Here is a 103,782-nt window from a genome sequence, read left to right on the forward strand (position 1 = left end):
GGGGCAGCGCGCAGAAGGCGAGGTCGATGCCGGCGAAGTCGATTTCCTCGATGGTGGTGAGCCCACCCCCCTCAGCGGATAGCGCGCCAGTTCCTCGTACACCGGCCCCTCGTGGGTGAGGGTGGAGGCGTAGAGCGCGAAGGAGCGCGCGATGAAGGGGTCGAGGCGGAACCGGCCCTCGGATTGCAGGAACAGGCGCAGGCGCTCGAGCGCGGCGGCGTCGGCGGTGCTGCGGAAGCGGGCGAGGGTGATGTGCGGACGGAAGCGGCGGCGCTCGAGGACCAGCCCGGCGCGGCGCGCGGCGCTCGCCACCGCGCCCTGCAGCGCCTCGAGCGGTGCGGTGCGGCGGGCCTCGGCGACGAGCACCGCCGGGGTGCGCGCGCCGAGCGTGCCGAGGCCCGTCACCTCGATCTCCGGCGCAGGCAGGCGGATCGCGGCGAACTGGTCGTGGGCCGCCTCGAGCACGTCCTCGGCGACGTTCTCGCCGAGGAAGGCGAGGGTCATGTGCAGGTTCTCCGGGGCCACGGGGCGCCCCGACGGCATCCGCTCCTGCAGGTGGCCGAGGATCGCGACCGCCTCCGCGGGCAGGTCGAGCGCGACGAAGGCCCTCACCGCCCCTCGAACGCCGCCGGACGCTTCTCGGTGAAGGCGACGAGGCCCTCGCGGAAATCGCGCGTCTGGCCGCACTGGCCCTGCAGCCGGGCCTCGAGCGCGAGCTGCTCGTCGAGGCCGTTGTCGTAGCTCGCGCGCAGGGCGGTCTTGATGTGGCGGTAGGCCTCTGTCGGGCCGTCGGCGAGGTGGCGGGCGCGGGCGCGCCAGTGGGCGTCGAACGCGTCGGCGGGCACGGTCTCCCAGATCATCCCCCACTCGGCCGCCTGCCGGGCGCTGATCGTGTCGGCGAAGAGCGCCGCGCCCATCGCCTTGGCGAAGCCCATCTGGCGGGGCAGCCAGTAGGTGCCGCCGGCGTCGGGCATCAGGCCGATGCGGGTGAAGGCCTGCACGAAGTAGGCGTCCTCGGACGCGATGGTGACGTCGGCGGCGAGCGCCAGGTTCGCCCCGGCGCCGGCGGCGGCGCCGTTGACGGCCGAAATGGTGGGAACCGGACAGTCGTAGATCGCGCGCAGCAGGGGCACGTACTCGTCGCGCAGGGTGCGCTCGAGGTCGAGGTCGGTGGCCTTGCCGTCGCCGAGATCCTGCCCCGAGCAGAAGGCGCGGCCGGTGCCGGTGAGCACGATGCAGCGCGCCTCGCCCTGCGCCGCGCCGATGGCGTGGGCGATTTCGAGCCGCATCTGCGCGTTGAGCGCGTTCATCAGCTCGGGCCGGTCGAGCGCGATCACGGCGACGCCGTCGGTGATGTCGAGGCGGATGGCCTTGTAGTCCATGAACGCGGGCTCCTGTCTGGTCGCCGGGGCAAGGTAGTGAACCGTCCGGTTCAGGGGAAGGGGGCTCAGCCCTTCATGATCTCCTCGAGCCGCGCCCGCTCGTGCTCGGAAAGCGCCTCGGGCGGCGCGGCGCGGCTGCGCGCGCGCACGGCCAGCGCGCCGGCGCCGAGGCCGAGGAGCAGCACCGTCGGGGCGGCGAGCCAGAGGATCAGGTTGGCGCCCGAGCGGTCGGGCTCGAGCAGGACGAATTCGCCGTAGCGCGCGGTGATGAAGGCGACGGCCTCGGCGTCGCTGTCGCCCGCCAGCAGCCGCTCGCGCAGCAGCAGGCGCAGGTCGCGCGACAGCTCGGCGTTGCTCTCGTCGATGCTCTCGTTGCGGCAGACCGGGCAGCGCAGCCCCTTGCTGATCTCGCGCGCCCGTGCCTCGAGGGCCGGGTCGTCGAGCATCTCGCCGGGCTCCACCGCGAGCGCCGGCCCGGCCCAGAGCAGGGCGAGGACGAGGAGCAGCCGCCTCATTCCGCCGGGACCGGGCGGGGGGCGGCGGCCTTGCGCGCGCCCGCGGCGACGCGCAGGCGGCGGTCGGTGAGCGAGACGGCGCCGCCGAGGGCCATCAGGATCGCGCCGCCCCAGATCCAGTTGGCGAAGGGCTTGACGTAGGTGCGCACCGCCCAGCCGCCGCCGGCCTGCTCCTCGCCGATCACCACGTAGAGATCGCGCCAGACGCCGTTGGCGATGCCGGCCTCCGTCGTGGGCATCCCGGCGACGGGATAGAAGCGCTTCTCGGGATACAGCACCGCCTCGGAGCCGCCGCGCGCGAGCAACAGCTCGGCGCGGGTGGAGACGTAGTTCGGCCCTTGCACCTCGGCGACCTCGCGCAGGGTGACGTCGTAGCCGCCGACCGCGTAGGTCTCGCCGACCTGCGCGACGCGGATGTCCTCGACCTGCCAGGCGAGCATCGCGGCGATGCCGAAGATGGTCACGCCGAGCCCGGCATGGGCCGTCGCCTTGCCCCAGTCGGCGCGGGGCAGGCGCAAAAGGCGGCGGGCGCGCTGCGCCGCCCCCTCGCGCCCGGTGCGCGACCAGAGATCGAGCGCCGCGCCCGCCACGACCCAGGCCCCGAGCGCCAGCCCCACGGGGCCGAGGGCGCTGCGCCCGGTCTGCAGCGCGAAGGCCAGGCCCCCGAGCGCCACCGCGAGCAGCGCGGCCGGCCACAGCGGGCGGGCGGCGCGGGCGAGGTCGCCGCGCTTCCAGGCGAGCATCGCGCCGACCGGCAGCACGAGGGCGAGGCCGACGAAGAAGGGGGTGAAGGCGGCGTCGAAGAAGGGCGGGCCGACGGAGAGGGTGCGATCGAAGGCGAGCTCGGCCACCAGCGGCCAGATCGTGCCGATGAACACCACGAACGCCGCCACCGCAAGCAGCACGTTGTTGAGCACCAGCGCCGATTCGCGGCTGACGGCGGAGAACACGCCCTTCGCCTCCATCGCCCCTGCCCGCAGCGCGTAGAGCACCAGCGCGCCGCCGGTGAAGACGCCGAGGATGGCGAGGATGAAGACGCCGCGCGTCGGGTCGCTGGCGAAGGCGTGGACCGAGGTGAGCACGCCCGAGCGGACGATGAAGGTGCCGAGCAGGGAGAAGCCGAAGGCGAGGATGGCGAGCAGGATGGTCCAGCTCTTCAGAGCCTCGCGCTTCTCCACCACGATCGCCGAGTGCAAGAGCGCCGCCGCGAGCAGCCACGGCATGAACGAGGCGTTCTCCACCGGGTCCCAGAACCAGAACCCGCCCCAGCCGAGCTCGTAATAGGCCCACCACGAGCCGAGCGCGATGCCGACGGTGAGGAACAGCCAGGCCGCCAGCGTCCAGGGCCGCACCCAGCGCGCCCAGGCGGCGTCGACCTTGCCGCCGATCAGCGCCGCGACGGCGAAGGAGAACGACATCGAGAGGCCGACATAGCCGAGGTAGAGGAACGGCGGGTGGAAGGCGAGGCCCGGGTCCTGCAGCAGGGGGTTGAGGTCCTGCCCGTCGAGCGGCGGGACGGCGAGGCGGGTGAACGGGTTCGAGGTGAACAGGATGAAGGCGTAGAACGCCACCGACACCGCCGCCTGCACCGCCAGCACCCGCGCCCGCAGCGCCGGGGGCAGGTTGCCGCCGCGCCAGGCCGCCGCGGCGCCGAACAGCGCCAGGATCAGCAGCCAGAGCAGCATGGAGCCCTCGTGGTTCCCCCAGGTGCCGCTGATCTTGTAGAGCATCGGCTTCGCGGAGTGGCTGTTGAGGGCGACCAGCTGCAGCGAGAAGTCGGACACGATGAAGGCGTGCATCAGCGCCGCGAAGGAGAAGCCGACGAGGATCAGCTGCGACAGCGCCGCCGGCTCACCAACGGCCATCCAGCCGCGCCAGCCCCGGTGGGCGCCCACCATCGGCACGATGGTCTGGACCATCGCGATGGCGAAGCCGAGGACGAGGGCGAAATGGCCGAGTTCGGTGATCATGGCCCGGTGGTAGCCGAAGCGGGCAGGGGGCGACAATCAAAAGCGGGCGAGGTGGGGCTTGAGCGTCGGGATGGGGCCGGGCGTCGGGGTGGGGCCGGGCTGAAGCCCGGCCTACGAACCGCCCCGGACGGGCGGTCCGGGGCGGCGTGGCGTCAGCGGTTCTCGATGTCGACGTAGTCGCGCGAGGTCTCGCCGAGGTAGAGCTGGCGCGGGCGGCCGATGCGGAGCTGCGGATCGGCGAGCTGCTCCTTCCACTGGCTGACCCAGCCGACGGTACGGCTGACCGCGAAGAGCGGCGTGAACATCGAGGTCGGGAAGCCCATCGCCTCGAGGATGATGCCCGAGTAGAAGTCGACGTTGGGGAACAGCTTGCGGTCGACGAAGTAATCGTCGGCCAACGCCGCGGCCTCGAGCTCCTTGGCCACCTTGAGCACCGGCTTGTCTTCGACGCCGAGCAGGTCGAGCACCTCGTCGGCGCTCTCCTTCATCACCTTCGCGCGCGGGTCGAAGTTCTTGTAGACGCGGTGGCCGAAGCCCATGAGGCGGAACGGGTCGTCCTTGTCCTTGGCGCGGGCGAGGAACTCGGGGATCCGGTCGGGCGTGCCGATCTCGCGCAGCATCTCCAGGCAGGCCTGGTTGGCGCCGCCGTGGGCGGGTCCCCAGAGGCAGGCGATGCCGGCGGCGATGCAGGCGAACGGGTTCGCGCCCGACGAGGAGGCGAGGCGCACCGTCGAGGTCGAGGCGTTCTGCTCGTGGTCGGCGTGGAGGGTGAAGATGCGGTCCATCGCGCGGGCGAGGATCGGGTTCACCTTGTACTCCTCGGCCGGCACCGCGAAGCACATGTGCAGGAAGTTCTCGGCGTAGGTCAGGTCGTTCCTCGGATACACGAAGGGCTGGCCGACCGAGTACTTGTAGGCCCAGGCGGCGATCGTCGGCATCTTGGCGATGAGCCGGATCGAGGCGACCTCGCGCTGCCAGGAATCGTGGATGTCGGTGCTGTCGTGGTAGAAGGCGGCCATCGCGCCGACCACGCCGACCATGATCGCCATCGGGTGCGCATCGCGGCGGAAGCCGCGGAAGAAGTACTGCATCTGCTCGTGCAGCATCGTGTGATGCGTGACCCGGTGCTCGAAATCGTCGAGCTGCGCCGCCGTCGGCAGCTCGCCGTAGAGCAGCAGGTAGCAGACCTCGAGGTAGTGCGACTTCGAGGCGAGCTGGTCGATCGGGTAGCCGCGGTGCAGCAGCTCGCCCTTGTCGCCGTCGATGAAGGTGATGGTGCTGTCGCAGGCGGCGGTCGAGGTGTAGCTCGGATCGTAGGTGAAGACGTCGGCACGGCCGTAGAGCCCGCGGATGTCGATCACGTCGGGGCCCGCCGTGGGCGAGTGGATCGGCAGCTCGTATTGCTGTCCGTCGATCGTCAGTGTGGCAGTCCGTTTGTCATCGGCCATGGTCGTCCCCTTGCGTGAGGCGCCGCCGAGGATCATCGGCGGCGGGTGTGGTCCCGCGTGAGAAACCGGCTAACGTCGAATCGTGACGAAATGGTTTCAGGCGGACAGGTCATCCAGTCGGGCGAGCGTCTCCTGCCGCCCGAGAACAAGCATCATGTCGAACACTGAAGGCGAAACCGCGCGCCCCGCCAGTGCGGCCCGGAGGGGGCCGGCCAGCTTGCCGAGCTTCGTCCCCTTGGCCTCGGCGAACGCGGCCACCTTGGCCTCCAGATCGTCCCGCGTCCAGCTACCATCGCGCAAGTGCGGCGTCAATTCCGTCAGTATACCACGGGATACATCGTCGAGCTGCCTCGCCGCCTTCTCGTCCGGCGCGACGGGGCGCTCGGTGAGGACGAAGTGCGCCTTTTCAATGAGTTCCGGGAAGGTCTTCGCGCGTTCCTTGAGGCAGTACATGGCCCGCGAAAGGCCGTCTCGCTGGGCTTCGGTGAGGGGCAGCGCGCCGGTGGCGTCGAGGTAGCCCTCCAGTTCATGCAGCAGCGCAGCATCGTCCGCCGCGGCGATGTGCTGGCCGCAGAGGTTCTCGAGCTTCTTGAAATCGAAGCGCGCGGGCGACTTGCCGATGCCCTTCAGATCGAACCAGGCGCGCGCCTCGGCGTCGGTGAAGAACTCGGCGTCGCCGTGGCTCCAGCCGAGCCGGGCGAGGTAGTTGCGCATCCCCGCCGCCGGGTAGCCGAGGGCGCGGTACTCGGCAGCGCCGGTCGCGCCGTGGCGCTTGGAGAGCTTCTTGCCGTCGGGCCCGAAGATCAGCGGGATGTGCGCCATCACCGGCGCCTCCCATCCCATCGCGTCGTAGATCACCGCCTGCCGGAAAGCGTTGGCGAGGTGGTCGTCGCCGCGGATGACGTGGGTGACGCCCATGTCGTGATCGTCGACCACCACCGCGAGCATGTAGACCGGGCTGCCGTCGGAGCGCAGCAGCACCAGGTCGTCGATCTGGTCGCCGGCCCAGGTGACGGAGCCCTGCACCTCGTCCTCGATGGTCCAGCTCGAGGGCTGCGGCACCTTGATGCGCACCACGTAGGGCGTGTCGGCGGGGTGCTGGCTCTCGGGCACGTCGCGCCAGGGCGAGCGGAACAGCGTCGAGCGGCCCTCGGCCTTGGCCTGCTCGCGGAACGCCTCGATCTCGTTCTGGGTGGAGAAGCACTTGAAGGCCCGCCCGCGCGCCAGCAGCTCGTGCGCCACCTCGGCGTGGCGCTCGGCGCGCGCGGCCTGGCTGATCGGCTCGCCGTCCCAGTCGAGCCCGAGCCAGCCGAGCCCGTCGAGGATCGCCTGGCGGTTCTCGTCGGTCGAGCGCGCCTTGTCGGTATCCTCGATGCGCAGCAGGAACTTGCCGCCCCGGCCGCGCGCGTAGAGCCAGTTGAACAGCGCGGTGCGCGCGCCGCCGATATGGAGGGCGCCGGTGGGCGAGGGAGCGAAGCGGGTGACGACCATGGGCGGGAGTTTAACCTTTGGCTAACCGGGGGCTGCTTTAAGCCGCGGGGATACTTGGGCCACCGGGCGGAGACAAGTGCGCGGGCACCATCCCCTTGCGGCGGCGCTGCTGGCACAGCGCGGCCACCTGTTCGGCTGGGTGCCGGTCTGCCTCGGCGCGGGGATCGGGATCTACTTCGCGCTGCCGGTGGAGCCGGGGCCGTGGGCGCGTGCCGGCCTCGCCGCGCTGGCGCCCGCCCTGGCGCTGGCGGCGCGGCGGGCGGGGCTGCTGGCGGGGCCGGTGCTGCTGGCGCTGGCGCTGGTCGCGGCGGGGGTGAGCCTCGCCTCGGCGCGCGCCCACGCCGTCGCCGCGCCGGTGCTGGGGTTCCGCTATTACGGCCCCGTCGAGGGGCGGGTGATCCGGGTCGACCGCTCCGCCTCCGACGCGGTGCGCCTGACGCTCGACCGGGTGCGCCTCGAGGACGTGCGCCGCACGCCCGAGAGGGTGCGGGTGTCGCTGCACGGCGCGCAGGGCTGGATCGCGCCGCGGCCGGGGATGGTGGTGATCCTGACGGGGCACCTCTCGCCCCCCGGCGGCCCCGTCGAGCCCGGCGGCTTCGACTTCCGCCGCATGGCCTGGTTCGACCGGCTCGGCGCCGTCGGCTACACCCGCACGCCGGTCCTCGCCCTGGCGCCGCCCGAGGCGACGCCGGGGCTGTGGCTGCAGGCGGCGCGGATGCGGCTGTCGGCGGCGGTGCAGGCGCGGGTCGGCGGCGAGACGGGCGCCTTCGCGGCGGCGATCGTGACGGGCGACCGCTCGGCGATGGGGCAGGAGACGCTGGCCGAGCTGCGCGCCACCAACCTCGCGCACCTGCTGGCGATCTCGGGGCTGCACATGGGGATGCTGACGGGCTTCGTCTTCGGCCTCCTGCGCCTCGGCCTCGCCGCCTGTCCGCCGCTCGCGCTGCGCTGGCCGGGCAAGAAGATCGCCGCCGCCGCCGCGCTGCTGGCCGGCGCGGGCTACCTCGCGCTCTCGGGCGGCAACGTGGCGACGGAGCGGGCCTTCGTGATGGTGGCGGTGATGCTCGTGGCGGTGCTCGCCGAGCGGCGCGCGATCACGCTGCGCGCGGTGGCGGTGGCTGCGGTGATCGTGCTGCTGCGCCGCCCCGAAGAGCTGACGGGGCCCGGCTTCCAGATGTCCTTCGCGGCGACGGTGGCGCTGGTGGCCGTCTTCGCCGCGCTGCGCCGCGCGCCGTGGCGGCTGCCGAGGGGGCTGCGGGGCGTGGCGGCCGTGGTGGTGTCCTCCACCGTCGCCGGGCTCGCCACCGCCCCCATCGCGGCGGCGCACTTCAACATGGTCTCGCATTACGGCCTGATCGCCAACCTCGCCTCGGTGCCGGTCATGGGCGCGGCGGTGATGCCCGCCGCCGTGCTCGCCGCCTGCCTGTGGCCGCTGGGGCTGGAGGGGCCGGCGCTGTGGGTGATGGAGCAAGGCCTGGGCTGGATCCTCGCCGTCGCCGAGCACGTCGCCGGGCTCGAGGGGGCGGTCGGCCACGTGCCCGCGCCGCCGGCGCGTGCTGCCGCTGGTGGCGGCGGGCGGGCTGGTGCTGGCGCTGTGGCAGGGGCGGGGGCGCGCGGCGGGCCTCGCGCCGCTGCTGGTGGCGGCGCTGCTCTGGGGCCGGGCCGAGCGGCCCGACCTGCTGGTCAGCGAGAGCGGCGGGCTGGCGGGCGTGCTGACCGAGGCCGGCCGGGGGCTGAGCCGGCCGCGGGGCGACGGGTTCGCCGCCGGCATCTGGCTCGAGAACGACGGCGCGGGCGGCACGGAGCAGGCCATCGCCGCCGGGCGCGGCGTCGCGGCCGGCACGGCGCACCCGCTGGCCGGGCTGCGCCTCCTGCACGTCACCGGCAAGCGCGGCCTCGCGGCGGTGACGGGCTGCGGCGGGGCCGACCTGCTGGTGGTCAACGTGATTCCCGAGGCGCCGCGCCCCTGCCTGACGCTCGACCCGGCCCTGCTGCGCCGCACCGGCTCCGTCGCCGGCTGGGCGACGCCCGCCGGCCTGCGCCTCGAGTCGGCCGCCGCGCGCGCCGGGAAGCGGCTCTGGACGCCACACGCCGGGCCGCCCGCCGAGCTGCCCGCGCTGCTCGCCCCGCGCCGCATCGCGGCGCACCGGTAGCTCGCGGCCGCTCACGTTCGCGTATCGCGTCTTCCCCGGCGGCACCCGGCGCGGCAAGCTCGGATCATGAAACACCTCGCCCTCGCCGCCCTCGCCGCCCTCCTGCTCGCCACGCCCGCAACGGCCGACCCGGACCGCTGGCGGGCCGAGTGGCCGAACACCGACTTCACCACGACCAGCATCGACGACTGGAGCGAGATCATCTCCGGCGGCCCCCCGCGCGACGGCATCCCGGCGCTGGACGATCCCTCGTTCCACCCGGTCGCCGAGGAGCAGGACCTCGCACCGCTCGAGCCGGTCATCGCCGTCGAGCTCGAGGGCGCGACGCCGCGCGCCTACCCCATCCGCTACCTGACGTGGCATGAGATCGTGAACGACGAGATCGACGGCCGTCCCGTCGCCGTCACCTTCTGCCCGCTCTGCAACTCCGCCCTCACCTTCGACCGGCGCACCGACGCGGGCGTGCTGACCTTCGGCGTCTCCGGCAAGCTGCGCAGCTCGGACATGGTGATGTTCGACCGGGAGACCGAGAGCTGGTGGCAGCAGGCGCTCGGCCGGGGCATCGTCGGCGACCTGACGGGGACGGAGCTGCAGTCGCTGCCGTCATGGATGGAGAGCTGGGGGTCCTTCGCCGCGCGCAATCCCGACGGGCTCGTCATGTCGCAGCCCACCGGCCACCGCCGCAACTACGGCGCCAACCCCTACGTGCGCTACGACAGCGCCCGCCAGCCGTTCCTCTATCGCGGCGAGGAGCCGCCCCACGGCATCCCGCCGCTGGTCCGGGTGGTGCGCGTGGGCGAGCGCGCCTGGCCCCTGTCGCGGCTGATGGAGGAGGGCGAGATCCGCGAGGCCGGCATCGTCCTCAGCCTCGCCGGCACCCAGGCCAGCGCCCTCGACACCTCCCGCATCGGCGAGGGCCGCGAGATCGGCTCCGTCCGCGTCCGCGACGCCACCGGCGCCGACGTCCCCCACGACGTCATGTTCGCCTTCGCCTTCCACGCCTTCTGGCCCGAGGGCGCGTGGATGCTGGGCGGCTAGGTCAGCCGCTTGTGCCCGGCGCGAGCGCGTCGAGCGCCACCAGCTGGTAGACGGCACGCTCCATCCAGGGGCGGAAGCTCTTGCCCGCGTTGGGATATTTCGTGACCTCGCACAGGACAGGCCCGTCGGGGGTGAGGAAGAAGTCCCAGCGCACCAGCAGCGGGACCTTGCGCGACAGCCGCTCCGTCAGCGCCACGGCTTCGTCGAAGCCGGCGGGCTTCGGGCCGGGCGCGAGAGGCGGCCACGACGAGCTCTGAGGCAGGAGCGCCCAGTCGCGGGTGAGCGTGGCGAGCCCCCTGCGGGCCTTCTTGCCGTTGCGGTCGAGCATCTGCACGAAGCACACCTGTCCGCGCACCGCGAAGATCTTCACGTCCCGCGGTATTTCCAGCGCCGGGTCGGTCACGTCGCGCATCGCCTGCTCGACGATGACTTCCTGCCCGGACAGGCCGATCTCCTCGTACCGCCGGCGGATCCGCTCCGCCACCGAGCCGCCGCGAAGCCTGCGCCAACTCGCCAGCGTGCGGATCTCGTCGCCGTCGACGCGGAACACGCCTCGCGAGGATGACGCGTCCACCGGCTTGATGATGTAGCGCGCCGGCAGTGCGGCGAAGTCGAGCGCGCCGATGTTCGGCGCCGTGGCGAGCCGCGGCGGCACTGGCACGCCCTCGTCCTGCAGCCAGCGGTGGATGTGCGCCTTGGTGCGGAGCGCGCTCAGCCGGCCGGCCGGCGTGTCGGCGGGCGCGGCGCGCCATTGCGCCGAGCGCTCCAGCATCCGCTCCTCGAGCGCGCCCGGCCCCGGCCAGAGCCCCCAGTCGAGGAGCGCGGCCGACGGATCGCGATCGTAGGCGGCCGCGAAGTGGGCGAGGGCGCGCTCGTCGCGGCCCGTCTCCAGCCGCTGGCGTCCGAGCGCGACCTGCCGCAGCGCGCCAGGCCCCGGGGCGACGGGAACGACGTCGCGCGACGCTCCCTCGCCCACGGCGACTCCGTTCCTGCGCAGCAGGAGGTGGCAGCGCAGCGCATCGACCCACTGCCGGGTGCGGCTCGATCTTCTCAAGTGTCCAGCTCCTGTTGGCGCCGCATCGGCGGAATCGCGGTTATGCCATCGCGGACCCCGGGACAACCGCCTGTACCGCCCCCGGGCTTCCAAATCGTGCGGACTCGCGCTAGCACCGTGCCTTCCCGACGCGAGCCGACCCTATGACGTCCGACCCGACGAGCCTCGACACCGCCGCCCGCCTGTCCGTCGCCCCGATGATGGACTGGACCGACATCTCGAAAATCATTTAAAATTCGATAGTTGCAAGGCACGTTACATCGTTGTAGCAGATCTGTAGCACCTCTCCAACTCTGATGCGGCAGATCGGCGAGCAGTTCCTGGAGAAGCCGTTCCTCGGTGTCTGCCAGGTGACTTGGCACCTGCGGAATGACGGGCATCTTGTGAACGAGAGAGTGTGTCCCACCGCGTGGTGTAGCTCTTGACGAGATGGATGTCGGCGGGCCGAGCTGATCAGTCTGTGTGCGCGGCAGGCAGGCTGACGATGAGATCGTTGCAGACCGGTGCGAGCGTTTCCGGCGTCATGTAGCGTTCGCGCTGGACGGTCCATGGCTCGGTCTGCTCCATGAGACTCGCGCCAGCGAGGCGACGGATGGCGGCCTCGTTGGGTAGTGAGGGCGTGACTGCCACCGGTCCAAAGGAAGGCTCGAAGCCCACGACATCGGTGCGCCGTCTGATCTCGCCGTTCAGGCGCTCGATCGGATTTGTGCCGTGAAGCTTGGCCCGGTGCTGCTGGGAAAAGGTCATGTAGGGGAGGACGTCCTCCTCGGCTCCGTCCATGAGGCTCGCAAGCTTCGGCAGCTTGCCCCGCATCTGGTCGGCCACGAGCCGCCACTGCGCGCTGACTGCGCCGTGGTCGGGCTGGTCGAAGGCCGTGGCGATGAAGGCGGACACCACACGCCGGCTGCTCTTGCCGGCATGGGCCAGGGCATCTCTTTGAAGATGCACCCGACAGCACTGCCACGTGGTGGAGAGCACGCGCGCCGTGGCGGCCTTGATGCCCTCGTGCGCATCGCTGATTACCAGCTTCACGCCGGACATCCCTCGGCGCACGAGATCGCGCAGGAAGTCGGTCCAGAACGTCTCCGCCTCGGATGGGCCGATGGCCATGCCGAGCACCTCGCGGCGGCCTCCGGTGTTCGCGCCGACCGCAATGGTCACCGCGACGCTGACGATGCGACCGCCCCGGCGGACCTTCAGACAAGTCGCGTCGATCCAGAGACAGGGCCACTCCCCATCGATCGGCCGGATCAGAAAGGCATCGACCCGATCGTCAATCTCTTCGCACAACCGGCTGACCTGGCTCTTGGAGATGCCGGTCCCGCCCATGGCCTGCACCAGATCGTCCATAGCCCTCGTCGAGACGCCGTGGACATAGGCTTCCTGTATCACCGCGGTGAGGGCCTTCTCGGTGGCCCTGCGGGGCTCCAGGAACGAGGGAAATAGCTGCCCGTGCGCAGCTTCGGAATGCGCAGTTCCACGTTCCCGGCCCGGGTCTGCCAGCCTCGGTCACGATAGCCGTTGCGCTGCGCCCGCCGCTCAGGGCTTTTCTCTCCATAGCCGGCGCCGGTCTGGCCGCCGACCTCGAGCTCCATCAGGCGTTCGGCGGCAAAGCCGATCATCTCACGCAGAAGATCCGCGTCGCCGCTATTCTTGACGAAATCTTTCAGGTCCATCATGGGATCGTTTATCGGGGTCGTCCCTCGCCTGCTCCAGGGCATCCAAGACGAGGCCCGCAGTCGCGCTGCCGCTCGCCCGCCATCCGACGATCCGCCGGGCATAGGTTTCGATTACGAAGGCCACGTAGACGAAGCCGGCCCGCGTCGCGACGTAGGTAAAGTCGCTCACCCAGAGCCGGTTCGGTGCAGGCGCCTGGAACTGCCGGTTCACCTTGTCGCGCGGGCATGGCTGCGCCGGATCGGAGGTGGTCGTCCTGATCCGCTTGCCGCGGACGGCGCCCTGCAAGCCCATGATGCGCATCAGCCTTTCCACCGTGCAGCGGGCAACGGCAAAGCCTTCCCGCAGCAGCTGCCGCCAGACTTTCCGAGCCCTGTAAACACCCAAGTTCTCGGCATGCACGCGGGCGATCTCGATGCGCAGCTCGGCGTCCCGCTTGGCGCAGTCGGGGAGGCGAGAAGGATCAACCCGCCGCGCCCGATGCGCATGATACGTCGACGGGGCGATCGGCAGCAGGTGGCAGATCGGCTCGACCCCATGGACGTTGCGGTGGTCATCGATGAACGCGATCATCGCTTCGACGGGCGGTCGAGCTCCGCCTGGGCAAAATACGCCGACGACTTCCGGGGCGTCACCGTGCCCTGGACGCTTGGTCTCAGCGCCGCCATCGGGGTGATGCTGATGCTGTCGCGGGAGATTTTTCGGCAACGTGATGCCGCTTGCGGGAAGTGATCATCTCGTGGGCGCGCTGGTCCTTACCACAGCCGTGATCGCATGGGCCGAGGTTGCCCGCCCCCTGCGCATTCTGAACATTCTGTTCGGACTTTGGCTAATCCTGGCCCTTTGGCTGCTGGATGGCGGCGGGAAGCCTTCTGGGGGTGTTGGCGGGTCTGAGCCTTATCGTTCTAAGCCTGCCTCGGCGCAGTCGCAGTTCCGAGCATTACGGTAGTTGGGATCGCTACATCGTCTGAAGCTGATACGAAGCGCGCATCATGCTCGTGCCGCCGATTAAATAAAGGCGATGCCAGCAGCCATCCGTCTTGGGCGTCGGGCATAGGATCAATGCTATTGAACTGGCCCCCGTTTCGACCGGACACTTGGGCATAGCCATGGAGGCTTAGGCATATGCCTGAGCACGTGCTTATGTCTGAGATAGAGATCATCACCGATGGCGGCCGTCGGCGCCGCTGGTCCGCGAGCGAGAAGATGCGGATCGTCGAGGAGACGCTGGAGGAAGGCACCAGCATCTCGGTTGTGGCCCGCCGGAATGGCGTTGCGCCGAACCTGCTGTATCGTTGGCGCCGCCTGATGCTGGATGGAGGAGCCGTGGCCGTGTCCGAGGATGACGACGTCACCAGCAATCGCGCCGTCCGGCAGATGGAGGAGCGCATCCGCGAACTCGAGCGGCAGCTTGGCCGCAAGACGCTGGAGGTCGAGATCCTCAAGGAGGCGCTGGACAAGACACGCTTAAAAAAGCGGACGTGGCTCGCGCAGTCGCAGCCGAAGGACGGTTCCCGATGAAAGTTGTGGCCGAGACTTTGGGCGTCTCCCGTTCGAACCTGCACGCCCGGCTGAACGGGAGCGCGAAGCCGCGGCGGCGCTACCATAAGGCGCAAGACGCGGCGGTCCTGCCGTTGATCACAACGCTGGTGGCAGCGCGCCCGACCTACGGCTACCGCCGGATCACCGCGCTCCTGAACAGGCAGCTCCGGGCTCAAGGCGACTCGCCAGTGAACCACAAGCGCGTCTACCGGATCATGAAGGCGCACAACCTCCTGCTGGCGCGCAGATACACCGAACGGCCAAACCTGACCCACAAAGGCAAGGTGGTCACGATGCGGTCGAATATCCGCTGGTGTTCCGACGGCTTCGAGTTCACCTGCTGGAACGGGGACGTCATCCGCGGCGCCTTCATCATCGACGCGCACGATCGGGAGATCATCTCCTGGCGGGCCGTCGTGAACGCCGGCATCAGTGGCTCGGACATCCGCGACATGATGCTGGAGGCGGTCGAGCGGCGGTTCGGGGACTACAGGACGCCGCACCCTGTCGAGATGCTGAGCGATAACGGCTCATGTTACGTCGCCAGGGAGACGCGCATCTTCGCCCGCCAGCTCGGTCTGAGGTCCTGCTACACGCCTGTGAAGAGCCCCGAGAGCAATGGCATCGCCGAGGCGTTCGTGAAGACGCTGAAGCGCGACTACGTCCACGTCACGCCGTTGCCGGACGCCGCCACAGTCCTCAGATTGGTCGCCGGGTGGATCGAGGACTATAACGACAACCACCCGCACTCAGGGCTGAAGATGCGCTCGCCTCGCGAGTTCATCGCAGCTCATACCGCAACCGCCTGAGTGTCCGCTGAAACGGGGGCAAGACCAGCTATAGCGCAAATCTTAAAAGCTTCTGCCTTTGCTTCAGGGAGGAGCGGGCGGGACGGCGGATGTCCATGATAGGCTATCCCGCATCGCGCCCCTGGTTGCTTTGGCAGGTATACCCCTGTTAGGTATCGGGCATGGCTCTTCTTCGTGCTGTCCTGCTGGTCTTTTTGGTCCTCACCACTGCGGTGGCGGGAGGGGCAAGCACCGGCCATGCAGTTGACGGGCACGAACATTTTTATAACGAGCCCATGGCAGATGACGAGCCCTGGTGCTGCTCCGAAAGCACCGAACGTGGTCAGAGTTGCCATCTCACAGTGGCTCTGCTTTCCCCCCTTGATTCCTCACCTGGTGGGTTGAATGCGCGGAGGCTCGTGTTCGCAATCAGCCACAGCATGCTAACCGGCATCGATCCGCCAAGCCCTCTCGAACCTCCTCGCGCGTCGTAGCCTTCTCTGCGCCTTCCGGGGCGCGGCTACACCTTGCACCCAAAGACAAACGGGCTGTGCCCGTGCGCAATCCTATCGAGAGGATCATCCATGAAACCGATCAAGACGCTCTTCGCCGTCGTGCCTGCGGCTGCTCTGTCGCTCGGCATCACCACCCTTGCCGCCGTGAACGGTGTCCATGCCGAGAGCCACGCAGACATGGCCGAGCATGGCACGATGCACGTGACCAAGAGCCCCACCTGCGGCTGCTGCGGCGCCTGGGTCGAACTGGCTCGCGAAGAGGGCTACGAGGTCGAGGTGACCAACACCGGCGCCATCACCCTGGCGAAGCAGGAGCATGACGTGCCCGGGACGCTCTGGGCCTGCCATACGGCGGTGATCGACGGCTACGTCGTCGAAGGTCATGTGCCGTTCGAGGCGATTGCCAAGCTCCTCAAGGAGCGGCCTGCGATCGACGGGATCGCGGTGGCTGGCATGCCTGCCGGCTCACCCGGCATGGGCAACGATCCGGCGGCCCGCTACGACGTCATTGCCTTCGGCGGGGAAGCGGGCGAGGGAGAGGTGTTCTTCCGCGCGGGGTCGTGAACCGGCGCACGTTGGCGGGTCTCGGGGCCGCGGGTGTTCTCGCGGCCATCGCCCTCATCGTGACCATGGGGTCCGACACCGAGCCGTCGAGCCTCCTTGCGCCCTCCGATCCCGAGGTCGTGGCTCGGGGCCAGGCGGTCTACGCCGAGACTTGCGCCGCCTGCCACGGAGGCGATCTCGAAGGGCAGCCGAACTGGCGCGAGCGCACCCCTGAGGGTCGCCTCCCCGCGCCGCCGCACGACGAGACCGGCCACACCTGGCACCATGATGCCGACACCCTGTTCCGCCTGACGAAATACGGAGTCGGCGCTCTTATCGGTGAAACCGATTACCCGTCAGACATGCCCGCCTACGAGGGCGTGCTCACGGACGACGATATCATCGCCGTCCTTAGCTACATCAAATCCACCTGGCCGCAGGAGATCCGCGCCAGGCACGACGAACTGGAAAACAGACCATGAAAACGATCATCTTCGCCGCCGCGCTCACGCTGACCACCTCGGCCCTGCTGGCACATTCGAATTCGAACGAGACGACCCCGCAGGAAGGGGCGATCGTCGAAACCGTCGAGGTGATTGAGCTGCGCTTCGACATGCCGATGCGGATCACCGTCATCACCCTCACCGGCCCGGAAGGGGAGGTCGAGCTGACCCGCGAGACGGGTCTCGAGCCGGTTCCGGAGTTCCGGGCACTGCTGCCAGAGGAGGTGGTCGTCGGGGGCTACAAGGTGGATTGGCGCGGTCTGTCCCAGGACGGTCATCCGATGCAGGGCACCTTCGCCTTTACCGTCGGGGATTGACCGATGGAGGGTCTTTCCCCGGTCGACGGTTGGGCAGTCTTCGCGATCTCCGCGAAGGCTGCCGGCTATGCGGCTGCGCTCGTTGCCATGGGCGGGCCGCTCTTCATCGCAACCTTCCGCGAGGCGCCGGAAGAGGTTCTGCGCCTCGCGCGCAGGGCCGCCGCCCTCGCGGCGCTTCTCGGGCTCGTGGTGCTGGCGCTGCGGCTCGGCATCCGCTCCGCCCGGATCTCGGGAATAGGGCTGGCGGGGGCGACGGACCCCATGATGCTCGGCCTGGTCTGGGACAGCCCGCTCGGAACGGCAGCGCTCTGGCGCGGCGCGGGTGAAGTGCTGATCCTCGGCCTGGTGTTCAGAAGCACGCTCACCTTGGCCGGAGGGGTGCTCGGCGCGCTGCTCGTGGCTTGGTCCTACACGCAGGTGGGGCACTCCCTGGGTGAACCGCGCTGGCTTCTGGCAAGCCTCCTCGGCCTGCACCTGCTGGCAGCGGCCTTCTGGGTCGGCGCGCTTGCCCCGCTCCATCGCGCGGCGGGCAGGGTCGAGGGCGTGGACCTCCTGCACCGCTTCGGCATCATCGCCGGAGGCACGGTCGCCGCCCTCGTCCTGCTCGGGCTGACCTTCGCCTGGCTGACGATCGGCTCGCTCGGCGGGCTTTTCGGCACCGCTTACGGCTGGATGCTCATCGTCAAGCTGACTGCCGTGACGGGCCTCCTCGGCCTCGCCGCGCGGAACAAGCTCAGGCTGGTGCCCGCGCTCGCCGCCCAAACCCCATCCGCCCCAAGCCGCTTGCGGCGCGCCATACGGCTCGAGAGCGTTGTTGTCGTCCTGATCCTGATGGCGACCGCGGCGCTCACGACCATCACAACACCTCCGGCGAACCTCTGAACGGACTTCTTATGATCAATTCTACACGACGCACCTTCCTCGGCTGCGCGGCCGCCCTCGGCGGTGTCGCGCTACTGCCAAGGAACGCCTTGGCCCGGGCCGCCGCGCCCATCCTGCGCGCAGCGCCTTCGAACGCGCAGCTCGTCCCCAGCCAATACCCAGCCACTCCGGTCTGGGCCTATGCCACGGAGGGCGTCGGCACGGTTCCGGGGCCGGAGATCCGTGTCACCGCTGGAGAATGGGTGCGCACCCGGCTGGTCAACGACCTGCCGCAGTCCACGGCCGTGCACTGGCACGGCATCCGCATCGCCAATGCCATGGACGGAGCGGCGCCGCTGACACAGACCCCGGTGGAGCCGGGCTCGACCTTTGACTACGCGTTCGAGACGCCCGACCCCGGCACCTACTGGTATCACGCCCACCACAACGGCACCGAGCAGATCGGGCGCGGTCTGGCCGGGCCCCTGATCGTGGAGGAGCGCGATCCGTGGCTGGGCCAGCCGGGCGCCGCGACTCGCGAGCTTACGCTGCTCCTGGCGGACTGGCTGCTGGACGACGATGCGGCCATCGTCGGGGGACGGTGGGACGATCTCCACGCAGCCTCGCACAGCGGGCGCATGGGCAACACCATCACCGTCAACGGCAAGACGCGGCCTGCCTTCGATCTGCGCCTCGGGGAGCGGGTCCGGCTGCGGCTCATCAACGCCGCGACAGACCGAGTCATGCCGCTGGCTCTGCCGGGGCTCTCACCGCGCCTGGTCGCCCTTGACGGCCATCCTGTGCCGCCGCGTGCCGTAGAGACCATCCTGCTCGGCCCGGCCCAGCGAGCCGACGTCGTTATTGACGCGCCTCAGAAGGCCTCCGCCGCCCTCTCGCTCCAGCTCAATCCGGGCAACGGCGAGTGGTCCGGGATCGCGGGCTTCGTGCTCGACGGCGATCCGGTGGTTCCGGAGCCGGGCGAGGTCCGTCCGTTGCCGGCGTGGGGCACGCTCGCCGCTCCCGACCTGACCGAACCGCTGCGCGCCGCGGTGGTGATGGAAGGCGGCGCCATGCGGGGAATGGACGGAGCGTCGTTCCGAGGCGAGAGGATGGGCTTTCGTGACCTCGCGGCGAACGGCATTGTCTGGGCCTTCAACGGCGTCGCGCATGGCCTGGAGGCGCCCATGTTCCGCGCCCAGCGGGGCCAGACGGTGCAACTACAACTGACCAACCGCACCTTCTTCCCGCACGCCATCCACCTTCACGGCCACCACTGCGAAGTTCAGCCCCGTAGCGGTGCCTTCAACCAGCCGGGCGACGTGCGCGATACCGTGATGGTGGGTGCGGACGAGACGGTCGACGTGGCCTTCGTCGCCGACAATCCCGGCAAGTGGATGCTGCACTGCCACATGCTCTCGCACCAGCAGTCCGGCATGATGGGATGGTTCGAGGTGACGTGAGAGATATCGCAACCGTTGCAGTTTCAGGGTCTCGGCCGCCGCCAGGGCGGCCGTTACCTCCATCCGGCCTCAGACCGAACAGTCGAGGAAGCCGCGGTAGCCGACCGTCAGGCCCTGGTCGAGGTGGAAGACCATCTCGGCATCGGAGCGGCGAAGGCCGGGGTTTTCCTCAGTCCAGTTCGCATCGGGGTCGGGCATCAGGGTGATCTCCGTTCCCGAAGCGGTGAACCGAGCACCGTCGGTCAAGGTCTCCACGGCGATCGGTGCGTCGGCGGCGAGCGGCACGAGCGTGCCCGAGAGCTTGATCGCGCCGCTTTCGCCGGCCATCGCCAGGATCGGCTCGCCCTCGTTCGTGCGCCGGAACTCGCAGGCGGCTTCCGTCTCCAGCGCCGCCTCGATCTCTTCGGGCTTCAGGCCTGCCGGATCGAGCCCGGCGAGTTCCGCCGATCCTAATGCCTCTTCGACGCTGCCTTCGGCTGGGGGAGCCTCCGGCTCCCCGAGCGCAGGCTCGGCGGCGTCGCCGTTCTCCTCGATATCGGCGATAAGGTAGCGCATTTCCCCGATTTCCTTGCGCTGCGCCGCGATAATCTCATCGGCCAGTTTTTTCACGCGCGGATCGGAAATGTTGGCGCGTTCCGAAGTCATGATCGCAATGGAATGGTGCGGGATCATGGCGCGCATGTAGCTGGTGTCGCCCACCGTGGCTTGGCTGCGCACCAGCCAAAGTGTCAGCGCGAAGACGGCAATCGAACCAGCATAGATGGCGATGTTAATCGCTTTGCTCTCATACATCGACAGCATGAAGCTGAGCATGATGACCGCCATTGTGGCCCCCATCAGCAGCGCCATGTAGGTTCGGGTCTCGCTGAAGAAGATATGCTCGAATGCGTATGTGTTGAGATACATCAAGATGAACATGACCACGGTCGAGGTCGCGATCATTGCGGCGAAGCGCCAGTAGGACATGAAACTCTCCTTCTATTCAGAATGGCTTTCTGTCGATTGCCCGTGGCCATTGGCCCCGGCTGTCAGGCTTTCGTAGGTCTCGGGCCGCATCGCGGGAAGCTCCTTCACGAAGGCCGTGATCTCCCAGATCGCCGCGTCTTCGTGATCGGTTCCGAAGGCGGGCATGCCGGACATCTTGACCCCGTGCTTGACCAGCCAGAAGACCTCCCGGCTCTCCCATTCGCTGGCCGCATGCCACAGGATCGGCGGTTCCGGGCGCATGCCACGGCTCCAACCCGCAGGCTCGGCGCCCGGCCCCCCATGGCAATGGGCACACATCGCGGCGTAGCGCTCACCGCCGGCCTCGACCATCTCGGGGGTCAGTTCGGCGGGAGGTTCGATCGTCTCGGCGCGGGATCGGACCGAATTTTCATAGCTGGTGTCGAGCGCCCATCGCATCGTCGGCGCATGAGACTCGGTTGCGGCAACGTTGTATGAGCCCGAGTAGACATAGGCGATGCCGGCGACGGCGGCGATGCCAACGGTGGCGATACTACCGATCAGCACACCCAGTGCGACGGGTTTCGATCTCGGCATGGTCTGTCTCCCTGTTACTCGCTATCGAATGACGACAGGGCGACGCGGCCAACGCCGCCCGCCGTCGAAGTTAAGCGTCAAACCCCACTCGGGTGGCCCGCAGGCGAAGCGCGTTGCCGATCACCGAGACCGACGACAGGCTCATCGCGGCCGCCGCGATCATCGGCGACAGCAGAAGGCCGGTGAAGGGATAGAGCAGGCCCGCCGCAATCGGCACGCCGAGCCCGTTGTAGAGGAAGGCGAAGGCGAGGTTCTGCTTGATGTTGCGCACGGTGGCGCGGCTCAGGCGGCGCGCCGTGACGAGCGCGGTGAGGTCGCCGCGCACCAGCGTGACGCCCGCGCTCTCAACCGCAACATCGGCGCCGGTGCCCATGGCGATCCCGACGTCCGCCGCCGCCAGCGCGGGCGCGTCGTTGACCCCGTCACCGGCCATGGCGACGGTGCGGCCCTCCGCTTGCAGCCTGCGGACCGCCGCCTGCTTGTCAGCGGGCAACACCTCGGCAATCACCTCGTCGATCCCGAGCTCATCGGCCACGGCTTGCGCCGTCATCTCGTTGTCGCCGGTGAGCATGACGATACGCAGGCCTTCGTCATGCAGCGCCTCGATGGCGCGCGGGGTCGTTTCCTTGATGCGATCCGCGACGGAGACCAGGCCGACTGCGCGGCCGTCCACCGCCACCAGGATAGCGGTCTGTCCCATGCGCCGCGCGGCATCGGCCCGGTCAGAAAGGACGCCCGGATCGGCGCCGACCTGCTCCATCATGGCGCGGTTGCCCACGGCCACGGCCCGCCCTTCGACACGGCCAGAGATGCCCTTGCCGGTGGTGCTGTCGAAGCTCTCGACCTCGGGCAGAGCGACACCCCGCGCTTCGGCTCCCTCGACGATGGCACGCGCCAAGGGGTGCTCCGACTGCGCCTCCAATGCCGCGACGAGGCCAAGAAGCTCGTCCTCGCCCATGCCCTCGGCCACGACCTCGACCAGCGCCGGCCGGCCCTCGGTCAGCGTGCCGGTCTTGTCGACGACCAGCGTGTCCACGGCGGCGAAGCGCTCCAGCGCCTCGGCGTTCTTGATCAACACACCATGACCCGCGCCCTTCCCGACGCCGACCATGATCGACATCGGCGTGGCGAGGCCGAGCGCACAGGGGCAGGCGATAATCAGCACCGAGACCGCCGAGACCAGCGCGAAGGCCATCGCCGGGTCGGGGCCGAAAAAGCTCCAAACGACGAAGGCGAGAATCGCCACGCCGACCACGAAGGGCACGAAGTAGCTCGAGATCCTGTCGGCCAGCTTCTGGATCGGCGCCTGGCTGCGCTGCGCTTCGGCGACCATGGCGACGATGCGGTTCAGCATCGTGTCCGCGCCCACGCGTTGGGCCTCCATCACGAAGCTGCCGGTCTGGTTGATCGACCCGCCGGTGACCTCGGCGCCTTCTTCCTTCTCCACCGGAATCGGCTCACCGGTGATCATGCTCTCGTCGATGGTGGAGCGCCCCTCCAGCACCATGCCGTCCACCGGCACGGCCTCGCCCGGGCGCACGCGCAACCGGTCGCCCGAGCGCACCATGTCGAGCGGCACGTCCCGCTCGCCATTCGCGTCGACCAGCCGCGCTGTCTTGGGCGCGAGATCGAGCAGCGCCCGGATCGCGCCGCCGGTCTGCTCTCGCGCACGCAGCTCCAGGAGCTGGCCCAGCAGCACCAGCGTCACGATCACCGCCGCAGCCTCGAAATAGACGCCAACCTCGCCCTCATGCCCACGGAACTGCGGCGGGAAGAGCCACGGTGCGACAGTCGCCACCACCGAGTAGACGTAGGCCACGCCGACGCCGAGGGCGATCAGCGTAAACATGTTGAGGTTGCGACTCTTCACCGAGGCCCAGCCGCGCTCGAAGAAGGGCAAGGCGCTCCACAGCACCACCGGGGTCGCCAATATCAGCTCGATCCAGTCGAGCCAGGAGGCCGAGATGATGGCGAAGGCCTGCGGCGCGAAATGCCGGCCCATCGCGACGATAGCCAGCGGCACGGTCAGCACCGCACCGACCACGAAGCGGCGGCGGAAGTCGATATATTCCTCGCTCGGCCCCTCCGTCATTGGAATGCCCTTGGGCTCGAGCGCCATGCCGCAGATGGGGCAGGAGCCGGGGCCGATCTGCTCGATCTCGGGGTGCATCGGGCAGGTGTAGACTTCGTCCTCGCGTGCCGGCGGGTCCGCCTTCAGCGCAGGGTCGAGGAAGATCTCTGGGCGGGTTCCGAACTTCTCTCGGCATCCGGCCGAGCAGAAATAGAAAGTCTCCCCCTCATGTTCCGAGACATGCTTGGCCGTCTCGACCTCGACCGTCATCCCGCAGACCGGGTCGGTCGCTGTCCGATCGCCCGGGAGGGCGTGGTCATGGGAGTGCGCGTGAGAGTGGCTCATGGCGGTTTCCTCGTTGCGACAGCGCCAACGCGGCGCTGCTGCGGGCAAGATACCCCTTGGGGGTATTCTTGTGCAAGATACCCGCATGGGGTATAGCGGAAACCTGTCGGCGCGCTTATTGTTCCAAGGCCGGAGGCGTCGAGATGCAAGAAAAGAAAAACAAAGCAGCGATTCAGAAGCGCCTCGCGCGGCTGGAAGGGCAGATCAGAGGCGTGTCGCGCATGGTCGAGGAAGACCGCTACTGCGTCGACGTGCTGATGCAGACGGCGGCGGTGCGCTCGGCACTGAAAGCCGTTGAACGCTTGCTGATCGAAGACCACACCTCGCATTGCTTGGAGGCGGCCATACAATCAGGCGACCCCGACGAGCAGCGCGCGAAATTCAAGGAGATGGTCACGCTGCTGGAGAAAGCCCGCGACAGCTAAGGTGGGCAGCCAAGGGTTTGGGAAGGTCGGCCCGGGTCAGGTGACGGTGAACTGGCCCATCATACCCGAGTCCTCATGCTCGAGAATGTGGCAGTGATACATGTAGGGTGCCTCGGGCGTCGCCGGATGGTCGAACCGCACGAGAATCTCGGCGTGATTTTCCACCCAGACCACGTCCTTCATACCGGTTTCGGCGAAACTGACGGGTCTGCCATTCTGGCTGAGGACCTGGAAAGAAGTGCCGTGCACGTGAAACGGGTGAGACATCATGTCTGCTGAAATCTCCCAGATCTCCGTCTCGCCTATGCGCAGCTGCTCATCGATGCGCTCCATGTCGTAGGTCCGGCCGTTGATCCCCAGGGTGGGGCGGCCCCCGAACATGCCTCGCATCATCCCCATGCCCATCATCATGTTGAGCTCGAAACGGCGGCGACGCACCGGCTCCCCCAGGTCCGGGATATGAGCGCCTCTGATTTCCCGCGGCACGTCGGAAACCGCGGCCTGTCGGCTCTCGTCAACCGTCAGGCTCAAGATATTGAAGGTGCCGTTCGGGCTATCGGAGCCTGCGCTCCTGCCCATCATGCCTCCCCCCATCCGGCCGCCCATCATGCCACCCATCATCTGCACCGGGACGTCTTGCGATATCAGCCGGCTACTCGCTCCATCCGAAAAGTCGACGAGTATCTCCGCACGTTCCGCAGGCGCGAGCTGAAGGCGATCAAGGCGCACCGGCGCTGGCAGCAGGCCGGCATCGCTGGCGATTTGATAAATAGCCCGGCCGTCATCAAAGCTCAGGACGTAGACGCGCGAGTTCGAGGCGTTCAGTAGGCGGAAGCGCACCAGCCCGGGAGGGACCTGAGCGACCGGCTCGAGCGCTCCGTTGACCGCGATACGGTCGCCGCGGAATCCCTGCATCGCAGTCATTCCGTCGTCATCGTAGCGAAGCCTGCCGCGCCGAGAGAAAGACTTGTCCTGTATGATCAGGGGAATATCGTCGATCCCGTAGGTGGCAGGCAGCGCATTCTCGCCCGGTTGCTCGTCCTCGATCAAAAGCAGGCCAGCGAGCCCGTGGTAGACCTGGTCGCCGGTCGTGCCGTGCGGGTGTGAGTGATACCAGAAAGTGCCGGCGGGCTGATCGATTTCCAGGGCCTGTTCGAGGACGGCGTCCGGAGCGATCAGTGACTGCGGTCCTCCGTCGTTCCACCCAGGCACATGTAAACCGTGCCAGTGAGAGGTGATAGCGTGCTCGATCCCATTGCCAACCGTGAGGCGCGCTGTGCGCCCGCTACGGAGCCTCAACGTCGGCCCAAGGAAATCCTGAGACCAGCCCATGGTCCGAGCCTCGGCGCCCTCGAGAAACGCGTGAGTGCCATAGATCGCATCGAGGCGATTGCCGGCATCCTCCCCGACTTCCATGAGCGGAGGGATCGGCAGCGTGTTTCCGGGAGCCGCCTCCGCGAAGGCGCGTCCGCACAATGCCGGCGTCGCAAGGGACGCGAGTGCGCTTTTCAGAAATCTGCGTCTTAGCACCGGGGTCACCACGTTTGCAGGACGGCTATTGCTACTCTCCTCAACATAGCTGGATCGCAGTGATGTCGAGCAGAACTGGCGTAAGCGATGACGCCGTATCCTCAGCGCATCGCCGCCGACAGGTCAGATTCCCCGGAACATGCCTCCCTACCTACTCCTTCCCGGAGGGAGCAACCGGAAAAAATCGTGCAAGTGCAAGACATCATGACATCTAAGCCGACCTGCTGCGGGCCCGAGAATTTGATCCAGGACGTGGCAAAAGTCATGACAGAAAATTCCATCGGCGCCATCCCGTTGATCGACGATGACGGGCGGCCGGTCGGTATCGCTACGGACCGAGACATCTGCTGCCGCGCTGTTGCAGAAGGAAAAGGCGCAGATACCAAGGTATCAGACGTGATGTCGGAGAAAGTCGTAACGACCTCCCCCGACGAGGAGCTCGACAACTGCTGCAACAAGATGGAAGATGACCTGCCCCCCGCTGGTCCCTCAGTCTGATGTAGAGTTTGCGGGTTCGAGATTGGTAGTCTGGGCGGTCGTTCTGGGCAAGCGCGCCGGGCGCGGAGCCCTCAGATTGCTCAAGTGTCCGGCGCGCTTCGAGCGGGGTCTGGTTCCCGAGCGAGGAATGCGGCCTGACCGCGTTGTAATCGTAGCGCCAGAGCGCCAGCTTCCGGCGGGCGTCCTCCAGAGTAACGAAGATCTCCTCATACAAAAGCTCGTCGCGCAGGCTGCCGTTGAACGACTCGATGAAGGCGTTCTGCTGCGGCTTGCCCGGGTCGATGTAATGCCAGGGCACCCCGTTCTTGTCGGCCCACTTTAGGATGGCGCGGCTGGTGAACTCGGTGCCGTTATCGCTGACGATGCAAGCGGGCGTTCCGTAGATCCGCACCAGCGCATCCAGCTCGCGGGCGACGCGGGCGCCCGAGATGCTGGTGTCGGCGGTCAGGCACAGGTTCTCCCGGCAGCAATCGTCGATCACCGCCAGGATGCGGAACTTGCGCGAGGCGCCGAAGCTGTCGGCCAGAAAGTCGAGCGACCAGCGGGCCTTGGGATGCGCCGCCTCCGGCATCGGCGTGCGTGACCCACGGGCCCGCTTGCGCCCGCCCCGTCGCTTCACTGACAGTCCCTCTTCTCGGTAGAGCCGATACAGCTTCTTGTGGTTCATGAGCATGCCCTTGCGCTCGAGCAGGATGCCGATCCGGCGATAGCCGAACCGGCGCCGCTTCCCGGCGATCTCCTTCATCTCTTCGTGGATCTCGGGGCAGTCCGGCGGGCGTGTGCGCCGGACCGTTTTGGGATCGACACCGACAAGCTGGCAGGCCCGGCGCTGCGAGATATCATGGTCCCGCATTGCCCTGAGCGCCGCCTCTCGCCGCCTGGTCAATGTCGTCAGTTCTTTCCCAGCAGATCCTTTAGGACGACATTGTCGAGCATAGTGTCGGCCAGCAGGCGCTTGAGCTTGGCGTTCTCGTCTTCCACCGCCTTCAGCCTGACCGCCTCGGAAACCTCCATGCCGCCATACTTGGACTTCATTTTGTAGAACGTCGCCGGACTCAGGCCGTGCCTGCGGCACACCTCTGCCGTCGGCATCCCGGCCTCCTGCTCCTTGATCATTCCGATTATCTGCGCCTCGGTGAAACGGCTCTTCCTCATTCGTCTGCTCCTTCGCGGTTGAGCAAACTCTACATCAGACTGAGGGACCTCGCGGGGGGCAGGTCAAATCGATTGAGGGAGCCGCCGCGTAACTTGGACACCGTGGCGCGTGCATTGTCGGTAGCCTCCGCGAAGGAGAACCCGAAGTCGACCGGATCGAAGGGTGCCTTGGCGAGGGTGTCGAGGGCTTCGTAGATGTCGGTCGGGTTCATGGGTCTCACTCAAATAAGGGCGTCTTCACTGGATATTGGCCGGTGGGTGCCGAGCCAAAATCGGGTCAGCCGGAAAACAGCTTCGGGATGTCGGCCAAGTCCATGGCTCGGGATGAATGTGCAGTGTCGGCAAGAGCGCCCAGGAAGCGCCTGTCCGCGGTGATCAGCCGACGATCCGTGCGCTCTGCGAGAGCCAGATAGACGCAGTCATAGACAGGGTGCCGTAGCTCGAGGGCGAGCTCCAGGGCGCGGCGCTCGAGCATGTCGTCGGCATCTATGATCGTGACAGGTGCGGTCTGGAGGAGCAGGAAGAGGTCGACCGCCTGGGGGCCGGTCACGGTCTGTCGCGCGGCGATGGTGCGCAGGACATTCGCGGCTTCGATCCGGAGAAGGGCGGGCGCCACCATGTCGGCGTTCTGAAGAAGGTCGGCTTCGTCACTGCCCTCTTCGTCGATCACCCACTTGATCGTGACGGAAGTGTCGACAACGAAGCCCGCCCTTGTGGTCATCTGATCTCGTCTCGATCCCGGTCGGCGCGGAGAAGCTCCGTGGTTGTGGGCGCACCCGAGACGAGCTTCATGCGCCGCGATCGGGCTTCCGAGAAGAAGTCGGCATTGCGGGCAGGGCCCAAAGCCTCCTCCAGTATCTTGCGATGCTCCGCTTCGGCAGAGCGCCCAGCCTTCGCGGCGCGCTCCTTGAGGGCCGCGGCAATCGCATCATCGACATTTCGGACCGTAAGCTGAGCCATGCTTCCACCGGTTGCTTGCATATTGCAGGCAATATGATGGCGCATCATCTGTCAATCAAGAAGAAAGACAGACAGGCAAAGGGTGCGGAGGTGTCAGCTCTTGTTGGGGTCGGTGCTCTTCTTTGGCCGAGACAATGCGGTATCGATATCCATTCGGGGCTGGCGACGCTTCGGAAGGCCCTGGGTGGTGATGTCGAGTGGCGGCCCGCTTCTGGCCAGACGCGCATGCATTTCCTGGCCGGTCGCAAATCCGGGTCTTCGTCCTTCGTGCGGCCTGTCCTGGGCCATTGCCTCCTCCTCGTATCTCGTTGACCCTACACCAGGTCGTAGATCGCACATAGCGCGCCTTTCGGCCCTTAGCTGCCGTTGAAAGATCGCGCAGCGAAAGGCTGCTGCTCGTTTCAGAACATCGAGCCGATATCGGAGGCTCCCGTCGGATAGGCCGCGGGCATCGACTTCACCTGTGCCGCCGTCAGCCCCAACTTGATCGCCAGTGAGAAGACATTGATCAGCTCGGCGTAGTCTGGGCCGAACATGTGCGCGCCGAGAACCTTGCCATCCTTGCCGGTAATGACCTTCGCGCCCGCATGGCTTTCGCCAAGCCGCTTCTGCGAGAACCAGCCCGAGGTGTCGGTAAAGCTGACATCGACATCGCCCCTTTCTCGCGCCTCCTCCTCGAGGAGACCAACCCGGGCCAACTCGGGGATGGTAAACACGACGCTCGGCACGCCGGTGTAGTCGGGCTCGGTCCGCTTGTCCTTCAGCATGTTCGAGGCTGCGATCTTGCCCTCGAAGACCGCCACGGGGGTTAACGGCTTGCCGGGGGAAGCGGCGGCGTCGCCAGCCGCGAAGATGCGCGGGTTCGACGGCGATTGCAGCCAAGGGGTGACCTTCACGCCGCCGCGCTCAGTCTCGATGCCTCCGGCGGCGAGGTCGAGGTGGTCAATGGCGGGCACCCGGCCCGCGCCGTGGACAAGGAGGTCGGCCTCGATGGCATGGTTCTCGTCCCCCCTCCGGTAGACCACGCGGTGCCCAACATCCTTATCCTCGACCTGCTCGATCGCCGCCTCGGCCACGATCTCGATCCCTGCCGCGCGGCTGCGCTCGATCAGCATGTCGACAAGATCGGGGTCGAACATCTTCAGCTGCCGCGCGCCACGGTCGAGGATCGTCACCTCCGCCCCCGCCCGCGCCGCAATATGGGCGAACTCGAAGGAGATGTAGCCGCCGCCTACGAAGACAATCCGGCGCGGCAGCTCGGCGAGGTTCAGGAAGTCGGTGCTGTCGACCAGCTTTTCGGCGCCGGGAAAGTCCAGCGGCCGCGGCTTTGCTCCTGTAGCGATCAGCGCGTGGCGGAAGCCGATCTCGCCATGACCTTCGATCTCGATCCGGTCTTCGGCAATGAAGCGGGCGCGGCCATGCAGCGTTTGCACCCCGGCCTCCTTCAGCCCGCTTTCCATGTTCTCGGGCACCGGGTCAGTGAAGCTCTCCTTGTGCTTCATCAGCGCCGGCCAGTCGATACGGGTCTCGCCCGAGATGCCTTTGCCGGTCAGCCGCTGCGCGGCCTCGACCGCCTCGGCCCCGGCGCGGAGCATCTTTTTCGGGTCGCAGCCCCTGAGCGCGCAGGTGCCGCCGTAGGGAAGCTCGTCGACAATGGCGACCGACCAGCCGGCCTTGCTGCATTTCTTCGCGGCGTTGATCCCGGCCATGCCGGCGCCGATGACGATCAGGTCAAGTGTTTCGGTCATACATGCTCCTCGTTTCTCAAGTGTTGGGCTGGGGGTGCTCTGGGCTTTTCAGCGGTATCTGCCCATGAAGCGCTCGCTCAGCCGTCAGATCGCCGCGGTGCCCCCGCCGACCGCGAGGCCGAGCCATTGCCATCCCTCGCCGCCCAACGGCACCAGCCCGGTGCCGTGGCCCAGCACTGGCAACGTCATTGCCAGCAGATAGGGCCCGGTGTAGCGGCAATGGACACGCCCGCAGCGTCGGGCGTTGAGCAGGCAGGCCCCGCCCATCCAGACCAGCGCCAAAAGCCAGATCACCGTCTTGGGGCCATCGGACAGCGGGATCGCCAGAAGCATGGCACCGAGGGGCAGCCACCAAGCGATGAAAGAGCCGCTGACAGAGCCAAGGAGATCGCGCGAAGACTTGTCACTCATGGGTCACCCTGCGCAGCAACTTAGCGCGGCCACGTCCTTCTCGAAGGTCTGGGCGGCAAGCTTCAGCCCCTCCACCGTGGTGAGATAGGGCATGATCGTGTCGCCCAGCTCCTGGTAGGTGAGCCCCGCCTTGAGCGCCATCGCTGCCGTCTGGATGCTGTCTGCGCCCTCGGGGGCGAGGATCTGCGCGCCCAACAGCCGCTTGCTGCCTACCTCCGCCACCAGCTTGATCAGCCCGCGCGTGTCTCGAGCGGCGAGCGCGCGCGGCACGGCGTCGAGCGGCAGGACCGAGGTGATCACCTCGTGCCCGGCGGCCCGGGCCTGCGCCTCGCTCAGCCCCACGCCCGCCACCTGCGGGTCGGAGAACACCACCCAGGGCATTGTGCCATTGTCATAGCTGCGCGCTTCGCCCGCCACCGCGTTGCGGGCGGCGAGCTTGGCGCCATAGGCCGCCATGTAGACGAACTGGTCACGCCCGGTGACGTCGCCCGCCGCCCAGATATCCGGGTTGGCGGTGCGCATCTGCGCGTCGACGACGATCCCGCCACGCGGGTCAGTTTCGATCCCGGCGGCGCCGAGGTTCAAGCGATCGCTGTTGGGCACCCGGCCGGTAGCGAGCAGCAGCCGTTCGGCGTCGAAGCTCTCTCCGCCCGTTCCGGTCAGGCGGACACTGCCGCCGTCGCGCGCCACGCTCTCATAGCCACTGACCCGCGCCAGGCGGATACCTTCCTCGGACAGGTAACCCTCCAGCGCCTCGGAGATCTCGGGCTCGGCTTCCGGTAGCACGCCGCGGCGGCTGATCAGCGTCACTTCGACACCAGCGCGGACGAAGAGCTGCGCCAGCTCCACACCGATGTAACCCGCCCCAACGACCAGCATGGAGGCGGGCAGCGTGGTCAGCTCCAGCGCCGAGGTGCTGTCGAGGGCGTCGACCGCCTCGATGCCGGGGATCGCCGGCACATGCGGGCGGGCGCCGGTCGCGATGACGATCTTCGCCGCCGGAAAGACATCGCCGTCCACGGTGAGCTGGCCCGCGTCGTCGAACCGAGCGTGGCCCTCGACGTGGTCGATGTTCTCGTGCCGGGGCAGGACGTCGGCGTATTTCGCCGCGCGCAACTCCTCCACCAGCGCCTGCTTCTGCGCCACCGTCGCGGCCCAGTCGGTGACGCGGGCCCCGGCCTCGATGCCGTCGAACCGGTTCGCAGCGCGGGCATGGTGCAGTCCCTCGACGGCGCGGATCAGCGCCTTGGAGGGCACGCAACCGACGTTGACGCATGTGCCGCCGATGGTCCCATCGCCGATCAAGGCGACCCGCGCCCCGGCTTCGGCGGCGGTGATCGCGGCCGAGAATCCCGCCGAGCCGGCGCCGATCACGGCGAGGTCGTAGGCGCCGCCCTTGGGGGTGCAGCAATCTCTCATGTCAGTCTCTCTTCAGTTGATGCGTTGGCGCCGCCAAAGCGCGTAGAGGGTGATGCCGAGGAACAGCGCAAGTGCCGGTAGGAGCACGAAGTCGAGCCAGCCAAGCACGGCCGACAGCCCGACCGCGCCCAGCAGGATCACGAGGATCGGCGTGAAGCAGCACAGCGCCGCGATGACAGTGCCGATCAGCCCGTATTTCAGAAGGCGGTCGTTTTTGCCCGAGGATGTCTGGGGTTGGGTCACGATCTGCCCTCGGCAACGAGTGACGCCCCGTAGCCGACGCCGGTCACGGCAGCGACCATAGCTTCGGGTTCAATGACGGCGTCGTCATATTGCAGCAAGTAAGTGCCGTCCTCAGCCTCGCCCTCGAAAAACTCAGCGATCCGGACGCTCTCTACCTTTTTCAGAGCGGCGGCGACGATGTAGCTGCATGAGGGGCAGGTCAGCCCGGTGACATGCAGACGGGTCTCGGCCTCGCCGGCCAGCGACATTGTAGGGGCCAGCATCAGAGCTGTGGCAAGAAGGGTTCGTTTCATCGGAATCTCCTTATCAGTAGGTGAGAATGCGCGGGGCTACATAGGGAAAGGCCAAGGCGAGCAGCACGACGGCCAGCGCGCCCCAAAGACTCGCCCGCATCACGCCCCGGTCCACCGGCCGGGCGCAGGTGCCCGTGTCGCAGACGTCCGCAGGCACGGGGCGATAGGCCTTCCAGAAACCATAGCCGAGCGCGGCGGCAGCGAGGGAGAAAGTCACCCATTTGTAGGCGTAGAGAGCGGTCAGCTGGCCGATGAACACGCCAGTCACGCCAAGGCTGACAAGCACCAGCGGCAGGACGCAACAGGAGGTCATTGCCAATGCGCCGAGCACCCCGGCGCCGGTGGCGGCCCATCCCGACCTGTCCGGATGGTTTTGTGCCTGTCGCTCGGTCTCAGTCATCTCGCTCATCGCTTCACCGTGGTTGTCGCTTGATGACAGGCAAGATAGGGTCTGTAGCAACTACAGGATCAAGGGGTTTTCTTATGTCTGACGATCACGCCGTCGCGAGCGATCTGAAGCGTTCAGATCTCGCGCGCCTGACTGGATGCAATCTCGAGACGATCCGATACTACGAGAACGTGGGCCTGATGCCCGATCCGCCGCGCACGGCGTCGGGCCATCGCCGCTACGGCTCACCTCATGTGGAACGGCTGAACTTCGTGATGCGCGCCCGGGATCTTGGTTTCACCATGGAAGAGATCCGCGGCCTGCTGTCCCTGGTCGATCGCGGCAGCCATACCTGCGCCGAGGTCGAGCGGGTGGGACGGCACCATCTCGACGTCGTCCGCGACAAGATCCGAGACCTTCAGGCGATCGAAACCGTTCTCGCCGGAACCATCGCACGCTGCACTGGCAGCGATACCCCTGACTGCCCGTTGCTCGATGTTCTCAGCGAGGGCCAGGCCGTTCCAGAACGGGTAGCAAGGACATCCGAATAGCTGCCATTCATGCGAGATGCAGCGAAAGACCGGTATCCGCCCTTAGTGCCGGACGGTTCGCGGCCGCAGCGAACGACGCCCAGGACCAGTAGGCTCTCTCTGCCCTCTCCGTGGCTGAGCTCGGACACCTCGTCCAGCAACCTGCGCGATCCGCCGCTCTCAGATCCTCGTCACGTTTCAACCAGCCAAGCAGCGGCATGGCCCGTCCCCCATGCGGCCCCCCGGGCCATGGATCTTGGCACCGGATCTTGTTCGCTCTGGCTTCGACCCATGTAATTCGGCTGGCCCTCGACCGAGAAACCTATCCTTTGAACGGGGGAACGGCCGCCCGAATGGGCGGCCGCCTCCCGGCGCTGTCCTCGCCTTACTCTGCCGGTTCTGGTGACGAGGTAGCCATTATGTCCGAGACGGCCGCACGAATGTCGGCCTTGTTGTCCGGATTGCGCAGTTCAGCGAGTAGGCGGTCAAAGCCGGTGGACTCGCGACCAAGCCGATCGACCTCTGCTCGAGCGACTCTTAGCTCTTCCTGAACGTCGGCCAATTGCCTCGCAAGCGCGTCACGCTCTTCCTCGATCCTTATGCGAGCTTTCTTCTCGTCGGCGAGATCGCCTTCAAGTTCGGCGACGCGATGCTGCGCAATGCGCTTGTCGGCGCGCAGTTCCTCGCACGACTTGTCCGCGATGCCTTGAGAAGCCGCGTGCTGGCGGGCCACCACCAGCTGCAATTTGCGCCCCGCAGCCGCGACAGCGGCGTCGACGGCAGATGCGATGCCTTCGGGCAGAGACTTCAGGAGCGCAACATTTTCGGCTTCCGCAAGCTCTGCATGGACGGTATCAACCAAGGCCTCGAGGGCCTCTTTGCGGATCGTGCCGTTTACGCCGTGCTCTGTGCACAGCTTCTCCTTGACGTAAGGAGCGTCCAGCTTGGCCGCAGGTGTTCCGCCGGCGAGGCCGTCGGCGATGATCTGGTGCACGAGGTTGGGATCGTAACTGTGAGGGCGGCCGCCGGTTTTCGTCTTGTTCTTCACGGACTTTGTCATGGCAGGTTTGCCTTTCGGTTTGTCAAACCCGGTTTGACAAACCTGGGCTCAATGTTGCTTCTGTCATGAAGATTGGTCTCTTCCTCGCAAACAAAAAAACTTTTCTCCAGATTTCGGGGTAGGCGACTTGGCTGCACGCCTATGGCATCCAGTTAGGCATCCTCCTGATCTTCATCGGAAAACTGGCGAATAGAAAGCACACAGAGGCAGGCGAGAGCTTGGTGATTGCTGCCATACGTGCCAAGGCAGTGCATCGTCTTGCTACTCAGCCTCCTGCCATCGCAACATCGATCGGCTCCGAGGCCAATACTAACGACCCGGATAATGCCGCGGAGGCGTGCCCATGACGCAGTGCTATTTTGCCGTCAGGCCTGGCCAGAGCTTCTTTGCCCAAGGCACCGCATCCTGGCTTGAGCACAAGACAATCGCTGGTGTGGGCTTGCCACCTCCAGCTCGGCGGAGGGAAAGGACAGAGATTGGCCATCCGTTCCTTGCTGCAATCCGCTTTGCCATACGCAGAAGCATGTGAGATGTCCGACCGCGCCGAAAATTTCGGGCAACATCTACAGAAGTGAAGTCCTTCGGCAGGTCTGCCGCGAGACCGGCCGCTGAAAGGCGTGTTCCCCGAACCGACTTACCCCGCGTCGCGCGCAGCGCCCGTTCCAGGCGAATGTATCCGGAAACATCGGCCTCTTGCTCAATCCCCCGTAGCACGGCTTCGAGAGGCACGAGCTGGGTAACCGGGAACCCCGGAAGAGGGAGGCTGCTCAGAACCACAACACGCTTCGGCTTGCTCGGACTTACGAGTCGAAGGCGTGCGATCGCCTGCAAGGTTTGGCATTCACGCATCTGTGAGAGAACGCGGCAAGCGCGAGGATCACTGTGGGTCCGACAACTGGTCTTGATTAGATCGTCGTTGTCCATCAGGTGCCAAGCCGGTCGTTCTGGCAGCATGAATGGGCCATTCGGGACCAGAGGTGTCTCGTCATCACCGAAAATGCAACGCGTCGCATCCTCGATTGCCGACGGTCGCGGTTGTAGACGACCAACGACAATGATTGTCGTGTAGCCTTCGAAGTCGTTCACGCCCTGGGTGCTTGGTCCAAACCATCGTGCTGACGCACCGCAGAGATCTTGGCGGAGGCCTTCTTCTACATCTTCGCCCACGGGCTGTCCTGCCTTTGCATGTAACGCCTTCAAGACCGCCTTGGTCGCAACAAGCAAGACGCCACCGCCCTGAGCTCGATCGACCTCCCGGGCTACAACATCGAGAATAGCGGCTTGCCGTTTCGGCCCATGTTCCGGGTTCAAGAGCCAACTGTTTGACAGGTTGCGATCCGCAATCTGGATTACATTCGCCTTCGGCTTCACTTCGATTTGGCGGATCTGGGCCCCTGGAGCAATCCTCTCCACGATCTCGTCATCGATGTCCGCGTCGAGCAAAAGAACCGGTGCATCTCGCGGCACGAGAGCCAAGGCATGAAACTTGATAAACTGGCGAGCTTCACCGCGTTCGAGTTCATCGCAATAGCTCAGGCGGATTGACGATGCAGGAAGGCGCTCGCCAATCTCTTCGAAGACCCGCTGACGAAGCCGTGAGGCCCTGAAGTCGGTCAGCTGAAATACAGAGAGCTTCTGCGCAGCCTGCTCATCCGAGTCCCACGGTCGTATATCGAGGGCGACCCGTGACGCTGCCTCTTCCTTGCTGAGATTCTTGAGCGCCTGATCCCCGATTTTCGCATCTGCGAGGGTCTCGGCAAGGGGTGCGCCGGTTTGCAGAGCATGTAGGATCGCCGAGCGCGCCTTGTTCAAGCCAGGTCTCAGAACGTGGGAGAAACCTAAGGCCGGGGCTCGCATGAAATTCTCGATAGATATCGGTATCGTCTGTGACAAGGTCGGCCAGACCTTCTCGTCGATTATGCGGAGGACCACGGGGTGGTTCTGGTCAATTGGCGGACGAGCTTTCAAATAGGCGTGCGAGAGAAAGTAGACTTTCGCACCCCCCTCCGATTTCTGGGCCAGATACGGGCATCGGGCTGCACATGGCGCCTCGTATGCGGTCCCGTCCTCCTGCTCAGCGTAGCACATCGCCTCCGTAAGCGACGGAACAAGTCCCTCCAGCCGCGCTGCCAGTTCATGCCGATCGCACATCCTGTGGCCGATGCGAGAAGGATCAGCGGCTTGGCGACCCCGCACGACGGCAGATGGAATACCGGGGGCGATCTTGCGGAAGTCCGCGCAAGCGCGGGACGCAAGCTCGAGTGTCGGTGTGTGAACAAGAACATGCCCTTGAGCGAGTAGTCGCTCCGCATGGTGCGCGAGGGCATTGAGTGCCGCTCCCGTCTTGCCGGTTCCCGCCGTGACTTTCACGGCCAAGACTGGCTCCGGGTCCTCGGTGTTGTGCGCTTCCACGGATTGCGCGACGAAGTCCTCTATCAGGCGGGCGAGATCCCGCCGCGCGTCATCGACATCCCTCCAGGACGGGATTGATCTGCTTAGGTCGAACTTTGGTGACTGGTCCACTCGGTGCTCCTTCGTTTGGAAGGAACTGGGTCGAGGTGCTGTCGCGGAAAAATTTGCTGCGTCGTGCTGCCCTGTCCCCTGTCGCAGCTACAAAGGTGTTGTCGCTCAATTGAAGATATCAATTGGCAGAGCACACCTTTGCAGCACCGACGCGTTTTTTGCCGGCCGCATTGGGGACTATTTCCTTCTCAGGTCCAAAGTGAGGAGGAAAAAATGCTGTCGGTTGAGGAAGTTGCTAAACACTACGGTCTGCGTCCCGACACGGTTCGGCGCAAGATCCGGGCCGGTGATATCGAGGCGATCCGCATCGGCCGGGTCTTCCGTCTCGCCTGGCCGGATGTGTGGGCCTGCGAGGACGGACCGATGCCGAAACGCTCTCGGATTACTCGCTACCAGGATGACCTGCTTTGCAAGAAGCGGATTGCCGGGGCACTCCGCGTCAGCGTGCGCACCGTCGAGCGGTGGATTGACGATGGGATGCCCACGCGCCGCGTCTTCGGTGCCGTGCGCTGCAACCCTCATGACGTGACCGACTGGCTGAAGCTGCGGGGCGTCGATCTTCCCGTGGGATGGTGGACGTGACCTCGCCTCTCGGTCGCACAGATGGGACAGGGATCATCCCGACACGAGCGGGGCGACCCCGGCTGTCGCACATCCGTCCCCGAACATAAATCGGCGTTATGTTTGGGGGCGATCCTGCGGAACGCGGGAAAATCACGACAGACTGTGCGAGACGCTCCGCCGGGCGCGATCTCCTGAAGGGACCGAACGAGGTCCATGGCTCGGGCCACACGAGCCGCCTTTCCGCGTGAAGGCGGCCCGAGAGGCCCCACCCCTGGAGATCGAAAAGATGAAACACGACTGCACACTGACCAACGCCGCCCCGCCGATGTTCTCTGAGTTTCTGGACTGGGCGAAGGAGGCCGACGAGAGCCGCGACACCGTTTATGAAATCGAGAAGGTCGCCACGCGGCTCGACCTGACCAAAGAAGAGTTGGATCTCATTCCGGCAGAGCTTGGCTATTTCGAGAAGGTGATCGCGGTTTCGCCCTACGGTGCGGTGTCCCGCTCGAAGAACCTCGAGCAAGCCCGCAACCGCGGGAATTCCCGTGTCCGTTCGGCCCTGCAACGATTTCTCGGAGCGCGCGGCCATGTCACTTCGAACGCGGACATCCAGACGAGTTACGACAAGGCGATCGCGTTCATCGAAGAGAATGAGGGATTCGTCGACCGTAGCGCGCTCTTTTCGACGAGCACGCACAAACCGTTCCTTCTGGTCCGGGCGCGGGCTCGCCTTGCCCTGCCGCACCTCGACCAGGAGGAGTTCGACCGTCTCTGGCACGACGCTACTCCCGATGGGCGTAAGACCCTGCGGAAATTCGCACAGCGCATTACTGCGCTCCGACGCGGCCACAATTCCTGGCCGGAGCTTGCGGACCTGCTCCCGCCCGAGGACTTCATCGTTCCGGCCGCGTCGGACCGGGCGCGGCGTATCGTGTGGCAATCACTGCCGGCATCCTTTCGCGCGGATGCCGAAGACGTGTTTCGGCAGACTTTGCGCCAGCCGGCGGACCTGAAGGCGTGGGCGAAGGAGCAGATAAAGCTCGGCCGGACTGCTGTCGAGGTCGACAAAGAGATTGCAGAGCGCGTGGGCAAGAAGGATCGCCCGCCCAAGAACATCGACTCGGCGACGGCCGGCTACCGGCAAGCCACAACCTGGCTTCTGCGCGAAAGCTACTCACCCGAGGCCGGTTTCGCCGGCCTTGCGGCGCTGCGCGATCTTTTCACCACCGATGCCTTGGAGGCCGCATGCGACGCTCAGATCGCGCGAAGCGCATCGACCGTGTCTCTCAAGGATGCGGACGAGAGCTCGACCCTCTGGTCACGTATTACAAATCTCACGACCGTCGCCAGACACGGTCTGCGCGATCCCGAGATCTTGGCCCGGATCGGTCTCGTCCGCTTGTTCTACGCGGACTATATTCTCTCGCCCGACGAGATGACCGCAGATGCGGAGGCTATATGCGACCGGTTGCGCAAATCTCCGCAGCTTGCGGCCGCATTCGTGCATGCGCCGGCGCGCCTCGCTGCCATTTCGCACAGGGAGCTTGAGGCTGCGTCGAGCACATTCGCGATGGAGCGCGGTCTGCGCCTCTCTGCCTGTGCCGCAGCCTACGCCGTTCAGGTCAGCCGAGCGCTACGTCCGGCCAATCTCTTTATGACCCGCCGCAAGGCGACTCCGGGTTGCCCACGCAACCTGACTTGGATTGTCGACGGAGAGCATGCCGAGATCCGCTTCTCGGGGGGCGAAGTGAAGAACGGCCAGAGTGTAATCGTGAACGTGCACGGCGAGGACGCCCAAGTCTTGTGGCAATGGGACCAGGTCGACCGGCCGAAGCTCATTAAGCTCCGCGGCATCGAGCCATCCCCGTATCTCTTTCCAGGCACCGCCAGTCCAAGGTTACGTAAATCAGGACTGAACTTGCCGACGGGATGCATGTCCGTCGCGTCGATCATGGAGCTCTGGGACCTCGGCGACCGGCAGCTGGGCCTCGGACTGACGCCGCATCAGTGTCGCCACGCGCTCGCGACGCTGATGCTCGCGGTCCGGCCGGGCGATTTCGCGAATGTCGCCTCGGTTCTTGCGAACACAGAACAAGTCGCGCGCCGTCATTACGGCAAGGACAGCGGCGAGGCCGCGGCGGTGGCCGTGCGCGAGTCCTTGCTCGCGCAGCATCCCGACGTCTTTGCGCGCATGCAACGAAGGACATGACATGAAGCTCGATCTCTCTAAGGTCCTCAAGGATGCGCCTGCGGCTGTGAGGCGGGCGATGTCTGACGACGCTCAGCATCTCGAACCAGGCGCAGCGCAGGTCATGGGGCGCTTCTGGTCGGCTGTCCGCGCGGTCAGGGGCGACCTGTCGATGCCACCCGCGGAGGCTTACCGCGCCGCCGCCGCTTCTGAATCGACATTCCGCTGTCTGCTACGTGCCCTGAGTGCATATGCGCCTCACCTGTCCACCGCACCCGCCAAGCGCGTCAGCGAAGAATGGTATGCCCGGCGAAAGAAATCGTCTGCAAAGGCTGCCTCGAATGCGTCGAAGCCCGTGGGGGCCGACTGGCCTGCATCTTGGCAGCAGCTAAAACGGGAATTCGATGCCGCACCGATGGCGGTCAGCACCCGGAAGCGCTACTTCGCCAGCATCGATCGATGCGCCGCAGTCGTCGCCGAGGGCTTGGCTTCGGAGAGGCACGGGTTCGTTGCAGCCTGTGAACTGGCTGAAGCGTTCATGTTCCATCCCGACGAAACCCGGCGCGTGAAGCCGGTCACCGCCGCCAACTACATCGCCGGTTTGATCGCCCTTGGCGCCAAAGGTGGGGTTGCTGAGGAGAGCCTGACTGCAATGCGGGTCATCTGGCGGGACCTGCGGGATCAGGCCGCGCTCGACGAGAAGGACAAGTATGAGCGGCTATCGGAACTGATGGAGAGAGGAGGGTATGCGCACGTCGCGGACAGGATCGGCGAACTCAGAGCGCGCGCGCAAGATCTGCCCGCGCATAGTGCGGCTGGACGGCGTTGCATGCAGCAGGCCGTCGTCTGTGCCGTCATTCTCAACAAGCCGCCGCGGAAGGGCGACCTCGTTTCGTGGCGGTTCGGTGAAGAACTTGTCCGTGAAATGGACGGGACCTGGCGCGCCGAATGGGACCAGGAGAAGACAGGAGGCACCACGGAGACCGGAGCTATCTGGCCGGAGATCTGCGACATCCTGGATGAGTGGGTTCTCGGCGGTCGTCCCGAGCGTCTCGTTCATGTTCGTTACAACGAACTCGTTGGCCAGAACTGGCTTTCGCTCAATTACACCCAGCCCTATCGCAACCTTCCCACCGAGCTGACGACGGCCGCGATTGGCGTTCCTTCCCACGACCTGCGAACTTTGGCTGCGGATTACATGAGACGTCATGATCCGGCACACGCCGCTGATGTCATCGCCACGCATCTTGGGCACGCCGACCGCCGGTCGACCGCACCCTATCGCGCCGAATGTGGTGGGGCAGCGTCACAAAAAATCTGGAGCCAAGTGCGAGAGATTGTCTCGGCGCAGTCGGTCCGCTGATACAGAGGCGGGGCCCCGCTGCGCCGTCGAGCCGTGCTCAAAGCGACCGAGGCGGCTTCACCATAGCTCAGTAAATTCTGTGCACTGAAGTGCAGCATCAGGACATGGTGGCCGGCAGAAGGCAGCTGTGGATCGTGCAGCTGTTGACCGCGCCCGGTTCGGAGGGCGCGGTCAACGCCCGCACGTCGAAAAATCAGAAGATACACCCGGAGGCTTCACGATTTCGGACCGGAAGCGCGGTCCGCACTTGACCCGAGCCACTGGAGGCTTGGGAATTCTCGAAGGAGATCCCTGATATGCACCATGATATCAAAAACGACATGCGCGCCACGCTTCTGGCCGCAGAAATCCGTCGCCAGTTCATCGCCTGGCTCAAGGCCGATGGTGATCGACTTGTCGCGGCGGCTGACCTGCTTGGTGGGGCGCCTTGGGCGGCCAAGGCTCAATCGGCGATCGATGCCTTGGCCGATCAATCGAAGCCTGAGGAGATCGAAGACGACCTTATCGCATTGCATCGCCTTCTGATGCTGGACTTCACCGATGACCTCGATAGTCCGGAAGCGATTTGCTTCATCGGGCTACATCCAGATGATCCACGCGCCGACGACGCCCGGCTATGTGCCGAAGCTCTCGAGCGCGGCCTAAAGGCTTTGCGGGCCTGCGCCGCCGCGGCAATCGGGGAGGCAGCATGATGGACCTCATTGCACAACGCGTTGCCGACGCGCTTCGGCAGGCTCGCGTCGTCGGGAAATGCCTCGACGAGAAGATCATTCCGATGCTCGAGACAAGGGATCGTGCTTTCGCTGGCAACATCAGCCGGCGGATCGCGGCACGCGATATCGTGAGCGAGAAATTCCTCCGGGATCTGGAGGCCTTCACGCTGCGGATCGAGCGAGAGGTTGAGGAGGGGACGACGCTCATTTGGCGAGGGCACGAGCATGACCCGGACTGTGGTTATCACGCACCTGTGCGGACCGCCCGGGCGGGCGGCCTTCAGCACTTCCAGGCGGAGCTCGTCGACCTCGCCAGTGAAGTAGAGGGCGCCCTGAATGCGGCCTATGCCTTGGAGATAACCAGCGCGCTCTTAGCCCAATGAGCCCCACGGCGCGTCTCCGGGCGCGTCGCCTTGACGGAGCGAAGCTGCCCTCTCTCTTGGATGGGATGACTGTAAGCACAGGTGCAGGTGCGATCTGTTTTTCTGTTGCTGGAGCCGGCAGGCGATTGACCAGAGGCCATCCTTCCCTGCGGTCACGACCAAGCTAATTGCCTCAAATTCAGTTTACGACGCGCACTGCGGTATCTGCGACCCAGGGTAACCCTGGCCAAAGAGCCACTGAATCTATGCCGTTAAGAGACACGAAAGCCCCCCGCAGCAACGATTTCGCTTTGCCTGACGCCTATAGAGACATGGAATTCGAAGGTCGTGACTCAGTTTGTCAACTCCAAAGCTTCGCAAACTCTCTGTCAGCTTCAGCCGATCGCTGATCAAGAATGGTAGCGATATTCGCCACGCGAACGAGCTTTACGGACTTCTGTTTCCCGTCCGAGGTGAAGTATGGTAATCGGATCTCACCGGAGTCGATCTTGTCCTTCATGGTTTTCTCCGTATGCCCCCAAAGAGATCCGGCCTCCGCCAGAGGGATATACGGTCGGAAGCCGTAGTGTTTCAGAAGCAGTTCCGTAGTATCCATTTGAGCCTCCACATTAGGATACTCAGGATCTGGGTTCAGTCCGCATTGGCAAAAAATCACCCTTACGCAACGTCATGAATCGCCCCGGTTTCCTTGGAGGCTGATAAGTATGGGTCACGCTGCTTGTGGCTGCATGTCGATCAGCGCGTAGTAGACCGCGGCTACCGGGAAGCGGCAGATTGCGTTTGTCGCCTTCATCCCCTCCCTATATCCTGGCTCAATGAACCACTGCATGTGAGCCATCATGAATCACTTCGACCTGCCACTTCAGGAAGAGAGAGCACGGCTCTCAGCGGTGCGCAGGTATGCTGTGCTGGATACGCCCCCCGACGGTGCCTTTGATCGAGTCGCCAGATTGGCCGCGCGATTGCTGGATGTTCCAATCGCCATCATCTCGATCGTTGATGAGGACCGCATCTGGTTCAAGAGCCATGAAGGGCTGGACGGCGTGGAGGAAATTCCCCGGGACCCGGGGCTCTGCGCTTCTGCAATCCTGCAAGACGGCCCGTGGATTCTCAGCGACGCTTCCGTTGAGCCGGTGGCCCTTGCCAACCCGCTGGTCGCGGGTGAGTTCGGGCTCCGCTTCTACGCCGGTATCCCGCTCAGGACCCAGGATGGTTACGGCCTCGGCACGCTGTGCGTCATCGACAAGGAGCCGCGTGAGATCACGTCCGCGCAGACGGCGATCCTCGAGGAGCTGGCAGCCGTGGTCATGGACGAGCTCGAGTTGAGGCGCGAGGCGATCGACATGCACAAAGCGCTGCGGCGAGAGGTGCGGGAGAAGGAACTTCTCGCTGAGGAGGTCGAGCACCGGATCATGAACAGCTTGCAGCTCATCTCTTCGGTCGCGCGGCGCAAGGCGGCGCAGCATGACGGGGTGGTCGCAACAGAACTCAACGACATCGCCGCGCGCATTAGAGCCATCGCGCAGGCCAACCGGCATATTCAGCAGAGCCTACCCGGCCACTCGAAGCACGGGGATCTGGCACTATTTTTGGAGGTGCTGGGCCGTGAACTCTTCCCGCTGTGCCCCAAAGGCGGATTGATCGAGGTGGAATGTCCATCGCTTCAGCTGGACCGGGGCCAATTGGTCTCGTTGGGTCACCTTATCACCGAGCTCGTGTTGAACTCGGTCAAGAGCGGCGCTCAGCGTATCGGCCTTCAGGGTGATGCGACCGAAGGGCATCTGCGACTGCTGATCGACGACGATGGGCCCGGACTGGAGGAAGATTTCGACCCGCACAAAAGCAAGGGTCTTGGCATGGTCATTCTCCAGGCAATGGCACAGAAGCTTGAGGCCGAAGTAACCTGGGGGCGCAGCCCGGACGGAGGTGCTCGGTTCGCCGTGAAGCTGCCACTCACGCTCGACTCGACGAGCGATGACGGCCCCGGCGCAGCAGCCGAGTATCGCCGGGAGTGTAGCGACGGCATCCCTTCTCAGGCGCTGCGAGGCAAGGCGATTCCGCCCTCGGTTTCGCCCGTTCCCGAGCCGTGGCATCCTGCCTGGGAAAAAGGGAGCCGAAAGAATGGAGACATTCCATTATCTGATTGGGCAGGATACGCCGCATATCGCGTGGTGGCAGATGAGCCTCCGCGCCGTCATCATTTTTTTCTACGCGATCCTGCTCTACCGGCTTGCCCCGAGACGATCATTCTCGAACCTATCTGCTCAAGACATCGTCCTGACCGTGATCCTGGGATCGAGCCTGAGCCGCGCTTTGACAGGGAATGCCCCGCTACTACCTACCCTCGTCGCTACCGGCTTGTTGGTAGGCCTTTATGTCGGCGTCACAGCACTGGCACCGCGTTCGAAGCTGATCTCCCGCCTCGTCAAGGGACGTCCCATAACCCTTGTCCGCGATGGGAAGGTGGACCGGCAGGCTTTTCGGAGGGCTCATTTCGGTGAGAACGACATCACTGAGTTGCTGCGCCTGAACGGCTTGCGGGATCTTTTGGAGGTCGAGGAGGCCCATCTGGAACGCAATGGGCAAGTCAGCGTGATATCGAAGAATAGCGCCTGATATCGCGGCTGGAGGTGCAGGCCCCGTCTCGGGGACGGATGGGGGCTCCAAGGCCGGGGGTAGGTGTCCCCGGCCCGGTGCAGTCATTTGCCGTTGTGGCTATTCACGTAGCTCTTCACGAAGTCTTCCAGCTCCGGCGTGTCGCACTCGAAGCCCATTTCCTCGGCCTTGCGGATTACCTCATCGCCGGTCAGGCCTTGCTCGCAGCCGATGTGCATCATCACGAAGGCCCCGGACCGCTTGCCAGAGGCGCAGTGAACCAGCACCGGGGCCGGCAGGTCGGTGGCCTTTCGGCGGAAGTCATCGACAAGGTCTTCGGAGAGTTTCTCGCCGTCGACCGGATGATGCAGGAAGGTCAGACCGGCCTCTCTCGCCGCCTCACCTTCCTCCTGCGGCTTCATCTTCAGCTTCTTGTCCTCGTCATCGGTCTGCATGTTGATGAGCGACTTGAAGCCCTCCTGCGCGGCCTGCCGGACCTGATCGGCCTCGGGCGCGAACTTGGCGATCGTGAAGCGATCGTTGATCTGAACCGTATCTTGCATGGTGTTCTCCTTAACTCGGTTTCTCGACGTCGTAGCCAGCGGCGCTCCAGGCCTTCCAGCTACCCGGCACGTTGCACACCTGTTCGAAGCCGTTCTTCTTCAGCAGGCTGGCGGCGATCGAGGCGCGGAAACCACTGGCGCAATAGGTGGCGTAGGGGGTGGAGCGATCGAGGTTGTCCATCTCCTCCCGCAATTCTCCGAGAAAGGCGTGGCGGGCGCCCGGGACGTGCCCACCCTCCCACTCATCGGGCTTGCGCACGTCGAGCGGCTGCAAGTCATTCGCCTTGTGCAGCTCATGCACGGAAATTTGCGGGATCTGCGCGAACTCCCGCCCCGCTTCGCGCCAAGCCGCCATGCCGCCCGCGAGGTAGCCCCCGAAGTCGGTGAAGCCGGTGCGCCAGAGGAGGCGCAACACGTCTGGAAGCTCAGCATCCTCGTGTAGGACGAGGTAGATCGGTTTCTCTGGATCGAGCAACCAGCCGGCCCACACCGACAGCTCCGGCCGCGCGCCGATGTTCAGGCTTCCGGGCACGTGGCCCGCGCCGAAATCCATCATGTCGCGCACGTCGAGAAGTTGCGCGCCCCCCTCCGCCGCCTCCGCAAAGCGCTCCACGGTCATCGGCTCGATCCGCGGCAGGTTGCGCAGCACCTCCGGGCCCTTTGCGTTCACCCTCTTCATGCGCGGATAATGGGTCGGCACCGGAGGGGCGTCCCCCAGGATCGCCTTCTTGAACTTCTCCAGCTCCTCAATCTGGGCGTAGCTGTTGAAGCGCCGCTCATAGCCGATGGTCGAGGACATCCGGTCGCCGATGTCGGGCCCGCAGGCCGACCCCGCGCCGTGGCAGGGGTAGATAATGACGTCGTCGGGCAGCGCCATGAAGACATCTCGGACGGTGTGGAAGAGCTTCTCGGCCAGCTCCTCGGACTGGTCGTCGCCCAGGAGGTCAGGCCGGCCGACGCTGTCCACGAAGAAGGCATCGCCCGAGAGCACGCCCCACGGCGTCTCGGTGTCACCGTCGAAGAGCAGGTAGGAGACGTGCTCAGGCGTGTGGCCGGGGGTATATCGCGCCTTCATACGCATGCCGCCGAAGGTGAACTCGTCGCCGTCGCGCACGGGCTCATGCTCGAACCCGTATTCGGCCCCGCCCTCGGTGCTGACATAGAGCTTGGCCTGACCGCCGAGGCGGTCCACCAGCTCGCGCGCGCCGCTGAGGAAATCCGCATGGATATGGGTCTCGAAGACATGGGTGATGGCGAGGCCTAAGCGCCGGGCGGTCTCGAGGTAGACCTCCACGTCGGGGCGCGGGTCGACGACGGCGCAGGTGTGGGCCGAGTCGTCGCCGAGCAGGTAGGAGCATTCGGCGACGCCGTCGGCCAGTATCTGTTCGAAACGCAGGGTCATGACAGGTCCTCCTTGTGAATTAACTTGCTCGTTTCATGGACCGTTCCGGCTTGCTCCACCTGACCGGAGCGATTCCGCCGATCGCGCTGCGCCTTTCGCCGCGACGCCCGAGCTCGCAGGGGCTCGCGCGGCCTCCGGATTCCTTAAATGAAGCTCGGCCTCGTGTTGGCTCAGGAAGATCTCCCCCGTCAGCTCGTCCAGGAAATGGCTGCGCTGGAGGCGATCCATGACAGGTCCCTTCACTTCGCTCAGATGCAGTCGGATGCCGGCATCGCGCAGGCGGGTGTTGATCGCCTCGAGCGACTCCAGCGCCGACAGGTCCACCTCGTTGACCGCCGGGAACATCAGCACCACGTCGGTGAGATCCGGCTTGTCGGCGGCGAAGGCGCCCAGCTGGTCCTCAAGGTAGCGCGCGTTGGGAAAATAGAGGCTTTCATCCACCCGCAGCGACAGGACGTGCGGCTGTGTTTCTACCTCGTGCCGTAGCACGTTGCGAAAGTGCTCGGTGCCGGACACCCGGCCAACCACGGCCATGTGCGGCCGCGAGGTCTTGTAGAGGTGCACAAGGATCGAAGTCACCACCCCCGCTGTCACCCCCAACTCGACCCCGGCAAACAGCGTCAGCAGGATGGTGACCGAGACGGCGGCGAAATCTGCGCGGCTGAAGGTCCAGGCGCGCGTCAGGATCGACAGGTCTACCAGGCTCAGCACCGCCACGATGATGGTGGCGGCCAGCGTCGCCTTGGGCAGGTAGTGGATCAGCGGCGTCAGGAACAGCGCCGCCAGCGCAAGGCCGATAGCGGTGAAGGCCCCGGCCGCCGGCGTCTCGACCCCCGCATCGTAATTAACGACGGAGCGCGAGAAGCCGCCTGTCACCGGGAAGCCGCCGGTGAAGGCCGCGCCCATGTTGGCGGCGCCGAGGCCGATCAGCTCCTGGTCGGGATCGATGCGCTGGCGCTTCTTGGCGGCCAGGGTCTGGGCGACCGAGATGGATTCGACGAAGCCGATGATCGAGATCAGCAGGGCGGGCACCGCAAGCTGCCGAAGCAGCTCCGGCGAGACAGAGGGCACGGTGAGCGGAGGCAGGCTTTGCGGCACCTCGCCGACGATGGCCACGCCCCGCGCCTCAAGATCGAAGGCCCAAACCGCAAGGGTGGTTGCCACGATGGCCAGCACAGGTCCGGTCTTGGCGCCAATATCGGCCGCCCGCGGGCCGAGACCAGCCCGGCGCAGCAGCGGCTTCAGCCCGCCGCGCACCCAGTAGAGGAACGCCGTGGCCGAGGCGCCGAGCGCGAGGGTGATGACGTTTACCTCGTCCAGATGCGCCCAAAGGCTTTTCGCGATCTCGAGCAGTGTGTGGCCCTCGGCCTCTATTCCCAGGATGTGCCGTAGCTGGCTGGCGGCGATCAGGATGCCGCTGGCGGTGATGAAGCCCGCGATGACAGGGTGCGACAGGAAGTTCGCGAGGAAGCCCAACCGCAGCAGCCCCAAGGCGAGGAGCATCGCGCCGGACAGCGCCGCCAGCGTTAGGGCCGCGGCGACGTAGCCTGCGGTGCCGCTCTCGGCGATGTTGCCCACCGCCGCCGCCGTCATCAACGAGACCACGGCCACCGGTCCCACTGCCAGGGCCCGGGACGTGCCGAAGATCGCATAGAGTAGGATCGGCGCGATGGAGGCGTAGATGCCCGCCTCGGGCGGCATGCCAGCCAGCAGTGCGTAGGCAAGCGACTGCGGGATCAGCATGATCGTCACGATCACCGCCGCCACCGCATCGCCGGTCAGGGCGGTCCGATCATAGCGGCGGCCCCAGTCGAGAATCGGGAAGTAGCGTGACAGTGACATGGCGTCAGGTCCGAAATCTTGTTGGAGCGGCGAACGGCCCTGAGACCGCCCGCCCAAGCCTCAGTCGAAGCGGTTCACCGGCAGCTTCAGGTAGTGATTGCCGTCATCCTCCGCCGGCGGCAGGCGCCCGCCCCGCAAATTCACTTGCAGCGCGGCGAGGATGCGGTCGGGCAGCGGCAGCGTCGCGTCGCGCTCCTGCCGGCGCTTGATGTAGTCGTCGCGGTCCGTGCCGTCCTTGACGTGCTTGTTGTGCGCCTTGTGCTCGTCGACCGTCGCCTCCCACATCGGCTCGTCCCGGTCGGGTCCGCCATAGTCGTGGCCGACGAAGAGACGCGTGTTGCCCGGCAGGGCCAGGATGTCCTGGATCGAGTCCCACAATTCGGACGTCTTGCCCCCCGGGAAGTCGGAGCGCGAGGTGCCGACATCAGGCTGCATCAGCGTGTCGTGCACGAAAGCCGCATCGCCGCAGAGGTAGGTTATCGACCCGAGCGTGTGGCCCGGCGAGAGCATGATCTTCACGTCGAGTTCGCCGATCCTGAAGGTCTCGCCCTCTTCGAACAGCCGGTCGAAGTCGCGCTCCGGGTCGAACGCCTCGGGCAGGTTGTAAAGATCGGCCCAGATCTTTGCGATTTCGGGAACCAGTGCGCCGATGGCGTTGGGCGCGCCGGTGCGCTCCTTGAGGTGCGCCGAGGCCATCACATGGTCCGCATGCGGATGGGTGTCGAGAACCCACTCCACCTCCAACCCATTCTCGCGCACAAGATCCAGCACCTGGTCCATGCTCTCGGTCGAGAAGCGATAGTTCCGGTGGTCGAAGTTCCAGGCCACGTCGATCAACGCCGCCTTCTTTGTCACCGGGTCGGCGCAGATATATTGGATTGAGCCGGTGTCCGGCTCGTAGATGCCCCACACATCGGGGCTGCCGGTCCCGGTGGAGGGCGAGTGGCGGACGACGCGGGACTTCAACGGATCGCTCATTGAGTGGCTCCTTTCGGTGAGAACGGGTTGTCGGGGACGTGGCGGGCGGCCCACATGCCGATCAGCATGAAGGGAACGAAGACAAGAGTGCCAGTCGCCGCGATCGGCAGGGCGGTAAGCGCCGGGCCCGGGCAAAAGCCGCCTAAACCCCATCCGATCCCGAAGATCGTGGCGCCGACGATGAGCTTGGGCTCGAGATCGCTCTTCTGGGGGATGCGGAACTCGCTGTCGAAGAACGGCCGCTCACGCGTTCGTGTGAGCCAGGCGAAACCCGGTGCTGTCACCAGTATCGCGCCTCCCATGACGAAGGCGAGGCTCGGGTCCCAGCTGCCGAAGAGGTCGAGGAAGTTCAGCACCTTGGCCGGGTTGGCCATGCCGGAGACGATCAGGCCGAGGCCGAAGATCAGGCCGGAGACGAGGGCGAAAAGCTGTTTCATGGCGCGAGCCTCAGATCAGGTGACGGGTGATAAGAACGGTCGCGAAGGCCGCGGCCATGAACACGAGCGTCGCAACGATGGAGCGGGCGGAGCCGCGGGAGATGCCGCAGACCCCATGGCCCGAAGTGCAGCCGCTTCCGAACACGGCGCCGAAGCCCACAAGAAGGCCGGCGACAGCCATCAGGACGGGACTCGACGGCACCCATTGCTGCGGCCAGTCGCCCGCGATCAGCAGCCACAGCGGGGCCGCCAGCAGCAGGCCCAGGATGAACAAGGCCGAAACGCCCCGCGCCTCGCCATCGCTGCCGCGCGCAAAGATGCGCGAAGTCAGACCGCTAATGCCGGCGATCCGGCCGTTGGTGGCCATCAGCAGCACCGCCGACGCGCCGATCATCATGCCGCCGCCAAGCGACAGCCAGGGGGTAAACGTGGTTTCCATCTCTCGGCTCCGTGATGGCGCGCAGGAGCGAGCGCGCTTGATGTCGTCTACCGGCCAATATATATCTAATTATGAATATTCAAGGTGGAGAATGTAATGTCCGGCGACGACCTGCTCGAGGGCGACATCAAAAGAGCCTCGGAGCTGATGAAGATGCTGGCCTCCGAAGGCCGCTTGCGAATTCTATGCCGCCTGGTGGAAGGCGAGCGCTCCGTCGGCGAGCTCGCACAGGCCTGCGGCGTCGCTCAGCCCACCATGTCCCAGCAACTCAAGCGGCTGAAGGATGCGGGCCTGATCGAGAGGCGACGGAACAGCCAGACGATCTATTATCGCCTGTCGGGAACTGAGGCCGCGGCGGTGCTGGAAACCCTGCACAGGTTGTATTGCGCGCAATAGGAAGAGGCCGACCACGACCAAGCCGCCTTGTCCCCGTGTAAAGCGATGGTCGACAACATCGCCAGCAGGGATCGAGATCGCCGAAAGGTCACGCAGAATCTACGCACCCTGCCGCCCGCAGGGTCCATCGCCATCCTGCAAGTTTATCTCCTTCCTGCTCAACGTGCTCATAGCGATAAAGACATCCGCCATTCTTGTGACCCGAGTGTTTGGCAACGAAAGCTGCTGCCATCCCCATCTCGAAAAGCCGGGTGATACCTTCGTGTCGCAGGTCGTGGAAACGTAGATCCTCAATCTCGAGCGAGTCGCGGTGGCGACGCCACGCTGTTCCGACCGATGCTGCCTTGAATGGAAATATGAACTCACCGTCTCGAGGCATAGAGAGGATGATCGCCATGGCTTCGTCGGTTAGACTACACCAGACGTCATTGCCCTTCTTCTTCTTCGGATGTTTCATGTCTCGAACCAGGATTTCCTGCTTCTCGACGCGTAGGTCCTCCCAGCGAAGCCGGCATATCTCTCCCAAACGCCGACAGCTATAAATGGCGAATACGATAATCTTCGCGAGGGGAATTTTCTGTCTTTTGTTGGCAGCCGCCGCGTCAAGAATCCTGTTCAGTTCATCGATCGTGGGTCGGCGATCCCGTTCTTCTGAGCGGGCGAGTATCTCGTCTTCCCATAGGTGTTCCATGGCCTCTCTCATGGCGGCAATTGGAAGAGAGAAGCCACGCCTCGAGGCCCATTGCAGCGTGTTCACAAGTATCGTGAGATACCCCGCAACGGTCTGCGGTTGCCGCTCTTCCGCAAGCATGTCGTCCGCGAGCTCAGTCAGACTTTCCAGGGATAAGTCGGACAGCTTCTTCTTTCCAAAGTCGCTTTTCATGACCCAGACGAGTTGTTGCTTCGCCGATCGGCCCAGGTTCTTGTGCTTGGCCAAGCGAGCAGAAATTGCGTCAGCCACCGTATCTCCATTTCGGGCCACAAACTCGACACCATCGATTTCGATCTCGGCAAGCTTTCGCTTCTTCCACTTCCTCGCCATCGCGAGCTTAGAGAAGGTCTTGGTGAAGCTCATGCTTTTCCCAGAGGCGGCTTTCCGGATCTGCACACGATAGGACAGCTTGTCGTTTTTGCCGCGGATCTCTTGAATGTTCGGCTCGACACTGCGAGATCTACCTTTCTTCTTGCGGCGCCGGTCGGCCGATGCCCGAGAGCAAGTATCAAGAGGTGGCTTTGCGCTGTGCGAGGCTTCGGCATCGACCGTCAGTGCTGCGACAGAGGTTGCCGGGCGGGGAGTCAGTTGGGAGTTGGGAAAGGTGATGATCTCTGCGGACATGTGGAGCTTCCTTATTCTGTCTCAGGCGGAAGGTTGGTCCGGGTCCGGAAACCCGGAAATCGAGGTGCTGAGGCTTTCGCGGAGGTCCTCTTGACCGTGAAGGAAGTTGACCGACCAAATTGCTACGGCGTAGCAACTCTGCTCGTGGAACCCGGGAAAACCCGGCATAACGCGGAGAAATGCGCTGATTCCGAGTTCTTGAGGCAGCAGCTATCGTTATGAATACTGCTTTGAAATCAGATGCTTGCGCTGCATCGCGGCTTTCCGTGGCACCCATGATGGACTGGACCGATCGGCATTGCCGCTACTTCCACCGGCTGCTGAGCCGGGAGGCGCTGCTCTATACCGAGATGGTGACCGCGCCGGCGCTGGTGCGGGGTGGGGCGGTGCATCTGCTGGAGCACGATCCGGCGGAGCATCCCGTGGCGTTGCAGCTCGGCGGGTCCGATCCGGCGGAGCTGGCCGAGGCGGCGCGGCTCGGGGCGGCGGCGGGGTATGACGAGATCAACCTCAATTGCGGCTGCCCCTCGGACCGGGTGCAGTCGGGGACGTTCGGGGCGGTGTTGATGAATGCGCCCGAGCGGGTGGCGGAGTGCTGCGCCGCGATGATCGGCGCGCAGCCGCGCGAGGTGACGGTGAAGTGCCGCATCGGGGTCGACGAGCAGGTGCCCGAGGAGGTGCTGCCGCGCTTTCTCGAGGCGGTCGCGGCGGCCGGGGTGCGGCGGGTGGCGATCCATGCGCGCAAGGCGTGGCTGCAGGGGCTGTCGCCGAAGGAGAACCGCGACGTGCCGCCGCTCGACTACGACCTTGTCGTGGCGATGAAGGCGGCGTTCCCCGGGCTGCACATCTCGATAAACGGCGGCATCGCGACGCTCGACGCGGCGCGGGCATTGCTGGCGCGGGGGCTCGACGGGGCGATGGTCGGGCGCGCCGCCTACCACGAGCCGGCGGCGATCCTGCTGCCCGCCGACGCGGCGATCTTCGGGCGCGCGAGCGAGATGACCGCCGAGGATGCGGCGCTGGCGATGCTGCCCTACATCGAGCGCCACCTCGCGGGCGAGGGCGGGCGGCTGATCCAGGTGACGCGCCACATGCTCGGCCTGTTCGCCGGACGCCCCGGCGCGCGGGCCTGGCGGCGGCACCTGTCGGAGAACGGCACGCGGCCGGGCGCGGGGCCGGAGGTGGTCGAGGCGGCGCTGGCGCTGGTGCGGCAGGCGGGGTCGCAGGCGGCCTGAACCGCGCCGACGACCGAGCCCCTTGTTGGCGCCGTGCATTCGGGTCAGGTAGCGGACGACCGGCCCGAGGAGCGCGCGATGGAAGACATGTCCCTGTTGCTGACGATGGCGGCGCTGCTGCTGGGCATCGGCGCCTTCGCCGGGGTGCTCGCGGGGCTGCTCGGGGTCGGGGGCGGCATCGTGCTGGTGCCGGCCTTCTTCTACGCCTTCGCCACGCTCGGCTACGACAGCCCCGAGCTGATGCGGATGTGCCTGGCGACGTCGCTCGCCACGATCATCGTCACCTCCGTGCGCTCGCTGCTCGCCCACAACCGGCGCGGCGCGGTGGAGTGGGACATCCTGAAGGGCTGGGCGCTCGGCATCGCGCTCGGCGCGGTGGCGGGGGTGGCCGTCGCGGCCAGCCTGCGCTCGCAGACACTGCAGGCGATCTTCGGCGGGCTCGCGAGCGTCGTCGGCCTCTACATGCTGTTCGGCCGGCCGCACTGGCGCGTCGCCGAACGGATGCCGGAGGGGCCGGTGCGCTGGGTGCTGTCGCCGCTCATCGGCTTTCTGTCGGTGCTGATGGGGATCGGCGGCGGCTCGTTCGGGGTGCCGGTGATGAGCCTGCACAACGTGCCCATCCACCGCGCCGTGGCGACGGCGGCGGGGTTCGGCGTCATCATCGCGGTGCCGTCGGTGGCTGGCTTCCTGCTGGTGCCGATGTCACCGGACGTGCGCCCGCCGCTGACGCTGGGAGCGGTCAACCTCGTCGCCTTCGGGCTGGTCATCGCGATGACGCTGATCACCGCGCCCTGGGGCGCGGCGCTGGCGCACCGGATGGATCCGGGCCCGCTCAAGCGCGTCTTCGGCGCCTTCCTCCTGCTCGTCGCGCTCAACATGGTCCGCCGCGCGCTGGCCGGCTAGGCAGCTCAGGCGGCGGGCGGCTCGAGCTCGCGCACCTTGAGCAGCGCGAGGCGGTTCTCCTCCTTCTCGACCACCTCGAAGCGGAAGCCGTGGAACGAGAAGACCTGGCCCTGGGCGGGGATGATCTGGGCCTCGTGGATGACGAGGCCGGCGACGGTGTTGGCCTCGTCGTCGGGCAGGTTCCAGTCGTGCGCGCGGTTGAGGTCGCGGATCGTGGTGCCGCCCTCGACGAGGTAGGAGCCGTCCTCGGTGCGCGCGATGACGCGATCCTCGTCGGTGTCGAACTCGTCGGTGATCTCGCCGACGATCTCCTCGAGGATGTCCTCGAGCGTGATCAGCCCCTGCAGCGTGCCGTACTCGTCGACCACCAGCGCGAAGTGGACGTGGCGCTTGAGGAACTCGCGCATCTGGTCGTCGAGGTTCGTGGTCTCGGGGATGAAGTAGGGCTCCATCGCGACGCTCATCACGTCGAACTCGGCGAGCTCCTTGGCCGTCACCTCGCCGTCGTCGGCGAGGCGGTGGAGCGCGCGCAGCATCTCCTTGGCGTGCAGCACGCCGACGATGTTCTCGGGCTCCCCCCGGTAGAGCGGCAGGCGCGTGTGGGTCGATTCGAGGCAGCGGCGCAGGATGTCGCGGGCGTTGAGGTCGGCGTCGATCATCTCGATGCCCGAGCGGTGCAGCATGATCTCCTCGACGAAGCGCTCGCCGAGATCGAGCGCGCCGAGGATGCGGTCGCGGTCCTCCTTCTCGACGACGCCCTCCGAGTGGCCGATCTGCAGCGCGCCGGCGATTTCCTCGCGCACGGCGAGGAAGTGGGCGTTGGGATCGGTGCGGACGCCGAACACCCGCAGCACGCCGCGCACCAGCAGGCGCACGAAGCCGACCACGGGAGCGAAGACCTTCACCACCAGCGAGATCGGCCGCGCGACGAGGGCGGCGGCGCTCTCGGCGTTGGTGATGGCGTAGGTCTTGGGCAGCACCTCGGCGAAGACCAGCACCAGCGCGGTCATCACCAGTGTCGCCAGCGCCACGCCGCCCTCGCCGAACACCCGGGTGAACAGCGCGGTCGCGAGCGAGGTGGCGAGGATGTTGACGAGGTTGTTGCCGAGCAGGACCGAGCCGATCAGCCGTTCGTTGTCCTCGGTGATATCGAGCGCCACCTGCGCGCCGGTGCTGCCCCGGTCGGCGTTGGAGCGCAGCTTGCCCCGCGACGCGGCGGTCAGCGCGGTCTCGGAGCCGGAGAAGAAGGCGGAGAACACCAGGAGCAGCAGGATCGCCCCGGCGGTGATCCAGAAGGCGGCGTCGAGGGTGGCGAGGTCCATGATCATCCCTAAGCGGTTCAGACAGTGGTTATGGGGCTGCGACCCGGGCGCATCAAGGGCGCGGGCGCGCGGGCCCGGGGGCGTGGGGGTGCGCAATGAATGCGCACCCTACGGGGCCCGCGAGGTGCGCGTGTCCTACGGGTCGGTGTCGCGGGGCTGGACGAGGGGGTGGTGGTCGAGGACGAGGGCGCGCAGGCGGGCGTCGAGGACGTGGGTGTAGATCTCGGTGGTGCCGACGTCGGCATGGCCGAGCAGGGTCTGGATCGAGCGCAGGTCGGCACCGCCCTCGAGCAGATGGGTGGCGAAGGCGTGGCGCAGCGTGTGCGGCGTCACCTTTTCGGGCGAGACGCCGCCGAGCACGGCGATCTCCTTGATCAGCGTGAAGAAGCGGTGGCGCGTCAGGTGGCCGTCCTTGCCGTGCGAGGGGAACAGGAAGCGCGACGCCGCCTTGCCCCTGGCTTGGGCGGCGGCCTCGGCGGCGTCGCGCGCCACGAGCCACTCCGCCACCGCCGCGCGCGCACCCTGCGACAGGGGCACCATGCGCTCCTTGCCGCCCTTGCCGCGCACCAGCAGCATCCGCGGATCGCCCCTCGTGGCGGCGACGGGCAGGCTCACCAGTTCGCTCACGCGCATCCCCGTGGCGTAGAGCAGCTCGACGAGGCAGGTGTTGCGCACCGCGTCGCGCGGGGTGGTGCGCGCGGCGGCGAGCAGGCGGTCGACCTCCTCGACGCTGAGCGTCTTGGGCAGCCGCTTCTCGCGCCCCGGGCCGGCGATGCGGATCGCCGGGTTGTCGGCGCGCCAGCCCTCCTCGAAGGCGAAGCGGTAGAGCTGTTTGATCGCCGACAGCCGCCGGGCGCGGGTGGCGCGGGCGAGGCCGATGGCCTCGCAGTCGATCAGGTAGGCCTCGACGTGGCTCTGGGCCGCGTCGGCGAAGTGGGCCGGACGGCGCTCGAGCCAGGCGGCGAAGTCCTTGAGGTCGCGCGCGTAGGCGAGCTGGGTGTTGGTGGCGGCGTCGAGTTCGGCGGCCTGGGCTTCCAGGAAGGCCTGGATCCAGTGCACCATCGGCTGGTCGGCCGGGCTCACGGCGACCGCTCGAGCAGCAACAGCTGCAACGCCGCCCGCCGCGCCGTCTCCTCCAGCCGCACCGCGCGGAAGAAGGCCAGCGCGGTGGCGACGGCCTCCGGATCGCCCGCCGCGCCGGCGTCGAACAGCGCGATGGCGCGCAGGATCGCCTCGCCGAGCCGGTCGCTGTCGGCCAGCGCCATCAGCCGCGCCGGCGGCTCGGCGTCGGTGAAGCCGCGGTGGATCGCCGACTCCATCGTCCCGCGCGGCGCCTCCTGCGGCATCTCGCCGATGGCGACGGCCCGCAGGAAGGCGTCCTCCGCGGTCGCGGGCTCGTGGTCGAGGGCGACCGATTCGTAGTCGTCCGACAACAGCCCGATCCGGTAGGCGAGCCGTCCGGCCGGGCCGTCAAGCTCGCGCTCGAGCAGGGCCGCGCCGAACAGGCGCGCGAAGGCGACCTCGGTGCGGGCGGTGGTCATCGCCTCCCAGGCCGGCGGCAGCGCCGCGGCGAGCTTGTCCGGATCGCGCCCGGTCAGCGCGGCCTCGAATTCCTGCACGGCGGCGGCGCGGTCCCAGACGCTGCCGGAGGCGGCGGGCGCGAGCTGGGTGTAGAGATCGAGCAGCAGGTTGTCGTCGACCGCGCCGACGCGGGCCAGCCGTTCGGCGGCCTCGAGCCGCGCCTTCCAGCCGGTTGTCGGGCGCAGGTCGGCATGGGCGAAGGCGCGGGGCAGGCCCATCGTCGGCATCGCCTCGCCGATGCCCTCGCGGATGCGGAAATCGAGCGGCGTCGGCCGGTCGGGGCGGCGCAGGGGCGGCAGGTCGGCGAAGGTCTCGGGCTCGAGGAAGCGGGTCAGCAGCGCGTCTTCCTCGGCCGACACCGCCTCGAGGGCGCGCGCCGAGTTGAGCGTCAGCGCCGCCGCGGGCCAGTCGCCGCCGTGGGCGAGGCAGAAGATGCGCGCGCTCAGGGTGGGGGCGAGCTCGGGCTTGCCCGCCAGCACCCGGCAGGCCCGCGATTCGCGCCCCGTCAGCAGCGCGACGTCGAAGTAGCGGCGAAACAGGGCCGGGCGGTCGGGGCCGGCGGCCTCGAGCATCTCGAGCGCCGGATCGAGGGCGCCGAGGTCGAGCAGCTTGTCGATGCGCGCCAGGAACAGCAGCCCCTCGCCGCCGTCGGCGCGCGGCGGGTCGGTCTCGGCGAGCAGCAGCAGCCGCAGCAGGTCCTGCATCGCCGGCAGGCCCTCGTCCCACTCCGCCGCGATCAGCGCGGCGAGGGTCTCGGGCTCCGAGCCGGCCCAGAGGCTGCGGGGCAGGCCGCTGACCTCGTGCGGCACCAGCCCGACGAGGTCGGGCGACACCGCGTCGAGCGGCAGCACCGTGACGGCGGGCGCGCTGGCGCTGCCGGCGACGGGCGCTTCGCCCACGCCGGGGGCGGTGCGCAGCGGCTCGGGCTGGCCGGGGAGCGCCGGGCGGGGCGTGTCGAGCGAGTCCGACAGCCAGTCGACCGCCGAGAGCGGCCGCGATCCGGCCGTCACCCCGGCCAGCTCCTGCGCCGCACCGGGCACGGCCCCGCCGAGCCACAGGGGCAGGGCGAGCAGGGCGGCGAGCCTCACTCGTCGGCCCCGAGCGTCACCGGAAGCACGATCTCGCGCTGCGGCGGCTCGAAATCCTGCGGGAAGAAGATGGGGCCGACATAGGCATACGCGACCAGGGCGATGACGCCGAGGACCACGAGGATGAAGAGAAACTTGAAAAGCCGCCAGATCATGCGTCGAACATCTGCCCTGTCCTGCCTCGTGTCCCGTGCCCGCTCGCGCCGCCTGCTCACGGACGGCTGCGGGGGCAACGGGTAAATCATATATGGCATTTGCGGAAAGTTCACGCCATGCAGGGTCAGAAATTCGTCCCGCAGGCGGGACGCAGCCGACGACAGATCATGAAGGCGCGCCGGAAAGCTGATGGCGGAGCAAGAGGATAGGGAACTCAGGGCAGCCGCTCCGCCGGGGCGGCTGAAGCGGACCATCGTGCTGATCGGCATGATGGGCTCGGGCAAGACGGCCATCGGCAAGTCGCTCGCCGCCCGGCTCGAGGTGCCGTTCCTCGATTCGGACCACGAGATCGAGGCCGCCGCCGCCGCCTCCATCGCCGAGATCTTCGAGCGCGACGGCGAGGCGTTCTTCCGCGACCGCGAGACCGAGGTGATCCGGCGGCTGCTGCGCGGCGCGCCGTTCGTGCTCTCGACGGGTGGCGGCGCGTGGCTCGCCGAGCGCAACCGGCGCATCATCGCCGCCAGCGGCACCGCGCTCTGGCTCGACGCCGACCTCGAGCTGCTCTGGGAGCGGGTGCGCCACCGCGCGACGCGCCCGCTGCTGCGCACGGCCGACCCGAAAGGCACGCTGGCGCGGCTGCTCGAGGAGCGCGCGCCGCTCTACGCCCTCGCCGGGCTGAGGGTGAAGGGCGATCCGCGCTTCTCCATCGCCGACATGACCGACCACGTGCTGCGCACCCTCGCGGCGCACCCCGACATCCTGGAGCCTGCCCGATGAGCGCCCCCGACCTCGCCACCGCCCCCAGCGCGGCCACCGACCTGCGCGAGACGGTACGGGTCGACCTGCCGGGGCGCGCCTACGACGTGCGCATCGGCCCCGGCCTGCTGGCGCGGGCGGGCGAGGAGATCGCGCCGCTGCTGCGCCGACCGCGCGTCGCGGTGGTGACGGAGGCGCGGGTCGCCGCGCTGCACCTGCCGGCGCTGCGTGCCGGGCTGGCGGCGGCGGGCGTCGAGATGGTGGCGCTGGAGCTGCCGCCGGGAGAGGCGACGAAAGGCTGGGACCAGCTGTCGCGCACCTGCGAGTGGCTGCTCGAGCAGAAGGTCGAGCGCGGCGACGTGGTGGTGGCGTTCGGCGGCGGGGTCATCGGCGACCTCGCGGGCTTCGCCGCCGCGATCCTGCGCCGGGGCGTGCGCTTCGTGCAGATCCCGACGAGCCTGCTGGCGCAGGTCGACAGCTCCGTCGGCGGCAAGACGGGTATCAACGCCCCCCAGGGCAAGAACCTGATCGGCGCGTTCCACCAGCCCGCGCTGGTGCTCGCCGACACCGCGCTGCTCGCCAGCCTGCCGCGGCGCGACTTCCTCGCCGGCTACGGCGAGGTTATGAAGTACGGGCTGCTCGGCGACGCGGCGTTCTTCGAGTGGCTCGAGCGGCACGGGCCGGGCCTCGCCGACGATCCGGCCGCGCTCGTCGCCGCGGTGCGCCGCTCGGTCGAGATGAAGGCCGAGATCGTGGTGCGCGACGAGACCGAGCAGGGCGACCGGGCGCTGCTCAACCTCGGCCACACCTTCTGCCACGCGCTCGAGGCGGCGACGGGCTATTCCGACCGGCTGCTGCACGGCGAGGGCGTCGCCATCGGCTGCGCGCTGGCCTTCGATCTCTCCGCGCGGCTCGGGCTCTGCGCGCAGGAGGAGCCGAGCCGCGTGCGCGCCCACCTCGCCGCGATGGGCACCCGCGCCGCCATCGCCGACATCCCCGGCGAGATGCCCGGCCCCGACGCGCTGCTCGCGCTGATGGGGCAGGACAAGAAGGTCGTCGCGGGCCGGCTGCGCTTCGTGCTCGCGCGCGGCATCGGCGCGGCGTTCGTGACCGCCGACGTCCCGCCCGATGCGGTGCTCTCCGTGCTCGCCGACAGCCGGGGCTAGCGCCGCCCGCCGGCCGGGGTGTAGCCTGCCGCCAGTCGAGAGTACGAGCGGGAGCAGGTGACATGGCGGACGGACAGTCGGACGACACGGCGGACGGACAGGCGGAGAAGTCCATCGACGAGCCCCTCGCGGAGCACGACGCCGCCGCCGCGCCGCCCCGGGCCACGGTGGTGACGGAGACGGCAATCGTCGCCGGGCCGGAGCTGAAGAAGAAGGATTTCGTCGAGCGCGTCGTCACTCGCTCGGGCCTCAAGAAGCGCGACGCCAAGCTCGCCGCAGAGGCTGCGCTCGCGGTGCTCGGCGAGGCCATCGCCAACGGCGAGGAGCTCAACCTGCCGCCGCTCGGCAAGCTCAAGATCAACCGCCGCAAGGCGCAGGCCAACGGCATGATCTACGTCTGCCGCCTGCGCCGGCCCGATCTCGGCAACGTCGCCGCCAAGGAACCCCTTGCAGACCCCGCGGAGGACGGCTAAAGGCTCCCCCCGATGGGTGATTAGCTCAGTGGTAGAGCGCTTCGTTCACATCGAAGATGTCGGGGGTTCAAATCCCTCATCACCCACCATCCTCCCTTCGCTTGATCTCCGCCCATGACAGGACGAGCCGGACCATGACGCCGCTGCCCGACCTCTACGTGCTGCGCCACGGCGAGACCGAGTGGAATCGCCTGCACCGCTGGCAGGGCGTGCTCGACAGCCCGCTGACGCCCGAGGGCGAGGCGCAGGCACGGGCGATGGGGCGTCTGCTGCGCGGGCTGGGCGTGGGGCCGGCGGAGCACCGGCTGTTCGTGAGCCCGCAGGGGCGGGCGCGGCGCACGGCGGAGCTGATCGCGGCCGAGCTCGGCGGCTGGGAGCCGGTGGTGGAGCCGCGGCTCGCCGAGATCGGCGTGGGCCGCTGGGCGGGGGTCGACCGGGCGGTCATCGACGCCGAGGCCGCCCTGCCGCCGGGGGCGCATTTCCTCGACCTCTACCGCGCCGCGCCGGGGGGCGAGCCGTTCGAGGCGCTTTATGCGCGGGTGTCGGACTTCCTCGCCGCGCTCGAGGGGCCGGCGGTGGTGGTGACCCATGGAATCACCTCGCGCTTCCTGCGCACCGCCGCGCTGGGGCTGGGGCTCGGGCGGCTGGCCGAGCTGCCGGGCGGGCAGGGGGTGGTGCACCGGGTGCGCGACGGGCGGCACGAGACGCTGGCGCCCGGGGAGCGGGGGGAGCCGGGCTGAAGCCCGGCCTACGCGCACCGTGGCGGGGTCGGCGCTTGCACGTGGGCGGGGCGCGGGCTATTCCAGCCGCCGCGGGTGGTTAGCTCAGTTGGTAGAGCGTCTCGTTTACACCGAGAATGTCGGGGGTTCGAGCCCCTCACCACCCACCACCTCCCCTTCCGATCGCTCCGCCGGCCGCCCGCGCCCGGCTGCCCCCGCGGCAGCGGCGAAATTGATCCCGCGTCAGGCGTTTTTCCTGCTTGACCCCCCCGGCGCCTCTGCCTAGAACCCGCCTCACGCCACGGGGTCGCAAGACACCAGGGCGGGCAGCGGGCGGTTGTAGCTCAGTTGGTTAGAGTACCGGCCTGTCACGCCGGGGGTCGCGGGTTCGAGCCCCGTCAACCGCGCCACCGCTGAAAGAAGCGGCTCCTTAGGGGGCCGCTTTTTCTTTGCGCGGCGGGCACTTGCGTCTTTCGTAGACACCTGCGTCGCGCCCTTCCCGCGAGCTCGATCGGGGGGCGGGCACGCCTCCGTCAGTCATCTCCGTCCAGCAGCGCCGCTTCCTGTTCGGCCGACAGACCGCCCTTGAGCGGCACGTCCCGCCGTGCGCGGTCCCAGGCCAGCAGGCGCGCGAGCGTGTCTCGCAGCGGCCGACAGGCGAGGCCGGCGGACCGGGCGCGGGCGGTGTCGACCTGCAGGAAGTACCGGAACTGCGGCAGGGCCGGCGCCATCAGGGGCATGTCGACCCACGGCGCGACGCCGGCCCCGACCACCCGCGCCTCGTCGACCCAGACGAGCTCGGCGGGAGAGCCGGCGGCGTCCCTTGCGGCGGCGAGCAGGTCGGCCATCGGCATCGGTCGGCCGGTCACGTTCCACACCCCGCCGTGCGCGCTCTCGGCGCAGGCCAGCGCGAAGTCGGCGGCGTCGCGCACGTCGATGAACTGCACGGCCCTGTCGCACGGTCCGGGGGCGGGGACGCGCCGCCGGTCGCCGTGGGCGAGGTCGATCCGGCGCGCCCACCAGGTGAGCCGGTCGGTATAGTCGCCCGCGCCAACCAGCAGCCCGACCCGCAGCGCCGTCGCCCGCGCGCCCAGCATCTCCTCGGCGACCAACTCGCAGCCGCGCTTGAGCGGGCCGTAGGCGGCGCCGTACGCCATCGCCGAGGCACGCTCGCCCGGCGGTACGGCGCGGGCGGTGGCGAGATCGTCCTCGGTCGGAGCCGGAACGGGGTCGGTCTCGATGACGTGCGCGGTGTAGCTGCCGTAGGTCGAGATCGAGGAGACCAGCACGTAGCGCTGCAGCCCCGGCAGCGCCTCGAGCAGGGTGCGCACGGAGGCGGGGGTGTAGGCGCAGCTGTCGAACACCCAGTCGAAGGCCTCGCCCCGCAGCGGCGCGAGGTCGCCGTGGCGGTCGGCCCGGATGGTGCGGACAGAGCTCCCGCCGCGCACGGTCCGGCCGCGCGACAGGATGGTGACGTCGTGCCCGGCGGCCGTCGCGGCGTCCGCGATGGCGCCGCCGAGAAAGCCGGTTCCGCCGACGACGAGACAGCGCATGGCGTGGTCCTTCCCGGTTGATGCGGCCCGCGAGAGGCGCGGCCGCTGCTGGCACATCTTGGCCTTGCCAGCCTCAGAACGCCAGATATAGTCAGATCACGGCCGGGGCGGATGCTTCCGTCCTGACGCCGGCGAAGGCAGCAGGACGGGGACGGACTCGGGGCTCATGAACGGCGATTTCAGGACACATTTCGTGCGCGAGGCGGCGGGCCTGCGACACCACCCGGCGCTGGTGCTCAACGCCGACTACCGGCCGCTCTCCTACTACCCGCTGAGCCTCTGGCCCTGGCAGGAGGCGATCAAGGCGGCCTGGCTCGACAGGGTCGACATCGTCGCCGAGTACGAGGAGGTGGTCCGAAGTCCCTCGACCACGATCCGGATCCCCTCGGTGGTCGTCCTCAAGGATTACGTCAAACCTCAGAAGCGCGTGGCCTTCACGCGCTTCAATCTGTTTCTGAGGGACGAATTCTGCTGCCAGTATTGCGGCGCGAAGGGCGATCTGACCTTCGACCACGTGGTGCCGCGCGCCCGGGGCGGGATCACCTCGTGGGAAAACGTCGTCGCCGCCTGCGCGCGCTGCAACCTGCAGAAGGGCTCCAAGAGCCTGCGCCAGTCGGGCCTGTCCCTGCGCAAGGCCCCGCGCCGGCCGGCCTCGGAGGAGCTGCGCAACACCGGCCGCAAGTTCCCCCCCAACCACCTCCACGACACCTGGCTCGACTTCCTCTACTGGGACGCCGAACTCGAAGCGTAGGGTGCGCATTCATCGCGCACCCCCGGCCCCCTCAGTCGCAGATCCCCGCCACGTCCGCCTCCGGATACGGCAACACCACCTCCTCGGGCATCCGCAGCTCGCCCACCGGCATCGCCTGCCCGAGGAGCGCGCGGAGCCGGTCCGTTCGGGCCGCGTCCGGTGCGAGGGTGGCGCAGCAGATGTATTCCTCCACCAGCGCCGCCTGTTGCTCGTAGCCGTAGGCGAGGAAGTCCGGCGTCGCGTCGCTGTCGAACAGGTAGGGGTCCTCGATCGTCTGGTGCTCCCGCGCGACGCGGCCCAGCGAGTAGCCCGTCACCTCGCGGTTCTGCCACTGCCAGACATGGGTCAGCTCGTGGGCGAAGAACATCGCCGCCACGAGGTTCAGCCGCTCGGGCCAGTCGGCGAGGTAGTCGGCGAGGTACCAGTCGGGGTTCGTCACCACGTGGTCGAACAAGGTGATCCCGGCGGTGCGGGTCTCGAAGGTGGGGCCGGTGCTCGGCGGCAGGATCCGCTCGCGGCAGGTGGTGCGCGGGCGGGTCGGGTAGGTGAAGGTGAAGGCGCCGACGGGACCCGCCTCGGTGAAGCGGATGTCGGAATAGGCGGTGTCGGGGCCGAGGATCTGGGCCGCGAAGGCGCGCTCGGCGGGCGTGAGCGGGCGGGTGCAGGCCGAGAGCAGGAGCAGGGCGGCGAGGAGCGGGCGCATGGGGCCGAACATAGCCGGCGGCGCCGGGGAGGGAAGGGCGGCCGCGGCCACATATCCGTTGCCAGAGCGCCGGGCGCGGCGCAGGATCGGAGGATGAGCGCGCGCGGCGACATCCGGGTCGGCATCGGGGGGTGGACCTACCCGCCCTGGCGCGGGACGTTCTACCCCGACAGGCTTCCCCGGAAGGACGAACTCGCCCACGCCGCCAGCATGCTGACGACGCTCGAGATCAACGGCACCTTCTACCGCACCCAGTCGCCCGCCACCTTCGCCAAGTGGCGCGAGGCGGCGCCGGCGGGCTTCGTCTACTCCCTGAAGGCGCCGCGCTACGCGACCAACAAGAAGGTGCTCGGCGAGGCCGGCGAGAGCATCGCGCGCTTCGTCGGCAGCGGCATCGCCGAGCTCGGCGACGCGCTCGGGCCGATCCTGTGGCAGTTCGCCGAAACCAAGAAGTTCGACCCGGGCGACTTCGCCGCCTTCCTCGCGCTGCTGCCCGCCGAGGCGGAGGGCCTGCCGCTGCGCCACGCGCTCGAGCTGCGCCACGAGAGCTTTTGCTGCCCCGAGGCGGTGGCGCTGGTGCGCGCGCACGGGGCGGCGATCGTCTGGGCGCAGGAGTCGCGCTTCGTCGAGATCGCCGACGCGACCGCCGATTTCCACTACGTGCGCCTCATGGGCACCAGCGACGGCCCGGCGGCGGGCTACGACGACGCCGCGCTCGCGGCCCACGCCGCCCGGCTCGAGGCGCTGGCGGAGGGGCGTGTGCCCGAGGGCGCGCCGACCCATGGTGCGGCGGCGCCCGGTACGGCGCGCGACGTGTTCGCCTACGTGGTCGCCGGCCACAAGGTCGCCAATCCGGCCGCGGCGCAGGCGCTGATCGCGCGCCTCGGCGGGGCTAGTGGGTGAGGATCGGCCAGAGCGTCGCCACCAGCAGCAGCGCCATCGTCACGTTGAACGCGCGCCGCCGCGCCGGGTTGGTCAGCACCCGGCGGAGCTGCTGGCCGAGCGCCGCCCAGAGGCTCACGCAGGGCAGGCACACCGCGAAGAACAGGGCCGCCGCGACGAGGATCGTCAGCGCGGTCCGGTCGGGCAGGTAGACCGTCACCCCGGTCAGCGCCATCGCCCAGGCCTTCGGGTTGACCCACTGGAACGCCGCCGCCTCGAGCGCGGTCATCGGCCGCGCCTCCGCGCCGGGGGCGGCGTCGGGCCTGGGCTCGGCGGTGGCGATGCGCCAGGCGAGGTAGAGCAGGTAGGCGATCGCCAGCGCCTTGAGCACGGTCCCCGCGGCGGGCAGCCGCTCGAACACCTGCGCCAGCCCGAAGCCCAGCAGCAGGATCATCGACACCAGCCCGAGGGCGATTCCCAACATGTGCGGCAGCGTGCGGCGGACGCCGAAATTCGCGCCCGACGCCATCAGCATCACGTTGTTCGGCCCCGGCGTGACCGTCGTCACGAAGGCGAAGGCCACGAGGGCGTAGGCGATCTGCGCTGTCATGACCCCTGTCGGCCGGACATCGGCCCGGCCCCCCTCACTCCGCCGCGACGACCGACGGCTTGGCCCGCCTGGCCTTGCCCTGCGGCTTGGCGTTGGCGTCGATGAATCGCAGCACCAGCGGGCGGATGTTGTTGCGCCACGAGGAGCCGGCGAAGATGCCGTAATGGCCCGCGCCCGGCTCGAGATGCGCGGCCTTCATGTCGTCGGGCAGGCCCGTCAGCAGGTCGAGCGCCGCGAGGCACTGGCCCGGCGCGGAAATGTCGTCCTCCTCGCCCTCGACGATCTTCACCGCCACGTTGGTGATGCGCCCGATATCGACCTGCCGCCCGTCCACCACAAAGCGGTTGCGCGCCACCTCGCGGCCCTTGAAGATCCGCTCCACCGTCGAGAGGTAGAACTCCGCCGGCATGTCCATCACGGCGAGGTACTCGTCGTAGAAGACGTTGTGCCTGTCCTGGTCCGACGTCTCGCCGCGGGCGACGCGGAAGATCTGGTCGGTGAACGCCTTCGCGTGCGTCGCGCCGTTCATCGCGATGAACGAGGCCAGCTGCAGCAGCCCCGGATAGACCAGCCGCCCGACCCCGGCATACTTGAAGCCGACGCGCTGGATCATCGTCTGCTCGAGCTGGCCCATGGTGACGGAGCGGCCGAAATCGGTGACCTCGGTGTGGTTCGCCTCCGGGTCGATCGGGCCGCCGATGAGGGTCAGGGTGCGCGGCTGCGCGGCCGGCTCCTCCTCGGCGAGGTAGGCCGTCGCCGCGAGCACCAGCGGCGCGGGCTGGCAGACGGCGATGACGTGGATGTCGGGGCCGAGATGGCGGATGAACTCGGCGCAGTAGAGGGTGTAGTCCTCGATGTCGAACTTGCCGGCGCTGACGGGGATGTCGCGGGCGTTCTTCCAGTCGGTGATAAACACCTCGCAATCGGGCAGCAGGCTCAGCACCGTCTTGCGCAGCAGCGTCGCGTAGTGGCCCGACATCGGCGCCACCAGCAGCACCCGCCGGTCGCGCGGCTTGCGCCCCGAGACCTTGAAGTGGAGCAGGTTGCCGAAGGCCTTGTCGATCACCGTCTCGACGGAGACGACGTGGTCGCGCCCGTCCTCGGCGGTGACGGAGGGGATGTCCCACGAGGGCTTGGCGACCATGCGGGAGAACGACCGCTCCGTGACCTCGCCCCACGCCTTCATCATCCCGATCATCGGATGCGGAACGGCGGCGACGGCCGGGTAGGAGGCGAAGGCGCGCGCCGTGGCGCCGAGCCACTGGTTCGTGTTGCGCGCCGTTTCCATCAGGTCGTAGGTGAACATGAACTTCATTTGGCCAACCACCTCGGTGCCGGGGTTGGCGCATCGCCTGTCCCGGCCATATGGTCTGAGAGACGGCCAGAACGCGCATGCGCCGGATGCTGCAGGTGCAAACTAGGGTGGGGGAGATGTCGTGACAACTGAATCTTCGGACGACGGAAAAGACGCTGCGGCACCTGTGCTTTCCGCCCTCGAAACCAACCTCGCCCGCATCGACGACCTCAGCAAGCGCCTGGTCGCCGCGCTCGCCACCAAGCGCACGGTGCCCCGGGCGCTGCAGGCGCCGGGGCAGGACCTCTACATGCAGGCCGCCGCCGCGTACGTGGGCGAGATGATGCAGAACCCGGCCAAGATCATCGAGCACCAGGTCGGCTACTGGGGCAAGACGCTCAAGCACTACGTGGAGGCGCAGCAGGCCATCGCCACCGGCGGCCTCGCCCGGCCCGAGACCGAAGACGCCGCGCCCGAGGATCCCCGCTTCGCCTCGCCGCACTGGCAGGACAACCCCTACTTCCACTTCCTCAAGCAGCAATACCTCCTGAACGCCGACGCCGTGCAGACCGCCGTCGCCGACCTCGACGGGCTCGACGAGCGCCAGAAACGGCGGCTCGAATACTTCTCGCGCCAGATCGTCGACATGTTCAGCCCCACCAATTTCCTCGGCACCAATCCCGAGGCGCTCGCCCGTGCCGTCGAGACGGAGGGCGAGAGCCTGGTGAAGGGGCTCGAGAACCTCGTCGCCGACCTCGAGGCCAACGACGGCGAGCTGATCGTGACGCTGGCCGACAAGAACGCCTTCGAGGTGGGCGAAAACCTCGCCACCGCGCCGGGCGAGGTGGTCTGGCGCAACCACCTGTTCGAGCTGATCCAGTACGCACCCTCGACGCCGCAGGTCCACGAGACGCCGCTGGTGATCTTCCCGCCGTGGATCAACAAGTTCTACATCCTCGACCTCAAGGAGAAGAACAGCCTGATCCGCTGGATCGTCGAGCAGGGCTTCACCCTGTTCGTCGTCAGCTGGGTCGATCCCGACGCCAGCTACCGCGACACCGGCATGAGCGACTACGTCGAGGACGGCTACCTCGCCGCGATCCGCGAGGTGAAGGCGATCTGCGGCACCGAAAAGGTCAACGCGGTGGGCTACTGCATCGCCGGCACCACGCTCTCCTGCACACTCGGCGTGATGAAGAAGCGCGGCGACACCAGCGTCAACGCCGCCACCTTCTTCACCACCCTTACCGACTTCTCCGACCAGGGCGAGGTGGGGGTGTTCCTCGACGACGATTTCGTCGACGGCATCGAGGCCGAGTGCGCGCGCGCGGGCTACCTCGACAGCTTCTACATGAGCCGGACCTTCTCGTTCCTGCGCTCCAACGACCTGATCTACCGCCCCGCGATCCGCAGCTACATGATGGGCGAGGCGCCGCCCGCGTTCGACCTGCTGTTCTGGAACGGCGACGGCACCAACCTGCCCGCGAGAATGGCCGTCGAGTACCTGCGCGGGCTCTGCCAGCAGGACAAGCTGGCGACCACCGGCTTCGAGGTGGCGGGCGAGACGGTGCACCTGTCCGACGTCGAGGTGCCGCTCTGCGCCATCGCCTGCGAGAGCGACCACATCGCCGCCTGGCGCAGCTCCTACCGGGGGGTGGCGCAGATGGGGTCGGCCGACAAGACCTTCATCCTGTCCGAGAGCGGTCACATCGCCGGCATCGTCAATCCGCCGTCGAAGAAGAAGTACGGCCACTACGTCAACAAGGCGTGGCCGGAGAGCCCGGACGCGTGGCGCGCCGCGGCGCAGAAGCACGAGGGCTCCTGGTGGCCGCGCTGGGGCAAGTGGCTGGCGGCGCGCTCGGGCGGGAAGGTCGCGGCGCGCGAGCCGGGCGATTCGGAGCATGTTCCACTGGCGCCCGCGCCCGGCACCTACGTCCGCGGCCGCCCTGCCGCATGAGCGCGAGCTAAGCCGTTGACCTGCTTCCTCTAGGGAAGAAACTCCATGCTGCAACGCAGAAAAAACTTGAAATGCTGCGCCGCAGCGAGCATATTCCGATCAGTCGCAGAAAACAGTTTCGCCTGAAGGGATACTCCAATGGCCACCACCACCAACACTCCCGATCTCGCCACCATGATGAAAGACATGATGGGCGCCTTCCCGATGGACACCAAGGGCATGGAAGACGCGTTCAAGACGCAGACCACGCTCGCCGAGAAGCTCTCCGCCGTCTCCATCGACGCCGCGCAGAAGTCGACCGAGCTGTCCGCCAAGTGGGCGAACGACACGCTGGTGCGCCTGTCGGCCATGACCCAGGCCAAGAGCGAGCCCGCCGATTACGCCAAGGCGATGACCGACTTCGCCTCCGCCTCCGCCGAAGTCGCCGCCGAGCACATGGCCGCCTTCGCCGACATCGCCAAGAAGGTCCAGACCGAGTCGATCGAGCTGATGCTCGCCGCGGGCAAGGACATGACCGAGGAGATGACCGTCGCCGCCAAGAAAGCCAGCGACGACGTCACCGCCGCCACCAAGAAGGCCTCCGCTTCGGCGAAGTGACCGCGACACCCTGGCCGGCGGTCCTCCTCCCTGCCGCACCGCCAGCGAAGGGGCGAGCCGAAAGGCTCGCCCCTTTTGTCGTCTCCGGGGATCGCGGGGGTGCGCAATGAATGCGCACCCTACGTTGCGGGCGGGTGGGGCGCGCCGTAGGTTGGCGGCGACGGCGGGGAGCGCGCATGGGGCAGAGGCAGGGCAGGATCACGCTGTGGGGCGTCGAGGTGTTCGTCGCCACGGCCGAGGAGGCGTCGATCACCGCGGCCGCGCGGCGGCTGTCGACCTCGGCGGCGACGATCAGCCAGCAGCTCACCAACCTCGAGCGCGACATCGGCGCGACCCTGCTCAACCGCTCGGAGCGGCCGGTGACGCTGACCCCGGCGGGCGAGACCTTCCTGCGCCGCGCCAACGCGATCCTCAACGAGGCCGAGCAGGCGCGCGCCGAGCTGGCGCTGGCCGGGACGGGCGCGCTGACGCGGCTGCGGCTCGGGATGATCGAGGATTTCGACGCCGACGTGACGCCGCGCCTGCTGTCGGAGATGGCCGGCGCGCTCGAGCCCTGCCAGTTCCTGCTCGAGACCGGCGCCTCGCACCGGCTGTTCGACCAGTTCGAGGCCCGCGCGCTCGACGTGGTGGTGACCAGCGACATGGGCCTCGGCGCGGCCGGCCACGAAGTCCACCCGCTGCTCGAGGAGCCCTTCGTCGTCGCCGCCCCGCGCGGCGCGGTGGCGCCCGACCGGCTGCTGGAGCAGCTCGCCGCGCTGCCCCACATCCAGTACACGACGCGCCACCACATGGGCCGCACCATCACCACCCACCTCGCCCGGCAGAACCTCACCTTCCCGCAGCGCTTCGAGCTCGATTCCTACCACGCGATCCTCGCCATGGTGGCGGCGGGCGCGGGCTGGACGATCCTGACGCCGCTCGGCTGGCAGCACGCCCACCGCTTCCGCGAGCACGTCGAGATCCTGCCGCTGCCCGGCCGCGCCCTGTCGCGCACCATCCTGCTCACCGCCCGCCGCGGCATCTTCGGCGACATGCCCGCCGACCTCGCCGCGCGGCTGCGCCGGCTGATCGAAGCGCTCGTCGTCGCGCCGGTCACAGCCGAGGCGGGCTGGCTGGGTGAGCGGCTCCAGGTGCTCCGGCAGACGGAAAAAACCCCCCGCGCCGGCGGCGCGAGGGGCTCGGAGGAAGGTGTGGGCCGCTGATTATTCGGCGGCGGGCTTCATCGGCATGCGGGTGACGTTCTCGGCGATGTCGCCATGGTTCGGCACCACGCTGAAGCCGAGCTGGGGCAGGCAGGCTTCGAGCTGCTCCTCGAGGCGCTGGACCTGCGAGGACACGACGCTCTCCTCGAGCTCGACCTGCTCGCGCCAGCGGCGGATCTCGGTGCAGGCATGCAGGGCCTCGACGATGCGCTCCTGCTGCATCTCGGCTTCCTCCTGACGCTGGGCGAGGAACTCCCGGGCCCGGGCGACCTTCTCGTCGGAGTAGACGTCGGCGAGGTGACGGCTCTGCTGGCTCATCTGCGCGGCGACTTCCATCACGGCCGGCTCGAGGCGGGCGAGGTCGGGGTGGTCGCGCAGGTAGCCGAGGCGCTCGCGGACCTGGTCGAATTCGGACGACATGGTGAACACGCCCTGGCGGTCGGCGGCGTGGCAGTAATGGTAGGCCTTCGCCACGTCCTCCATCGAGATGCGGAAGTTGCGGTGCGAGTTCTCGAGCGCGAGAACCCGGCCCGAGGACGGCAGGAAGCACATCAGCGTCAGCAGCAGGGCGGTGAGGCCGATCTGGGTGATCTGGCCGGCATTGGCGTAGACGGTATCGCCGATCTGCGCCTCGAAGGTCAGCCACGGCGCCATGCCGAGGAAGGATGCGACGGTGTAGGCCAGGGCGGCAAGGCCGGCCACGATGATGACAAGAAAGGCCACGGCATGCAGCAGCTTCTGCACGGCGCGGGAAAGGTGGATGATCGCCATGGTAAAGAACTCCCCTCGCCACTTGGCGGATGCCGGCAGGATTCCGCCGACGTGTTGCGAGAAGAACAATTTGCGGGCCTGTCAGGTTCCCGGCGCCGCCACATTTTGCGCTAAAGGTTAACGCCTGACGCAAGGGCACCACGGAGACGGGTAGGGTGCGCATTCAGCGCGCACCCACGTCACCCCCAGAGGCTGTACGCCCAGAGCCCCAGCAGCCCCGCCAGCAACAGCACGTGCACCGCGTCGATCGCCCACCAGCGCCGCCCCGGCAGGACCGCCGACGCCAGCAGCGGCAGCGCGGCGAGCAGGTTCATCCCCATGCCGCCGAGCAGGTTGCGCCAGGCCCCGGCCGCCCGGACCAGCGGGCCGCCATAGACGTTGAGCAGCTCCGGCAGGTAGCGCGCCAGCAGCCCCAGCACCGCGAGCGCCAGCGCCACCAGCGCGGCCGTCCGCGCGGCACGGCGGGCGACGATGCCGCGCAGCAGGGCCAGCGGCAGGAGCGCCAGCAGGAACAGGCCCTGCTTGACGGGGAGGAAGGCGAGGATGATGGGATCGGGCTGAAACAAGGGGCGGCTCCGGTGCGGCTCAGCGCAAGGTCTCGATCGGCCCTTCGGCACGACCGTGGACGAACTGGGTGAGGTAGGGATCGTCGGCGCCGTCGATCTCGGCGGCGGGGCCGACCCAGCGGATCTTGCCCCGGTGCAGCATCGCGACCCGGTCGGCGATGGCGCGCACCGAGGTCATGTCGTGGGTGATGGTCACGGCGGTCGCGCCCATCTCGGTCACGATCTCGCGGATCAGGTCGTTGATGACGCCGGCCATGATCGGGTCGAGCCCCGTGGTCGGCTCGTCGAAGAAGATGATGTCGGGCTCGGCGGCGATGGCGCGGGCGAGGCCGACGCGCTTCTGCATCCCCCCCGACAGCTCCGCCGGGTAGCGATCGGCCACCTCCGGCCCGAGTCCGACGCGGCGCAGCTTCCCGACGGCGATGTCGCGCGCCTCGGCGCGGGGCCGCTTCAGCTCGCCGCGCAGCAGGCGGAAGGCGACGTTCTGCCAGACGGGCAGCGAGTCGAACAGCGCCGCGCCCTGGAACAGCATCCCGAAGCGCGCCAGCATCGCCTCGCGGCCCGCCCGGCGGACATGCGCGCCATCGATCTCGATGCGTCCGCCGTCGAGCGTCAGCAGCCCCAGGATGCACTTCAGGATCACCGACTTGCCGGTCCCCGAGCCGCCGATCACCACCATGCTCTCGCCGCGCCCGACCTCCAGGTCGAGGCCGCGCAGCACGTGGTTGGAGCCGAAGCTCTTGTGGACGTCGGTCAGGCGGATCATTCGGAGAAGAACGCCTCCGTGAGCAGGAAGTTCGCCGCGAGGATCAGCACGGCGGCCACCACCACGGCGGTCTTCGTCGCCCGGCCCACGCCCTGCGCGCCGCGGTCGGACTGCATCCCGTAATAGCACCCCGTCAGCGCCGCGATCAGCCCGAAGGCGCCGCCCTTGACGAGCGAGGAAATCACGTCGTGGGCCTCGAGGAAGTCGACGGTGTTGGTGATGTAGTTCGCCGGGTTGAAGTCGAGCCGGTAGATGCCGACGAGGTAGCCGCCGAAGATGCCGATCACGTCGCCCACCGCCACCAGCACCGGCACCGTGAGCAGCGCGGCGAGGACGCGGGGCAGGGTGAGGTACTTCATCGGGTTGGTCGAGAGCGTCACCAGCGCGTCGAGCTGCTCGGTAACCTTCATCGTGGCGATCTCGGCGGCGATCGACGAGGTGACGCGGGCGGCGATCATCAGCCCCACCAGCACCGGGCCGAGCTCGCGCACCATGCCCACGGCGACGATCTGCGGCACCAGCGCCTCGGCCGAGAAGCGCGCGCCGCCCGAGTAGATTTGCAGCGCCAGCGCGCCGCCGGTGAAGAACGCGGTGAGCCCCACCACCGGCAGCGACTGCCAGCCGACGCTCATCACCGCGTGGCCGAACTCGCGCGCGTAGAAGGGCGGGCGGACGAGGTGGCTCAGGGTCTCGGCGACGAAGATCACCATCCGCCCGATTCCGGCGAGCAGCGCCAGCGTGGCGGCGCCGATGCGGGCGAGCAGCCCGGTCATGCGCTCGGGTGCCGGCGGGTGTAGCGCGGGCCGAGCTGGGTCAGCACCTCGTAGCCGATGGTGCCCGCGATGTCGGCGATGTCGTCGACCCCCTGCCGCCCGTTCAGCAGCGCCAGCGAGTCGGGCGTCTCGGGAAGGTCGGTGATGTCGGCGCAGATCAGGTCCATCGAGACCCGGCCGCGGATCGGGCAGGGCGCGTCGCCGTGCCAGAGGCTGGCGCGGTTCGACAGGTGCCGGGTGATGCCGTCGGCGTAGCCCGCCGCGACGGTGGCGAGGCGCGTCCTGCGCTCGGCGATCCAGCTGTTGCCGTAGCCGACGCTCTCGCCCGGCTCCACGTCGCGCACCTGGATCACCGGCAGCTCCAGCGTCACCACCGGGCGCGCCTCCTCGAAGGGACGGCCGCCATAGAGGCCGATGCCGGGGCGCGTCAGGTCGAACTGGTACTCCTGCCCGAGCAGGATGCCCCCCGTCGCCGCGAGCGAGCGTGGCACCTTGATGCCGTCGGTCATGCGGTGGAATTCGGCGAGCTGGCGGGTGTTCATCTCGTGGTCCGGCTCGTCGGCGCAGGCGAGGTGGCTCATGACGAGCACCGGCTTCTGCTGCAAAGCGATCTCGGCGACCGCCGCCCATTCCGACATCTCCATCCCCAGCCGGTTCATGCCGGTGTCGAGCTGGATGCCGAACGGGTGGCCGGGCAGCGCCTCGAAGTGGCGCAGCACCTGCTCGAGCGAGTTCAGCATCGGCACGAGGCCGAGGTCGCCGATCATCTCGCTGTCGCCGGGCATGTGGCCGCCGAAGACGCAGACGTCCACGTTCGGCCCCAGCGCCTGGCGCAGCGCCGCGCCCTCCTCGGCGACGGCGACGAAGAAGCGCCGCGCCCCCGCCTTGTGCAGCGTGCGCGCCACCGGGGCGACGCCGAGCCCGTAGCCGTCGGCCTTGACCACCGCGCCGGTCTCGGCGGAGCCCATGGCGTCGAGCGCGCGCCAGTTCGCGGCCAGCGCGTCGAGGTCGATGGTCAGGTGTCCGGTGCCCATGGCTGCCTTTTGCCTGCGCCAGCGGCAGGGTCAAGCCGTTGTCCGAAAGCCCTTGCAACAGCCAGATCCGGCCGGCCCGCGTGGCCGCCGCGAGCGGGATGCCGCCTGAACATGCTCAATTGTTACACAATTTGCGCTTCGGCGTCGCAGAACCTTCGTCATATCCTAGATATGTCATGAGCCACGGGGCGGTGCCGCCTGTGCGCCGCGAGCCTTGGGAGGGACCCGCTGTGACCCAGTACGACGATTACGATGGCCTCAATCTCATCCTCGTCGAGGACGAGACGCTGGTCTCCATGGACCTCGAGGCGACGCTCGAGGAGTACGGCCACCGGGTGATCGGCGTCGCCAGCCACGTCGAGCGCGCGCTCGAGCACATCGCCGGCGCGGGCCGCGCGCTCGACGCCGTCCTGCTCGACCTGACGCTGGCGGGCCAGAGCGCCCGGCCCGTCGCCGAGCGGCTCGAGCGGCAGGGCGTTCCCTACGTGATGGTCACCGGGCTTGACGAGGCCCAGGTGCGCCAGCAGGGCTTCTCGGGCCGCTACGTGCCCAAGCCCTACCACCCCGAAGCGGTGCGCGAGGCGCTGTCGTCCGTCGCCGCCGATCTCGGCCGGGCCCGGCGGGTGCGTCAGGCCCCGTCGCCGGTCGCGCCGCTCGCGGTCACCAGCCCGTACTGCGCCAGCTCGTCCTGCGTCAGCAGGTAGATCTCGTCGGGCGGCGTCACCAGCGCGGGCTGCATCAGGCGCGGGTCGATGCCCATCTCGTCGAGATAGGCCATGACGGCGCCTTGCCCGCGCTGGATGTCCTCGACGGCGAGGAAGGCGGGCAGGGCGGTGTTCTCGCCGAAATAATGCTGGTGCACCCCCACCATCGCCCCGTCCTCCACTGCGCGCACCGCGCCGCCGGCGAGCATGTAGGGGCAGGCCGAGAGGCAGATGTCGGCCTCCGTCATCCGCGTCTCGGCTCCCAGGTCGCGCAAGGCCCGGCCGATGGCGAGCGCGTCCACCACGCTGCCGCCGGGCGAGTTCAGGTAGACCAGCTCGGGCGGCGTGCGCTCGGCGTCGAGATACTCCGCGAATCGCTCCGCGTCGCCCGCCTCGATCTGCCCGGCGACGGTGAGAGTGGGGCGGCCCTCCCAGCGCGTCGATTCGAACAGCAGCCGCGAGGGCATGTCCTCGCTCGCCGGCATCGGCCGCGAGCCGGGCGGAGCCTCCCGCGGAGCCAGCTCGGCGGGGCGGTAGCGGCGCGTCTGGTCGCCCGGCCGCAGCGGCTCGGTGAGGGCGGGCGCGTCGCTGGGGAAGGCGAGTTCGGGTAGGATGCGCACCAGGTCGCTGCCGAGCAGGACGCCGGCGAGGCCGAGCTGGATCCAAAGGATCATGCGGATTGTCGAGCGTGTCTCGCGCTTCGGCTCGTCCTTCGCCGCCGCTGCCTGCGCCGCCTCGTTCACTCCGCCGGCCGCCCGGTCTCGACCGCCGAGAGCGGCCGCGGCTTGGCCTCCGGCTCGCGCCCGGGCTCGGGCGCGTCCGCCACGGGCGGCGGCGCGGGCGGAGCCGCGTCGAGCGCCCCCACCTCCCGCATCGCCCGCACCGCGGCGCGCAGCTCGCTCAGCGTCATCAGGTCCTCCGTCGCCGCCCGCTCGCGGCCCGAGCGGATCGCGCCCTGGGTGATCGCGAGGATCATCACCAGCACCGCCGGCAGCAGGTCGATCGCGATCGCCCCGGCCCAGCTGGGCACGAAGTTGCCCGCGTAGAGGATCACCGCGTCGGCGGTGGAGATCTGGGTGTAGGTCGTGTCGGCGGGCGCGGGCATCGTCAGCACCGCCTCGGCGGCGAGCCGCAGCGTCTCGGCGCGCTGGCCGAGCACCGTCAGCACCGAGTCCATCGTCGCCGACTGGCTCTGGCGCGTCGTCGCGGTCGCCCCGTCGAGCTCGGGCACCACCACCGAGCGCGCCAGGTCGTTCGCCGCCCGCACCACCAGCGGCGCCACCGACAGCTGGCGCAGCCGCGTGATCACGTTGGCCAGCCGCACCGCCTCCTCGGAGAACAGCACCGAGCGCGGATCGACCGCGCCGGGCTCGACCGTCAGCGCCCGCATCCGGCTCAGGATCGCGTTGCCCTCGGCGAAGGCCTCGTCGACGAGCGGCTGCTGGCTGGCGATCTGCGCCTCGAGCGCGGCCAGCTCGTCGCTCTTCTGGCGCAGCAGCCGGAAAACCGCGCCCTCGCCGGCGAAGCCCGAAAGCTGCCCCGTCGCCTCCTGCTCGGAGAGGTCGACGAAGCTCTGCCGGACCCGCGCCACGTCGCGCTCCAGCCCCTGGCTCGCCACCGCGATGGAATTGGCCTGCTCGAGCGCCGACTGGTAGCGCTGCACCGTGCTCGCCATGTGCTGCTCGACCGCCGCCGCCCCGGCCAGCGCGGCGGCGTTGAGCCAGGACGACATCGCGATGATCGCGGCGCTCCCGAGCAGCATCGACAGGAACAGCCCGATCCGCGCCCCGGCGGTGCGCACCGCCGGCAGCAGCCGCATCAGGTAGGACCAGAACACGAAGATCCCGACCGACACCGCCACCGAGTAGGCCATCGCCGCGAAGAACGAGAGGGCGCCGGTATCGTCGAGCAGCGAGGAGACGCCGAGGTAGGTGTAGATGCCCGAGGCCACGGCCAGCACGCCGAGCGCGGCGCCGGTGAAGCTGTCGAGCCAGCTCACATGGCCTTCGAGTTCGCGCGCGGTGCGCAGGCCGCGCGCCTCGCTGCGGCTGAGCCGGCTGTCGTCGTCCATCAACACCCCTCCGTTCGCCTAGAGGTAAGTCCTCGCGCGGCACTTGCCAAACGGCTTCGCCGATTCCTGTGGCGGCAACGTCCGCGGCGGCCGGCAACGCACAGACTTATCCACACCCGGCGCAATCCGGATGCGGTGCGATGTCAAGAGGCTATGGGGCGAAGTTCACGTGGCGTGCGCTAGAAATCCCGCTCCGCGTTCTGCCACGGTTTCACCAGGTTGCCGAAGCGGGTGAAGCGGCCCTCGAAGGATAGCTCGACGGTGCCGATGGGGCCGTGGCGCTGCTTGCCGATGACGACCTCGGCCTTGCCGTGCAGCCGTTCCATCTCTTCCTGCCAGGCGGCCATCTTCTCCATCTCGTGGTCGCCGGGCTTCTCGCGTTCCTTGTAGTATTCCTCGCGGAACACGAACATCACGACGTCGGCGTCCTGCTCGATCGAGCCCGATTCGCGCAGGTCGGAGAGCTGCGGCCGCTTGTCCTCTCGGCTCTCGACCTGGCGCGACAGCTGCGACAGGGCGATGACGGGGATGTTGAGCTCCTTGGCGATCGCCTTGAGGCCCATGGTGATCTCGGAAATCTCGTTGACCCGGTTCTCGCTGCGCCCGGTGCCGCGCACCAGCTGCAGGTAGTCCACCATCAGCACGTCGAGCCCGTGGGTCCGCTTGAGCCGCCGCGCCCGGGCGGCGAGCTGCGAGATCGGCAGGGCGGGCGTGTCGTCGATGTAGAGCGGGCAGGCTTCGAGCGACTTGGCGGCCTCGACGAAGCGGCGGAACTCGGCCTCGGTCATGTCGCCGCGCCGGATCTGCTCCGACGGCACCTCGGCGGCCTCCGACAGGATCCGCGCGGCGAGCTGCTCGGCGCTCATCTCGAGGCTGTAGAAGCCGACGACGCCGCCGTCGACGGCGCCCTCGGTGCCGTCGGGCAGCTGGCCCTTGCGGTAGGCCTTGGCGATGTTGAAGGCGATGTTGGTGGCCAGCGACGTCTTGCCCATCGAGGGGCGGCCGGCGAGGATCAAGAGGTCCGACTTGTGCAGGCCGCCGAGCTTGCGGTCGAGGTCGGTGAGGCCGGTGGAGACGCCGGCGAGGCCGCCGTCGCGCTGGTAGGCGGCATTGGCGACGTTCACCGCGTCGGTCACCGCGCGCAGGAACGACTGGAAGCCGCTCTCGGCCTGGCCCTTCTCGGCGAGCTGGTAGAGCTTCTGCTCGGCCTCGACGATCTGCGCGGAGGGCTCGGAATGGACCTCCATCCGCGTCGCCCGGTCGGCGATGTCGTGGCCGAGCGCGATCAACTCGCGGCGCACCGCGAGGTCGTAGATCATCTGCGCGTAGTCGCGCACCGCGTAGGACGAGATCGCGTAGCCCGCGAGCCGTACCAGGTAGGCCGGGCCGCCGAGCTCCTTGAGCCCCTCGTGGTCCTCGAGAAAGGTCTTCAGCGTCACCGGCGAGGCCAGCGCGTTCTTGACGATGCGCGCCGCGGCGGTCTCGTAGATCACCGCGTGGACCGGGTCGTAGAAGTGCTCGGCCCCGATGATCGAGGCGACGCGGTCGTAGACGTCGTTGTTGGTCAGGATCGCGCCGAGCAGCTGCTGCTCGGCCTCGATCGAATGCGGCAGCGTCGCGTCGCCCGCGCCGGTGGCCGCTTCGGAATTGCCCTTGTCCGCGCGCTCGAGACCGGCCGCGCGCAAGGTTGCAACCTCTTGCATGGGTGCTGTCCTGCTCATGATGTCCCCTGCCGCGGTTGATAGGGCAACGAGCCCCTCCCGCGCAATCTGGATATCCTGTGGATGGTCTGTGAGCGGAGATGCTACCGCAAGATGCTGCGGAAATCTACGGCCTTGGCCCCAGATGTCGGGCGGCAGGCGTTAACTCTCCTGAGCGGGCATCCACGCATCGGGCGCGCGGAGGTATTGCTCCACCGCGTCGAGCGTCGCGGCGGGGAACGCCTGCCGCTCGCGGGCGAGCGCGAGCACGTCCCACCAGGTGCAGAGGTGAATCAGCTGCACCCCGTGCGCGGCGAGCCGGTCGGTCGTCTCGGGGAAGATGTCGTAGTAGAAGATCACCGCCGTCGCGCCGCACACCGCGCCCGTCTCGCGCACCGCGTCGACGAACGACAGCTTCGAGCCGCCGTCGGTGGTCAGGTCCTCCACCAGCAGCACCCGCTGCCCCTCGCTCATCGCGCCCTCGATGCGCGCGTTGCGCCCGTAGCCCTTCGGCTTCTTGCGCACGTAGGTCATCGGCAGCCCCAGCCGCTCGGCGATCAGCGCCGCGAAGGGGATGCCCGCCGTCTCGCCGCCGGCGATGTTGTCGAACGCCTCGAACCCGGCCTCGCGCATCACGGTGACGGCCATGAAGTCCATCAGCGTGGCGCGGATGCGGGGGAAGGAGATCAGCTTGCGGCAGTCGATGTAGGTCGGTGCGCGCTTGCCGGAGGCGAGGGTGAAGGGCTCGCGCTCGTTGAAGTTCACCGCGCCGATCTCGAGCAGCATGGACGCGGTCAGCCGGGCGATCTCGTCCTTGGGCGGGAAGCTGGTGGGTATCAACGTGGCGTCTCCTTGAGGTCGGTCAGGCTTCGACGTGCCAGTGCAGCGGGAAGCCGGGGTCGAACACGGTGATCGGGCCCTCGTCGGTCTCGACGGGGCCGGGCAGGGGGCGCGCGTCGCCCTTCACCAGGGTGATCGTGTCGTCGTTCGGGGGCAGCCGGTAGAAGCGCGGGCCGTTGAGCGAGGCGAAGCTCTCCAGCTCGTCGAGCCGCCCGGCCACGTCGAACACCTCGGCGAGGCAGGCCATCGTGACCGGCGCGCTGTAGATGCCGGCGCAGCCGCAGGGCTGCAGCTTGGCCGGGTCGAGATGCGGCGCGCTGTCGGTGCCGAGGAAGAAGCGCGGATCGCCCGACACCGCCGCCTCGACCAGCGCCACCCGGTGTCGTTCGCGCTTGGCGACGGGCAGGCAGTAATAATGCGGCCGGATGCCGCCCGCGAGGATGGCGTTGCGGTTGATGATGAGGTGGTGCGTGGTGATCGTCGCCGCCAGCTTGCGCGGCGTGTCGCGCACGTAATCCACGGCCTCGGCGGTGGTGACGTGCTCCATCACGATGCGCAGGTCGGGCACGTGGCGGCGCAGCGGGCGCAGCACCTTGTCGATGAACACCGCCTCGCGGTCGAAGATGTCGACGTCGGGGTTCGTCACCTCGCCGTGCACGCAGAGCGGCATCCCGATCTCGGACATCGTCTCGAGCACCGGGCGCACCTTGTCCATGTTGCGCACGCCCGAGGCGGAATTCGTCGTCGCCCCCGCCGGGTAGAGCTTCACCGCCGTGGCGATGCCTTGGGCGTGGGCGCGGGCGACGTCGGCCGGGTCGGTCTCCTCGGTGAGGTAGAGCGTCATCAGCGGCTCGAACCGCGCCCCCTCGGGCAGCGCCGCGACGATGCGCTCGCGGTAGGCGGTCGCGTCGGCGGCGGTGACCACCGGCGGCACGAGATTGGGCATCACGATGGCCCGGCCGAAATGCGCGGCGGTGTCGGGCAGGACGGCGCGCAGCACGGCCCCGTCGCGCAGGTGCAGGTGCCAGTCGTCCGGCCGGCGGATCGTCAGTCTCTCGCTCATAGGCGACGCCTTACCCCGAGCACGGGGGCATGGCCAGATCCCCTTGCACGCCCGCCGCCCGCCCCGCCATGATGGCGGCGGGACAACAGGAGACAGATCGATGCTCGGATTCCTCGTCGCGCTCGCCGCCGGCTTCGCCGCCACCGGACTGGACGAGACGCTCGGCCGCCCCACCGCCCGCGCGCTCGCCCCGCACATCGTGGTGGAGCCGGGCGAGATGAAGCTGCTCACCTTCATGCTGACGATGCTGATCGCCGCGCTGGTGCTGGCGGTGTTCGACTACGAGTCGCTGATCGGCTTCATGCTCGGCGGCATCCTCGGCTGGTTCGCCAACCGCATCGTCGCCGCCGCGCGCACCGCGCTCGACAAGAACCGCGCCGCCTGAGGCCTATTCAGCGGCGGTCGCCCCGTCGTCGGGCTCGTAACGCGCGAGCCGGCGGCGGAAGACGGGCCGGCCCGTCGTCTTGACCCCGTGCCGCGCGATCCGGTGCGCCAGCCCCTCGCGGCCGTTGTCCTCGAGGTGGCCGAGCAGGGCGCGCAGGTAGGGCGGATGCGCCCGCCGCGCCTGGTAGAGCCGCGCGAAGGCGGCCCGGTCGAGCCTGCCGGCCATCGCCATGCGCAGCAGCGGCGCGAGGATGTCCATCCCCTCGAGGTTGCGATCGATCTGCCAGCCCAGCATCGGGCAGGGCAGGCGCAGCGCGTGCGGCCGGCGAAACAGCGCCGCGTGCATCGCGTCCTCGGTCTCTTCGGGATCAAAGAGCACCGTCACCTGCCGCGCCGCGTCGGCCATGTCGGGCGCATAGCCGTAGCGGTCGTCGAAGCAGGCCATGCGGTGGCGGCGGTAGCGCGGGTCCCAGCCGGCGGTGTCGGCGGCGAGCGTCGCCTGCGGGCGCAGCGCCACCACCTGCGCGCCAGGGGCGGCGACGGAATAGGCGGCGGCCGCGTAGCCGCCCGAGCCGACGCCGAAGAACAGCACGTCGTCGAACTCGTCGAACACGCCCTCGTCGGTCAGCCGGTCGAAGAAGTCGTAGACGGCCGGGTCGCGGAACCACGTCTCGCCCCGGCTCAGCACCGTCAGCGACGACCACCCGTCCTCGCGCACGTGCAGCCACCCGCGCGGCTCGGCGTCGGGCAGGTCCTGCACCCGCGCCGCGACCTCGAACGACACCAGCAGCTTCGGCCCCGCCCGCAACAGCACCGCGTCGTGCGACGCGCCGAGCGTGACGTGAAAGCCCCGCTCCGAGCCGGCCGCGCGCACGGCGGCGAACCAGTCCTCGTCGGTCAGGTCGGACAGGTCCGCCGTCGGTGTCTGTGCGTGCTCGACCATCGCCCCCAGCCTTTCGCGCGCTCCCCCTCAGGGATGACCCGTCAGAAGAACGCTTGCAAGCCCGTCTGTGCCCGCCCGAGGATCAGCGCGTGGATGTCGTGCGTGCCCTCGTAGGTGTTCACCGTCTCGAGGTTCGCGGCATGGCGCATCACCTGGTACTCCTCGCTGATGCCGTTGCCGCCATGCATGTCGCGCGCCATCCGCGCGATCTCGAGCGCCTTGCCGCAATTGTTGCGCTTCATCAGGCTGATCGCCTCGGGGCTGGCGGTGTGCGCCTCCATCATCCGCCCCAGCGCCAGCGCGCCGTTCAGCCCGAGCGCGATCTCGGTCTGCATGTCGGCGAGCTTCTTCTGGAACAGCTGCGTCTGGGCGATCGGGCGGCCGAACTGCTTGCGCTCGAGCCCGTAGGTGCGCGCCGCGTGCCAGCAATACTCCGCCGCGCCCATCGTGCCCCAGGCGATGCCGTAGCGCGCCCGGTTGAGACAGCCGAACGGCCCCTTCAGCCCCTCGACACCCGGCAGCAGCGCGTCCTCGCCGACCTCGACGCCGTCGAGCACGATCTCCCCCGTCACCGACGCGCGCAGCGACAGCTTGCCGCCGATCTTCGGTGCCGACAGCCCCTTCGCGCCCTTCTCGAGCACGAAGCCGCGGATCTTGCCGCCGTGGGCCTCGGACTTCGCCCAGACGACGAACACGTCGGCGATCGGCGCGTTGCTGATCCACGTCTTCGCGCCGCTGATCCGGTAGCCGCCGTCGATCTTGACCGCCTTCGTCTTCATGCCGCCGGGATCGGAGCCCGCATCGGGCTCGGTCAGTCCGAAGCAGCCGATCAGCTCGCCGCGGGCGAGGCCGGGCAGGTAGCGCTCCTTCTGGGCGTCGCTGCCGTAGGCGTTGATCGGGTACATCACCAGCGACGACTGCACCGACATCATCGACCGGTAGCCCGAATCGACCCGCTCCACCTCGCGCGCGATCAGCCCGTAGGTCACGTAGCCGGCGCCGAGGCCGCCGTATTCCTCGGGGATGGTCGGGCCGAGCAGGCCGGCCTCGCCCATCAGCCGGAAGATCTCGGGCTCGACCGTCTCCTCGCGGTAGGCGTCGATGATGCGCGGGGCGAGCACCTCCTCGGCAAACTGGCGGGCCGCGTCGCGCAGCATCCGCTCGTCCTCGCTGAGCTGCGCCTCGAGGCCGAGCGGATCGGTCCAGTCCAGCGGGGCGAGGCTGGGGGAGTCATTCCCCGAAATGGCGGGTGCGGCGTGGTCCAGTGTCATCGGCGTCTCCTCTTCGCGCGGCATCCTATAGCCGCCTTCGGCAATGGGGAAGAGCGCCTCGACGGCACTCTGCGCGGTCAGGTCCCGCAGAAGGTCCGTGTCACCCGTTCCTCCTCCGCCGGCGGCCGGCGGTAGGGCGCGTTTTCCTCCGTCTCCTCATAGGGTTGCGTGACGATCTTTAGAAGTGACCTGAACACCTCCATGTCGCCCGCGCTCCCCGCCCGGATCGCCGCCTCGATCCGGTGCAGGCGCGGGATCACCACCGGGTTGACCCGCGCCATCAACGCCTCGTCCGGCCCCAGCGCCCGCCACCTCGCCGCCCACGCGTCGAACGCCTCCCGGTCGAGGAATTGATCCCGTGCCGCGTCGCCCGGCAGGGCGCGGAAGGTGTTGGTGAAATCCGCCCCGTCTTTGGCCATGAGCGTCAGCAGGTCCTCCACCAGCCCGCGTTCCTCCAGCCCCGGCAGCCCCAGCTTCTCCCCGAACAGCCGCAGCCATTCCGCCTGGTAGATCTCGGGGAAGCGGTGCACGATCTCGGTAAACTCCGCCACCGCCGCCTCCTGGTCGTCCATCAGCGGCAGCAACGCCGTCGCGAACTGCGCGACGTTCCACACCGCGATCTGCGGCTGGTTGGCGTAGGCGTAGCGGCCGAACTGGTCGATCGAGGAGAACACCGTCTCCGGGTGGTAGACGTCCATGAAGGCGCAGGGCCCGTAGTCGATCGTCTCGCCGGAGACGGACATGTTGTCGGTGTTCATCACCCCGTGGATGAACCCGATCGACATCCACTTGGCAATCAGCCTGGCCTGTCTTTCCATAACGGCTTCAAGCAGTTGCGTTACGCTCTTCGCGTCCGGGTAGTGCCGCGCCATCACATGCCGGGCCAGCGCCTCCAGCGCCTCCCGGTCGTCCCGCACCGCGAAGAACTGGAACGTCCCGACCCGGATGTGCGACGCCGCCACCCGCGTGAAGACCGCGCCCGGCTGCGCCGTCTCGCGCTGCACCCGCTCGCCCGTCAGCACCGCCGCGAGCGCCCGTGTCGTCGGCACCCCGAGCGCGTGCATCGCCTCGCTCATCACGTATTCGCGCAGCACCGGCCCCAGCCCCGCGCGGCCATCGCCCATCCGCGAATAGGGCGTCGGCCCCGAGCCCTTGAGCTGGATGTCGAACCGCCCGCGCGGCGTGGTCACCTCGCCCAGCAGGATCGCGCGGCCGTCGCCGAGTTGCGGGTTCCAGTTGCCGAACTGGTGCCCCGCATAGGCCTGCGCGATGGGGGTCGCGCCTTCGGGAATATCATTGCCGGAAAAGATGCTTGCGATGCGATCTTCATCTTTTACGTCAACATCTAGCCCCAGCTCCTCGGCCAACGCTTCGTTGAACTCGATGAGGCGCGGCGCGGCCACCGGTGTGGGCGGCAGCGCGGTGAACAACTGCGCGGGCAGGCGCGCATAGCTGTTGTCGAAGGGGATGGTTAAGGTCATGACGCTTATCTAGGGCGCACCGCCCGGCGCGGGAAGCCCGACGCTTGCCGCCGCCGCGCCCCTGCGCCACCCTCCCGCGCGACGCTCAACTCGGAAAGACCTTCGATGCCCATCAAGAACCGTTTCGCCGAACTCCTGCCCGAGATCACCGAGTGGCGGCATCACCTCCACGCCAATCCCGAACTGCTGTACGATACCCACCAGACGTCCGCTTTCGTGGCCGACAAGCTGCAAGCGTTCGGCTGCGACGAGGTGGTGACCGGTATCGGACGCACGGGTGTCGTCGGGCTCATCAAGGGCCGCTCCGACCGCTCCGGGCGGGTCATCGGGCTGCGCGCCGACATGGACGCGCTGCCCATCGAGGAGCGCACCGGCCTGCCGTACGCCTCAGCCACGCCCGGGAAGATGCACGCCTGCGGCCACGACGGGCACACCGCGATGCTGCTCGGCGCGGCGCGCTACCTCGCCGAGACGCGCAACTTCGACGGCACGGTCGCCGTCATCTTCCAGCCCGCCGAGGAGGGCGGGGGCGGCGGACGTGAGATGTGCGCCGACGGGATGATGGAGCAATTCGGCATCGAGGAGGTGTACGGCATGCACAACTGGCCGGGCCAGCCGCTCGGCTCCTTCGCCATCCGCCCGGGCCCGTTCTTCGCCGCGACGGACCAGTTCGTCATCACCATCGTCGGCCGCGGCGGGCACGCCGCCAAGCCCCACGAGACGACCGACCCGACGGTGACGGCGAGCCACCTCGTCCTCGCGCTCCAGACCATCGCCAGCCGCAACGCCGACCCGGTCGATCAGGTCGTCGTCTCTGTCACCTCGTTCGAGACCTCGTCGACGGCGTTCAACGTAATCCCCTCCAGCGTCACGATAAAAGGCACCATCCGCACCCTGACGAAGCCGATGCGGACGCTCGCCGAGGAGCGGCTCAAGGCCATCGCCGAGGGCGTCGCGACGACCTATGGCGCGCGGGCGGAGATCGAGTGGCGGCCGGGCTACCCGAGCATGGTCAACCACGCGGCGCAGACGGAATTCGCCGCCGAGGTGGCGGCCGAGGTGGCCGGGGAGTGCGTCGAGGCGCCGCTCGTCATGGGCGGCGAGGATTTCGCCTACATGCTCGAGGAGCGCCCCGGCGCCTACATCCTCGTAGGCAACGGCGACACCGCGCCCGTCCATCACCCGGAGTACAATTTCAACGACGAGGCGATTCCCGCGGGCTGCTCGTGGTGGGCGGAGATCGTGGAGCGGCGGCTGCCGGCGGCCTAGAGCGCGCCCTTCAGCGCCGCCTCGAGCCGGTCGGTCAGGCGGTCCTTGTCGAAGCGCGCGACCGCCGTGTCGCGCGCCGCGCGGCCCATGCCCGCGGCCTGTTCGGGATGGGCGAGCAGGCGGCCGATGGCGGCGGCGTAGCCCTTGCGGTCGTGCTCCTCGACGAGCCGGCCGTGGACCCCGTCGGTCACCGCCTCGGGAATGCCGGCATGGCGCGTCGAGACGATGGCGCAGCCGGCGGCCATCGCTTCCTGTATGCTACTGGGCAGCCCTTCGGTATTGCCGTTGGGTTCGGTAACGGAGTGCTGCAGGAAAACGGACGCGCGTGCGAGACGGTCCCGCACGCCCTCGCGGCCGATCTCGCCGTGGAAGACGACGCGCTCCACCGCCTGCTTCTCGCGCACGTACGCCTGGCAGGCCGCGAGCAGCGGGCCGTCGCCGACCATGTGCAGCCGCGCCCCGGGCTCGTGGCGCGCGGCCTCGAGGAACGCGGTGATCGTCAGCATCGGCGCCTTCTTGTCCACGAACCGCCCGACCGCGACCGCCTCGCCCGCGACCTTGTCGCCGGGCCGGAAGGCGGCGGTGTCGGCGCCGCTCGGGATCACCCGCGCGCTCGGGTGCAGGATGTCGTGGGCGGCGAGGTTGTCGAGCAGGAACTGCGAGACGGAGAACACCCCCGCGAGGTGCGGCATCAGGCGCTGGTAGGCCGGCACGTAGAGCGGCTCGTGCAGCAGCTTGGAGGCGTCGAAGCCGCGGAAATAGGTGAAGAGCGGCAGGCCGAGGCGGCGGGCCACGGGCGAAAACTGGATCGCGCGGTTGCCGAATTCGGCGAGCAGCACGTCGACCTGGTGCTCGCGCAGGAACGCCTCCAGCTTCTGCCGGGCGCTCCCCGTGGGCACGTTGAGCGCGCGGTGCTTCAGCCAGCCGCCGGCCATCGCCGCCGGCGCGGCGAGCCGGTCGGCGGCGCTGCGGGGCTGGTCCTCGAGGGCGAAGACCGGCTTCTCGAGCGGGTTGTCGCCGAGGAACCTGTTGCAGATCACCACCGTGCGGCCGCCGAACAGCCGCGCGATATGGTGGTTTACGAAGGTCTCGCCCGCCCTGTGATATCCGCTTGTGATCACACCCAGAACGGGGGCGCGTCGCGCGTCGCTCATCGTTGGCTCCTTGTCGCGACATGCTTGACACGGGGGGGCCGGGGAAGGGAAGGGCGTGTGATGGATCACGCCACTGTCGCTTGCATCAAGTGGGGCACGCTGTTCGGCCCCGAGTACGTCAACCGGCTCTATTCGGGCGTGCGACGGCACATGGGCCGGCCGGTGCGCTTCCTGTGCATGACGGAGGACGCGGCGGGGCTGCACCCGGAGGTCGAGGTGCTGGAACTGCCGCGCGAGCCGTTTCACGACGAGATGTCGCAGGCGCTCGCGGTGGCGAACCGGCAGGGGGCGATGCGCAAGGTGTCGCTGTTCAAGCCCGGGCTGATCCCGCAGCATACCGGACAGGTGCTCGGTTTCGACCTCGACGTCGTCATAACAGGCGATCTCGCCCCGCTCTGGGAGATGGCGCCGGGGCGGGTGGCGATGCGGGCCGACTGGGTCGAGGCGCGTCGCGGACGGCCGACCGGACACGGGTCCGTTTTCCGCTACGAGCCCGACAGGCACCGATTTCTCTACGAGGATCTGGCGCGCGACCCGGCCGGCGAGGTCGCCACCGCGCGCGGCTCGGAGCAGCGCTACACCTCGACCAAGGCGCAGGCGCGCGACCAGTTCGCCTACATTGCCGACGACCTCGTCGTCAGCTTCAAGCACGACTGCCTCGGGCTGCCGCCGCGCAACTGGGTCGCTACCGCACGGCTGCCCGATAACGCACGGGTGGTCTGTTTCCACGGCCATCCGAAAATGGACGAGGCCGTCGCCGGCTGGCACGGCTCGCTGTTGCGCTACACCCGTCCGGTTCCGTGGCTGCGCGAGCACTGGATCGAGCGGGCGCGGGCGGATCTTGGCGCGCGGTGGGCCTGAGCGGTCTGGATCTCGCCGCGGCGATGGGGCAAAGACGGCGACAGCAAGCGGAGGGGCCAATGGGCGTCTGGAATTCGATCAAGCGCATCTTCACCTGGTGGGACGGGCAGACGCTCAACACGCAGTTCCACACCTGGCGGCGCGGCACCAAGGTGGGCGAAGACGCCGAGGGCAACATCTACTACCGCAACGCCGACGACACCAAGCGCTGGGTGATCTACAACGGCGAGATCGAGGGCAGCCGCGTCAGCCCCGAATGGCACGGCTGGCTGCACCACACCTGGGACGAACCGCCGACCGAGCGCCCGCTGCAGCACAAGCCGTGGGAGAAGGAGCACCTGCCCAACCTCACCGGCACCGCCCAGGCCTACGCCCCCGCCGGCTCGCTGCGCCGGCCCGACCCGATCAAGCGGACCGACTACGAGGCCTGGACCCCCGAGTGATGCGCGAGAACCCGACAGAAGTCGTCGTCGGCGGCGCGGTGCTGGCGCTCGCCGTCGGCTTCCTCGTGTTCATGCTGCAGGGCACCGGCGTCTCGGCGCGCGGCGCGGGCTACGAGCTGGTGGCCAACTTCAGCTCCGCCGAGGGCGTCGACGTCGGCACCGACGTGCGCATGGCGGGCGTCAAGGTCGGCACCGTCTCGGCGCTCGAGCTCAACCCCGAGACCTACCGCGCCGACATGACGATCAGCGTGCAGGACGGCCTCCTCGTGCCCGACGACAGCTCCCTCGCGGTCGCCTCGGAGGGGCTGCTCGGCGGCAACTTCATGGAGATCGTCCCCGGCGGGTCGTTCGAGTTCTTCGAGCCCGGCGCGCAGTTCCGCGACACCCAGAGCTCGGTCAGCCTGCTCACGCTGCTGCTGCGCTATGTCGGCGGGGGCGACGAGTGATCCGCGCGCTCGCCCTCTGCCTCGCGCTCGCCGCCCCGGCGGCCGCGCAGCAGGCCAACAGCGCGCCCGGCGGCGTGCTGCGGGTGCTCGACAAGCAGACGGGCCACGTCGAGGATCTCGAGCTGCAAGCGGGCCAGACTGCCCAGTCGGGCCTCGTCGAGGTCTCGCTCGGGGCGTGCCGCTACCCGGCGGGCAACCCGGCGGGCGACGCCTACGCGCTGCTGACGGTGCACTATCGCGGCCAGGTGGAGCCGGTCTTCCGCGGCTGGATGATCGCCTCGGCCCCCGCGCTCAACGCCATGGACCACCCGCGCTACGACGTCTGGGTGCTGCGCTGTATCACCTCCTGAGCCGGCGGCAGCGGGCTGGCAGCGTCGAAGTCGGCCGGCCGGCCGAGGGCGCGGGCCAGCCGCGTGCGATACTCCGCGCGCGGGATCTCGATGGCGCCGAGGCTGGCCAGGTGGGGCGTCAGGAACTGCGTGTCGAACAGGGTGAAGCCGCCGCTGCGCAGCCGGTCGATGAGGTAGGCGAGGGCGATCTTGCTGCCGTCGGTGGCGCGGCTGAACATGCTCTCGCCGAAGAACGCCGCCCCGAGCGCGACGCCGTAGACCCCGCCGACCAGCGCGCCGTCGTCGGACCAGACCTCGAGCGAATGGGCGTGGCCCGACTCGAACAGCGCCTCGTAGAGCTCGTAGATCGTGTCGTTGATCCAGGTCTCCTCGCGGTCGGCGCAGGCCTGCACCACCGCCGGGAAGGCGGTGTCGATGCTGACGCGGTAGCCGCCGCGCCGCATCCGCCGTGCGAGCGAGCGGGAGACGTGGAAGCCGTCGAGCGGGAAGACGCCGCGGAATCGCGGGTCGACCCAGAAGATCTCCGGGTCGGCCCGCGTCTCGGCCATCGGGAAGATCCCGGTGGCGTAGGCGGTGAGCAGCATGTCCGCGGTCAGTCCGGCCTGTTCGTCCTTCATCCGACCGCCTGCCGTCCTACGCGTAGTGGGTCTCGAGCCAGTGTTCGAGCCAGTGGATGGTGTAGTCGCCCGACTGGATGTCCGGCTCGGCGAGGAGCTCGTGGAACAGCGGGATCGTGGTCTCGACGCCGTCGACGATGAGCTCGCCGAGCGCCCGCGCCAGCCGCGACAGCGCCTCGGGGCGGTCGCGGCCGTGGACGATGAGCTTGCCGATCAGGCTGTCGTAGTAGGGCGGGATCATGTAGCCGTCGAACAGCGCGCTGTCGATGCGCACGCCGAGGCCGCCCGGCGCGTGGTACTGGCTGATCCGCCCCGGGCGCGGCGCGAAGGCGGGGACCGTCTCGGCGTTGATGCGCACCTCGATGGCGTGGCCGTTGATCGACAGGTCGTCCTGCGAGAACGACAGCGGCATTCCCTCGGCGACGCGGATCTGCTCGCGCACGAGATCGACGCCGAAGATCGCCTCGGTGACGGGATGCTCGACCTGCAGGCGGGTGTTCATCTCGATGAAGTAGAACTCGCCGTTCTCGTAGAGGAACTCGATCGTGCCGGCGCCGGAATAGCCGATCTTGGCGACGGCGTCGGCGCAGACCTTGCCGATGCGCGCGCGCTCTTCCTCGGAGATGCAGGGGCCGGGGGCCTCCTCGAGCACCTTCTGGTGGCGCCGCTGCAGCGAGCAGTCGCGCTCGGCGAGGTGGACGGCGCCGCCCCGACCGTCGCCGAAGACCTGGATCTCGATGTGGCGCGGCGTGGTGAGGTACTTCTCGATGTAGACCTCGTCGTTGCCGAACGCGGCCTTGGCCTCCGAGCGTGCGTTCTGGAAGGCGTGCTTCAGGTCGGCGGCGCTCTGGGCGACCTTCATGCCGCGCCCGCCGCCGCCGGCGGTGGCCTTGATGATGACCGGGTAGCCGATGTCGGCGGCGATCTCCTCGGCCGCGGCCAGATCGACGACGCCGCCGTCGGAGCCGGGCACGCAGGGCACGCCGAGCGCCTTCATCGTGTCCTTGGCGGTGATCTTGTCGCCCATGATGCGGATGTGCTCGGCGGTGGGGCCGATGAAGGTGAGGCCGTGGTCCTCGACCACCTGCACGAAGTTGGCGTTCTCGCTGAGGAAGCCGTAGCCCGGGTGGATCGCCTGGGCGCCGGTGATCTCGCAGGCCGAGATGATCGCCGGGAAGCTGAGGTAGGATTGCCCCGAGGGCGGCGGGCCGATGCAGATCGCCTCGTCGGCCATGCGCACGTGCATGGCGTCGGCGTCGGCGGTGGAGTGGACGGCGACGGAGGCGATGCCCATCTCGCGGCAGGCGCGGATGACGCGGAGCGCGATCTCGCCGCGGTTCGCGATGAGGATCTTCTGGAACATGCGCCTTACTCGATGATCATCAGGAGCGCGCCGTACTCGACCGGCGTGCCGTCTTCGACGAGCAGGCGCTTGACGGTGCCCGAGCGGGGGGCGGGGATCTGGTTCATCGTCTTCATCGCCTCGATGATGACGAGCGTGTCGCCTTCCTTGACGGTGCTGCCGACCTGCACGAAGGGCGGCGCGCCGGGCTCGCCCTGAAGGTAGACGGTGCCGACCATCGGCGAGGTGACGGCGCCGGGGTGGCTGCCGGGATCGTCGGACGCGGCCGGCGCGGCGGCGGGGGCCGCGGCCGGGGCCTGCGGCGCGGCCGGGGCGGCGGGGGCCGGGGCGGCGTACATCTGCGGCGCCGGGGCCGGGGCGGCCGGGATCTGGCGGCTGACGGTGACGTTGAGGCTGTCGTTCTCTCCGAACTCCCGCTTGACCTGGAGTTCGGTCAGGTCGTTTTCGCGGAGGAGTTCCGCCAGCGCCCGGATGAAGGTCACGTCGCTGTCGTGGGAGGGTGTATCGCTCATTCTGTCCTCGGGCCGTTGCCTCTTGTTTTGCACGGCGGGAGGGCGCCGCTTGCCGGCAACGATCCCGTCGTGCGCCCGCTTATACGCGAGGCCCCGTGGCGAAGAAAGCGGCGCGGCAGCAAAATGCCGCTCAGACGGCGGGTTCGGCCGTTTCGGCGGCCGGTGCGGCGGCTTCGGCCTCCGCCTCGGCGCCGGTGGCCGGCGGCGCCGGTGATTCGGCGGCCTTGGCGAGCGCGCGCGCGTCGTCGGATACGGCGTCGGCGGTGGCTTCCGCCGCGTCCGCCTCGGCGCGGGCGGTGGCGGCCGTCTCGCGAGCCTCCTCGGCGGCGCGGGCGCGCGCCTCGGCGGCGGCCCGGGCGGCTTCGTCGGGCAGCATCGGCAGGCCCCAGGGCTTCAGCGTGCGCTCGACAGGCGCGACGGGCGTGACCTGCCGCGCCTCGCGCGACGCGTCGGCGCCGCTGACCGAGAGCGCCGCGCCGAGGGTGGCGCCGCTCTGGCTCTGGCCGGGGGGGAGGGGCAGGGGCACCTCGGGCCTCGGCGCCCGGGCGAGCGCGGCGGCATCGGCCGCCGGGCGCTGGTCCATTGCGTGGGTGGGCGCCGGAAGCGGGCGCAGCGATATCTCCATTCGAGCCTCCATCTCGACACGGGTGGAACGTGACCTTCCGAGCCAGTTAGGCAGCCGAAGATGGACGAGTCGTTAACGCCGCGCGGCTTTCGCGCGCGCCGGTTAACGCCTCAGATCGCCAGGTACTGCGCCCGCAGCGTCTCGTTCTCGAGCACCTCGCGCGCCGAGCCGTCGAACACCACCTTGCCGATGTCGAGGATCACCGCCCGGTCCGCCAGCTTCAGCGCCGCGACGGCGTTCTGCTCCACGATCACCGTCGTGATGCCCTGGTCGCGGATGATCTCCAGCGTCCTGGCGATCTCCTGCACGATCACCGGCGCCAGCCCCTCGTAGGGCTCGTCGAGCAGCAACACCTTGATATCGCGGCACAAGGCGCGGGCGATGGCGAGCATCTGCTGCTCCCCGCCCGAGAGCGTCACGCCCTCCTGCTTGCGCCGCTCGCCGAGCCGCGGAAACAGCTGGTAGACCCGCTCGAGCGACCAGCCGACCGGCGGCGCGATCTGGGCGAGTTGCAGGTTCTCCTCGACGGTCAGCCCCGGGATCACGCGCCGGTCCTCGGGCACCAGCGCGATGCCCGCCGCCGCCGCCTGGTGGCTGCGCATGGTGTGCAGCGGTTGGTGGTCGAGCCAGATCTCGCCCGACGCCAGCGCCGGCGAATCGAGCCGCGCGATGGTGCGCAGGGTCGAGGTCTTGCCCGCGCCGTTGCGCCCGAGCAGGGCGAGGATCTCGCCCTCGTGGATGTCGAAGCTCACCCCCTGCACGATGTAGCTCTCGCCGTAGAAGGCCTCGACGTTCCACACGCTCAGGTACTTGGGATGGGTGGCGGCGTTGTTGACGTTCTTGTCGAACGGCGCGGTGGCGGTATCGGTCATCGCTGTCTCCTCAGACCTGGGCTTCGCCGAGATAGGCTTCGCGCACCTTCGGGTGGCCCTTGATGCGATCGGGCACGTCCTCCACCAGCGGCGTGCCCTGGGCGAGCACGGTGATCCGCTGGGCGAGGCTGAAGACGACGTTCATGTCGTGCTCGATGATGCACATGGTAATGTCGTGCTTGGCGTGGATCTCCTTGAGCAGGTCGATCGTGTTGTTGGTATCGGCCCGCGCCATCCCCGCCGTCGGCTCGTCGAGCAGCAGCAGCCGCGGCGACTGCACGAGGCACATCGCCATCTCCAGCCGCCGCTTGTCGCCGCGCGACAGCGAGCCGGCCAGCATCCGGCGCTTGTCGTGCATGTTGACGTCCTCGAGCATGTGCAGCGCCATGTCGCGCAGCTCGCGCTCGTTGGCGACGGTCTCGTAGGCATGCATCCGGAACGCCCCGTCGCGGCGCGCGAAACACGGGATCAGCACGTTCTCCAGCACGCTGAGATCGGCGAAGATCTCCGGCGTCTGGAACACCCGGCTGATCCCCATCTGGTTGATCTCGTGCGGCTTGCGGCCCAGCACCGACTGCCCGTCGAACATCACCGAGCCCGAGTCGGGGATCAGCTTGCCGACGAGGCAGTTCAGCAGCGTCGACTTGCCCGCCCCGTTCGGCCCGATGATCGCGTGCACCGAGTTCTCCTGCACGCTCAGGTTCACGTCCCCCAGCGCCTGCAAGCCGCCGAAGCGCTTGTTGACGCCCTTCACTTCGAGAATGCCCATGCGCGGCGCTCCTTATTCGGCCGGTTGCTTGCGGGCGGCCTCGGCCTCCGCCTCGCCGCCCTTGCGGTTGCGGCGGCGGAAGGCGAAGCGGCCGATGCGCTGCCCGCCCTCGACCAGCCCGCCGGGCAGGAAGATGACGACGAGCATGAACAGGATGCCCAGCGTCAGGTGCCAGCCCTTGCCCACGAACGGGTGCAGGAGCGTCACGAAGAGGTTCTCCAGCCCCTCGGGCATGAAGGCGAACCAGCTGTGCAGCACGCCGTCGTTGATCTTCGAGAAGATGTTCTCGAAGTACTTGATGAAGCCCGCGCCCAGCACCGGGCCGATCAGCGTGCCCGCGCCGCCGAGGATGGTCATCAGCACCACCTCGCCGCTGGCGGTCCACTGCATCCGTTCGGCGCCCGCGAGCGGGTCCATCGAGGCCATCAGCCCGCCCGCGAGCCCGGCGTACATGCCCGAGATCACGAAGGCGGCGAGCGTGTAGGGGCGCGGGTTGAGGCCGGTGTAGTTGAGCCGCTGCTGGTTCGACTTCACCGCCCGCAGCATCATCCCGAAGGGCGAGCGAAAGATGCGGATCGAGAGGTAGAAGACGATCAGCATCAGGACCGCGCAGACGTAGTATCCGGCATTGAAGTCGAAGGCCCAGAACGTCTCGCCGAAGGCGCCCGGCAGCATGTGGGTGTCGCAGCCCGACAGCCCGCTGGCGGTGCCGCCGAGCTTGACCTCGCAGGTCTGGCGCATCTCCAGCCCGAACAGGTTGGTCACGTTCGGCGCGCTGGCGCCGTGCAGCACCTGCGGGTCGGAAGGGTAGACCTGCAGGCCCGTCTCGCCGTTGGTGAGGTTGATCAGCGCCGGGTTGCCGAGCACCGAGTAGGCCAGCGCGAACGACATCTGCGCGAAAGCGAGCGTCAGGATCGAGAAGTAGATCCCCGAGCGGCGCAGCGAGATGTAGCCGATCACCACCGAGAACAGCCCCGCCACCACGACCGACAGCAGGATCGCCGGGATGATGTTGAAGCCGAGCAGCTTGAACATCCACACCGCCGAGTAGCTGCCCACCCCGAGGAAGGCCGCGTGGCCGAAGGAGAGGTAGCCGGTGAGCCCGAACAGGATGTTGAAGCCGATGGCGAAGATGCCGAAGATCACGAACCGCTGCATCAGGTCCGGGTAGCCGGCATTGAACTGCGCCATCGCCGAGTTGGCCGGGAACGGGTTCAGGATGATCGGCGCGAAGAGCGTCATCACGGCGACGATGACGAGCAGCATCACGTCTCTGCGTTCAAGTCCGCGCATGGCTCACTCCTCCATCACGCCCTTGCGGCCGAGCAGGCCGCGGGGGCGGGTCAATAGGATCAGGATGGCGACGAGGTAGATGATGATCTGGTCGATCCCGGGGATGATGTCCTTGATCCAGTTCATCGAGGCGAAGCTCTGCAGGATGCCGAGCAGGAACCCCGCCGCCACGGCGCCGGGCAGCGAGCCCATGCCGCCGACGACGACCACCACGAAGGACAGCACCAGGAAGTCCATGCCCATGTGGTAGTTCGGTGAGTTGATCGGCGTGTACATCACCCCCGCCAGCCCCGCGACGATCGCGGCGAGGCCGAACATCAGCGTGAAGCGGCGGTCGATGTCGATGCCGAGCAGCCCCACCGTCTCGCGGTCGGCCATGCCGGCGCGCACGACCATGCCGAAGGTGGTGAATTGCAGGAAGGCGAAGACCGCGCCGATGATGATCACCGAGAAGGCGAAGTAGACCAGGCGCCAGTAGGGGTAGGTGATCGTGTAGGGATCGAAGCCCAGCATCACGCCGAAATCGAGGCTGCCGCGGAACGCCTCGGGCGCGGGCGTCGGGATCGGGTTGGCGCCGTAGACCTGCTTGATGATCTCCTGCAGCACGATGGCGAGGCCGAAGGTGACGAGGATCTGGTCGGCGTGGGGGCGCTTGTAGAAGTGCTTGATCAGCCCGCGCTCCATGACGATGCCGACGAGCAGCATGACGGGAATGGCGAGCAGGATGGAGATCGGCACCGCCCAGTCGATGATCAGCGCCCCCGTCGCCTCGCCGAACCAGTCGTTCACGTAGGGCACGTCGACCTTCATCGGGTTGCCGAGGAAGTCGGTCCGGGTCTCGTCGACGACCTGGTGCGACAGGCTCAGCAGGCGGCTCATGGTGACGGCGCAGAAGGCGCCGATCATGAACAGCGCCCCGTGCGCGAAGTTGACCACGCCGAGCGTGCCGAAGATCAGCGTCAGCCCGAGGGCGATCAGCGCGTAGGCCGACCCCTTGTCGAGCCCGTTCAGGAACTGGAGGATGACGGCGTCCATGTCTCCACCTTCATGGATGTGTCGGGAATGCCCGGCGCGGGGCCGGGCAGGGCGGGCCGGCGGCCCTCGAGACGGCGGGGCAGGGGCGCGCCCCCGCCCCGCGCTCGCGGCTCACGCGCCCGGGTTGCACTCGCCCAGGTCGCCCCCGTCGAACATGGGGTGATCGGGCTCGTAGGTGACCTGCTCGGTCGGGGTGACCTCGACGATCTCCACCAGGTCGAACTCGTTCTCCGGGTTCTCCTTGCCGCGCACCACCACGACGTCCTTGAAGCACTGGTGGTCGCCGGCGCGGTAGAGCGTCGGGCCGTTGCCCATGCCGTCGAACTCGAAGCCCTCGAGCGCCTCGACCACGGCGCAGGGGTTGAACGAGCCCGCGCGGGTGACGGCGTCGGCGTAGAGCAGGGTCTGCACGTAGCAGGTGTGGGCGGCCTGGGAGGGCGGGAAGCCGTACTTCTCGCCGAAGGACTGCACGAAGGCGTTGGTGCCGACGTAGCGCTCGCCCATCTCGTTCTCGAGCTTCCAGTCCCAGTTCTGCGAGCCGGGGATGCCCTTGATGTTCTGGCCCGCGCCGCGCGCCATCAGCTCCGAGTAGAGCGGCACCACGATCTCGAACTTCTTGCCGTTGGCCTGGGCCTCGCGCAGGCCGAACTGCACCGCGTTGGTCAGCGAGTTGACCATGTTGCCGCCATAGTGGTTCAGCACCAGCACGTCGGCGCCCGAGGACAGCACCGGCGCGATGTAGGCGGAGAAGTCGGTCTCGGCGAGCGGGGTGAGGACGTTGTTCACGGTCTCCCAGCCCATCGCCTCGGTCGCCGCGGCGATCGATTCCTGCTGGGTCCAGCCCCAGTTGTAGTCCGCGGTGAGGTGGTAGGCGTTGCGGTCGGTGCCGTAGAGGTTCTGCAGCACCGGCGCGAGCGCGGCGGCGGACATGTAGGCGTTGAAGAAGTGGCGGAAGCCGTTGGCCTTGCGGTCCTTGCCGGTGGTGTCGTTGGAGTGGGTCAGGCCGGCCATGAAGATGACCCCGGCCTCCTGGCACAGGCCCTGCACGGCGACGGCGACGCCCGACGAGGAGCCGCCGGAGATCATGATCGCGCCGTCCTTCTCGATCATCGAGCGGGCCGAGGCGCGGGCGGCGTCCGACTTGGTCTGGGTGTCGCCTGTGACGAAGTTGACCCGGCGCCCGAGGATGCCGGTGCCGTCGAGGTTCTTTTCGGAGAAGGTGTTCAGCATCCCGCCGTCGCCCTCGCCGTTGAGGTGCTCGACGGCGAGCTCGAAGGCGCGCAGCTCGTCGGCGCCCTCGTCGGCGTAGGGGCCGGTCTGGGGCACGTTGAAGCCGAGCACGACCTCGCTGTCGCCGGGGGCGTTGGTGAAGCCGGTATGCGCCTCGGCGCGCAGGTAGGTCGGCAGCGCCAGCCCGGCGGAGGCGATCGCGCCGGTGCGCAGTACCCCGCGACGGGTGAATCTTGAAGTCGACATGGATGTCCTCCCTGTAGGTGTCGCCGGTCCTGGGCTCCTCTTCCCGGACCGGTCGGTCGCTTTGCAGCGTAGGGGCAGTATCGGCAGGTTCGGGAAAATCGCGCAACAACCCCCTCTGTTGGCGGGATTTTTCTGTAAACCAATCGACAGGCGCGTTAAGGTTCTTGTAAATCCGTTATCCCGCGGCCGCAGCATCGGCACGCGGTCGACCAGGCAGGAGGCCGCCTTGGCACAGCGCGCACTCACCGGCTCGCGCATCCGCGCCCGCCGCCTCGATCGCGGCCTCCGACAGGCCGACCTGGCGCAGATGGCGGGAATTTCGGCGTCGTACCTGAACCTTATCGAGCACAACCGCCGCCGCATCGCGGGCCGGCTGCTGCACGAGATCGCCCGCGTGCTCGAGATCGACCCGGTGGTGCTGAGCGAGGGCGCGGGCGGCGCGACGGTCGATTCCCTGCGCCGCGCCGCAGCGAGAGGCGGCGCCGACACGCCCCCCGAGCTCGACCGGATCGAGGAGCTGGCCGACCGCTACCCGGGCTGGGCGGGGGTGATCGCGGCGCAGGAGGCGCGCATCGGCGCGCTCGAGGGCCGGCTGCGGGTGATGAGCGACCGCCTCGCCCACGATCCCCAGCTCGCCAGCGCGCTGCACGAGGTGATCTCGGCGGTGACGTCGATCCGCTCGACCTCGTCGATCCTCGCCGGCTCCGACGATCTCGACGCCGACTGGCAGGCGCGCTTTCACAACAACCTCCACGCCGATGCCCAGCGCCTCGCCGGCTCGAGCCAGGCGCTGATCCGCTATCTCGATGCCACCGGCGCCGAGCGCAGCACGCCGCTGTCGCCGCTCGACGAGGTCGACGCGCTGTTCGCCGCGCGCGGCGGCCACGTCGCCGAGCTCGAAGGGCAGGGGGCGGAGGCGGTTAACCAGCTCGTCGCGGCCGCACCCCAGCTGAGTTCCGACGACGCCCGCCACCTCGCCCGCGCCCGGCTCCTGCGCTACGCCGAGGACGCCGCCGCGCTGCCGCTCGCGCAGGTGTCGGAGCAGGCCCAGGTCTGCGACCACGACCCGCTGCGCCTCGCCGCCGCCACCGGCGCCGGCCTGCCGCGCGTGCTGCGCCGCCTCGCCGCACTGCCCGCCGCCCTCGGCCACCCGCTCGCCGGCCTCGCCGTCGCCGACAGCGCCGGCGCGCTGATCGCGCTCCAGCCGCTCCCCGAGGTCGAGTTCCCGCGCGCCGGCGGAGCCTGTCCGCTCTGGCCGCTGTTCGAGGCCCTGGGCCGCCCGGGGCAGCCGGTGCGCGCGCTGGTCGAGCTGCCGGGCGGCCAGCCGCGCCGGGTCATGGCCTACGCCGTCGCCGCGCCGCGCGGTCCCGTGAAGTACGGCGCGCCGGCGGTGCTCGAGAGCACGATGCTGATGCTGCCCGCTCCGGCGCGCTCGGACCTGCCGCCGCGCCCCGCCGGGATCGCCTGCCGGATCTGCCCGCGCCCCGCCTGCCCGGTGCGCCGCGAACCCTCGATCCTCGGCCCCGAGGCTCAGCCGGGCCGGTAGTCGCCCGCCCGCCGCCCCGGCTCGTCCACGAACAGCGACGGCAGCACCTCGAGGGCGCCGATCCGGTCGATGCCGATCTCCACGAACCCCTCCGCCGCCTCGTCCCAGGCCAGCAGCGTCCAGAGCCGCCCCCAGAAATCGAGCCGCAGCGGCCGCAGTACCCGCCCGTCCACGCGCAGCTTCTGGCGCGCCCGGATCGCCTGGCGCAGCGTCGCCAGCCACGGCAGCGCCCGCGCGGCGGCGTCGGCGGGGCGCGGCGCGAGCCCGTCCTCGGGCAGCGCGGCGTCGAGCTTGTCGGCCAGCCGCCCGGCGGCGGCGGCGAGATCGGCCTCGCCCGATTGCGCCACCGCCGCCAGCCCGATCTGCAGCGCCTCGAGCTCGTCGGCGTCGAGATGCAGCGGCGGCAGGCTCAGCGCCGCGGTGATCCGGTAGCCCCGTCCCGGCGTCCCCTCCAGCGGCACCCCCGCGTCGCGCAGCGTGTCCATGTCGCGGTAGATCGTGCGCGGCGTCACCGCGAGCCGCGCCGCCAGGTCCGCCGCCCGGTGCGGGCCGGGGCGCTTGAGCGCCTGCATCAGGGCCGAGAGCCGATCGCCGCGCATGTCCACTCCTGACAGGTTTCTGTCGCAACATGCGCCGCGCCACCCCCGCCCGCAACCCCGCCGCGCCATTTGCGCCTTTCGCCCCGCCCGCCCCAGCGGCTAGGGATTGCCCGGACGAGGGACGTTCGCGCCCCAGCCGGCGCGCCTTAGGGAGACATGGAACAATGCTCAACAACATCGGCCTTCCCGGCCTTCTGCTCATCGCCGTCGTGGTCCTCGTGCTGTTCGGCCGCGGCAAGATCTCCTCGCTCATGGGCGAGGTCGGCAAGGGCATCACCGCCTTCAAGCGCGGCGTCGAGGACGGCAAGAACGAGATCAACGCCAGCCTCGAGGACGACGACGACAAGTCCACCGCCACCGCCACCGGCACCCGCGGCACCACCGCCGACACCGCCCACACCGCGCGCGACGTGACGCCGGAAGAGGAAAAGGAGCGGGTCTGACCCGCCTCCGAGAAGGACTCGCACCATGTTCGGAATGGGCTGGACCGAGCTCATGGTCGTCGGGATCGTGGCGCTCATCGTCGTCGGACCCGAGGACCTGCCGCAGATGTTCCGCAAGGTCGGTGAGTTCACCGGCAAGGCGCGGGGCATGGCGCGCGAGTTCTCCAAGGCGATGAACGACGCCGCCGACCAGGCCGGCGTGCGCGAGATCGACAAGACCATCCGCGCGGCCTCGAACCCGACCAAGTTCGGCACCGACTCGCTGAAGAAGGCGACCGGCCTCGGGCCGGAGACCTCCAAGCTCTCCGCCGAGCGCGAGGCGGCGCGCCAGAAGATCCACGACGCCGCCGCCCAGCGCGCCCAGGAGCGGCGCGACCGCGAGGCCGCCGCCGCCGAGATGGCCGAGGACGAGGCCGACGCGCTCGAGGCCGACGCCCGCCTCGACGCCACGCCCGAGCCCGCCCCGCCGCCCGCGCCCCCGGCCGCCGAGCCCGAGCCGCGCCCGGTGCCCGCCGGGGCCGGCGCGTCCGACAGCGAGACCGACAAGACATGAGCAACGCAGACGAGATCGCCGACAGCTCCGCGCCGCTGATCGAGCACCTGCGCGAATTGCGCTCGCGGCTGATCCACTCGGTCGTGGCCTTCCTGATCGGCATGGTGATCTGCTTCACCGTCGCCACCCCGATCTTCAACTTCCTGACCGCCCCGCTCTGCGCCGAGCTCGCCGAGCTCGGACAGGATTGCGACCTGATCTTCATCTCGCCGCAGGAGGGCTTCTTCGTCGCGATCAAGGTCTCGCTGCTGGGCGGGCTGATGCTGTCCTTCCCCTACATCGCGCTCCAGATGTGGCGCTTCGTGGCGCCGGGCCTCTACCGCAACGAGAAGGGTGCCTTCCTGCCCTTCATCATCGCCTCGCCCTTCATGTTCCTGCTCGGCGCGTCCTTCGCCTTCTACGTGGTGACGCCGCTGGCCTACGACTTCTTCCTCGGCTTCCAGCAATTCGGCGCCGACGGCGTCGCGGTGCCCGAGCCCGGGGTCGGCACGGGCCTGTCGGTGGTCTTCCAGGGCTCGGCGCAGGAATACCTCAACCTCACCGTGAAGTTCATCGTCGCCTTCGGCCTCTGCTTCCAGCTGCCGGTGCTGCTGACGCTGATGGGCAAGGCCGGGCTGGTGACGTCGATGGGCCTCAAGGCGGTGCGCAAGTACGCCGTGGTCGGCATCCTGATGCTCGCCGCCATCGTCACCCCGCCCGACGTCATCACCCAGGTGATCCTGTTCGTCGTGGTCTACGGCCTCTACGAGATCTCCATCCACCTCGTGAAGCGCGTCGAGAAGAAGCGCGAGGAGCAGCTGCGCGCCGAGGGCGTGCTGGGCGAGAACGAGGGTCTCTACGACCAGTTCGAGGACGAGGACGAGAGCGCCAGATGACCGACCCGCTCGACCGCATCGCCGAGGCGCTGGAGCGCCTCGCGCCGCCCGCGCATCCCGCCCCCGACTTCGCCGCCGCCGCCGCCTTCGTCTGGCATCCCGACCCGGACCGTCTGGTGCCGGTGGACGCGGTCAACCGCGTCGAGCTCGACCTGCTCGTGGGCGTCGACCGGGCGCGCGACACGCTCTACCAGAACAGCCTGCAATTCGCGCGCGGCCTGCCGGCCAACAACGCGCTGCTCTGGGGCGCGCGCGGCATGGGCAAGTCGAGCCTCGTCAAGTCGGTTCACGGCCGACTCCACGCCGACCATCCCCGTCTCAAGCTCGTCGAGGTGCAGCGCGAGGACCTCGCCAGCATCGGGCGCTGCCTGGCGATGCTGCGCGGGCGCGAGGAGCGGTTCATCCTGTTCTGCGACGACCTCTCCTTCACCGGCGACGACGCGCACTACAAGTCGCTGAAGGCGGTGCTCGACGGCGGCGTCGAGGGCCGGCCGGAGAACGTGGTGCTCTACGCCACCTCCAACCGCCGCCACCTGATGCCGCGCGACATGATCGAGAACGAGCGCTCCACCGCGATCTCCCCCTCGGAGGCGGTCGAGGAGAAGGTGTCGCTGTCGGACCGCTTCGGCCTCTGGCTCGGCTTCCACCCGTGCGACCAGGATTCCTACCTGGCGATGATCCGCGGCTATTGCGACGCCCACGGCGTCGAGATCTCCGACGCCGACCTGCGCGCCGAGGCCATCGAGTGGCAGGCGACCCGCGGCGCCCGCTCCGGCCGCGTCGCCTGGCAGTACTTCACCGACCTCGCCGGCCGCCGCGGCGTCCACATCGCCTGAACCCGTAGGGTGCGCATTCATCGCGCACCCGCCCCGTGAGCATCTGTCGCGTCGGGCCTGAGCCGCCAAGCACCCGCAGCCCCGTAGGCCGGGCTTCAGCCCGGCCCCACCCCCGCCTTGCCAACCGCCACGCACCCGGCGTAACAGGCAGCGCCCCCGCCGAGACGCCGCCCCCCACAGGAGCCACCATGCCCACCGACCGCCCCCAGCCCGCCTTCGTCCTGCTGCGCCCGCAGATGGGCGAGAACATCGGCGCGGCGGCGCGGGCGATGTGGAATTTCGGCCTCGACCGGATGCGCCTCGTCGCGCCCCGCGACGGCTGGCCCAATCCTTCCGCCGTCGCGCTCGCCAGCGGTGCCGGCCGGCTGCTCGACGAGGCGCAGCTGTTCGACACCACCGAGGCGGCGATCTCCGACACCACCTTCGTCTACGCCACCACCGCCCGCCCGCGCGAGCTGACCAAGCCGGTGATGACGCCGGAGGCCGCGATGTCGGACGCCGCGGCGCGGGTGGCGCGGGGCGAGAAGGTCGCGGTGATGTTCGGCCCCGAACGTGCCGGCATGGAAAACGCCGACATCGCCGCCGCCTCCGCCATCGTGTCGGTCCCTGTCAACCCGGACTTCCCCTCGCTCAACCTCGCCCAGTGCGTGCTCCTGCTCGGCTACGAGTGGCGCCGCGCCACCTCGCAGACGGCGCCGGTGCGCCTCAAGGGCCAGCGCACCGAGCTCGCCGAGCGCCTCGAGGTGGAGCGGCTCGGGGACCATTACGAGGAGCGGCTCGCCGAGGCCGGGTTCTTCTTCCCCGAGCACAAGGCCGAGGGCATGAGGCTCAACCTGCGCAACCTCTGGAGCCGCATGCCCCTCACCCGCGCCGACGTGCAGATGCTCCACGGCATCCTGCGCCAGATGGTCCGCTGGAAGGAGCGCGGCTGAG

The 103,782-nt window shown here is 68.3% G+C and carries 105 protein-coding genes, 3 tRNA genes, 4 pseudogenes and 1 other annotated feature; of the genes and pseudogenes, 47 read left to right on the top strand and 65 right to left on the bottom strand.

Annotated elements, in window-relative coordinates:
* The 6 genes from thpR to gltX form a co-directional block, all read right to left on the bottom strand.
* Positions 1 to 612, bottom strand: a 612-nt coding sequence (thpR, locus tag OG2516_RS01365; RefSeq protein ID WP_007253794.1) for an RNA 2',3'-cyclic phosphodiesterase, incomplete at its 3' end; no start/stop codon positions are given.
* Positions 609 to 1,382 (bottom strand): enoyl-CoA hydratase-related protein, encoded by a 774-nt coding sequence (locus OG2516_RS01370; protein ID WP_007253795.1) that lies wholly within the window; start codon positions 1,380 to 1,382, stop codon positions 609 to 611. The genes thpR and OG2516_RS01370, both read right to left, overlap by 4 nt.
* 65 nt (positions 1,383 to 1,447) lie before the next feature.
* Positions 1,448 to 1,897 carry a cytochrome c-type biogenesis protein gene (locus tag OG2516_RS01375; RefSeq protein ID WP_007253796.1) on the bottom strand — a complete coding sequence of 150 codons (450 nt, stop codon included), beginning with the start codon at positions 1,895 to 1,897 and terminating at the stop codon, positions 1,448 to 1,450.
* Positions 1,894 to 3,867 carry a heme lyase CcmF/NrfE family subunit gene (locus OG2516_RS01380; protein WP_007253797.1) on the bottom strand — a complete coding sequence of 658 codons (1,974 nt, stop codon included), beginning with the start codon at positions 3,865 to 3,867 and terminating at the stop codon, positions 1,894 to 1,896. The genes OG2516_RS01375 and OG2516_RS01380 overlap by 4 nt, the downstream gene beginning before the upstream one ends.
* Positions 3,868 to 4,019: 152 nt before the next feature.
* On the bottom strand, positions 4,020 to 5,315 hold the full coding sequence (gltA, locus tag OG2516_RS01385; RefSeq protein WP_040615298.1) for a citrate synthase: 1,296 nt from the start codon (positions 5,313 to 5,315) through the stop codon (positions 4,020 to 4,022).
* A gap of 96 nt (positions 5,316 to 5,411) precedes the next feature.
* Complete coding sequence (gene gltX / locus OG2516_RS01390) at positions 5,412 to 6,806, bottom strand: glutamate--tRNA ligase (RefSeq protein ID WP_007253799.1); 1,395 nt, start codon at positions 6,804 to 6,806, stop codon at positions 5,412 to 5,414.
* 76 nt (positions 6,807 to 6,882) lie between these two features.
* On the opposite strand from gltX, the pseudogene OG2516_RS01395 reads away from it, so the two are divergent.
* Positions 6,883 to 8,959, top strand: a pseudogene (locus OG2516_RS01395) (ComEC/Rec2 family competence protein).
* A 66-nt stretch (positions 8,960 to 9,025) separates the two neighbouring features.
* The gene (locus OG2516_RS01400; protein WP_007253804.1) at positions 9,026 to 9,997 is read left to right on the top strand and encodes a DUF3179 domain-containing protein; all 972 of its coding nucleotides are present in this window, start codon (positions 9,026 to 9,028) and stop codon (positions 9,995 to 9,997) included.
* 1 nt (position 9,998) lies between these two features.
* On the opposite strand, the gene OG2516_RS01405 is transcribed toward OG2516_RS01400, so the two are convergent.
* The 3 genes and pseudogenes from OG2516_RS01405 to OG2516_RS01415 form a co-directional block, all read right to left on the bottom strand.
* Positions 9,999 to 11,051 carry an ATP-grasp fold amidoligase family protein gene (locus OG2516_RS01405; protein ID WP_156799256.1) on the bottom strand — a complete coding sequence of 351 codons (1,053 nt, stop codon included), beginning with the start codon at positions 11,049 to 11,051 and terminating at the stop codon, positions 9,999 to 10,001.
* Between the two features lie 453 nt (positions 11,052 to 11,504).
* Positions 11,505 to 12,742, bottom strand: a pseudogene (locus OG2516_RS01410) (IS256 family transposase).
* A gap of 13 nt (positions 12,743 to 12,755) precedes the next feature.
* Positions 12,756 to 13,337: pseudogene (locus OG2516_RS01415) on the bottom strand (IS3 family transposase); the annotation flags it as partial.
* Positions 13,227 to 13,343, bottom strand: a sequence feature (AL1L pseudoknot). It overlaps the preceding pseudogene by 111 nt.
* On the opposite strand from OG2516_RS01415, the gene OG2516_RS20595 reads away from it, so the two are divergent.
* From OG2516_RS20595 to OG2516_RS01450, 7 genes are all read left to right on the top strand, one after another.
* A complete protein-coding gene (locus OG2516_RS20595; RefSeq protein WP_245544316.1) occupies positions 13,278 to 13,460 on the top strand; it encodes a hypothetical protein in 183 nt (60 codons plus the stop codon). Its footprint overlaps the feature before it by 66 nt. The pseudogene OG2516_RS01415 and the gene OG2516_RS20595 sit on opposite strands and share 60 nt — an antisense overlap.
* A 393-nt stretch (positions 13,461 to 13,853) precedes the next feature.
* Positions 13,854 to 15,079 (top strand): IS3-like element ISOgr2 family transposase gene (locus tag OG2516_RS01425; RefSeq protein WP_156799257.1). Its coding sequence is split into 2 segments (ribosomal slippage): positions 13,854 to 14,196 and positions 14,196 to 15,079, totalling 1,227 coding nucleotides; the frame shifts between segments, so codons are not numbered across the junction.
* A 563-nt stretch (positions 15,080 to 15,642) separates the two neighbouring features.
* Complete coding sequence (locus OG2516_RS01430; RefSeq protein ID WP_007253811.1) at positions 15,643 to 16,137, top strand: DUF411 domain-containing protein; 495 nt, start codon at positions 15,643 to 15,645, stop codon at positions 16,135 to 16,137.
* Complete coding sequence (locus tag OG2516_RS01435; RefSeq protein WP_007253812.1) at positions 16,134 to 16,598, top strand: c-type cytochrome; 465 nt, start codon at positions 16,134 to 16,136, stop codon at positions 16,596 to 16,598. Before OG2516_RS01430 ends, OG2516_RS01435 begins: the two co-directional genes overlap by 4 nt.
* Complete coding sequence (locus tag OG2516_RS01440; protein WP_007253813.1) at positions 16,595 to 16,936, top strand: copper resistance CopC family protein; 342 nt, start codon at positions 16,595 to 16,597, stop codon at positions 16,934 to 16,936. Before OG2516_RS01435 ends, OG2516_RS01440 begins: the two co-directional genes overlap by 4 nt.
* A 3-nt stretch (positions 16,937 to 16,939) precedes the next feature.
* Positions 16,940 to 17,818 carry a copper resistance D family protein gene (locus OG2516_RS01445; protein ID WP_007253814.1) on the top strand — a complete coding sequence of 293 codons (879 nt, stop codon included), beginning with the start codon at positions 16,940 to 16,942 and terminating at the stop codon, positions 17,816 to 17,818.
* A gap of 11 nt (positions 17,819 to 17,829) precedes the next feature.
* Positions 17,830 to 19,257 (top strand): multicopper oxidase family protein, encoded by a 1,428-nt coding sequence (locus OG2516_RS01450; RefSeq protein ID WP_040614865.1) that lies wholly within the window; start codon positions 17,830 to 17,832, stop codon positions 19,255 to 19,257.
* A 69-nt stretch (positions 19,258 to 19,326) separates the two neighbouring features.
* Here the strand turns inward: OG2516_RS01450 and OG2516_RS01455 are convergent, their stop codons facing one another.
* From OG2516_RS01455 to OG2516_RS01465, 3 genes are all read right to left on the bottom strand, one after another.
* A complete protein-coding gene (locus OG2516_RS01455; protein WP_007253816.1) occupies positions 19,327 to 20,223 on the bottom strand; it encodes a DUF305 domain-containing protein in 897 nt (298 codons plus the stop codon).
* Positions 20,224 to 20,235: 12 nt separating this feature from the next.
* The gene (locus tag OG2516_RS01460) at positions 20,236 to 20,799 is read right to left on the bottom strand and encodes a c-type cytochrome (protein ID WP_009805239.1); all 564 of its coding nucleotides are present in this window, start codon (positions 20,797 to 20,799) and stop codon (positions 20,236 to 20,238) included.
* Positions 20,800 to 20,869: 70 nt separating this feature from the next.
* Positions 20,870 to 23,215, bottom strand: coding sequence for a heavy metal translocating P-type ATPase (locus tag OG2516_RS01465; protein ID WP_083788405.1), 2,346 nt, complete (start codon positions 23,213 to 23,215; stop codon positions 20,870 to 20,872).
* Between the two features lie 143 nt (positions 23,216 to 23,358).
* On the opposite strand from OG2516_RS01465, the gene OG2516_RS01470 reads away from it, so the two are divergent.
* Positions 23,359 to 23,640: a metal-sensitive transcriptional regulator gene (locus OG2516_RS01470; RefSeq protein WP_040614867.1), complete on the top strand. Its 282-nt coding sequence runs from the start codon at positions 23,359 to 23,361 to the stop codon at positions 23,638 to 23,640.
* 36 nt (positions 23,641 to 23,676) lie between these two features.
* Here the strand turns inward: OG2516_RS01470 and OG2516_RS01475 are convergent, their stop codons facing one another.
* Positions 23,677 to 25,056, bottom strand: a complete 1,380-nt coding sequence (locus tag OG2516_RS01475) for a multicopper oxidase family protein (protein ID WP_007253820.1) — start codon at positions 25,054 to 25,056, stop codon at positions 23,677 to 23,679.
* A 318-nt stretch (positions 25,057 to 25,374) separates the two neighbouring features.
* Between OG2516_RS01475 and OG2516_RS19275 the strand changes: the two genes are divergently transcribed.
* Complete coding sequence (locus tag OG2516_RS19275) at positions 25,375 to 25,668, top strand: CBS domain-containing protein (RefSeq protein WP_245544294.1); 294 nt, start codon at positions 25,375 to 25,377, stop codon at positions 25,666 to 25,668.
* 4 nt (positions 25,669 to 25,672) lie between these two features.
* Here OG2516_RS19275 and OG2516_RS01480 read toward each other — a convergent pair.
* From OG2516_RS01480 to OG2516_RS01525, 10 genes and pseudogenes are all read right to left on the bottom strand, one after another.
* Positions 25,673 to 26,823, bottom strand: a pseudogene (locus OG2516_RS01480) (IS3 family transposase); the annotation flags it as partial.
* 29 nt (positions 26,824 to 26,852) lie between these two features.
* Positions 26,853 to 27,035 carry a hypothetical protein gene (locus OG2516_RS01490; RefSeq protein ID WP_007253823.1) on the bottom strand — a complete coding sequence of 61 codons (183 nt, stop codon included), beginning with the start codon at positions 27,033 to 27,035 and terminating at the stop codon, positions 26,853 to 26,855.
* A gap of 65 nt (positions 27,036 to 27,100) precedes the next feature.
* Positions 27,101 to 27,544 (bottom strand): type II toxin-antitoxin system VapC family toxin, encoded by a 444-nt coding sequence (locus tag OG2516_RS01495; RefSeq protein ID WP_007253824.1) that lies wholly within the window; start codon positions 27,542 to 27,544, stop codon positions 27,101 to 27,103.
* On the bottom strand, positions 27,541 to 27,831 hold the full coding sequence (locus tag OG2516_RS19280) for a FitA-like ribbon-helix-helix domain-containing protein (RefSeq protein WP_245544263.1): 291 nt from the start codon (positions 27,829 to 27,831) through the stop codon (positions 27,541 to 27,543). Before OG2516_RS19280 ends, OG2516_RS01495 begins: the two co-directional genes overlap by 4 nt.
* A 353-nt stretch (positions 27,832 to 28,184) precedes the next feature.
* Positions 28,185 to 29,531 (bottom strand): dihydrolipoyl dehydrogenase family protein, encoded by a 1,347-nt coding sequence (locus OG2516_RS01500; protein WP_007253826.1) that lies wholly within the window; start codon positions 29,529 to 29,531, stop codon positions 28,185 to 28,187.
* Positions 29,532 to 29,615: 84 nt separating this feature from the next.
* Positions 29,616 to 29,942: a hypothetical protein gene (locus OG2516_RS01505; RefSeq protein WP_007253827.1), complete on the bottom strand. Its 327-nt coding sequence runs from the start codon at positions 29,940 to 29,942 to the stop codon at positions 29,616 to 29,618.
* Positions 29,943 to 29,945: 3 nt separating this feature from the next.
* Positions 29,946 to 31,361 carry a mercury(II) reductase gene (gene merA, locus OG2516_RS01510; protein ID WP_007253828.1) on the bottom strand — a complete coding sequence of 472 codons (1,416 nt, stop codon included), beginning with the start codon at positions 31,359 to 31,361 and terminating at the stop codon, positions 29,946 to 29,948.
* Positions 31,362 to 31,373: 12 nt separating this feature from the next.
* Positions 31,374 to 31,604, bottom strand: a complete 231-nt coding sequence (merF, locus tag OG2516_RS01515; RefSeq protein ID WP_007253829.1) for a mercury resistance system transport protein MerF — start codon at positions 31,602 to 31,604, stop codon at positions 31,374 to 31,376.
* A complete protein-coding gene (locus OG2516_RS01520; protein ID WP_040614868.1) occupies positions 31,601 to 31,897 on the bottom strand; it encodes a heavy-metal-associated domain-containing protein in 297 nt (98 codons plus the stop codon). The genes merF and OG2516_RS01520 overlap by 4 nt, the downstream gene beginning before the upstream one ends.
* Positions 31,898 to 31,910: 13 nt before the next feature.
* Entirely contained in the window at positions 31,911 to 32,306 is a 396-nt protein-coding gene (locus OG2516_RS01525; protein WP_007253831.1) for a mercuric transporter MerT family protein, read from the bottom strand.
* A 74-nt stretch (positions 32,307 to 32,380) separates the two neighbouring features.
* Here OG2516_RS01525 and OG2516_RS01530 point away from each other — a divergent pair, with 74 nt between their 5' ends.
* Positions 32,381 to 32,836: a MerR family transcriptional regulator gene (locus tag OG2516_RS01530; protein ID WP_007253832.1), complete on the top strand. Its 456-nt coding sequence runs from the start codon at positions 32,381 to 32,383 to the stop codon at positions 32,834 to 32,836.
* Positions 32,837 to 33,200: 364 nt separating this feature from the next.
* Here the strand turns inward: OG2516_RS01530 and OG2516_RS19285 are convergent, their stop codons facing one another.
* Together OG2516_RS19285 and OG2516_RS19830 are read right to left on the bottom strand one after the other, a co-directional pair.
* On the bottom strand, positions 33,201 to 33,863 hold the full coding sequence (locus OG2516_RS19285; RefSeq protein ID WP_245544264.1) for a hypothetical protein: 663 nt from the start codon (positions 33,861 to 33,863) through the stop codon (positions 33,201 to 33,203).
* A 366-nt stretch (positions 33,864 to 34,229) separates the two neighbouring features.
* On the bottom strand, positions 34,230 to 36,398 hold the full coding sequence (locus tag OG2516_RS19830; RefSeq protein ID WP_156799258.1) for a hypothetical protein: 2,169 nt from the start codon (positions 36,396 to 36,398) through the stop codon (positions 34,230 to 34,232).
* Positions 36,399 to 36,611: 213 nt separating this feature from the next.
* Between OG2516_RS19830 and OG2516_RS01540 the strand changes: the two genes are divergently transcribed.
* From OG2516_RS01540 to OG2516_RS01560, 5 genes are all read left to right on the top strand, one after another.
* Positions 36,612 to 36,980 carry a helix-turn-helix domain-containing protein gene (locus OG2516_RS01540; protein WP_007253834.1) on the top strand — a complete coding sequence of 123 codons (369 nt, stop codon included), beginning with the start codon at positions 36,612 to 36,614 and terminating at the stop codon, positions 36,978 to 36,980.
* A gap of 268 nt (positions 36,981 to 37,248) precedes the next feature.
* Positions 37,249 to 39,171, top strand: a complete 1,923-nt coding sequence (locus OG2516_RS01545; RefSeq protein ID WP_148234703.1) for a site-specific integrase — start codon at positions 37,249 to 37,251, stop codon at positions 39,169 to 39,171.
* Between the two features lies 1 nt (position 39,172).
* Positions 39,173 to 40,513 carry a hypothetical protein gene (locus tag OG2516_RS01550; protein ID WP_009805208.1) on the top strand — a complete coding sequence of 447 codons (1,341 nt, stop codon included), beginning with the start codon at positions 39,173 to 39,175 and terminating at the stop codon, positions 40,511 to 40,513.
* Between the two features lie 296 nt (positions 40,514 to 40,809).
* Positions 40,810 to 41,205 carry a hypothetical protein gene (locus tag OG2516_RS01555; RefSeq protein ID WP_007253837.1) on the top strand — a complete coding sequence of 132 codons (396 nt, stop codon included), beginning with the start codon at positions 40,810 to 40,812 and terminating at the stop codon, positions 41,203 to 41,205.
* Positions 41,202 to 41,609 carry a hypothetical protein gene (locus tag OG2516_RS01560; protein ID WP_083788409.1) on the top strand — a complete coding sequence of 136 codons (408 nt, stop codon included), beginning with the start codon at positions 41,202 to 41,204 and terminating at the stop codon, positions 41,607 to 41,609. Before OG2516_RS01555 ends, OG2516_RS01560 begins: the two co-directional genes overlap by 4 nt.
* Positions 41,610 to 41,949: 340 nt before the next feature.
* Here OG2516_RS01560 and OG2516_RS19290 read toward each other — a convergent pair whose 3' ends face one another.
* Positions 41,950 to 42,204, bottom strand: coding sequence for a pyocin activator PrtN family protein (locus OG2516_RS19290; protein ID WP_009805206.1), 255 nt, complete (start codon positions 42,202 to 42,204; stop codon positions 41,950 to 41,952).
* A 244-nt stretch (positions 42,205 to 42,448) separates the two neighbouring features.
* Between OG2516_RS19290 and OG2516_RS20600 the strand changes: the two genes are divergently transcribed.
* Both OG2516_RS20600 and OG2516_RS20605 read left to right on the top strand, forming a co-directional pair.
* Positions 42,449 to 44,110: a sensor histidine kinase gene (locus OG2516_RS20600; protein WP_007253839.1), complete on the top strand. Its 1,662-nt coding sequence runs from the start codon at positions 42,449 to 42,451 to the stop codon at positions 44,108 to 44,110.
* Positions 44,073 to 44,225: a YetF domain-containing protein gene (locus OG2516_RS20605; RefSeq protein ID WP_245544265.1), complete on the top strand. Its 153-nt coding sequence runs from the start codon at positions 44,073 to 44,075 to the stop codon at positions 44,223 to 44,225. The genes OG2516_RS20600 and OG2516_RS20605 overlap by 38 nt, the downstream gene beginning before the upstream one ends.
* Positions 44,226 to 44,308: 83 nt before the next feature.
* Here the strand turns inward: OG2516_RS20605 and OG2516_RS01580 are convergent, their stop codons facing one another.
* From OG2516_RS01580 to OG2516_RS01605, 6 genes are read right to left on the bottom strand one after another with little or no spacing between them, the layout of a single operon-like run.
* Entirely contained in the window at positions 44,309 to 44,767 is a 459-nt protein-coding gene (locus OG2516_RS01580; protein ID WP_007253842.1) for a protein tyrosine phosphatase family protein, read from the bottom strand.
* A gap of 10 nt (positions 44,768 to 44,777) precedes the next feature.
* Complete coding sequence (locus tag OG2516_RS01585) at positions 44,778 to 46,169, bottom strand: MBL fold metallo-hydrolase (protein ID WP_007253843.1); 1,392 nt, start codon at positions 46,167 to 46,169, stop codon at positions 44,778 to 44,780.
* 33 nt (positions 46,170 to 46,202) lie between these two features.
* Positions 46,203 to 48,011: a SulP family inorganic anion transporter gene (locus tag OG2516_RS01590; RefSeq protein WP_007253844.1), complete on the bottom strand. Its 1,809-nt coding sequence runs from the start codon at positions 48,009 to 48,011 to the stop codon at positions 46,203 to 46,205.
* A 60-nt stretch (positions 48,012 to 48,071) separates the two neighbouring features.
* Positions 48,072 to 48,989, bottom strand: coding sequence for an MBL fold metallo-hydrolase (locus OG2516_RS01595; RefSeq protein WP_007253845.1), 918 nt, complete (start codon positions 48,987 to 48,989; stop codon positions 48,072 to 48,074).
* Positions 48,986 to 49,426, bottom strand: a complete 441-nt coding sequence (locus OG2516_RS01600) for a YeeE/YedE family protein (RefSeq protein WP_007253846.1) — start codon at positions 49,424 to 49,426, stop codon at positions 48,986 to 48,988. The genes OG2516_RS01595 and OG2516_RS01600 overlap by 4 nt, the downstream gene beginning before the upstream one ends.
* Positions 49,427 to 49,436: 10 nt before the next feature.
* Positions 49,437 to 49,865, bottom strand: a complete 429-nt coding sequence (locus OG2516_RS01605; RefSeq protein ID WP_007253847.1) for a YeeE/YedE family protein — start codon at positions 49,863 to 49,865, stop codon at positions 49,437 to 49,439.
* A gap of 96 nt (positions 49,866 to 49,961) precedes the next feature.
* Here OG2516_RS01605 and OG2516_RS01610 point away from each other — a divergent pair, with 96 nt between their 5' ends.
* Positions 49,962 to 50,261: an ArsR/SmtB family transcription factor gene (locus tag OG2516_RS01610; protein WP_007253848.1), complete on the top strand. Its 300-nt coding sequence runs from the start codon at positions 49,962 to 49,964 to the stop codon at positions 50,259 to 50,261.
* Between the two features lie 88 nt (positions 50,262 to 50,349).
* Here OG2516_RS01610 and OG2516_RS19305 read toward each other — a convergent pair whose 3' ends face one another.
* Complete coding sequence (locus tag OG2516_RS19305) at positions 50,350 to 51,597, bottom strand: site-specific integrase (RefSeq protein WP_245544266.1); 1,248 nt, start codon at positions 51,595 to 51,597, stop codon at positions 50,350 to 50,352.
* Positions 51,598 to 51,815: 218 nt separating this feature from the next.
* Here OG2516_RS19305 and dusA point away from each other — a divergent pair, with 218 nt between their 5' ends.
* Together dusA and OG2516_RS01620 are read left to right on the top strand one after the other, a co-directional pair.
* Positions 51,816 to 52,832, top strand: coding sequence for a tRNA dihydrouridine(20/20a) synthase DusA (gene dusA, locus OG2516_RS01615; protein WP_083788411.1), 1,017 nt, complete (start codon positions 51,816 to 51,818; stop codon positions 52,830 to 52,832).
* A 78-nt stretch (positions 52,833 to 52,910) separates the two neighbouring features.
* A complete protein-coding gene (locus OG2516_RS01620; protein ID WP_007253851.1) occupies positions 52,911 to 53,735 on the top strand; it encodes a sulfite exporter TauE/SafE family protein in 825 nt (274 codons plus the stop codon).
* Positions 53,736 to 53,740: 5 nt separating this feature from the next.
* Here the strand turns inward: OG2516_RS01620 and OG2516_RS01625 are convergent, their stop codons facing one another.
* From OG2516_RS01625 to OG2516_RS19835, 4 genes are all read right to left on the bottom strand, one after another.
* Positions 53,741 to 55,057, bottom strand: a complete 1,317-nt coding sequence (locus tag OG2516_RS01625; protein WP_007253852.1) for an HlyC/CorC family transporter — start codon at positions 55,055 to 55,057, stop codon at positions 53,741 to 53,743.
* A 135-nt stretch (positions 55,058 to 55,192) separates the two neighbouring features.
* Positions 55,193 to 56,119, bottom strand: coding sequence for a tyrosine recombinase (locus tag OG2516_RS01630; RefSeq protein WP_040615308.1), 927 nt, complete (start codon positions 56,117 to 56,119; stop codon positions 55,193 to 55,195).
* Positions 56,120 to 56,136: 17 nt separating this feature from the next.
* Positions 56,137 to 57,726, bottom strand: a complete 1,590-nt coding sequence (locus OG2516_RS01635) for a hypothetical protein (protein WP_007253854.1) — start codon at positions 57,724 to 57,726, stop codon at positions 56,137 to 56,139.
* A complete protein-coding gene (locus tag OG2516_RS19835; RefSeq protein WP_007253855.1) occupies positions 57,723 to 57,881 on the bottom strand; it encodes a hypothetical protein in 159 nt (52 codons plus the stop codon). Before OG2516_RS19835 ends, OG2516_RS01635 begins: the two co-directional genes overlap by 4 nt.
* 190 nt (positions 57,882 to 58,071) lie before the next feature.
* Here OG2516_RS19835 and OG2516_RS01640 point away from each other — a divergent pair, with 190 nt between their 5' ends.
* The 7 genes from OG2516_RS01640 (at position 58,072) to OG2516_RS01670 (ending at position 61,406) form a co-directional block, all read left to right on the top strand.
* Positions 58,072 to 58,659 carry a shikimate kinase gene (locus tag OG2516_RS01640; protein WP_050769098.1) on the top strand — a complete coding sequence of 196 codons (588 nt, stop codon included), beginning with the start codon at positions 58,072 to 58,074 and terminating at the stop codon, positions 58,657 to 58,659.
* Complete coding sequence (aroB, locus tag OG2516_RS01645; RefSeq protein ID WP_007253857.1) at positions 58,656 to 59,804, top strand: 3-dehydroquinate synthase; 1,149 nt, start codon at positions 58,656 to 58,658, stop codon at positions 59,802 to 59,804. The genes OG2516_RS01640 and aroB overlap by 4 nt, the downstream gene beginning before the upstream one ends.
* Before the next feature lie 62 nt (positions 59,805 to 59,866).
* On the top strand, positions 59,867 to 60,277 hold the full coding sequence (locus OG2516_RS01650; protein WP_007253858.1) for an HU family DNA-binding protein: 411 nt from the start codon (positions 59,867 to 59,869) through the stop codon (positions 60,275 to 60,277).
* 14 nt (positions 60,278 to 60,291) lie between these two features.
* Positions 60,292 to 60,366: transfer RNA gene (locus tag OG2516_RS01655), tRNA-Val, on the top strand.
* A gap of 45 nt (positions 60,367 to 60,411) precedes the next feature.
* Positions 60,412 to 61,017: a histidine phosphatase family protein gene (locus OG2516_RS01660; RefSeq protein ID WP_007253859.1), complete on the top strand. Its 606-nt coding sequence runs from the start codon at positions 60,412 to 60,414 to the stop codon at positions 61,015 to 61,017.
* Between the two features lie 73 nt (positions 61,018 to 61,090).
* Positions 61,091 to 61,166, top strand: a tRNA-Val gene (locus OG2516_RS01665).
* Between the two features lie 163 nt (positions 61,167 to 61,329).
* Positions 61,330 to 61,406: transfer RNA gene (locus OG2516_RS01670), tRNA-Asp, on the top strand.
* Between the two features lie 123 nt (positions 61,407 to 61,529).
* Here OG2516_RS01670 and OG2516_RS01675 read toward each other — a convergent pair.
* Positions 61,530 to 62,549 (bottom strand): NAD-dependent epimerase/dehydratase family protein, encoded by a 1,020-nt coding sequence (locus tag OG2516_RS01675; protein WP_007253860.1) that lies wholly within the window; start codon positions 62,547 to 62,549, stop codon positions 61,530 to 61,532.
* Between the two features lie 166 nt (positions 62,550 to 62,715).
* Here OG2516_RS01675 and OG2516_RS01680 point away from each other — a divergent pair, with 166 nt between their 5' ends.
* Positions 62,716 to 63,300: an HNH endonuclease gene (locus OG2516_RS01680; RefSeq protein WP_007253861.1), complete on the top strand. Its 585-nt coding sequence runs from the start codon at positions 62,716 to 62,718 to the stop codon at positions 63,298 to 63,300.
* Positions 63,301 to 63,331: 31 nt separating this feature from the next.
* Here OG2516_RS01680 and OG2516_RS01685 read toward each other — a convergent pair whose 3' ends face one another.
* Complete coding sequence (locus OG2516_RS01685; protein ID WP_040615318.1) at positions 63,332 to 64,003, bottom strand: hypothetical protein; 672 nt, start codon at positions 64,001 to 64,003, stop codon at positions 63,332 to 63,334.
* A 93-nt stretch (positions 64,004 to 64,096) separates the two neighbouring features.
* Here OG2516_RS01685 and OG2516_RS01690 point away from each other — a divergent pair, with 93 nt between their 5' ends.
* Positions 64,097 to 64,906 (top strand): DUF72 domain-containing protein, encoded by an 810-nt coding sequence (locus OG2516_RS01690; RefSeq protein WP_007253863.1) that lies wholly within the window; start codon positions 64,097 to 64,099, stop codon positions 64,904 to 64,906.
* Here the strand turns inward: OG2516_RS01690 and OG2516_RS01695 are convergent.
* Both OG2516_RS01695 and phaZ read right to left on the bottom strand, forming a co-directional pair.
* A complete protein-coding gene (locus OG2516_RS01695; RefSeq protein WP_007253864.1) occupies positions 64,896 to 65,495 on the bottom strand; it encodes a LysE family translocator in 600 nt (199 codons plus the stop codon). The genes OG2516_RS01690 and OG2516_RS01695 overlap by 11 nt on opposite strands.
* Before the next feature lie 34 nt (positions 65,496 to 65,529).
* Positions 65,530 to 66,810: a polyhydroxyalkanoate depolymerase gene (phaZ, locus tag OG2516_RS01700; protein ID WP_007253865.1), complete on the bottom strand. Its 1,281-nt coding sequence runs from the start codon at positions 66,808 to 66,810 to the stop codon at positions 65,530 to 65,532.
* A gap of 166 nt (positions 66,811 to 66,976) precedes the next feature.
* Between phaZ and phaC the strand changes: the two genes are divergently transcribed.
* The 3 genes from phaC to OG2516_RS01715 all read left to right on the top strand — a co-directional run bounded on the left by phaC (position 66,977) and on the right by OG2516_RS01715 (position 70,545).
* Positions 66,977 to 68,746: a class I poly(R)-hydroxyalkanoic acid synthase gene (phaC, locus tag OG2516_RS01705; RefSeq protein WP_007253866.1), complete on the top strand. Its 1,770-nt coding sequence runs from the start codon at positions 66,977 to 66,979 to the stop codon at positions 68,744 to 68,746.
* Between the two features lie 138 nt (positions 68,747 to 68,884).
* Positions 68,885 to 69,343 (top strand): phasin family protein, encoded by a 459-nt coding sequence (locus tag OG2516_RS01710; RefSeq protein WP_007253867.1) that lies wholly within the window; start codon positions 68,885 to 68,887, stop codon positions 69,341 to 69,343.
* A 176-nt stretch (positions 69,344 to 69,519) separates the two neighbouring features.
* Complete coding sequence (locus OG2516_RS01715) at positions 69,520 to 70,545, top strand: LysR family transcriptional regulator (protein ID WP_007253868.1); 1,026 nt, start codon at positions 69,520 to 69,522, stop codon at positions 70,543 to 70,545.
* Here OG2516_RS01715 and OG2516_RS01720 read toward each other — a convergent pair whose 3' ends face one another.
* From OG2516_RS01720 to alr, 5 genes are all read right to left on the bottom strand, one after another.
* Positions 70,546 to 71,316 carry a hypothetical protein gene (locus OG2516_RS01720; RefSeq protein ID WP_007253869.1) on the bottom strand — a complete coding sequence of 257 codons (771 nt, stop codon included), beginning with the start codon at positions 71,314 to 71,316 and terminating at the stop codon, positions 70,546 to 70,548.
* 179 nt (positions 71,317 to 71,495) lie between these two features.
* Positions 71,496 to 71,882 (bottom strand): hypothetical protein, encoded by a 387-nt coding sequence (locus tag OG2516_RS01725; protein WP_007253870.1) that lies wholly within the window; start codon positions 71,880 to 71,882, stop codon positions 71,496 to 71,498.
* Between the two features lie 19 nt (positions 71,883 to 71,901).
* The gene (locus tag OG2516_RS01730) at positions 71,902 to 72,648 is read right to left on the bottom strand and encodes an ABC transporter ATP-binding protein (protein WP_007253871.1); all 747 of its coding nucleotides are present in this window, start codon (positions 72,646 to 72,648) and stop codon (positions 71,902 to 71,904) included.
* Positions 72,645 to 73,421, bottom strand: a complete 777-nt coding sequence (locus OG2516_RS01735) for an MlaE family ABC transporter permease (protein WP_007253872.1) — start codon at positions 73,419 to 73,421, stop codon at positions 72,645 to 72,647. Before OG2516_RS01735 ends, OG2516_RS01730 begins: the two co-directional genes overlap by 4 nt.
* The gene (alr, locus tag OG2516_RS01740) at positions 73,418 to 74,455 is read right to left on the bottom strand and encodes an alanine racemase (protein WP_007253873.1); all 1,038 of its coding nucleotides are present in this window, start codon (positions 74,453 to 74,455) and stop codon (positions 73,418 to 73,420) included. Before alr ends, OG2516_RS01735 begins: the two co-directional genes overlap by 4 nt.
* Before the next feature lie 230 nt (positions 74,456 to 74,685).
* Here alr and OG2516_RS01745 point away from each other — a divergent pair, with 230 nt between their 5' ends.
* Entirely contained in the window at positions 74,686 to 75,159 is a 474-nt protein-coding gene (locus OG2516_RS01745) for a response regulator (protein WP_007253875.1), read from the top strand.
* Here OG2516_RS01745 and OG2516_RS01750 read toward each other — a convergent pair.
* The 5 genes from OG2516_RS01750 to pyrC all read right to left on the bottom strand — a co-directional run bounded on the left by OG2516_RS01750 (position 75,084) and on the right by pyrC (position 80,833).
* Entirely contained in the window at positions 75,084 to 75,833 is a 750-nt protein-coding gene (locus OG2516_RS01750) for a COG3904 family protein (protein ID WP_050769137.1), read from the bottom strand. The two genes, OG2516_RS01745 and OG2516_RS01750, sit on opposite strands and share 76 nt — an antisense overlap.
* 65 nt (positions 75,834 to 75,898) lie before the next feature.
* A complete protein-coding gene (locus OG2516_RS01755) occupies positions 75,899 to 77,230 on the bottom strand; it encodes a hypothetical protein (RefSeq protein WP_007253877.1) in 1,332 nt (443 codons plus the stop codon).
* A 179-nt stretch (positions 77,231 to 77,409) separates the two neighbouring features.
* Complete coding sequence (locus tag OG2516_RS01760; RefSeq protein ID WP_040614879.1) at positions 77,410 to 78,933, bottom strand: replicative DNA helicase; 1,524 nt, start codon at positions 78,931 to 78,933, stop codon at positions 77,410 to 77,412.
* Positions 78,934 to 79,092: 159 nt separating this feature from the next.
* Entirely contained in the window at positions 79,093 to 79,770 is a 678-nt protein-coding gene (locus tag OG2516_RS01765) for an orotate phosphoribosyltransferase (protein ID WP_007253879.1), read from the bottom strand.
* A gap of 22 nt (positions 79,771 to 79,792) precedes the next feature.
* On the bottom strand, positions 79,793 to 80,833 hold the full coding sequence (gene pyrC / locus OG2516_RS01770) for a dihydroorotase (RefSeq protein WP_007253880.1): 1,041 nt from the start codon (positions 80,831 to 80,833) through the stop codon (positions 79,793 to 79,795).
* A gap of 100 nt (positions 80,834 to 80,933) precedes the next feature.
* Here pyrC and OG2516_RS01775 point away from each other — a divergent pair, with 100 nt between their 5' ends.
* The gene (locus tag OG2516_RS01775; protein ID WP_007253881.1) at positions 80,934 to 81,218 is read left to right on the top strand and encodes a hypothetical protein; all 285 of its coding nucleotides are present in this window, start codon (positions 80,934 to 80,936) and stop codon (positions 81,216 to 81,218) included.
* A gap of 3 nt (positions 81,219 to 81,221) precedes the next feature.
* On the opposite strand, the gene OG2516_RS01780 is transcribed toward OG2516_RS01775, so the two are convergent.
* The 3 genes from OG2516_RS01780 to OG2516_RS01790 form a co-directional block, all read right to left on the bottom strand.
* Entirely contained in the window at positions 81,222 to 82,160 is a 939-nt protein-coding gene (locus tag OG2516_RS01780; RefSeq protein ID WP_007253882.1) for a hypothetical protein, read from the bottom strand.
* A 41-nt stretch (positions 82,161 to 82,201) separates the two neighbouring features.
* Positions 82,202 to 83,431 carry an acyl-CoA dehydrogenase gene (locus OG2516_RS01785; RefSeq protein ID WP_083788536.1) on the bottom strand — a complete coding sequence of 410 codons (1,230 nt, stop codon included), beginning with the start codon at positions 83,429 to 83,431 and terminating at the stop codon, positions 82,202 to 82,204.
* Between the two features lie 77 nt (positions 83,432 to 83,508).
* Positions 83,509 to 84,912: a protein adenylyltransferase SelO gene (locus tag OG2516_RS01790; RefSeq protein WP_007253884.1), complete on the bottom strand. Its 1,404-nt coding sequence runs from the start codon at positions 84,910 to 84,912 to the stop codon at positions 83,509 to 83,511.
* A 105-nt stretch (positions 84,913 to 85,017) separates the two neighbouring features.
* Between OG2516_RS01790 and OG2516_RS01795 the strand changes: the two genes are divergently transcribed.
* Positions 85,018 to 86,181 (top strand): M20 aminoacylase family protein, encoded by a 1,164-nt coding sequence (locus OG2516_RS01795; protein WP_007253885.1) that lies wholly within the window; start codon positions 85,018 to 85,020, stop codon positions 86,179 to 86,181.
* On the opposite strand, the gene OG2516_RS01800 is transcribed toward OG2516_RS01795, so the two are convergent.
* Entirely contained in the window at positions 86,178 to 87,335 is a 1,158-nt protein-coding gene (locus OG2516_RS01800) for a glycosyltransferase (RefSeq protein ID WP_007253886.1), read from the bottom strand. The genes OG2516_RS01795 and OG2516_RS01800 overlap by 4 nt on opposite strands.
* A 60-nt stretch (positions 87,336 to 87,395) precedes the next feature.
* Between OG2516_RS01800 and OG2516_RS01805 the strand changes: the two genes are divergently transcribed.
* The 4 genes from OG2516_RS01805 to OG2516_RS01820 are packed head-to-tail and all read left to right on the top strand — an operon-like array spanning position 87,396 to position 89,435.
* Positions 87,396 to 88,196 carry a hypothetical protein gene (locus OG2516_RS01805; protein WP_007253887.1) on the top strand — a complete coding sequence of 267 codons (801 nt, stop codon included), beginning with the start codon at positions 87,396 to 87,398 and terminating at the stop codon, positions 88,194 to 88,196.
* Between the two features lie 59 nt (positions 88,197 to 88,255).
* Positions 88,256 to 88,639, top strand: coding sequence for an NADH:ubiquinone oxidoreductase subunit NDUFA12 (locus tag OG2516_RS01810; RefSeq protein WP_007253888.1), 384 nt, complete (start codon positions 88,256 to 88,258; stop codon positions 88,637 to 88,639).
* Entirely contained in the window at positions 88,639 to 89,085 is a 447-nt protein-coding gene (gene mlaD, locus OG2516_RS01815) for an outer membrane lipid asymmetry maintenance protein MlaD (RefSeq protein WP_007253889.1), read from the top strand. The genes OG2516_RS01810 and mlaD overlap by 1 nt, the downstream gene beginning before the upstream one ends.
* A complete protein-coding gene (locus OG2516_RS01820) occupies positions 89,082 to 89,435 on the top strand; it encodes a DUF2155 domain-containing protein (protein WP_007253890.1) in 354 nt (117 codons plus the stop codon). The genes mlaD and OG2516_RS01820 overlap by 4 nt, the downstream gene beginning before the upstream one ends.
* Here the strand turns inward: OG2516_RS01820 and aat are convergent.
* The 9 genes from aat to OG2516_RS01865 all read right to left on the bottom strand — a co-directional run bounded on the left by aat (position 89,399) and on the right by OG2516_RS01865 (position 97,997).
* Positions 89,399 to 90,052: a leucyl/phenylalanyl-tRNA--protein transferase gene (aat, locus tag OG2516_RS01825; RefSeq protein WP_007253891.1), complete on the bottom strand. Its 654-nt coding sequence runs from the start codon at positions 90,050 to 90,052 to the stop codon at positions 89,399 to 89,401. The two genes, OG2516_RS01820 and aat, sit on opposite strands and share 37 nt — an antisense overlap.
* A gap of 16 nt (positions 90,053 to 90,068) precedes the next feature.
* Positions 90,069 to 91,415, bottom strand: coding sequence for an acetyl-CoA carboxylase biotin carboxylase subunit (gene accC / locus OG2516_RS01830; protein WP_007253892.1), 1,347 nt, complete (start codon positions 91,413 to 91,415; stop codon positions 90,069 to 90,071).
* Positions 91,416 to 91,420: 5 nt separating this feature from the next.
* On the bottom strand, positions 91,421 to 91,927 hold the full coding sequence (accB, locus tag OG2516_RS01835; RefSeq protein ID WP_007253893.1) for an acetyl-CoA carboxylase biotin carboxyl carrier protein: 507 nt from the start codon (positions 91,925 to 91,927) through the stop codon (positions 91,421 to 91,423).
* Between the two features lie 130 nt (positions 91,928 to 92,057).
* Positions 92,058 to 92,552 (bottom strand): hypothetical protein, encoded by a 495-nt coding sequence (locus tag OG2516_RS18825; protein ID WP_007253894.1) that lies wholly within the window; start codon positions 92,550 to 92,552, stop codon positions 92,058 to 92,060.
* A gap of 110 nt (positions 92,553 to 92,662) precedes the next feature.
* The gene (locus tag OG2516_RS01845; RefSeq protein WP_007253895.1) at positions 92,663 to 93,424 is read right to left on the bottom strand and encodes an ABC transporter ATP-binding protein; all 762 of its coding nucleotides are present in this window, start codon (positions 93,422 to 93,424) and stop codon (positions 92,663 to 92,665) included.
* Positions 93,425 to 93,434: 10 nt separating this feature from the next.
* Positions 93,435 to 94,193: an ABC transporter ATP-binding protein gene (locus OG2516_RS01850; protein WP_007253896.1), complete on the bottom strand. Its 759-nt coding sequence runs from the start codon at positions 94,191 to 94,193 to the stop codon at positions 93,435 to 93,437.
* Positions 94,194 to 94,205: 12 nt separating this feature from the next.
* Positions 94,206 to 95,486 carry a branched-chain amino acid ABC transporter permease gene (locus OG2516_RS01855; protein WP_040614882.1) on the bottom strand — a complete coding sequence of 427 codons (1,281 nt, stop codon included), beginning with the start codon at positions 95,484 to 95,486 and terminating at the stop codon, positions 94,206 to 94,208.
* A gap of 3 nt (positions 95,487 to 95,489) precedes the next feature.
* Entirely contained in the window at positions 95,490 to 96,521 is a 1,032-nt protein-coding gene (locus OG2516_RS01860; RefSeq protein WP_007253898.1) for a branched-chain amino acid ABC transporter permease, read from the bottom strand.
* A gap of 111 nt (positions 96,522 to 96,632) precedes the next feature.
* Positions 96,633 to 97,997, bottom strand: coding sequence for a substrate-binding protein (locus tag OG2516_RS01865; RefSeq protein WP_007253899.1), 1,365 nt, complete (start codon positions 97,995 to 97,997; stop codon positions 96,633 to 96,635).
* Positions 97,998 to 98,223: 226 nt separating this feature from the next.
* Between OG2516_RS01865 and OG2516_RS01870 the strand changes: the two genes are divergently transcribed.
* Positions 98,224 to 99,543: a helix-turn-helix transcriptional regulator gene (locus OG2516_RS01870; protein ID WP_007253900.1), complete on the top strand. Its 1,320-nt coding sequence runs from the start codon at positions 98,224 to 98,226 to the stop codon at positions 99,541 to 99,543.
* Here OG2516_RS01870 and OG2516_RS01875 read toward each other — a convergent pair.
* On the bottom strand, positions 99,528 to 100,142 hold the full coding sequence (locus OG2516_RS01875; RefSeq protein WP_007253901.1) for a helix-turn-helix transcriptional regulator: 615 nt from the start codon (positions 100,140 to 100,142) through the stop codon (positions 99,528 to 99,530). The genes OG2516_RS01870 and OG2516_RS01875 overlap by 16 nt on opposite strands.
* A gap of 164 nt (positions 100,143 to 100,306) precedes the next feature.
* On the opposite strand from OG2516_RS01875, the gene OG2516_RS01880 reads away from it, so the two are divergent.
* The 5 genes from OG2516_RS01880 (at position 100,307) to OG2516_RS01900 (ending at position 103,781) form a co-directional block, all read left to right on the top strand.
* The gene (locus OG2516_RS01880; protein WP_007253902.1) at positions 100,307 to 100,585 is read left to right on the top strand and encodes a twin-arginine translocase TatA/TatE family subunit; all 279 of its coding nucleotides are present in this window, start codon (positions 100,307 to 100,309) and stop codon (positions 100,583 to 100,585) included.
* A gap of 25 nt (positions 100,586 to 100,610) precedes the next feature.
* A complete protein-coding gene (tatB, locus tag OG2516_RS01885) occupies positions 100,611 to 101,138 on the top strand; it encodes a Sec-independent protein translocase protein TatB (protein ID WP_050769099.1) in 528 nt (175 codons plus the stop codon).
* Positions 101,135 to 102,013: a twin-arginine translocase subunit TatC gene (gene tatC / locus OG2516_RS01890; protein ID WP_007253904.1), complete on the top strand. Its 879-nt coding sequence runs from the start codon at positions 101,135 to 101,137 to the stop codon at positions 102,011 to 102,013. The genes tatB and tatC overlap by 4 nt, the downstream gene beginning before the upstream one ends.
* Entirely contained in the window at positions 102,010 to 102,849 is an 840-nt protein-coding gene (locus tag OG2516_RS01895; protein WP_007253905.1) for an ATP-binding protein, read from the top strand. Before tatC ends, OG2516_RS01895 begins: the two co-directional genes overlap by 4 nt.
* A 188-nt stretch (positions 102,850 to 103,037) precedes the next feature.
* The gene (locus OG2516_RS01900; RefSeq protein WP_007253906.1) at positions 103,038 to 103,781 is read left to right on the top strand and encodes an RNA methyltransferase; all 744 of its coding nucleotides are present in this window, start codon (positions 103,038 to 103,040) and stop codon (positions 103,779 to 103,781) included.
* The last annotated feature ends 1 nt before the right edge of the window (position 103,782 follow it).

It is taken from the genome of Oceanicola granulosus HTCC2516 (genome assembly GCF_000153305.1).
GTDB lineage: Bacteria > Pseudomonadota > Alphaproteobacteria > Rhodobacterales > Rhodobacteraceae > Oceanicola > Oceanicola granulosus.

Bases quoted from the DNA above. Each gene is read 5' to 3' on its own strand.
- OG2516_RS01370 (WP_007253795.1), bottom strand. From the start codon at position 1,382: ATGGACTACAAGGCCATCCGCCTCGACATCACCGACGGCGTCGCCGTG.
- OG2516_RS01375 (WP_007253796.1), bottom strand. From the start codon at position 1,897: ATGAGGCGGCTGCTCCTCGTCCTCGCCCTGCTCTGGGCCGGGCCGGCG.
- OG2516_RS01380 (WP_007253797.1), bottom strand. From the start codon at position 3,867: ATGATCACCGAACTCGGCCATTTCGCCCTCGTCCTCGGCTTCGCCATC.
- gltA (WP_040615298.1), bottom strand. From the start codon at position 5,315: ATGGCCGATGACAAACGGACTGCCACACTGACGATCGACGGACAGCAA.
- gltX (WP_007253799.1), bottom strand. From the start codon at position 6,806: ATGGTCGTCACCCGCTTCGCTCCCTCGCCCACCGGCGCCCTCCATATC.
- OG2516_RS01400 (WP_007253804.1), top strand. From the start codon at position 9,026: ATGAAACACCTCGCCCTCGCCGCCCTCGCCGCCCTCCTGCTCGCCACG.
- OG2516_RS01430 (WP_007253811.1), top strand. From the start codon at position 15,643: ATGAAACCGATCAAGACGCTCTTCGCCGTCGTGCCTGCGGCTGCTCTG.
- OG2516_RS01440 (WP_007253813.1), top strand. From the start codon at position 16,595: ATGAAAACGATCATCTTCGCCGCCGCGCTCACGCTGACCACCTCGGCC.
- OG2516_RS01445 (WP_007253814.1), top strand. From the start codon at position 16,940: ATGGAGGGTCTTTCCCCGGTCGACGGTTGGGCAGTCTTCGCGATCTCC.
- OG2516_RS01450 (WP_040614865.1), top strand. From the start codon at position 17,830: ATGATCAATTCTACACGACGCACCTTCCTCGGCTGCGCGGCCGCCCTC.
- OG2516_RS01455 (WP_007253816.1), bottom strand. From the start codon at position 20,223: ATGTCCTACTGGCGCTTCGCCGCAATGATCGCGACCTCGACCGTGGTC.
- OG2516_RS01460 (WP_009805239.1), bottom strand. From the start codon at position 20,799: ATGCCGAGATCGAAACCCGTCGCACTGGGTGTGCTGATCGGTAGTATC.
- OG2516_RS01465 (WP_083788405.1), bottom strand. From the start codon at position 23,215: ATGAGCCACTCTCACGCGCACTCCCATGACCACGCCCTCCCGGGCGAT.
- OG2516_RS01470 (WP_040614867.1), top strand. From the start codon at position 23,359: ATGCAAGAAAAGAAAAACAAAGCAGCGATTCAGAAGCGCCTCGCGCGG.
- OG2516_RS01475 (WP_007253820.1), bottom strand. From the start codon at position 25,056: ATGGAAGTCGGGGAGGATGCCGGCAATCGCCTCGATGCGATCTATGGC.
- OG2516_RS19275 (WP_245544294.1), top strand. From the start codon at position 25,375: ATGACATCTAAGCCGACCTGCTGCGGGCCCGAGAATTTGATCCAGGAC.
- OG2516_RS01490 (WP_007253823.1), bottom strand. From the start codon at position 27,035: ATGAACCCGACCGACATCTACGAAGCCCTCGACACCCTCGCCAAGGCA.
- OG2516_RS01495 (WP_007253824.1), bottom strand. From the start codon at position 27,544: ATGACCACAAGGGCGGGCTTCGTTGTCGACACTTCCGTCACGATCAAG.
- OG2516_RS19280 (WP_245544263.1), bottom strand. From the start codon at position 27,831: ATGATGCGCCATCATATTGCCTGCAATATGCAAGCAACCGGTGGAAGC.
- OG2516_RS01500 (WP_007253826.1), bottom strand. From the start codon at position 29,531: ATGACCGAAACACTTGACCTGATCGTCATCGGCGCCGGCATGGCCGGG.
- OG2516_RS01505 (WP_007253827.1), bottom strand. From the start codon at position 29,942: ATGAGTGACAAGTCTTCGCGCGATCTCCTTGGCTCTGTCAGCGGCTCT.
- merA (WP_007253828.1), bottom strand. From the start codon at position 31,361: ATGAGAGATTGCTGCACCCCCAAGGGCGGCGCCTACGACCTCGCCGTG.
- OG2516_RS01520 (WP_040614868.1), bottom strand. From the start codon at position 31,897: ATGAAACGAACCCTTCTTGCCACAGCTCTGATGCTGGCCCCTACAATG.
- OG2516_RS01525 (WP_007253831.1), bottom strand. From the start codon at position 32,306: ATGAGCGAGATGACTGAGACCGAGCGACAGGCACAAAACCATCCGGAC.
- OG2516_RS01530 (WP_007253832.1), top strand. From the start codon at position 32,381: ATGTCTGACGATCACGCCGTCGCGAGCGATCTGAAGCGTTCAGATCTC.
- OG2516_RS01540 (WP_007253834.1), top strand. From the start codon at position 36,612: ATGCTGTCGGTTGAGGAAGTTGCTAAACACTACGGTCTGCGTCCCGAC.
- OG2516_RS01545 (WP_148234703.1), top strand. From the start codon at position 37,249: ATGAAACACGACTGCACACTGACCAACGCCGCCCCGCCGATGTTCTCT.
- OG2516_RS01550 (WP_009805208.1), top strand. From the start codon at position 39,173: ATGAAGCTCGATCTCTCTAAGGTCCTCAAGGATGCGCCTGCGGCTGTG.
- OG2516_RS01555 (WP_007253837.1), top strand. From the start codon at position 40,810: ATGCACCATGATATCAAAAACGACATGCGCGCCACGCTTCTGGCCGCA.
- OG2516_RS01560 (WP_083788409.1), top strand. From the start codon at position 41,202: ATGATGGACCTCATTGCACAACGCGTTGCCGACGCGCTTCGGCAGGCT.
- OG2516_RS19290 (WP_009805206.1), bottom strand. From the start codon at position 42,204: ATGGATACTACGGAACTGCTTCTGAAACACTACGGCTTCCGACCGTAT.
- OG2516_RS20600 (WP_007253839.1), top strand. From the start codon at position 42,449: ATGAATCACTTCGACCTGCCACTTCAGGAAGAGAGAGCACGGCTCTCA.
- OG2516_RS01580 (WP_007253842.1), bottom strand. From the start codon at position 44,767: ATGCAAGATACGGTTCAGATCAACGATCGCTTCACGATCGCCAAGTTC.
- OG2516_RS01585 (WP_007253843.1), bottom strand. From the start codon at position 46,169: ATGACCCTGCGTTTCGAACAGATACTGGCCGACGGCGTCGCCGAATGC.
- OG2516_RS01590 (WP_007253844.1), bottom strand. From the start codon at position 48,011: ATGTCACTGTCACGCTACTTCCCGATTCTCGACTGGGGCCGCCGCTAT.
- OG2516_RS01595 (WP_007253845.1), bottom strand. From the start codon at position 48,989: ATGAGCGATCCGTTGAAGTCCCGCGTCGTCCGCCACTCGCCCTCCACC.
- OG2516_RS01600 (WP_007253846.1), bottom strand. From the start codon at position 49,426: ATGAAACAGCTTTTCGCCCTCGTCTCCGGCCTGATCTTCGGCCTCGGC.
- OG2516_RS01605 (WP_007253847.1), bottom strand. From the start codon at position 49,865: ATGGAAACCACGTTTACCCCCTGGCTGTCGCTTGGCGGCGGCATGATG.
- OG2516_RS01610 (WP_007253848.1), top strand. From the start codon at position 49,962: ATGTCCGGCGACGACCTGCTCGAGGGCGACATCAAAAGAGCCTCGGAG.
- OG2516_RS19305 (WP_245544266.1), bottom strand. From the start codon at position 51,597: ATGTCCGCAGAGATCATCACCTTTCCCAACTCCCAACTGACTCCCCGC.
- dusA (WP_083788411.1), top strand. From the start codon at position 51,816: ATGAATACTGCTTTGAAATCAGATGCTTGCGCTGCATCGCGGCTTTCC.
- OG2516_RS01620 (WP_007253851.1), top strand. From the start codon at position 52,911: ATGGAAGACATGTCCCTGTTGCTGACGATGGCGGCGCTGCTGCTGGGC.
- OG2516_RS01625 (WP_007253852.1), bottom strand. From the start codon at position 55,057: ATGGACCTCGCCACCCTCGACGCCGCCTTCTGGATCACCGCCGGGGCG.
- OG2516_RS01630 (WP_040615308.1), bottom strand. From the start codon at position 56,119: ATGGTGCACTGGATCCAGGCCTTCCTGGAAGCCCAGGCCGCCGAACTC.
- OG2516_RS19835 (WP_007253855.1), bottom strand. From the start codon at position 57,881: ATGATCTGGCGGCTTTTCAAGTTTCTCTTCATCCTCGTGGTCCTCGGC.
- OG2516_RS01640 (WP_050769098.1), top strand. From the start codon at position 58,072: ATGGCGGAGCAAGAGGATAGGGAACTCAGGGCAGCCGCTCCGCCGGGG.
- aroB (WP_007253857.1), top strand. From the start codon at position 58,656: ATGAGCGCCCCCGACCTCGCCACCGCCCCCAGCGCGGCCACCGACCTG.
- OG2516_RS01650 (WP_007253858.1), top strand. From the start codon at position 59,867: ATGGCGGACGGACAGTCGGACGACACGGCGGACGGACAGGCGGAGAAG.
- OG2516_RS01660 (WP_007253859.1), top strand. From the start codon at position 60,412: ATGACGCCGCTGCCCGACCTCTACGTGCTGCGCCACGGCGAGACCGAG.
- OG2516_RS01675 (WP_007253860.1), bottom strand. From the start codon at position 62,549: ATGCGCTGTCTCGTCGTCGGCGGAACCGGCTTTCTCGGCGGCGCCATC.
- OG2516_RS01680 (WP_007253861.1), top strand. From the start codon at position 62,716: ATGAACGGCGATTTCAGGACACATTTCGTGCGCGAGGCGGCGGGCCTG.
- OG2516_RS01685 (WP_040615318.1), bottom strand. From the start codon at position 64,003: ATGCGCCCGCTCCTCGCCGCCCTGCTCCTGCTCTCGGCCTGCACCCGC.
- OG2516_RS01690 (WP_007253863.1), top strand. From the start codon at position 64,097: ATGAGCGCGCGCGGCGACATCCGGGTCGGCATCGGGGGGTGGACCTAC.
- OG2516_RS01695 (WP_007253864.1), bottom strand. From the start codon at position 65,495: ATGACAGCGCAGATCGCCTACGCCCTCGTGGCCTTCGCCTTCGTGACG.
- phaZ (WP_007253865.1), bottom strand. From the start codon at position 66,810: ATGAAGTTCATGTTCACCTACGACCTGATGGAAACGGCGCGCAACACG.
- OG2516_RS01710 (WP_007253867.1), top strand. From the start codon at position 68,885: ATGGCCACCACCACCAACACTCCCGATCTCGCCACCATGATGAAAGAC.
- OG2516_RS01715 (WP_007253868.1), top strand. From the start codon at position 69,520: ATGGGGCAGAGGCAGGGCAGGATCACGCTGTGGGGCGTCGAGGTGTTC.
- OG2516_RS01720 (WP_007253869.1), bottom strand. From the start codon at position 71,316: ATGGCGATCATCCACCTTTCCCGCGCCGTGCAGAAGCTGCTGCATGCC.
- OG2516_RS01730 (WP_007253871.1), bottom strand. From the start codon at position 72,648: ATGATCCGCCTGACCGACGTCCACAAGAGCTTCGGCTCCAACCACGTG.
- OG2516_RS01735 (WP_007253872.1), bottom strand. From the start codon at position 73,421: ATGACCGGGCTGCTCGCCCGCATCGGCGCCGCCACGCTGGCGCTGCTC.
- alr (WP_007253873.1), bottom strand. From the start codon at position 74,455: ATGGGCACCGGACACCTGACCATCGACCTCGACGCGCTGGCCGCGAAC.
- OG2516_RS01750 (WP_050769137.1), bottom strand. From the start codon at position 75,833: ATGATCCTTTGGATCCAGCTCGGCCTCGCCGGCGTCCTGCTCGGCAGC.
- OG2516_RS01755 (WP_007253877.1), bottom strand. From the start codon at position 77,230: ATGGACGACGACAGCCGGCTCAGCCGCAGCGAGGCGCGCGGCCTGCGC.
- OG2516_RS01760 (WP_040614879.1), bottom strand. From the start codon at position 78,933: ATGCAAGAGGTTGCAACCTTGCGCGCGGCCGGTCTCGAGCGCGCGGAC.
- pyrC (WP_007253880.1), bottom strand. From the start codon at position 80,833: ATGAGCGAGAGACTGACGATCCGCCGGCCGGACGACTGGCACCTGCAC.
- OG2516_RS01775 (WP_007253881.1), top strand. From the start codon at position 80,934: ATGCTCGGATTCCTCGTCGCGCTCGCCGCCGGCTTCGCCGCCACCGGA.
- OG2516_RS01780 (WP_007253882.1), bottom strand. From the start codon at position 82,160: ATGGTCGAGCACGCACAGACACCGACGGCGGACCTGTCCGACCTGACC.
- OG2516_RS01785 (WP_083788536.1), bottom strand. From the start codon at position 83,431: ATGACACTGGACCACGCCGCACCCGCCATTTCGGGGAATGACTCCCCC.
- OG2516_RS01790 (WP_007253884.1), bottom strand. From the start codon at position 84,912: ATGACCTTAACCATCCCCTTCGACAACAGCTATGCGCGCCTGCCCGCG.
- OG2516_RS01795 (WP_007253885.1), top strand. From the start codon at position 85,018: ATGCCCATCAAGAACCGTTTCGCCGAACTCCTGCCCGAGATCACCGAG.
- OG2516_RS01800 (WP_007253886.1), bottom strand. From the start codon at position 87,335: ATGAGCGACGCGCGACGCGCCCCCGTTCTGGGTGTGATCACAAGCGGA.
- OG2516_RS01805 (WP_007253887.1), top strand. From the start codon at position 87,396: ATGGATCACGCCACTGTCGCTTGCATCAAGTGGGGCACGCTGTTCGGC.
- OG2516_RS01810 (WP_007253888.1), top strand. From the start codon at position 88,256: ATGGGCGTCTGGAATTCGATCAAGCGCATCTTCACCTGGTGGGACGGG.
- mlaD (WP_007253889.1), top strand. From the start codon at position 88,639: ATGCGCGAGAACCCGACAGAAGTCGTCGTCGGCGGCGCGGTGCTGGCG.
- aat (WP_007253891.1), bottom strand. From the start codon at position 90,052: ATGAAGGACGAACAGGCCGGACTGACCGCGGACATGCTGCTCACCGCC.
- accC (WP_007253892.1), bottom strand. From the start codon at position 91,415: ATGTTCCAGAAGATCCTCATCGCGAACCGCGGCGAGATCGCGCTCCGC.
- accB (WP_007253893.1), bottom strand. From the start codon at position 91,927: ATGAGCGATACACCCTCCCACGACAGCGACGTGACCTTCATCCGGGCG.
- OG2516_RS18825 (WP_007253894.1), bottom strand. From the start codon at position 92,552: ATGGAGATATCGCTGCGCCCGCTTCCGGCGCCCACCCACGCAATGGAC.
- OG2516_RS01845 (WP_007253895.1), bottom strand. From the start codon at position 93,424: ATGACCGATACCGCCACCGCGCCGTTCGACAAGAACGTCAACAACGCC.
- OG2516_RS01850 (WP_007253896.1), bottom strand. From the start codon at position 94,193: ATGGGCATTCTCGAAGTGAAGGGCGTCAACAAGCGCTTCGGCGGCTTG.
- OG2516_RS01855 (WP_040614882.1), bottom strand. From the start codon at position 95,486: ATGCGCGGACTTGAACGCAGAGACGTGATGCTGCTCGTCATCGTCGCC.
- OG2516_RS01860 (WP_007253898.1), bottom strand. From the start codon at position 96,521: ATGGACGCCGTCATCCTCCAGTTCCTGAACGGGCTCGACAAGGGGTCG.
- OG2516_RS01865 (WP_007253899.1), bottom strand. From the start codon at position 97,997: ATGTCGACTTCAAGATTCACCCGTCGCGGGGTACTGCGCACCGGCGCG.
- OG2516_RS01875 (WP_007253901.1), bottom strand. From the start codon at position 100,142: ATGCGCGGCGATCGGCTCTCGGCCCTGATGCAGGCGCTCAAGCGCCCC.
- OG2516_RS01880 (WP_007253902.1), top strand. From the start codon at position 100,307: ATGCTCAACAACATCGGCCTTCCCGGCCTTCTGCTCATCGCCGTCGTG.
- tatB (WP_050769099.1), top strand. From the start codon at position 100,611: ATGTTCGGAATGGGCTGGACCGAGCTCATGGTCGTCGGGATCGTGGCG.
- tatC (WP_007253904.1), top strand. From the start codon at position 101,135: ATGAGCAACGCAGACGAGATCGCCGACAGCTCCGCGCCGCTGATCGAG.
- OG2516_RS01895 (WP_007253905.1), top strand. From the start codon at position 102,010: ATGACCGACCCGCTCGACCGCATCGCCGAGGCGCTGGAGCGCCTCGCG.
- OG2516_RS01900 (WP_007253906.1), top strand. From the start codon at position 103,038: ATGCCCACCGACCGCCCCCAGCCCGCCTTCGTCCTGCTGCGCCCGCAG.